The following is a 102,500-nucleotide window of genomic DNA, read 5'->3' on the forward strand; positions in this document are numbered from 1 at the left end:
ATGATGGATGATGACAAGTGGACTTCTTTCCTGGGGGAGATCGAGCGGCGCATCAACCACGAAAGTTTCAGCACGTGGTTCAAGCCGGTGACATTGCAGGCCTGCCAGGGTGACACCATCTACCTCCGGGTTCCCAACCGAAGCTATGAGGACTGGATTACAGAGACTTACCACGAGTATGTCGAAGAAGCCCTGAAGGCGGTTGGATGCAGCGGGGCGCGCCTGGTGTTTGTTTACACAGAGTCGCCCGAACCCAAGTCTGCCAACAACGGGTTGCTTGACGATGATCATCCCAAGTCAGGCAAAGATGCCTTCTCCTTTGGTGTCTTCGACAGCGACCTCTCCGAGGGTTTGGCCGGCACCCGCATCGTTGACCTCGAACCGCTCGAACTCCCGCTCAACCCAAAATATACCTTTGAAACTTTCGTCGTCGGTTCGTGCAATCAGTTTGCACGGGCCGCTGCCATGGCGGTGGCTGACACGCCAACCCGTACCTACAATCCCCTGTTCATCTACGGGGGCGTCGGTCTTGGCAAGACCCATCTGATGCATGCCATTGGCCACGCCATCCGCAACCGGGACCGCCACATGCGGTTGGTGTACATCTCCTCGGAAAAGTTCATGAACGAACTCATCAACGCCATCCGGTACGACAAAGCCCAGGCATTCCGCGAGAAGTACCGGAGCATTGACGTGCTGTTGATTGACGACATTCAGTTCATTGCCGGCAAAGAACGCACCCAGGAAGAGTTCTTTCACACCTTCAACGCCCTCTACGACGCCCAGAAGCAGATTGTCATTTCCAGCGACTGCCCGCCACGTGAAATCCCTACGCTGGAAGAACGCCTCCACTCCCGTTTTGAGTGGGGACTCATTGCTGACCTTCAGCCACCTGACCTGGAGACCAAGGTCGCCATTCTGAAACGCAAGGCTGATCTGGAGAAAATTGACCTCAGCGACAATGTCGCGCTGTTCATCGCGGGAAAAATCAAGTCCAACATTCGTGAACTGGAAGGGTCACTCATCCGGCTGGTGGCTTACGCCTCGCTCAGGCACCGCCCGATTGATATCGAGCTGTGCAAAGAGGTTCTCAACATCGAGGAAGAAGAACGGCCCATCACCATCGAGATGATCCAGCGGGTGGTCAGCGACCACTACGGGCTACGGGTGGCTGACCTCAAATCCAAGAACAACTCACGCAATATCGCGGTGCCACGGCAAGTCGCCATGTACTTGTGCAAGCAGCTCACCAACCACAGCCTGCCTGAAATCGGACGCCACTTCGGCAACAAGCACCATACAACCGTGCTCCACAGTTGCGAGAAGATTTCCCGCCTCTACCAGACCCAAAACGATTTCCACAGGCTCATCAACAACCTAATTAGTTCATTGAAATAGACTTAGGGCAGTTTTCCACAGATCTGTGGAAAACTGCCTGTGGATGACCTGTGGAACCTGTGGAAAACTCTGCCCACCTCCCGAAGTTTTCCACAGGTTCCACAGGAAAGGGCTTTTTTTCCACAGCTTTTTCCACAGCCAAATTCAAGCCTAAGTGTTCTAAAATCAACATCTTGTAATTTTTTTCCACATTTCCACAGGCCCTACTAGGACTACTAGATCATGATCCATGTGGATATTTTATGAGTTGTAGTAAAAAGACGCCCGCCCGGAATCAGCGGTACGCAGCGGTTCGGGCAGCCCGCTCAAGGCAAATCTGGGCCTTCAAACCGGGAAAGACCGTTGCCCAAATCGGCAGCACCTGCTGGGCGCACCACACTTCCAGGCTGATGTCCGTGTTGTCCACGGGAATGGGCACAATCTGCAGGCTCTGGTCCTGCATCTCCACAATGACTTCCTTGACTTTGCCGCCGTGGCGACGGTCAAGGGCATCGGCGAGGCGCAGGATGGGAATCAGCCTGGTGACGGTTTCCTGATGGACCGGCAGAAGGCGGGTGAAGTCTTCGTGCTTGCGTTTTGGAAGTGAGCCACGGTGGTAGCGCGCCAGATTGGCAATGATGGCTATCTCGTGTGGATGGAAGCCGGGAAGCTCGGCGTGACGAATGAGGTACATCGCATGTTTGTGATGGCTTGTGTGTGCGATGTGGTAGCCAATATCGTGCAGCAGCGCCGCGTAGCGAAGCCATTCCCGTTCACGCATGCCCAATCCGTGGAGGGGCAGGGTCTGGTCGAAAATCTGCTCAGCAAGCCTGGCGGTGTGGTGGGCGTGGCCGGCTTCGTAGGCATACCGGCGGGCAACGGAGAGAATACTGCGCTCCCGGATGTCCCCGGCTGACAGGGGCGTATGGGAAAGCGACCAGCCCTGTTCACGCAGGTAGTTGATGACCACCCCTTCCCGCAGCGACCACTCACAGGTGGTCAGATGCTGAATACCCAGTTCCCGGAAGATGGTCTCCAGCAGGATGCCGCCGGCAACGATGATGTCAGCCCGGCGACTGTCCACACCGGGAAGTTTGCGTCGCGCTTTATGCGGCATCCGTTGCAGACGGCGGTTGAGGGCTTGCAGCTCCGCGTAGGTCAGTTCTGATGCAAAGGATGTAAATGCGACCTTCTTGGGCGCTGGGGCCTTTGTTTCCAGGGAGCGTGTATCGGGCTTGGCAGCGGCAAGGGCGAGGATGGTTCCAGAGGTTCCGACGACCCGCTGAAAACCTCCGGCCTCCTGGATTTCACGCACCGTCCGGGCAAGGCCGCTCTGAATGTAGGTGGTGAGGGCTTCAATTTCAGCGCGCGAAGGTGGGTCCTGCCGGCTCAGAAACTGCTCCTGAAGACGGACTGCGCCCAGCTTGACCGAGGCCAGATAGGCTGGCGTCTGGCCGTCCGTCAGAATGAACTCGGTGCTTCCGCCCCCGACATCAATGATGAGTCCGCGTTCACCCTGGAAATCGGTAACTTCAGCGACCGCCAAGGCAATGAGCCGGGCCTCTTCGACGCCGGGAAGAATCTCAACTTTCAGCCCGATTTCCTGTTCGACACGCTGGAGGAAAACCTCCCGGTTCCAGGCTTCCCGGATGGCGCTCGTCGCCACCACCAGCACGGCTGTCACGTCGTGCGCGTGCGCCAGGTCGGTGAAACGACGAAGGGTAGCGACGGCGGCTTTGATTTTTTCGTCCGTCAGGTGGTGGGTTTCGGTGAGACCAGCGGCCAGGCGTACGGTGTCTTTCTCCCGTTCAATGATACGCAGTCTTTCTCCCGGACGGGCTTCAGCAATGATGAGATGGATCGAGTTTGAGCCAACGTCTATCGCCGCAACGCGGTGAAGTGCTGAACCCGGCCTGGGTGAGATGCTTTGACGGGGAGCCGCAGGCAATGGTGAGTCCCGGGAACGTAGGGTGATTTCAGGCAGAGACCGGTAGGGAAGGGCCAACTACGACAACCAACACTGGCGAGGCTAGCAAAAAATTGACCGCACCTCAAGTAACTGACACGCCATGAAGACAGTGCGAAAGTGGGGGCAACGTCAATGAACTTCGGTTTGGCACTCCCGCTGCAGCCATCCTGCTGGGAAGGATGGCGGGGTGGGAGACGCCAGCCCACCACTTTCGCCTTACGGAGGATATTACCTGAATGTCGTCCCCAAGACACACCTTTGAGCGACGATTGGCTTGCTGTTGTTTTGCGCCTCTTATGGCGCTGGCCTTTGTTCATCCCACTGCCATTGCCCAGTCCAAGTCACCAGCAAAGCCGGCTGTCAGTCAGCCCGCTGTCACGCCAGAGGAAAAGACGCCCAAAAGCACACCGGCGCTGACAAATGAGCAACTTCAGGCCGACCCCGAAGCCGCCCTCAAGGTACTGCTCGAAGGCAATCGCCGCTTTGCCGCCGGCGAAACCATCCATCCCCGCCAGGACATTGCGCGGATTCGTGAAACGGCCAAAGGGCAAAAACCCTTTGCCATCATCATCGGCTGCTCTGATTCCCGGGTGCCCAACGAAATTGTCTTTGACCAGGGACTGGGCGACCTGTTCATCGTTCGGACCGCCGGCCAGGTTTCGACCTATTCTTCGTGGGGAAGTATCGAATTTGCCGAGGAAGTGCTTGGCGCAAAGCTCATCTTTGTGCTGGGACACACGAAATGCGGCGCGGTGCAGGCGGCGGTCCGGCTCCCGGAAGTACCAGGGCACATTGTGACCCTCATCAACGACATCAAGCCTGCTGCCCAGCGGGTCAAGGGCCAGCCCGGCGATGAAGTCGAAAACGCCGTCCGGGAAAACGTCCGCATGCAGGTCGAAAAGCTCAAAAATCTTGAGCCGGTTCTGGCCAAGCGGTTTCGTGAGGGCAAGCTCAAGATCGTCGGCGGCGTCTATGACATTGGCACCGGTCTCATCACGCTCGTCGAGTAGTGCATCCACCAGGCTGGCATAGCGCTGCTGTGCCAGCCGACCACCAGCCACACACCCACGCACGAGAGGAAAACCATGAACGCTACCCAAGCGATGTTCTTGAGCTTGTTGTCGCCAATGGTGCTCGCTTTCATCCTTGGCGTCATTGCCACCCGCGTCAAAAGCGACCTGAAATTTCCCGAAGACCTCTACACAGCGCTGACGATTTACCTTCTCGTCGCCATCGGTCTCAAGGGCGGCTACAAGCTTTCCATCAGTCACCTGAGCGACTTCTGGCGACCGGGCCTGGCAACGATTGCGCTGGGAGTCATTATTCCGATAGTGAGTTATTACATCCTGCGGCAGCTAGGAAAGTTCAACGTCTGGAACGCGGCGGCCATCGCAGCCCACTATGGCTCGGTGTCCGCTGTGACCTTTGGCGAGGCCATTGCCTTCCACGACACGCTCAAGGAAGAAGCCTTGCGGGCCGCCATCGAGGCCGGTGCTGTTGCTGCCGGGACAGCGGCCGATGCTCCGGCGGCCCTGGCGGTCTATCAGGCGCAGGGACTCAACTACGAAGGGTTCATGCCTTCGCTGTTAACCATCATGGAAGTTCCGGCCATTCTGGTGGCCATCATCATCGCCCGCCTGCAGAGTCGTGAGGATTCGCTGGACGCCGGGGAAGGCGGGACGATGGGCGAGGTTCTGCGGGAGTTGCTGGCCGGGAAAAGCACCCTGCTGCTCATCGGGTTTCTCATCGTTGGTTACGTTTCGGGGAAGCGTGGCTGGGACCAGGTGGCCCCGTGGTTTGACACGCCATTCCGGGGCGTCCTGACCTTGTTCCTGCTTGAAGCCGGTCTCGTGACCGGGCGGCGTCTGGAAGACCTGAAGAAAGTCGGTCCATTTCTCGTCGTCTTTGGCATTCTGATGCCCATTGTCAGTGCCGTGGCAGGCATCTTTGCCGGTCAGCTTGCCGGAATGACCATGGCGGGGGCGACCGTCCTGGGCGTTCTGGCGGCCAGCGCCTCATACATTGCCGCACCAGCGGCCTGCCGCGTCGCACTGCCGAAAGCCAGCCCGACCTACTACCTCACGGCCTCCCTGGCCATCACCTTTCCGTTCAACATTATTGTCGGGCTGCCGCTGTACCACTTCATTGCCACCAGGGTCTATGGGCTGTAGGTCTGAAAAGGAGGACACCGATGAAAACATCTGAGATGAAGCTTGTGGTGATTATCACCGAAGATGAGCTGGAGCCACGTCTGACGAAGGAAATCCTGGCATTGGGGGCGCGTGGCTATACGGCCAGCCGGGTGCGCGGCGAGGGCTGGCACGGCGCGCGGAAGAGCGAGTGGGAAGGGGAGAACGTCCGGATTGAGACCATCGTGCCGGAGCCCATTGCCAACAGCATTCTGGCGCACATCGCCGATCGCTACCTGCCACACTATGCCACCGTGGTTTACATGCAGACCGTAAGCATCCTGCGCGTTGAAAAGTTCACATAGCGTGACACTCTGGTCGTGACCCGCCAGCGTCTGGAGAGGTTGCCTTCACAGCCTGGTGCCAGGAATTTCTGTGCAGCTTTTGACTTGCTTTCCAACTGAAACTAGAATGTTGACAAGCCAAAAACGAGGCGGCTTTTCACATTCCTGACCGTTTATTCAGTTCACAGAAAGCAGTCGCATGGCATCCAATGATCTCCGGAGCAGTTCCTCCGGATCGCATCTCGCTCATGCTCCATCAAACCGTGGCCGGGTAGCGATCTTCATTGATGGCAATAACCTGTTTCACGCCGCGCGGTCGGCTGGCGTCGAAATAGACTACGCCAAGCTCCTGGCCTACCTCCGGGGGGAGGACCCGCTGCTGCGGGCCTTCTTTTATACCGGAGTGGACCAGCAGGCGGAGCGCCAGCAGGGGTTTCTGCTCTGGATGCGCCGCAACGGCTACCGTGTCGTACAGAAAGAACTCAAAACCTTCCCGGATGGCACCAAGAAAGCCAACCTCGATGTCGAAATTGCCGTGGACATGCTGTCACTGGCCGACAAGTACGACACGGCTATCCTCGTCAGCGGGGATGAAGACTTTACGTACGCCCTCAATGTCATTGCCTACAAAGGAGTACGGGTTGAGGTGGCTGGCTTCCGCGCCAACACCTCACCGCGCCTGATTGATGTTGCCGACCGCTTTCACGAACTGGACGGCATCGTGGCTGACATCAGCAAGTCTCCAAGCAAGCGGGACTCACAACAGACAGAAGCTCTGCGTCCAAGTGGAGAGTGGTCACTTTCGCCGGATCGCCCGGCTGAGAAACCCGAATTGAGTGAAGCCGCTGCCTCTCCGGCAGAAACCGGCAGCGTTGAAATGCTTGATGAACAACCCAGTCAGCCACCGGTTCCAAGGGGCACGGGCGAACTTGTCGGAAAACCCGCCCAGCCGACGGAAACGGCACCAGCGGGAACAGCACCCCCGGAAACAGTGCCGGCGGCTGTCGAACCACCGCCTGTCACCGTGGACAATATCGTTGTGGGGGCGCTCCAGTCCGGCGAGCATCCCGTTGTGATGGCTGACGAGGCATGGGCAGCATCGGAACTGCCAACCGAAATGATACCCAGTCCTGCCCTGGAACCGTCTGCCTTTACACCTTCAACGGAACTGCCTGAAGCCGATGCGTCGGAATCCGGCACTGAGGGCGATATGCCCGGCGGTGGCGTGCCAGGGACCGGGCAAAGCCCGGAGGTCGGGCACCACTGAACGGCGGCCGGCCTCGGGGTTATGACAGCCAAAGGCCCTACGGCAGGTTTCCCGTCAACACAAATGGCCCAAGGTGCGGCCCGGGCTGATTGAGACAGGTTTCAAGCGCCAGCCTGAGCAGCGGACGGAGGTCCTCCGGCGGCAGCACGGCATCGCAGAAACCGCGCGCTGCCGCAAACCGGGCATCGAGCTGCGCTTCGTAGGTGGCCCGAACCGCATCCATTTCCGCCTGCAAGTCCGCGTCCGGCGATTTTCCTTCCGCCTTGAGCCGTTCCAGTTGGGCTGAAAACAGCGCCATGACGGCCGATTCACCTTCCATGACGCCCATGCGTCCGGTGGGCAGCGAGAAGATGAAGTTCGGATCGAAACCCTGTCCGGCCATGGCGTAGTAACCGGCGCCCGACGCATGGTTGACCGTCAGCACCAGCTTGGGCACGGTGGCTGTCGCCATGGCTTCAACGAAGTGAGCGCCGGCGCGGATGATGCCGGACTGCTCGGCTTCGACGCCCACCATAAAGCCTGACACATCCTGCACGAAAAGCAGGGGCAGGCGGTGCCGGTTGCAGGTTTCGATGAAGTAGGCCACCTTCTCGGCACTCTCCCGATAGACAATGCCGCCAAAGCGCGGCGGCCGGTCGCCGGTGGACTTGATGAGGCCCCGCCGGTTGGCAATCAACCCAACCGGGATGCCTTCGACCCGCGCGTGGGCGCAAATCATTTCACGGGCGTAATCGGCCTGAAACTCGTCGAAGGAATCAGCATCCAGCAGGGTGTCGAGCAGGGCTTCAACATCGTAGGGAAGCCGGTGATCAGCCGGCAGGATGCGGTATGCCTCCCGTGGGTCACGCCGGGGAGGCCGCGCTGGTGTAACCGAAACGGCACGGGGCGGCGGTGGCGGCAGCTCCGCCACCAACCGCCGGAGCCGCGCCAGACAGGCCGCATCATCCGGCTCGCGGTAATGCGCCACGCCGGAAACTGTCGTGTGCATCCGCGCACCGCCTAACGCTTCCGGGTCCGAGGTCTGCCCCGTCGCTCCGCGCACGAGGTTGACCCCGCCAAGGCCCATGAAACTCGTGCCTTCAACCATGACGATGACATCCGACAGCGCCGGCAGATAGGCGCCGCCGGCAATGCACTGCCCCATCACGGCAGCCAGTTGTGGTATGCGCAGATGCCGGCGCATCAGCGAGTTGTAGTAAAACAGCCGGGCCGCGCCATACTGTCCGGGAAACACGCCTCCCTGATAGGGCAGGTTGACGCCGGCCGAATCCACCAGATAGACAATCGGCACGCGGCAGCGCATGGCCACTTCCTGGGCCCGCAGCATCTTCGTAATGGTTTCGGGAAACCAGGCGCCGGCCTTTACCGTGGGGTCATTCGCCACAACCACGATTTCGCGCCCGTGGCAGCGTCCGATGCCCGTCACCACACCGGCCGCCGGCGCCTGCCCGTCATACCGGTCATAGGCCACGAGCAGGCCAATTTCGAGGAAGGGGGAACCGGGATCGAGCAGCCCGGCAATGCGTTCGCGGGCCGTCAGCTTCCCCTGGGCATGGAGGCGCTCGATTTTGGCTTCACCGCCGCCCAGCCGGAGCCGGGCTTCGAGTTCCCGCAGTTCGGCCGTCAGGTGTTCCAGACTCTGCGGCATCGTGGTTTTCAGCGGCACTCGCCCGCAATTTCGTGGTAGCGGTCGTGGAGTTTGTTGAGCGCCTGTTTGATCTCCCCGTCGCCGGCCTGGCGGGCCACAAGCTGGGCCACTTCAGCGGCCTCCCGTTCGAGCTTCGTCAGCAGGGGACGGAGTGCTGCTGCATCGTAGCCTTTGGGCGGTCGGGAGCGCGCCCACAGCCGGGCCTTGCGGGCCATTTCGGCTGCCCGTTTGCGTACCGGGCCAAAGTCGCCATCTTCCATCGGGTGAAACGTTCCGGCCAGGACGGAGTGAAACTCCTCCTGGGCTTTCCACGGGGCTTTGGGCTTGGGAGCGACGCCGGTCGTGGGTTCCTGCACCACGGCAGGCCCGACCGCCGTATGCCCGGCGGACATCTGTCCACTGATACCGAACGCCAGAACCAGCGCGGTGAAACCGGTTGCAAAGGATTTGGTACGAATCATTCCTGGTGAGACTCCATGAGAAATCACCCGCCCGGGCTGGTTGCCTGGCGGGAAAGGTAGTTGAAAAACTGCTCGCGCCACGGGCTTTCCTGAAAGCATCCCCGCATGACGGTGCTTTCCACAAAGCCGTCAGCGCGAACGCCGCGCATTTCCATGCACATCTGACGTGCAACCAGGCAGACGGCAACCCCTTGGGGATGACAGACCCGCTCGATGGCGGTAGCGACATCCATGGCCAGACGTTCCTGAAGTTGCGGCCGGCGTGCCGCATGCTCAAGCAGTTTGGCTGGCGCGCCAATGCCCATCGCCAGCGCGGCGGGGACGTAAGCCACGTAAGCTGCGCCGAAAAACGGCGTCAGATGGTGGGCGCACATCGAATGGAACGACATCCTGCCAACGGCAATGAACTGACCGGACAGCTCGGCGGCCGGAAAGGTTGAAACCACCGGCGGTGGCTGGTCTGCAATGAAGGGTGCAAAAAACTCCGCCCAGAACTCCGCAACGTTTTCCGCCGTGCGCTCCAGATGGGTATCACGGTCTGCGGTCAGCCGCAGCGCCTCCAGCATGCGTTGCAGGGCGCGGGCTGCCGTCAGCAGTTCCATTCCATCGTTGCTCTCTGGCTTGGTTTGCTCGTCGTGCTTCGGCATGCTATTCCCACAATCGTGACAAGGCTCACGCTATCACAAGTTTGTCCCGTGATGCTCCCAACGATATTGAAACAACCATGACGAATCACGTGCGGATTGCTGATTTTGCCGCCAACCTTGGGCAGACCATCACCATCAGGGGTTGGCTTTATAACGCCCGTTCGAGCGGAAAACTGCTGTTTCTCGAAATCCGTGACGGTTCCGGCATCGTGCAGGGGATCGTGGCCAAAAATGCCGTTTCCGAAGAAGTCTGGAACCGGGCGGCGGCGTTGACCCAGGAATCCTCCATCATTGTCACCGGAACACCCCGTGAACACCCCAAGCGGCCCGGTGTGTACGAACTCGACGTACACGACCTCACCATCGTCCAACTGGCGCAGGATTATCCCATCACGCCCAAGGAACACGGCATCGAGTTTCTGATGGACCACCGCCACCTGTGGCTGCGCTCGAAACGGCAGCACGCCATCCTGCGCGTCCGGCACGAAGTTGTCCGCGCGGTCCGCGACTTTCTCGACAACGATGGCTTCATTCTGGCCGACACCCCCATCCTGACGCCGGCGGCCTGTGAAGGCACCACGACCCTGTTCGAGCTGGATTACTTTGACGACGGCAAAGCCTACCTTACGCAGTCAGGGCAGCTTTACAACGAGGCCACCGCCGCCGCCTTCGGCAAGGTCTATTGCTTCGGCCCGACGTTTCGCGCCGAAAAGTCCAAGACCCGCCGCCACCTGACGGAGTTCTGGATGGTTGAACCGGAAGTCGCCTACGCAACGCTGGAAGACATGATGGTGCTGGCCGAACGTTTCCTGAGCTTCATCGTGGCGCGTGTCCTGGAGCGCCGCCGGGAAGAACTCAAGCTGCTCGAACGCGATACAGGCAAGCTGGAAGCCGTCACCGCACCGTTTCCACGTCTGCCCTACGATGAAGCCGTGCGGATGCTTCACGAGGCGCATCTGGCCGGCAAGCTCGAACACGATTTTGTCTGGGGAGGCGATTTCGGCGCACCGGATGAGACCTATCTGGCGCAGCAGTTTGACCGCCCGGTGATCGTTCATCGCTATCCGGCGCAGGTCAAGGCGTTTTACATGGAGGAAGACCCGGAGCGCCCGGAACTGGCACTGTGCATGGACGTGCTCGCCCCGGAGGGCTACGGGGAAATCATCGGCGGCGGCCAACGCATGCAATCCTGCGACCGGCTTGCGCACCGTATCGCCGAGCACAACCTGCCCCGCGAGGCTTTTGAGTGGTATCTTGATCTGCGCCGGTACGGCACGGTGCCCCACGCCGGCTTTGGCATGGGCATCGAGCGGTGCGTCGCCTGGTTGTGCGGGCTGGAACACGTCCGCGAAACGATTCCTTTTCCACGCATGCTGTACCGGCTGCGACCCTGAAGCCCCGAAGAAACACAGAAAGGTGCGGCGAGACCCACGATGCGGCCGAGAATGACATCACTCTGGTTGGCGCTCTTTCTGGTGGGTTGGCTGCCGGGCGCCTTGGTTGCCCAGTCACCCACCAGTCCAACACCAACCAGCCCGACGCAGGCTTCTGCGCTGACGCCAACCGACACCGTCCAGACGTTTTACCGCCTGCTGCGGGAACAGCGGTTTACCGAGGCTTTCCAACTGCACGTCTGCGGCCCGGCCGTTGAAAAAATGACGCCCCAGCAGTTGGCCGAACTGGAGCCCGAATTTCTGAAGCTGATTGGGGGGATTCCCGAAAAGCTCACGACGAGCGGCGAAACCGTCACCGGGGACGACGCCACGGTGTTTGTCGTCGTGCCGGCCGACGCCACGCCGGGCAGCCAGCCGGCACGAACCACAACGGCCCCGGTGGGACTCATTCGCAGCAACGGCCGCTGGCTCATCGGCGACCGTGAGACCCAGGCGCTGGCCCTGGCCCACGGCGGAAACTTCTTCAAGCTGAGCGAGGAAGGCGTTTTCGTCAAAATGACCCAGAACGAAGACGCCATGGCGCGCCTGGTGACGCAGTTGGTGGAAATCGAGCAGGTATTTGCCCGCAACAACCGGGGGCAGTACGGCACGCTCCCGGAACTCGTCACGCGCCGGGACGAGTTCCGGGAAGACATCGCCCGCCTGCTGGCATCGCTCGAAAGCGGGGAAATCCTCGGACACACGATCACCATCGAGGTAACGCCCGACCGCCGGGACTTTGCCGTCTATGTCGTTCCCAAGCGGCACAACTACGACGGCCGCTACTCGTTTTATGCCGACCGCAGCGGCGTTCGTTACCGCAACTATGGCGGCGCACGCATCGAGAAGGACACGCCCGGCAACAAGACCCTCAACTAAGCGTTCACCGGCTGCCGAACCCAAAGCGATGACCAATCACGACTCCCGCCACATCGAAACTCTGGCTGTTCACGCCGGGCGGACGCCGGACCCGGCAACCGGGGCCGTCATGCCGCCGATTCATCTGGCCACCAACTACGAGCGCGATGCCACCGGAGCCTGCCCCCGTGGGTTTGAATACACCCGTGAAGGCAACCCCAACCGGCAGGCGCTGGAAACCAGTCTGGCGATGCTGGAGGGCGGCGCGGCTGCCGCCTGCTTTGCTTCGGGGAATGCGGCGGCGGCGGCCATCTTTCAGGCGCTGACGCCGGCGCAGCACGTCGTCATCGCGCAGGATACCTACTACGGCACGGCCGTGCTGCTCAAAGACATCTTTGCTGCCTGGGCGCTGGAAGCCACCTTCGTGGATGCAACCGACCCGGAAGCCATTGCGGCTGCCATGCGCCCGCAGACGGCGATGGTCTGGGTTGAAACGCCCTCCAATCCGCTGCTGTCCGTCGTGGACATTGCCCGCGCGGCCGCCATTGCCCATGCGCAGGGCGCGCGTCTGGTGGTGGAAAACACCCTGGGGACGCCCGTCCTTCAGCGGCCGTTCGAGTTTGGCGCGGATTTGGTCGTTCACTCGACGACGAAGTTCCTGGGTGGACACAGTGATGTGCTCGGCGGGGTGGTGGTGACGAACGTTGTGGACGAGTTCTTTCAGCGGCTCCGGCGCATCCAGGTCATTGGCGGCGCGGTGCCGTCACCCTTTGACTGTTGGCTGTTGCAGCGGAGTCTGAAAACCCTTCCCTGCCGGGTTCGGGCGCAGTCCGAAACGGCGCTCAAGGTGGCGCGCTTTCTGGCGACACACAAGCGCGTCGAACGGGTGCTGTATCCGGGACTGCCGGAGCATCCCGGCTACCTGACAGCCAAACAGCAGATGAGCGGTTTTGGGGGCGTGCTGTCGTTCACGCTCAAGGAAGGTGACGCTGCCGCCAGGGCGTTGCCGTCGCGTACGCGCATTTTCACCCACGCCACGAGCATCGGCGGGGTGGAGAGTCTCATTGAGCATCGCGCTTCGGCGGAAGGGCCCGACACCCGCGCGCCGCAAAATCTGGTTCGCCTGTCCATCGGGCTGGAGCATCCCGACGATCTCATTGCCGACCTGGCGCAGGCGTTGGGCGATGTGCCACAGCCGGAACCGAAGCCGGTCTTTCCGGGCGGGCGACTGCTCCGATCTCCCGGAAAGCCATAGGCGCAGTCTCCAGGGTACTGGCTTACCGGCTGGTGCCGGCCGTGCGCGCCGCCGCGCGCTCCATGACTTCGGCCTCTTCACAGAGTGAGGGGGACATCTCCGACCCCAGAGCCAGCGGCAGCGCGCCGCCGCTGTCGGCGGCTACCATCGAGATGATTTCTTCCTGAAGCGGCCGCAGGCTGTGCGGGGAGCCGCGCTCCAGAATGGCAAAGAACAGAAGCCCCCGCTTCTGGGTGTACAGAATGCCGGCCAGCGCGCTCGTGGAAGACAGCGTCCCGGTTTTGCCGATGACGGTGCCCATCAGGTCCGGGTTGGTGAAGCGGCGTTGCAGGGTGCCGTTGTCAATCCCGGCTATCGGCAGCAGTTCGCCCAGGGAGATGTTCCGCCTTTCGAGCCAGTTGACGGCATAGCGCATGAGCCTGACCGTCGCGCGGGGCGTGATGGCGTTTTGCCCAAGGCCGGAGGTCGTTTGCAGATAGACTTCCTGGGGCGGCAGCTTGACCTTTTCGATAAGGTACTGCCGCACGCCGGCTGCGCCGCCCACCCGCGCGCCGACGATGTGGGTCATTTCGTTGTGACTGTAGGCGTTGATGGATTTGAGAATCTTCAGAAGCGGTGACGAGCGGTACTCCAGCAAGGGGTAACGGGGCGTCGTGTGGTCATCGGCAATGGCCGTGCCGGGCGAGATTGTAATGCCGTGATAGACCGGCATCTGACCGAACGCCTTGACGCCACGCACCGCGTTCCAGACCGCTTCGGTTTTGGGCGTCCAGCGGCTCCGGTCAAGGGTGGTGAGAATTTCACTCCCAATAACCGCCGGCTGTGAGCGCAGATTGAGCAGCATGCCGGACCCAATCCGAAGGTTGCCCTGGATGTTGCGAATACCCATCTCGTAAAGCTTCTCGCCGATGAGAAACAGGCTTTCCGTCACGAAGGACGGGTCCTGTTCGCCGCTGAACACCAGGTCGCCCATGAGCGTCCCGGTGGACCAGTCTATCGCGCCGGTGTAGCTGATGCGGGTCGGATAGCGATAGTTGACTCCCAGGGACTCAAGCGCCGCCATCGAGGTCATGACCTTCGTGACCGACGCCGGGTTGTACATCAGCCCCTCGTTCAGGCTCAGAACCGGTGTGCCATCCAGCGCCTCGAAGTAGATGCCGTGCGGTTGTACCGAACGGGAATGGCTCAGCAGGCGGGCGGTGACGAGGTCAGGCAGCGTGAGGGGAACTGGCGGTGGCTGGACTTCCTCAAGGGGAGCGGCCGGCCCACTGGGGCTGCCGTGGACTTCACTGTGCGCCGCCCGCGCCGCCGGGGACCGGCGAAAGTCGTCGTTCGTGACGACGCGCAGACGCTGTTGCGCCATGAGGGGAAGAGTCAACAAACAGCAGGCGCTCCACAGAGCGAGCGACATCCGAACCAGGTGCTTCATGGTCGAAGGCTTCCTCTCGATGCGTTGGTTAGGTGGTGATGTCCTGGCTGACCCTGGCACAGAGGGAATGATACTACCGCTGTGTGCCGCCGACTGTCATCTCCGAAATTTTGATGGTCGGCAGGCCAACGCCGACCGGTACGCTCTGCCCGTCCTTGCCACAGGTGCCGACGCCGAGATCGAGTTCCATGTCACAGCCAACAGCCGTGACTTTCGTCAGGGCGTCGGGGCCGTGCCCGATGAGCGTGGCATCCTTGACCGGCGCTGTGATGCGGCCATCCTCGATGAGGTACGCTTCACTGGCCGAGAAAACGAACTTGCCGCTGGTGATGTCCACCTGGCCGCCGCCAAACTGTACGGCGTAGAGGCCGCGCCTGACGCTGCGGATGATGTCTTCGGGCGTTTCCGTTCCGGCCAGCATGTAGGTATTTGTCATCCGTGGCATGGGGATGTGCCGGTAGCTTTCCCGCCGCCCATTGCCGGTGCGCGGCACGCCGAGCAGCCGGGCGTTCAGATAGTCGTTGATGTAGCCGCGCAGGATGCCCTTTTCAATGAGCACGGTACAGGAAGTGGGGTGCCCTTCGTCATCCATATTGAGCGAGCCGCGCCGGCCGGGAAGCGTTCCGTCATCCACAATGGTACAGGCGTCACTGGCCACCCGCTGTCCGAGCAGGTCGGAAAAGGCGGAGGTTTTCTTGCGGTTGAAATCGGCTTCCAGCCCGTGCCCGATGGCTTCGTGGAGCAGGATGCCGGGCCAGCCATGCCCCAGGACGACTTCCATGGGGCCGGCGGGCGCTTCCACGGCGTCGAACTGCAACACGGCCAGCCGGACGGCCTCGCGCGCCAGCGCCTCCGGGGCCAGTTCCCCCCCGGTGAACATCCCGAAGCCGCGCCGTCCGCCGCCGCCGGCCCGTCCGGCCCGGAGTTCGCCATCCTGGTCGGCGATGCACACGACGCCAACCCGCGCCAATGGCTGGATGTCGCCGGCCAGAACGCCCTCGCTGGTGGCCACCATGACGACTTTCCACTCGTCGGCCAGACTGGCCTGCACCTTCTGAATACGCCGGTCGGCGGCGTAGCACCGTTCGTCTATGGCTTTGAGCAGCTCGATTTTGCGTTCTATCGGGAGATCGTCGCCGGCATCCGCCTGGGGATAGAGGTCATGGGCGTTGGTTTGCGGCGTTACGGCCACGGGGCCAACGGCCTGGGCCGCCTGGGCAATGCAGGCCGCCGTGCGCGCCGCCTGCCGGATGCTGGCTGGTGAAATGTCGTCGGTGTAGGCATAGCCGGTCTTTTCTCCGGCAATGACGCGCACGCCGACCCCCTGGGCCACCGACCGGTTGGCCGTCTTGATGAGGCGCTCTTCCAGGTTCAGGGCGTTGGTGCGGCAATACTCGAAATACAGGTCGGCGTAGTCCCCACCGGCGGCGAGAGCTTCGCCGAGCAGGGCATCGAGGTCGCCGGTGGTCAGCCCATAGCGATTAAGGAAGAAGGCAATGGCATCCGTGGTCATGCAGGACGGCTCCGGGTTACAGAAGTTGGGACCTCAGCCAAGGAAACGTTCAACGATGGCCGGCGTCGCCTGGAGGGCTTCAGGAAGCCTGGCGGCGTCTTTTCCGCCGGCTTCGGCGTAGTCGGCGCGACCGCCGCCGCCGCCGCCGACAATGGCCGCCAGTTCACGCACGATGTGACCGGCCTTGAGGCGGTTGGTGAGCGCATCAGCCACCCGTACGGCGAGCGAAACCTTTTCCCCACTGCGAATGCCAATGACGACCACGGCCGGCCCCAGCCGGCCCACGAGGTGTTCCGCCAACTGACGGACGCCGGATTTGTCCAGATCGGCGGCTTCAAGCGCCAGCACGCGCACATCGCCTATCGTCCGCGTCTCGTCCAGAGCGGCTTCGGCCCGCTGCCGGGCAAGCTTGAGCCGCAGGTCTTCGATTTCACGCTCGGCCTGGCGGAGGCTGGTCTGGAGTTTCTCGACTTGGGCCGGAATGTCGCCGGTGTCGCCGAGGCGGAACGTGGACGTGAGGCTGGAGAGAATGGCTTCATCGGCCTGAAAACGCTCAAAGGCCGCCTCGCCGGTCACGGCCACGATGCGCCGGACGCCGGCGGCAATCGAGCTTTCACTGATGATTTTGAAAAGCCCGATGTCGCCGGTGGCGGCAACGTGCGTGCCTCCGCACAGTTCCATGGAAAAGCCGGGCACTTCGACGACCCGCACGACATCGCCGTACTTTTCACCGAACAGGGCTACCGCGCCGGCGGCAACGGCGGTGTCGAGCGTCATTTCCCGCTTGGCAAGGGACGCATTGCGCCGAATCTGGGCATTGACGAGCCGTTCTATCTCGGCAATTTCGTCAGCCGACAGGGCCGCGTAGTGGGTAAAGTCAAAGCGCAGTTTGTCCGGCGCGACTTCACTTCCGGCCTGCTTGACGTGCGCGCCGAGCACTTCGCGCAGCGCCGCGTGCAGCAGGTGGGTGGCCGAGTGGTTGAGCATCGTGCGCCGGCGGCGGTCAGCATCCACGGTGGCCGTCACCTGGTCATTGGCGCGCACTTCACCGCGCAGGACCTCCACGCGATGCACGGTGAGACCTGTCACCGGCGCGACGGTATCCGTCACCCGCAGCGTGGCGGCTTCATTTTCGAGCAGTCCCGTGTCGCCGACCTGGCCGCCGGACTCGGCATAAAACGGCGTTTCATCGAGCACGACTTCGCCGGTTTCGCCAGCCCGGAGGACTTCGACCAGCTCGCCCTGCCGGATAACGGCCCGTACGCGCAGGTCAGGCAGGGAGAGATGGTCATACCCGCGAAAAACGGTTGGCCGGCCGTCGAGTGCGGCCTGGTAGGCCGGAGCCACGGCTTTGGCCGCACCGCCTTTCCAGCTTTCACGCGCCCGAATGCGCTCTTCCGCCAGTGCCGCTTCAAAGCCGGCTTCATCCACCCGCAGCCCGCGTTGCTCGGCAATGTAGGCAATCAGGTCAAGGGGCAGACCGTAGGTCTGATAGAGATCGAAGGCATCCGCGCCGGAGACCACGCCCTGTTCGGCGCGCCGGAACGCTTCATCGAGCCGCTTGCGGCCGGCGGCCAGCGTCGTCGAAAACAGCTTTTCTTCCGTGGTGACGACGCGGGCAATGACTTCGGCCTGGGTCTGGAGTTCGGGAAAGGCCGTGGCCATGTGCGCGACCACAAATGCCGTGATGTCGTGCAGGAACAGGTTGTCAATCCCCAGCCGCCGCCCGTGCCAGATGGCGCGGCGCATGATTTTGCGCAGCACGTAGTTGCGTCCCGTGTTGCCGGGATAAATGCCGTCGGCAATGGAGAACGCCGTGGCGCGGGCGTGGTCGGCGATGACCCGCATCGAAATGCCGTCCGGGCTGTCGTAGTGGTAGTCCCTGCCGGCGCGGGCGGCAATCTGTTCGATGATGGGCAGGATGAGGTCGGTGTCGTAGTTGGTCTTCTTGCCCTGCAGAACCGAGGCCAGGCGTTCCAGACCGGCGCCGGTGTCCACGGAGGGCTTGGGCAGCGGTTTCAGCGTGCCGTCGGCGAAACGCTCGAACTGCATGAAGACCAGATTCCAGATTTCGACGGTGGTATCGCCGGGGCCGTTGACGTACTCCGGCCGGTTGTCAGCCGGGTCATCGCCCAGAAAATAGTGGATTTCCGAGCAGGGCCCGCAGGGGCCGGTTTCGCCCATCTGCCAGAAGTTTTCCTTTTTGCCAAAGCGCAGGATGCGGTCGGCGGGCGCGCCGACCTTCTTCCACAGCGCAAAGGCTTCGTCATCGTCCTCGTAAACCGTGAACCAGAGCCGTTCCAGCGGCAGCTTAAACTCCCGCAGGAGCAGCTCCCAGGCGAAGGCAATGGCCTCTTCCTTGAAGTAGTCGCCAAAGGAAAAATTGCCCAGCATTTCAAAAAACGTGTGATGCCGGGCCGTTTTGCCGACTTCATCCAGGTCGTTGTGCTTGCCGCCGGCGCGGATGCACTTCTGGGATGAAGCTGCGCGGGTGTAGTCGCGGGTCTCCCGGCCCGTGAAGACATCCTTGAACTGGTTCATCCCGGCGTTGGTGAACAGCAGGGTGTCATCCGGCGGCAGCACGGGCGAACTTTTCACAATCCGGTGGCCGTGCCGGGCAAAGTAGTCGAGAAAGCGATGGCGGATGTCGTGTCCGGTCAGCATCGGGTCACTCCTGACGGGGCAGGCACAGACAGCTCTGAAATCCGTGTTTCACTTGGCAGAGGAAAACGCCGTCGGGTCGTTTTCGGCCGGGTGGGGCGCACCCTGAAAACGCCGACGGCTACGTGCAGTCAAGCCGGGCTGGTCGCCGGCTGCCAGCCTGCTCACAGGTGCTTTTCGAGCATGCGGGCGATGGTATCCTTCGGATGCGCACCGGTGAGCCGTTCCTGTTCCTGGCCGTTCTTGAACACGATCAGCGTCGGGATGCCGCGAATGCCGAAGCGCGACGAGGTCTGGTTGTTTTCATCCACGTTGAGTTTCCCAATCCGCACCCGTCCGGCGTAGTCGTTGGCGAGGGCTTCGACCGTTGGGGCCAGCATCCGGCAGGGCGCACACCAGGCTGCCCAAAAATCCACAAGCACCGGACGATCCGACTGCAACACTTCGCGCTCGAAGTTGCTGTCCGTGATTTCAATGACGTTACCGCCCATGATAGTTCCTCCAAAAGCTTGAGTTCACCGTTTCTTTGTATCGTCTGAAACACCGGGAACGAACTGACAGGTGATTACTAGCACACGCCTTTCGCCTTGCGCCAATAGCGAATGCTTCCGGCGGCGGGCGGCTTCCGGCGGAACCACCCGACTGAATACTGCCAAATCCGGCTGGAAAAACCTATGCGCCTGTGGGTTGCCAAACACAGCGAGGTGTCACCACGTGAACAGTTGGTGACGCAGTTCGTCTTTGCCATTGCCAGCCAGGAACTCAAACCCGGCGAAAAGCTTCCCAGCACCCGCGAGTTGGCGCGCCGCCTGGGACTGCATCCCAACACCATCAGCGCTGTCTTTCAGGAACTGGCGCGCCGTGGCTGGGTCGAACAGCGGCACGGGAGCGGCGTGTATGTCCGTTCGCTGGTGGGGAACCTGGCCGGCGGCGGCGCGTCCGGCCTTGACCAACTGTTTCTCGCCTTTCTCGATCAGGCGCGCCGGTCCGGCCATTCACTGGCGGCAATCCGGTCGCGCCTTGCCGCGTGGCTCGCCACCGCGCCGCCGGACCACATTCTCGTGCTCGAACCTGACCCGGAGCTGCGCCGGATTCTCATGCACGAGATTCAGCAGGTCGTGTCATGTCCGGTACGCGGCCGGGATTTCGAGAGTGGTCTGGTGCTGGAAGCCTGCCGGCAGGCCGTGCCGGTGGCGCTCTACACCTGGGCCGGCGAGTTGGCGAACCGACTCCCGCCCGGCGTCGCCTGTCTCTGGCTGCGCACCCGGGCCGTGTGGCGGGAAGTCCCGCTCGACATTCTCCGCCGGCCGGAAAATCTGGTGACGGTGGCTTCCGGCTGGCCCGATTTTCTGCGTCTGGCGCGGACCATGTGCGCGGCGGCCGGAGGTGATCTGCTGGCCTGCCACTTCCAGGATACCCGTGAGTCCGGCTGGGAGACGCGCCTGGCCGGAAGCGCCCTGGTCATTGCCGACACCCTGACCGCGCAGCGGATACCACCCGCGCCCAACCTCCGCACCTGGACGGTTCTGGCCGACGAAACCCTTGAGGAGCTGCGGGTTTACACGGAGTGCTTCCCGGCGGACGGCGCGGTTGCCCGTCCCCCTTCGCCCACGTCGCCTTCAAACCCCTGACGCTCACGGACGACATACAGCGGACGGCGCTTGACTTCCTCGTAGATTTTCCCGACGTACTCGCCGACGAGCCCCAGGCTGATCAACTGGACGCCGCCGATGAGCAGCACGGTGACGAGCGTCGAGGTCCAGCCGGGGACCGTCCAGCGCAGGACAAAGAACACATACAGGGCATAGACAATGTAGAGCGCCGCGAAGGCGGCCATGCCAAAGCCCAGCAGCGTCGCCATCCGCAGCGGCCAGACGGAAAAGGAAACCAGCCCGTGAACGGCAAAGCGCAGCATGCGGGTCAGGGAATACTTGCTTTCGCCGGCGAAACGGGCCGGTGCGTCAAACGGAACGGCTGCCGTGCGAAATCCCAACCAGCTTACGAGACCACGGTTGAAGCGGTGGGTTTCACGCATGGCGCAGAAGCTGTTCACGGCCAGGCGGCTCATCAGCCGGAAGTCGGCTGCACCGGGGATGATCGGCGTTCCCGATCCCCAGTTGAGCAGCCGGTAAAACAGCCGGCTCGTGAGCCGCTTGCCGAAGCTGGCGTCGGCGGTTTCGCGGCGGACGGTGTACACGATGTCAGCCCCCTGTTCCCACGCCCGGACGAGTTCCGGGATGAGTTCCGGCGGATGCTGCAGGTCGCTGTCGAGCGTGATGACGGCCGCCCCCCGGGCGGCATCCAGTCCGGCCAACAGGGCTGCCTGGTGCCCGAAGTTGCGGGAAAAGGTCAGCGTCCTGACCCGCGCATCACGGGCGCGCAGACGGGCCAGCACCTGTGGCGTGGCATCGGTTGAGCCATCGTCCACGTAGATGATTTCCACATCATAGGGAAGTGATGCCACAGCCGTTGTGAGTGCTGTGTGAAAGGCTTCCAGCCCCTCGGCTTCGTTGAAGCAGGGCGCGACGATGGAAAGCAGGCGGTCGGGCGTCTGGTAGTTCATGGGCAGTCCTGGGTGAGTTCGGCCTGCCGTTGGGCGATGTCCGCCCGGTCGGGAGCCCGTTGCCGGGCCGCGGCATAGGCGGCCGCCGCTTCCGGGCAAAGGCGCAGGGCGCGCCGCGCCTCCGCCAGAATGAACCAGAGTTGGGCGTCATCCGGCGCCAGCGTGGCCGCGCGCTCCAGATAGGGCCGCGCTTCACGCGGGCGGCCGGTCGCCAGCAGCGCGTAACCGTAGTCGTAACAGGCAAGGCTCTGGTCGAGGGTGGTTTCGTCGCCTTTCAGCCATGGTTCAAGCGTCGTGATGGCGCGTTCAAACTGTCCGGCCTGGCAGTAGGCATTGCCCAGGGCGCGCGCCAGCCGGCCTTCGTGCGGGGCCAGGGCGTAGGCGCGTTCCAGGCAGGCAATGCCGTCGTTCAGGCGTCCCCGGGCCCGCAGGGCATCCGACAGATTGCCCAGGGCAAAGACGTTATCCGGGTGAAAGTGAAGAATCCGGCGGTAGAGCACGAGGTCGTTCTGCCAATAGGGGACGTACTGCGCCGTCAGCCAACCGTACCCTATCAGCACACCGGACATGGGCAGGAGGCTTGCCAGGGCCCTGGCTTGCGGGCTGGTGAGGCGCTCCAGCCACACCATGAAGCACCAACCGAGCAGCAGGGCAAACCCCAGTGTCGGGAGAAAAAGATAGCGGTCGTGGAGAAATTCCTGGGGGCGAAAGTGGCGCAGGTTGAGCGTCGGCAACAGGGGCAGCCCAATCCAGACCAGCAGCGTCAGCGCCAGCGGAGAGCGGCGCAGCGCCCACGCCGCGCCGATGCCCACCCCCAGCAAACCCGCCAGCGGCAACCAGAACAGAGGGTCGGTCGGGCTGGTCACGTACGCGAGTTCGTACTCAAGCCGCAAGCCGACGGGCCACACGAGCAACTGCACGTACGTCCACAGCACGAGCGGAGCCGTCATGGCCACCGTCAGCCACGGGAGGTAGGGCGTCCCTTCAAACACCCCCGGCAGCGCCAGCCGGCGGGCCAGGAAGTATCCGGCAAGGGCGAAGGTCTGCGGCCAGAGGGCATGCAGCGCCGCACTGAAGCGCATCCGCCAGTTTCCGGTCCGCCGGGCCAGATGCAGCAGGAAGACCATCGGCCACCAGAACACGGCAAACTCTTTGGTGAGCAGGGCGGCGGCCAGCGCGCCGGCCGCCAGCCAGTTGCGCCCGCTGGTCAGTCCCCAAGGCCAGCCCCGGTGCCACGTGGCCGGAAGTGATGGGTCTTCGGCGCGGCCAAACCCATGGTGGGGATGCCAGCCCGCGGCCTGAAGGTGAAGGCCGAGTGCCAGCGTGAAAAACACCATCAGCATGGCGTCGGGAAAGGAAGCAATCCAGGCCACGGATTCGACGTGCGTCGGGTGCAGGGCAAAGATGGCGGTCGCCAGGACACGTCCGGGCCCGTTGCCCAGCAGGAATCCGGCGGCCCACCACACTCCGCCGATGGCGGCCAGATACAGCAGCAGGGAAGTCGTATGCCAGCCCCGTGGGTCCTCGCCGAAAAGCGCGTAGTTGGCCGTCATCCAGACCAGGTACAGCGGCCGGTACGAGTTCGTGAGCGCATAGCCGGGCTGCCCGCTCCAGACGTGGTCGGTGAAGGCGCGGCCAATGTAGGCCCACGAGCGGATGTGGAGGTTTTCCTCGATTTGCAGGTGGTCGTCAAAAACCCGTTCGTAGTTGACCGTCGGGGCATACAGCAGGGTGACGGACAGCAGTATCCCCAGCAGCCACCCGAGCTGATGGCTGGTCATGGATGCCGGAAGCCACGATTCGCGCCGCTGCATGGAGCTGTTCCCGGAGAGTGCGCCTGCCGGTTCGGCCGGGGTGGATTGCGTCGTGTGCGTTGGCGCGACTATACTACGCGCTTACCTACCCGTCGCCTGTGGCCAGAGACCTTACCGTAAACGTCACCGGCGCGGCACCTGCCTGCATCGTATCTGAGGACATCGCTTGAAATTCGAAGTCAATCACCTGTCATCGGTCAGAAAGGAACTCACCATCGAGCTTCCGGCCGAGCGTGTCACGCGCAGCTTTAATCGCTTCTCCAACGAGTTTGCCCGCCAGGCGCGCATTCCGGGTTTTCGTCCGGGCAAGGCCCCGGTGTCGCTGGTACGTCAGCGTTTTCAGGCCGACATCCACGAGCGCGTGCTGGCCCAGCTTGGCTCGGAGGCCATCCAGGAAGCCATCCGCGCCTCACAGTTGCAGGTGCTTGGCGAGCCGACCATCCAGGACATCCGCCTTACCGATCAGTTGCCCTTCGTGCTCAAGATTGCCGTGGACGTGTTCCCGGAGTTCACGGTTGGCCCGCTGGAGGGGCTGGAAGGCACGAAGCAGGTCGTCCCGGTGACGGAAGCCGATGTGGAGCGTGTGCTGGAGCAGCTTCGGGACTCCCTGGCGACGGTCACGCCGGTGGAGGATGGGCGTCCCTCCCAGCCGGGCGATCTGGTGACGGTGGCGCTCGCGGGGTACATCCTTGAAGACGGGGCTTCGTCTCCGCCGGAAGGCCGCGCGCCGGACATCACGCTGCGGCGCGAAACGCTGGAAGTCGGCGGCAAGACCACCCGGCGGGAGTTTGACGAGGCGCTGCGCGGAAAGACGGTTGGGGAACAGGTCGTCGTGGAGATTCAGTATCCGCCGGCCGCCCCGGGAAGTACGGCCGAAGCGGCTCCGGCGGCGGAGGGCGTTGGGGACCTCGCCGGCAGGCGCGTCCAGTTTCACCTCACGGTCGAAAGGCTGGTTCAGAAAACACGGCCTCCGCTGGACGATGCGCTGGCCCGGCAGGTCGCCGGGATGGACCTGGCCGCGCTGCGGACGCGGATTCAGTCCGATCTGGAAGCCGACGTGGAGCGACGCGCCCTGGATGCCCTGGACACCCAGTTGCTCGATCAGCTTGTGGCGCGGACGGGGGTGGAAGCCCCGGAATCCCTCGTGACACAGCAGGTCAACCGGCGGCTGGGCGAGTTCGTCGAACGCCTCCAGCAGCAGGGCATTGACCCCCGCAAGGTCAACTACGATTTCCAGAAAATGGGCGAAGCCCTGCGTCCCGGTGCGGAAACCGAGGTCAAACGGGCAATCGTTCTGGAGCAGGTGGCCCGCGAAGCCGACGTGCAGGTGACGGAAGCCGAGGTGGCTGAGTATCTGTCTGAGATGGCGGCGCAGATGGGCGTGGCGCCGGAAGCCCTGCGCGCCCGCTTGACAAGGGAAGACCAGCTCGATAATGTCCGGGCTACGCTGCGAAACCGAAAAGCTTTGGTCATCGTGCGCAGTGCTGCGCGGGTCGAGACGCAGACCGTTTTGCCAGCCGATGCCCCAGCGCCGGAAGAAACGGTTTCATTCCTGTCCGAAAACCAATAGAACCAAGACCAGGCATCTGCGCCCACGTGCAGGTAGCGCGTGGCGCACATCCCAACGGCCCTCAAGGCCAACAGCCCTCAAGGTACGGTTGCACTGCCATGATTCATCCGACAGCGGCCCTTGTTCCCATGGTCATCGAGCAGACCAGTCGCGGCGAACGCGCTTACGACATCTACTCGCGCCTGCTCAAAGACAACATCATTTTCATCGGCACGCCCATTGACGACACCATTGCCAGCCTCGTCGTGGCGCAGCTCCTGTTTCTGGAATCTGAAGACCCCGAACGGGACATCTCGATTTACATCAACAGCCCCGGTGGTTCCGTCACGGCCGGGATGGCCATCTACGATACGATGCAGTTCGTCAAGCCCGACATTGTGACCTTCTGCATCGGGCAGTGTGCCTCGATGGGGGCGCTGCTGCTGGCTGCCGGGACAAAGGGCAAACGGTACGCCCTTCCCCACTCGCGCATTCTGATTCACCAGCCCTCCGGCGGTGCCCAGGGGCAGGCGACAGACATCCTTATCCAGGCTGAAGAAATCAAACGTATCCGTGAGCTGACTTCCAACATCCTGGCCAAGCACACCGGCAAACCCTTTGAGGTCATCGAGGCCGATGTCGAACGCGACCGCATCATGTCGGCGACACAGGCTATGGAATACGGTATCGTGGATCAGGTACTGACATCTCGCACCTGAGTAGCCGGGTTTGCTGAAAACCGCTTGCTGACCGCAAGCCAACCCGCTACTGATGCGCCGTGGAGCCACCCGTGAGAGGACGAGACGACATGCTACGCTGCTCTTTCTGTGGGAAGAGCCAAAACGAGGTCAAAAAACTCATTGCCGGCCCGACCGTCTATATCTGCAATGAGTGTATTGACATCTGTAATGAAATCATCAACGACGATGCGCGCCAGGAAGCGGTTACGCAGCGTCCCTACCTGCCCCGCCCCATCGAGGTCAAGGCGTTCCTCGATGACTACGTGATCGGGCAGGATGAAACCAAGAAAAAGCTCGCCGTCGCCGTCTATCAGCACTACAAGCGGATCGACATGCTGCGCAACCGCACGGCCGGGGACGTGGAAATTTCCAAGAGCAACATCCTGCTCATCGGCCCGACGGGCACCGGCAAGACGCTTCTGGCGCAAACGCTGGCGCGCATCCTGAACGTTCCCTTTGCCATCGTGGATGCCACGACGCTGACCGAAGCCGGCTACGTCGGCGAGGACGTGGAAAACATCATCCTCAAGCTGCTCCAGGCGGCAAATGGTGACATTGAGCGGGCGCAGCAGGGCATCATCTACATTGACGAAATTGACAAGATATGCCGCAAGGACGACAACCCCTCGATTACCCGGGATGTCTCCGGCGAGGGGGTCCAGCAGGCGCTGCTCAAGATTCTGGAAGGAACGATTGCCAGCGTGCCGCCGCAGGGCGGACGCAAGCACCCGCACCAAGAATTCTACCCGGTGGACACCACCAACATGCTGTTCATCTGCGGTGGGGCCTTCTGCGGACTCGAACGCATCATCGAGCGGCGCGTCGGGAAGAAAGCCCTCGGTTTCAATGCCCAGATTGACCGGCGTCCGGCCTCGAAAACGGAAGGCACCTACAGTCAGGTACAGCCGGAAGACCTCATCAAGTATGGCCTCATCCCGGAGTTTGTCGGACGCCTGCCCGTCATCGGCACGCTCCACGAACTCGATGAAGAAGCCCTCATTGACATTCTGACCAAGCCCAAGAACGCCATCATCAAGCAGTACCAGCGGCAATTCGAGTGGGACAACGTCCGGTTGCGGTTTACGGATGAAGCCCTGCGCGCCATTGCCCGCATGGCACATCAGCGCAAGGTGGGCGCACGCGGGTTGCGGATGATTCTGGAAGAGTTGATGCTGGATGCGATGTACTTCCTGCCAAGCCAGAAGCGCATCCGTGAGTTTACCGTGACCCGTGAAATGGTCGAAGACCGGCGCGTTCACCTGCCGCTCCCGGAAAAGGCGGCGTGAGCGTTGGCAGACGGCTTGCCATTTCAGGGATCCCCCGCTGCCACAGCGGCTGGCCTGCCTCCTGTGTGAGTAACCTGTAGAGCTTTACATGGACGAGTTCCACGACAGTCTGCCCGACAATGTGGCGCGTTTTCCGACGGTGCCGGTTCGTGATGTAGTGGTCTTTCCCCACACGACCATCCGCTTCAAGATTGGGCGCAAGCCGTCGGTTCTGGCGCTGAATGCCGCCCTCCAGCGCGACCGCCTGATCTTTCTCGTCACGCAGCACGACCCGACGCTCGAAGAGCCCATGCCGGAGCAGGTGCACCGGGTTGGCACGGTGGCGCGCATCACGCACCACCTGCAACTGGCGGATGGCAACATCAAGGTCCAGTTTGAAGGTCTTGAGCGCGGGCAGGCGATTCGCTTTGGGGAAGTTCAGGGCTGCTGGATGTCCATGGTCAAACGCTTCCCGACCGACCGGGAACAGAGTCCCCGGATTGCCGCCCTGGTCGGCAAGCTCACGGGTCTCATTGACCAGTATGTGCGGCAAAGTCCGGACAACCCGGAAAACCTGCATGCCGACCTCCGCATCGAGGACCCGGCCCGGCTGGCCGACAGCGTGGCGAGCCACCTGAAAATTTCGGTCGAGGAAAAGCAGAAGCTGCTCGAAACCGTCTCCCTGTCCGACCGCCTGCTGCGCCTCGTGGATATTTTCGACATCGAGCTGGAAAAGCTTCAGATGGACCGCGTCATCCAGGGGCGCGTCAAAAAGCAGATGGAGCGGTCACACCGGGAGTTTTACCTCAGCGAAAAAATCAAGGCCATCCACAAGGAGCTGGGGCGCAAGGACGAACGTTCGGAGTTTGAAGAACTTAAGCGGCGCGTCGAAGCCGCCAACCTGCCGGCGGACGCCCATGAAAAAGCCATGAGCGAGTTGCGCCGCCTCGAACAGATGCCGCTGATGTCGGCCGAAGCTGCCGTGTCGCGCAACTATGTGGAATGGCTCATCAGCGTGCCCTGGCACGAGCGTTCCGAAGAAAACCGCGACTTGCAGGCGGCACAGCAGATTCTGGATGCTGACCACTACGGGCTGGAGAAAATCAAGGACCGCATCCTGGAGTTCCTTGCCGTGCGCCAGCTCGTCAATCGTCCTCCCGGTTCCATTCTCTGCTTCGTTGGCCCGCCGGGCGTCGGCAAGACGAGTCTGGGCAAATCCATTGCCCGGGCTACGGGACGCAAGTTCGTGCGGTTGAGTCTGGGCGGCGTGCGGGATGAGGCCGAGATTCGCGGCCACCGGCGCACCTACATCGGCTCGCTGCCCGGCCAGATCATCCAGATGATGAAAAAGGCCGGAACGGTCAACCCGCTGATGCTGCTTGACGAAGTGGACAAACTCACCGCCGACCACTACCGGGGCGACCCGGCAGCGGCATTGCTGGAAGTGCTCGACCCGGAGCAGAACGATACCTTCCGCGACCACTATCTGGACGTGGAGTACGACCTGTCGCAGGTGATGTTCATTGCCACGGCCAACGTCCTGCACACGATTCCACCGGCACTCCGCGACCGCCTGGAAATCATCCGTCTGTCGGGCTACACCGAGCGGGAAAAGCTCGAAATTGCGCGGCGGCACCTGATTCCAAAACAGCGCGAAAAGCACGGCCTGCAGGAAGCCCAGATTGATTTTGCCGAAGATGCGCTGGTGTCCATCATTCAGAACTACACGCGGGAAGCCGGCATGCGGAACATGGAGCGGGACGTGGCCGCCATCTGCCGTAAGGTGGCGCGGAAGCTTCTGCTGACCCCCGAAGGTGAGCGCGCGGACTACCGGGCCACCATCCGGGCGGCCGACCTGCCGGAGTACCTCGGCCCCATACGCTATCAGCCCGCCCGCCTGAAGGAGCGCAGCGAAGTCGGCATGGCCACGGGGCTGGCCTGGACGGAAGTCGGTGGCGAAGTGCTCTTCGTGGAAACCACCCTGCTGCCGGGGCGCGGCCAGATCATCCTCACCGGCAAGCTTGGGGATGTGATGCAGGAATCAGCGCGGGCGGCGATGACGTACGTGCGGGCGCGCGCGACGGAACTGGGCATTGCACCGGATTTTTACCGCCGGCAGGATATTCACATCCACGTACCGGAAGGCGCCATTCCCAAGGACGGTCCCTCGGCCGGCATCACCATGGCGACGGCGCTGGTGTCGGCGCTCACGGGGATTCCGGTCCGGCAGGACGTGGCCATGACTGGCGAGATCACCCTGCGGGGCAAGGTTCTGCCGATTGGCGGATTCAAGGAAAAGTTGCTGGCGGCACTGCGCCTTGGCGTCCGTACGGTGCTCGTGCCCAAGGACAACGAAAAAGACATGGCTGAAATCCCGGATGAAGTTCGGGAAGCCCTTGACATCCACTTCGTGGAACAGATGGAACAGGTGCTGCCGTTGGCGCTGGTCGAGTTGCCGGGCGCCCGTCTGGTGGATGACAAAAACCTGCCGGACAAGACCCTGGCGGATGAATTGCCACCCATCTGGAACACGGATGTCACGGACCACCTGTCATCGGTGCCTATCGAATGAAGGTCGTTGCGGCGACGTTTTTGAAAAGCGCGACGGCGGCCGCGGAGTATCCACCTCCGACCTTACCTGAAGTCGCTTTCCTGGGGCGGTCGAACGTTGGCAAGTCAAGCCTCATCAACTCGCTGCTGGGGGTGCCGGGGCTGGCCCGAACCAGCCAGACGCCCGGCCGGACACAACTCATCAACTTCTTTGAAATCAACCGCGAACTGCGCTTCGTGGATTTACCGGGGTATGGTTATGCGCGTGTGCCACAAGCCGTCCGTGAACGCTGGCGACCCATGATTGAGGGCTACCTGAACCACCGCTCCGCCTTGGCCTTGTGTGTGCTCATCGTGGATGCCCGCCTCGAACCCCAACCGCTGGACCTGACGATGTACGAGTGGCTGGTCGCGATGTCGCGTCGTTTCTGCGTCGTCGCCACCAAGGCCGACAAGCTTTCCCGATCCCAGTTGCTGTCCAGGTTATCGGCTTTGCGCACCGTTTATGGTCCGGGCGTTGTGCCCTACTCCGCGTTGACCCACGCCGGTGCGGAGCAGGTCTGGGAGGTCATCCACGCCGCCATCGCTGCGTGGCAGCCCCGCCGCAACTCCCTGAAGCCTGAAACTGAAAGCGGAAACTGAAAGCTGAACCCGTCTGAACGCAGCCAATCGCCGAAGCCCATATCCCAAAAACCGATACGGCCGCGTATCGGATGCCTTGAATCCATATTCACCGTCATGACATTTGCCATGGAAGAAACGCTGGAACCGGTCGAATCTGTCGCCGTCGGGAATGGGGACGCTCCCCCGTCCACGAACGGCTTTTACGATATTGCGACACTCCGGGACATGCCGCTGTCCGACCTGGTGCGGATTGCCCAGGAACTGGAAGTCCCCGGTGCGGGCAGCCTGCGCAAGCAGGAACTGGTGTTCAAAATCCTGCAGGCCCAGACCGAACGCTCAGGCCTTATTTTCTCGGAAGGCGTCCTGGAGTGCCTGCCCGACGGATTCGGCTTCCTGCGTGCCCCGGATTACAACTATCTGCCCGGCCCGGACGACATTTACGTGTCGCCGTCGCAGATTCGGAAGTTCGATCTGCGCACCGGAGACACCATTTCCGGGCAAATCCGGCCGCCCAAGGAAGGCGAGCGGTACTTTGCCCTCATCAAGGTCGAAGCCATCAACTTCGAGCCGCCCGACCTGCGCCGGGAGCGGGTCCAGTTTGACAACCTGACGCCGCTCTATCCCAACAAGCGCCTGCGGATGGAGAGCACGCCGGAAAATCTCTCCGGGCGCGTGCTCGACCTGGTGACGCCGATTGGCCGTGGGCAGCGCGGGTTGATCGTCGCGCCGCCCCGGACGGGCAAGACGATGCTGCTGCAATCCATTGCGAATTCCATCACGCGCAATCACCCGGAGGTCATGCTCATCGTGCTGCTCATTGACGAGCGGCCCGAAGAAGTGACCGACATGCAGCGCAGCGTCCAGGGCGAAGTGGTGAGTTCGACCTTTGATGAACCGCCGACGCGCCACGTCCAGGTGGCGGACATGGTGATTGAAAAGGCCAAGCGGCTCGTCGAGCACGGGCGGGATGTCGTCATTCTGCTGGACTCGATCACGCGCCTGGCCCGGGCGCACAATGCCACCGTGCCCCCTTCCGGCAAGATTCTCTCCGGCGGTGTGGATGCCAATGCCCTGCAAAAGCCAAAGCGGTTCTTCGGCGCAGCCCGCAATCTCGAAGAAGGCGGCAGCCTGACCATCATTGCGACGGCCCTCATTGACACCGGCTCCCGGATGGATGACGTGATCTTCGAGGAGTTCAAAGGCACGGGCAACATGGAAATTCACCTCGACCGGAAACTCATCGAGAAACGCATCTTCCCGGCCGTGGACATCAATAAGTCCGGCACCCGCAAGGAAGAACTGCTCATCCCGAAGGAAGACCTCAACCGGATTTTCGTACTGCGGCGTGTGTTGAGTCCGCTGTCGAGCGTCGAGTCCATGGAGCTGATGCTGAGCCATCTGGAACGAACGAAGACCAACGCCGAATTTCTGGCTTCGATGAATGCCTAGTCCCTGCAACCCATTCATCCATGGACATTGTCTTTGCTGTTTCTGAGCTTGCGCCGCACTCGAAAACCGGCGGCCTGGCCGATGTGGCCGCCGCCCTGCCCAAGGCCCTGGCCGCGACGGGGCTGACCGTGCGCGTGGTGACGCCACGCTATGGTTTCATCACGGCCGGTGAGTACGTCGGCGAGCTGGCGGTGCCCTTCGGCTTCGGGGTGCAAACCGCCTATGTGTTCCGGGAGCGCCGCCACGGAGTGGAGATATTCCTGATTGACGCTCCAGCGTATTTTCAGCGCGGACGCAAGTTGTACGGCGAGCCGGATGACCCCCGGCGCTTTGCCTTTTTCAGCCGGGCCGTCATCGAGTTGACGCGCTGGTTTGGCAAGCCGCCGGATGTCATCCACGGCAACGACTGGATGACGGGGCTGATTCCGGTCTATCTGCGTACGACCCTGCGTGGCGATCCGTTTTTTGCCCGGACGGCAACCATCACCAGCATCCACAACCTGGCGTTTCAGGGCTTTTTTGATTTGAACGACCTGGCCTACTTTGGCCTGCCCGGCGATTTGCGCCAGGGGCCCGACGGGCTGGAGTTCAGTGGCGCCGGAAGCATGCTCAAGGGCGCCATCCTGGCTTCGGACGCCCTGACGACCGTCAGCGAGCGGTATGCCCAGGAAATCCAGACACCAGAGTACGGCTTCCGCATGGACGGTCTGCTCCGGCTGCGGCGGCACGATCTGGTGGGCATCCTCAATGGCGTGGATTATGACGAATGGAATCCGGCTACTGACCCACACATCGCTGCCAACTACACACCAGAAGACCTTGGCGGAAAACGCCTGTGCAAAGCCGACCTGCTGGCGCGCTTCGGCATGCCGGTTGAGCTGGACCGTCCGGCCATTGTCATTGTCTCCCGGCTGAGCGACCAGAAAGGGATCGACCTGGTACGGGATGTCGCCTGGCGCATTCTGCACAGCGGGGCCTACTTCCTGCTGCTCGGTTCGGGCGATCCGCGCTATGAGGTCTTCTTTCAACACCTGCGTGACACGGCTCCCCGGCGCGTGGCCGTTTACTTTGGGCTGAATGAGCCGCTGGCGCACCAGATGGAAGCCGGGGGCGATATGTTTCTTATGCCCTCAGCCTATGAACCCTGCGGGCTGAATCAGATTTACAGCCTCAAGTATGGCACCGTGCCGATTGTACGGGCCACCGGCGGGCTGGATGACACCATTCAGGACTTCGACCGGGTGACTGGCACGGGCAACGGGCTGAAGTTTCGTGCCTACCATGCCAACCGCCTGATGGAAAAAATCTACGAAGGTCTGCTGCTGTATCGTCAGCCGCACGTGTGGCGCATGCTTCAGCAGAACGGCCTGCGGGCGGATTTTTCCTGGGCCCGGGCGGCGTGGAAGTACCGTGCCGTCTATGAGCACGTCTGCGCCCTGTGAGTGTGCCTGTGAGTGTGTAAGCCAGGGTGGTGCATGTGGCGTGTCGGCATCCCATTGTCATCATTGGCGGGTTTCTCGTGGACTGGACGGCCTACCAGCCGCTGGCCACGACATTGGAAACGACCTGCCGCGTCCCGGTCGCCATTGTGCCCCTGACCCAGGCCAGTTGGCTCTATGCCTCGGTAACGGGCAGTTACCGCTCCCTTCTGGAACTGACGCACACCACGGTTGAAAAAGCCTGCCGCGAACATGCGGCCGGGCGGCTCAACTTCGTCACCCACAGCGCCGGCGGCATCGTGGCGCGCCTGTATCTGGGCGATGAGAACTACGATGGCGTTGCCTACCGCGGCCACCGGCGGACGGCAACGCTCATCACCCTGGGCTGTCCGCACGCCAGCCTGCTTTCCTGGACGCGCCGCACCATGGATTTCGTCAACGGTTGCTATCCGGGTGCGTTTTACGGAACCGTGCAGTATGTGGCTGTCATCGGCCGCGCCATACGCGGAGCTTTTCCCGGTACGCTGGCCGAGATGGCAGCCTATCAGAGCTACCGGCTGGTGTGCGGCGATGGCACGGTGTGGGGTGATGGCGTCGTCCCGGTCGAAAGCGGACAGTTGGACGGGGCGACGAACTACATCTGCGAAGGCATCCAGCACGTGCCCAACCGGGCTGATGCGGACTGGTATGACGCCGTGCTCGCCCGGTGGGTCCGGCATCTGGAGTAAGTCCGGCATGCAAGGGAAATCATAGCTTATGAACAAGTGGCAGCTCTTCATTGCCGGGGAGTTTCGTCCGGGAGGCCGGCGGGAGTGCTTTCCTGATTACCATCCGGCAACCGGCGCGGTGACGGCAGAGGTGGCGCTGGCAACGCCGGACGATTGCGATGCCGCCGTTACGGCCGCCAGACAGGCCCTTCCCGCCTGGCGGCGTCTTCCGGTCGCCGAGCGGGCGCGGTTGCTGCGGCGCGTCGCCGATGGGATCGAAGCGCGCAGCGCGGAGTTTTTGCAGGCTGAGGTCGCCGATACCGGCAAGCCATGGGCACTGGCGCGTACTCTGGACATCCCGCGTGGAGCAGCAAACTTCCGCATCTTTGCCGATCTGGCCGCCGGGTTGGCCACGGAATGCTTTGAAACGGCGACCGACGATGGCACCGGGGCGCTCAACTACGGCCTGCGGCGGCCGTTGGGCGTGGTGGGCGTCATTTGTCCGTGGAATCTGCCCCTGCTGCTGCTGACGTGGAAAATCGCACCGGCCCTGGTGATGGGCAATACGGTGGTCGTCAAGCCGTCGGAGGAAACACCGGCGACGGCGACGCTGCTGGGCGAGGTCATGACGGCGGCCGGTGTGCCGCCGGGCGTCTATAACGTCGTCCACGGCTTTGGCCCGGGAAGCGTCGGGGAATGGCTGGTGGCGCACCCGGATGTCGCTGCCATTACCTTCACCGGTGAAACCCGTACCGGGCAGGCCATCATGCGGACGGCAGCCGCCCGGACGAAGCGCCTTTCGTTCGAGTTGGGCGGGAAAAATGCCGCCATCGTCTTTGCCGATGCCGACTTTGACCGCGCCGTGGCCGGCGTGGCGCGGTCGAGTTTTCTCAACGGCGGGCAGGTGTGTCTCTGCTCGGAGCGGGTGTACGTCGAGCGCCCGGTGTTTGAGCGTTTTGTTGAAGCCCTGGCGCTGGCCGCCCGACAGCTTCGGCCCGGGCCGCCTGAAGACGAGACCACGACGCTGGGCCCGTTGATTTCAGCGGCGCATCGGGAAAAGGTGCTTGGTTATTATGCGGCGGCGCGGGCAGCCGGGGCGGAAATCCACGCCGGGGGCGGCTGTCTGGCGCTCCCGCCGCCGTATGACCAGGGCTACTTCGTCGAACCAACGGTCTGGACGGGCCTGCCGGAAGACGCTCCCTGCATCGTCGAGGAAATTTTTGGCCCTGTCTGCCATGTCGCGCCTTTCGATACGGAGGAGGAAGCGGTGGCGCTGGCCAACGCCGGTGACTACGGCCTGTGCGCGGCACTCTGGACGCGCGACCTGGCGCGCGCCCACCGGGTGGCGCACGCGCTCGACGTGGGTGTGGTGTGGATCAATAGCTGGTTTTTGCGCGACCTGCGGACGCCTTTCGGGGGCATGAAACTAAGCGGTATCGGACGTGAGGGCGGGCGCCACTCACTCGAATTCTACTCGGAAATCAAAAATGTCTGCGTCAAGCTCTGAGTATCCGGCGTTGTGCGCCGCAAGCCCCAACAGGAGGTTGTGCCATTGTGAGTGAGCATCCACAGGTTGCGTCCTGTCCGGTGGAACCCAAAACCGATGTTCAGCGCGAAGCGTTCGACCGCGCCCATACGCGCCGCCGCAACGAGTGGAAGCGCTTTTGGAAGGCCGGGATAAAAGCCTTTGAGGCGGGCGATTATGAAAAAGCGCAGTTTCTTTTTTCTGACGCCGTACGCGAGGCGCGCCGCTTTGGTGAAACCGACCCGCGCTTTGCCACCTGTCTCAACAACCTGGCGATGACCTTCGATATGCTGGGGGAAACGGCGCAGGCCGAGGCCATCTATCGCCGGGCCATCGAAGCCGACGCCAAGGCGCTCGAAATTCAGCACGGCGGCTTTGTCACCAGCCTCACCAACCTGGCGCAGATGCTGGCCGACGAAGACCGCATTGCGGAAGCCGTCCAGCTCTATGACCGCGCCATTGCTTTCCTGGAGGCACTCCATGGCCACGACACGCTGCACATTGCGCCCCTGCTCAGCGAAATGGCGCGGATGTGCGACCAGGACGGCGACTACGCCCAAGCGGAAGCGGCCCTGCGGCGGGCGCTGGCCATTCGTGAGCACGCGCACGGGCCCGACGATCTCTCGGTGGCGGTCACACTCAACAACCTGGCTGTTTCATGTGATTTGCGTGGCAAGTACGACGAAGCCCAGGCACTGCTGGAACGGGCGCTGGACATCTTTGAGCGCCGTCTGGGGGAAAACCATCCGAAGGTGGCCGAAACGCTCAAGAATCTTGGTGTGCTCCACGACCGGCAGGGGCGCCGCCTGCAGGCCGAAGCCTGTTTTGCCCGGGCGCGTTCGATTCTCGACCCTGCTGGCCGCAGTTAGTTCGTCAGACCTGTGCCAGCCGCCGTTGGGCTGGGCGTCTGGTCGCGGTCGGGTGGCAACGCTTCCGGCGTTTCGTCCACGGCGCTGATGGGCAGGGACACGGTAAAACTCGTCCCGACACCGGGCTGGCTTTCCACCCGTACATCTCCGCCATGGGCGGCAACAATGCTCTTGACGATGGACAGTCCCAGCCCGACGCCCACCCCGGAGCGGTTGTTGCGCGACTGCCGATAGACATCGAACACGTAGGGCAGGTCTTCCGGGGGAATCCCGATACCGGTGTCCGTCACGCTGATCTCGATGAAATCGCGCCCGATGTTGACTCCCATGCCGTTGACCACGGCCGTGTTGAGCATGACCACCCCGCCTTTGGAGGTGAACTTGACGGCGTTGGTCAGCAGGTTGCTGATGACGCGCAGCAGCTTGCTGCGGTCGGCCAGCAGCGACGGGAGTTGACCTGCTTCTGGCAGTTCATACTTCAGGGTGATGTTTTTGCGGTCGGCTTCCGGGCGGATGCCATCCACAACTTCCCGGAGCAGGTCCGTGACATCGAATGGCGTACGGTTGAGCGTGATGCCGGTTTCCTCGCTGCGATAGACTTCCTGCACTTCGTTGAGCAGGTTGAGGGCCCGCTCCAGACTGTTGCGGGCGACACCGATCAGGTGCCGTGTGTCGTCATCGGTCTTTCCGATGGTCTCGAACAGTTCCAGTGCACTGTACACACAGCCCAGCGGGGAACGCAGATCGTGGACGAGCATGGCGGCAAAGCGCGCCTTGAGACGGTCCAGTTCGCGGAGTTTGGTGTTGGCTTCGGCAATCTCAGCGTAGAGTTTCTGGAGTTCGAGTTCGGCGGCTTTGCGGGCCTCGATGTCGCGCAGCCGGAACAGCAGTTCGGTGATGTTCTCGCCGCACCGGATGGGGGCCACGCGCCCGGCGCACCAGCGTTGATGTTCCGCGGTAAAGTGGAACTGCGCCTCAAACGAAGCCGCCTGCCCGGTGGTCATCACCTCGCGCATGGCCGCGCGGATGGCATTGGCATCGGTTGCATAGTCGAGCAGGTTCTGTCCCAGGAGGATACTTTCCTGACAGCCCAGATCGGCATGGTTGAGGTAGGTCACTTCGCCGTCGAGGGTGGTGCAGATGAGGATGTCCGGCGCGTTTTCCACCAGTGAGCGAAAGCGGGCTTCGCTTTCGGTAAGCTGGCGGCGCAGGTCGTTGAATTCCGTCAGGTCGGTGGCGACGGCCACCACGCACGGGCGTCCGCCAATCGTCACCAGGTTGGCGGCGACGGTGACATCACGCATCTGGCCGGTTCGCGTCTGAATGGTCGTATCGAAGGCCTGTGGCACCGCCTTCTGGCGGAGGGCATGGAGCACCAGGGCGGGCAGCGTCGGGTCGAGCCACAAATTCAGCTTGCCAAGTGACTGGCCGAGAACCTCGCGGCGGGCGTATCCCGTCAGCTCCTCAAAGGCCGTGTTGATTTCGACCACCTTGCCCGTCCGCGCGCTGAAGATGCAGCTTGGCGACGGGTTGAGGTCAAAGAACTTCCGAAACCGCTCTTCGCTTTCCCGGACGGCATCCCCAAGACGCTTATAGGCGGTGATGTCTTTGGCCAGTCCGACCAGACGGACCGGGCGGCCGGCCGCATCCCGGATCGGGAAGATGCTCTCCCGCAGCCAGCGCACCCGACCGTCCGGGCGACAGAGGCGGTATTCTGTATCCGAACCGTTTGGATTGGTGTGGGCCGCAATCCAGCCGGCGCGGTCGTCAGGATGGACTGCGGCAGTCAGGCGGTCCGGCTCGTGGGTGGCCACTTCGGGTGAAATGCCCCAGACCTTTTCAAACTCCTGATTGGCATACAACAGCCTTTTTTCCGGCCAGGTGGCCACCCAGAAGACATGTCCCAGATGGTCAAGGCTTTGCCGCAGCAGCGCCGCTTCATCGGCCGGCAGGGCCGCTCCCTGATGCGTCGTGGTCTGATGATCATCCGTGTCGTTTTTCTGGGAAACCGGCACACCCTGAAAGAGCAACATGACTTGGCACCTCATCTTTTGCGCGATGGGATAACTCGTAACCACCGGCGCGCCTGTTCTGCCTCGCCGTAGGCTCATTCCCCTGTCACCCTTAAGAGCGAAAAAAGCCGATCAAGTGTGCCAACGTCCCAGGTGTGTCTATGCCACACCGTTTTTTGGAGGGCAGCCGGTGGAGGATGGAAACAGGAAACAGGAAACAGGAAACAGGGGGCAGGCGGCGGGTACGAAGGCTGAAAAAGAAGGCTGGCTGTGGCCGGCGGGAAGCGTTTCCATGGTATCATCGCGCACGGCAAAACTTCTCCAGTTTTGCGCCAAAATACAGCTTGCGTCTTTTCCAGATAGTTTTCAGGCCGGGAAGCTTTCGTAAGAGCTTTGCATCAGCAGCTCCATGGATAACATCTTGTCCGGGCAGCAGTCCCAACCGATGACAGGCTGGTGGATGTCCATCCGCCGGGCCGTTGGTCCGGCCTGGGCAACGTGTCTGCTGGTGGTCCTCATGCTGGTTTCGTTGCCGGGGAGGATTTGCCTTGGTGACACCGGCCGCCAGCGCGAGGGGAGCCACACCCACCTGTGGCGCGCAGGCAACCGGCAGGAAACCGGCCGGCTGCCGTTTCCAGCGCCGACCCAGATGCCCGGCCAAACGTCTGAACCACCGTCGTCATCGGGGCAGGAAGTCACTGCCGAAACCCATGACCTGCCCGCTTGGGTGTTGGTTTATCCCTACGCCACCTTCGTGGCGCGCAGCAGCGGTGACGCCGCGACAGAAAGCGGATATTTCACGCTGGTGACAAACGACATCCTCCACACGGTCTTCGATTTCTACAAACAGACCTATGAGGAGAAGGTCAACGAAACCCAGTTTGCCCTCGACTTCATGGCACTGTCCCCACGCTATGGGGAACTGTGGCTGACCGGAACGGCCAATGAGACCGTTCGGGTGGCCATGGTCTCCGCTGCGGCTGCGTCACCGGTTGCCGCGTCACCGGCGGCGGGAAGAAAGACCTTCATCTATGTTTCGTACACCCGAAGCACCGATTTCGAGTCGGCCTATCGCCATCCGATGAGTGAGATTGGGGACCTGGCCGACCTCGACTTTCAGCCCACACGCTTCGAGTGTGAGCTGGACAGTGATGAGCGGTTTCTTTTCAGCCGGGAATACCTCAAGGCGATTCACTTTGTTCACCGCCAGCACCTGACCTCACGGGCCATCGAGTTCGGTCCGCTGGTCGAAGCTGGTTCGGTCAGCATGCCGGCTTCGGAGTCGGCACCCGGTCAACCGGACAAGCTGCCCCCGTGGGTGATCATCTATCCCGGAGCCAGGCTTTTGGCCAAAGCCGTTGATGCCCGGAAAACTTCCGGCACGCTCATTCTGGCCACTGACCAGGGACAGGAGCAGGTGTATGGGTTTTACAACCAGCGGCTCAAGGAACTGTACCGGAGCTTTGGTCTCGAACGGAGCAGTTGGTCGCAGGATGTGGAGTTTTCGACGGCCGACTGGACGAACGGCGCGGACAAGTTGCTCAGTGTCATCACCTTGCAGGACAAATCGCCCCAGACGGTGGTTCTGTTGCGGTACAAAGGGGAAGCCCCCAGAATCGTCAAGCCGCACCGCCGTCACCCGGCAGCGCGCCGCCCGTGAGCGGCCTCCGCATTGCCCTGAGCCGAAACGAACCGCTGCACCACCCCATCGTCTTCCGTCGGTTGGCGCATGTGGTGCAGGGGAAAACCGGTGGCGGAAAGCTCAGCCGCTTGAGCGAACCCGGACGCTTTTGGGGAGAAAGCAACTGTGCTCCAGCCAGCAAAAACTTCGCCCGGCAACCCTGCGGAGCCACTGATCCACATCGTGGATGATGACGACACGGTGCGGCGGTTGTTGACCATCCTGATGGAAAAAGAAGGTTTCCGGGTTGTGGCGCACCGCAACGGCCTCACGGCCCTGGAGCAGTCCCCGGCCCTTCAGCCGGAGTTGGTCATGCTCGATGTCGCCATGCCGGGGATGGATGGCATTACGCTCTGCCGTCATTTGCGCCAGCTTGATGCGTACCGGCAGGTGCCCATTTTGATGCTCACGGGACTGTCCGACGACGGCACCGTAGCGGCCGCTTACGCCGCCGGAGCCACGGACTACATTCCCAAACCCTTGCGGCCGGAGGTGCTCAGGCACAAGGTGAGCCACCTCCTGCACAGCCACCACATTGCGCGGCAACTTCGGGAAACTGAAAACAAACTGCGTTCGATCGTGCAGTATGCCAATGATGCCATTCTCGTGCTGGATGCGGCTTTGCACGTCCTTGAACTCAACCCGAAAGCCGAGCTGCTGCTGGGGGCAGGTGTGGTTGGGAACATGATCGGGGAGCTTCTCGATACCGAAGAGTCCCTGGATACCCTTCTGCCACACCTTACCCGGACCGGAAGGAGCATCGGGGCCGCCGTCAGAAACCGGGATGGCAGGACAGCCTCGGTTGAACTGACCAGCAGCGATTTTTACCTTGGCACGCATCGGCGCTACGTTCTCATTCTGCGCAACATTACCGGGCGCAAGCCTTCCGAAAAAACTCTGGAAGTGCCCAGCGACCTGCCGGACTCCCTGACGGCTGTGCCATCACAGGGCCGTGGCCCCTCTGAACCAGAGCCGGAGACATCCGACATTCTGGATGCTTTGCCCCTGGGACTCGCCCGGCTGAACCGCCGTGGACAGATCATCTTCATCAACCGGCGCCTGACGGATATGCTTGGTGAACGGCCGTCCCGCTGTCTGGGGGCTTCCGGGCGACGCTACGTGAGTCGCCTGGGTTGGAAGGAGTACAAGCCGGCCCTGCGCCGGTTTTTGTCCCACCGGCCGCTTTCCATTGCGGCCGGTGAGCCGGTTGTGCTCACGCGGAGCCTGGTCCTCAGAAAAACCGATGGGTGCTTCTTTCCGGTCATCCTTTCCCTGATGCCTGTCGCCGGCAAGGATGGATGGCTCGTCCTGGTCGAGGACCGCACACGTCACCAGACGCTTGAGGACAGGCTCCGGTGCCTCAATGAAGAATGGGTCGTGGCCGTGGATGCCCTTCCAGACATGATTCTGCTCGAAGACCGGATGGGGCGGATTCGGCGCTGTAACCGTGCGGTGGCGGAATTTCTCCAGCGTCCCTACTCGGCCATCATTGGCCAGACTTCGGCGGCGCTTTTCTGGGGGGCGAGGGAAGGTTCCCTGGCGCACTGCGTCCAACATCCGGCAGCGTTCCAGTTTCCCACCAGCGACCGCTGGTTTCGGATGAACAGCTACTGGATTGACCAGGAGCGCGGGATTGGAACCGGTTGGGTGCATATCATCACGGACATCACTTCCCAGCGGCGCAGCGAACTGGAACGGGGACGACTGATCCGGGTCATCGAGCAGGTTGGAGAAGCGGTTGTGACCTTCGACCGGCACGGCCGGGTTCAGTTCTGCAATCCGGCTTTCGAGCAACTGACCGGAATTCGGAGCTGGGAGGCAGTTGGCCATTCATTGCACCGGTTGGGCTTCGGGCCGGTTGACCGGGCCGTTCGCCGGGACATCCTGCGCCAGCTTGTCCGTGGAAAGGGCTGGTGCGGGCGCTACCTGGCACGCCGCCGCGACGGGAGTACCTATCCGCAGCAGGCGACCATTTCACCGGTGCGCGATGCCCAAGGGCAGTTGCAGAACGTGGTCGTGGTGTGCCGGGATGTGACCGAGCAGCTTCGCTACGAAGCCATCGCCGAAGCCGTGAACGTAACGGAAAACGCGAGCCATATTTTTTCTGCCATCCGCCACGAGATGGGCAATCCCATCAACTCCATCAAGACGGCGCTCACCGTTCTGCGGCAAACGAAGCCGCTGTCTTCGGAGGCGGTCACCACCTATGTCGAGCGATGCCTGTCAGAAATCGGGCGCGTGGAATATCTGCTGCGCGCCCTGCGCTCTTTCAGCCTGTACGAAACGCCCGAACTCAAGGCCCAGCCGCTGCTGCCCTTTCTGGAGCGTTTCTGCGCCCTGGTGAAGGAGGGCCTGTCCGCGCAGGGGGTGGATTTCCAACCCCGCCTCGCCTCTGACCTGGGATGGATCAATTTCGATGCGCGGGCGCTGCATCAGGCTTTGATGAATCTCATCTCGAACGCCGTGGATGCTCTGTCGCCAGTGCCGACGCCGCAGATTACCCTGATGGCCCGGCGCTACCGTCGGTTGATTGTCATCGAGGTGCACGACAACGGGCCGGGCATCGAGCCAAAACACCGCGACCACATCTTCAAACCGTTTTACACGACCAAGCCCCAGGGAACGGGACTTGGGCTGGTGATTGCCCGGAAGCTGCTTTCCAGGATGCGGGGGACGGTCGAGCTTCAGTCGCCACCTGCGGGGGGCTGTGTGGCCATCGTCACCCTGGAAGCCCTGCCTGAAGACGATAGGTAAGATGGCACCAGCGGACGTTGCACCACTCTGAATGGCGGAGCGGACAGGTGGACAGCCTGTTTCCAGGGCGCGGCACATGGCAGATCAACTTTCGGTTTACAGGCGGATGTGGTTTGCTAAATCAAACATCCTGTGGACTTTGCCTGACAGAAAGCAGCTATGAGAAAGCTTTTCATTACCGGAGCAAGTGGTTTTGTCGGACAGGCGCTGTTGCCGGCGCTCAAGCTGGAAGGGTATGACGTTGTGGCGGTGTCGCGCAAAGTACGCGATACCGCCAGTGGTGTCCGGTGGGTACTCGGCGACCCGGTAACGGTGGATGACTGGCAAAAGGAAGTGGATGGCGCTTTTGGCCTCATCAATCTGGCCGGAGAACCCATCATCGGAAAACGGTGGACACCGGAGCAGAAAAAAGCCCTGCGCGACAGCCGCGTGGTGACGACCCAAAATCTGGTCACCGCCATTGCCCAGGCCAGGCAAAAGCCGTCGGTTCTGGTGTCGGCTTCGGCCATTGGGCTGTATCCCAAAAATGAGGAAACCGAACTCGATGAAGCCAGCCGCCCGGCCGACGACTTTCTGGGGAAGCTCTGCCAGGAGTGGGAAGATGCAGCCAAGGTCGCCGAGGTTCACGGTGTCCGTACAGTGCTGCTGCGGATTGGGGTCGTTCTGGGGCGCAATGGCGGCGCGCTGGAGCGGATGCTGCCCGTGTTCAGATGGGGATTGGGCGGGCCGTTGGGCAGCGGCAACCAGTGGTTTTCCTGGGTCCACCTTGCCGATGTGGTCGGCCTCATCCTGTGGGCGCTGGCGTCCGGGCAGGTGCAGGGACCGGTCAATGCCGTGGCGCCGAACCCGGTGCGGATGAAGGACTTTGCTTCAACGCTTGGAAAAGTTTTGAACCGTCCGGCCTTTCTGCCGGCGCCGTCCTTTGCCCTCAATCTCGTTCTCGGCGAATCGGCTCAGGTGGTACTCGATGGGCAGCGCGTTCTGCCCAAAGCCGCCCTGCAACAGGGCTACACCTTTCGTTTTCCAGAGCTGGAAGCTGCCCTGCGTGACCTGACGACCTGACTGGATTTGGCCGACTACTACCCGGTCAAGCGGGTTTTGGCTGTTTCTCGTGCTGTCCGTTGTGCGGCAGTCCGCTGGGTGGTCGCCGGCCGTGACTGCTGTGCGTGGGGATTGCCCCGACGGACGACGACCACTGTCATGTCGTCTGCCTGTTCGGCTTCGCCCATGTGCCGCCGGACATCCGAGATGATAGCTGTGCACAGGTCGTGGGCGCTCTGCTGGTCAGCCTTCTGCTCCATGAAGTCGTCAATCAAATCCCGCAGCGCCTCGTAGCCATAGGGAGACCCGTATTCGTTCAGGGCTTCGATGATCCCATCGCTGGCGAGCACAAGAAACTCCTGCCCTTCGATGTAGAGCTGCCCACCCTGGTATTCATCGTAGGTTGCCCGGCGCAGGCTCCCCAAGGGGAGTCCACGAACGTCAAGTAATTCGACGTAAGGACGCTCGCGGCTGGCATAGTGCCAGCGCCCCACTACGGGAAAGCCGGCGTTGGCGACCGTGAAGCTGCCGGTGGCCAGATCGAGCTGCGCATAAACTGCCGCTACAAACATGCGGACGCGCTTCATATCCGGGTAGAGCAGCTCGTTGAGCCGCGTGAGCATGGCGGCGCAGCCCAGCTCGTTTTCTTCCGCCTCGCTCCGAAAGGCGGTAAGCGCCACGGCGGTAAACACGGCACCGGAGACACTTTTGCCGGATACATCGCCGACAAAGATACCCAGCTTGCCGTCCGGCCCAAGGAAAAAGTCGTAGAAGTCGCCGCCAACTTCGCGCGCCGGTACGCTCATGGCGGCGATGTCCCAGTCTTTGAGCCGCGGGGGTTCGGGTGGAAGAAATGACATTTGAATCTGGGTCGCCAGGGCAAGCTGCCGCGCGTGCCGCTGCTCCTCAAGGAAGTGGTCAAGTGGGATGGGTTGTCGGTCGCGCTCACTTTCGGGTGGGCGCCAAGCGAGGGCGGTGGCCGCAAAGGGCAGTCCCACCAGCAGGGTGGGAACCCAGGGCGAGATTCCCAGCATCGGCAAAGTGGCCGCAACAATCGCCAGGCTTGTTGTCTGATACACCCACAAGGCGCAGAGTGTCCCCCACAGGCCAAACCGCTCGAACGTCGCAACCAGGATGAGCGCCAATACGGCCTGGTGCAGGAAAAGCCAGGGCTGCTCCAGCGCCGATGGCAGGACGGGGGTCAGCGAGTCGCGCCACCCCACGCTGCCCAGAAGGGCGATGATGGCCAGGGCCAGCCACTGTGGCCAGCGCAGCCAGTCCCTGACGGCGACCCAGGTAAAAGCCACCAGCACCAGCCCCAGATCGAAGGTATTGCCCACCAGCGTCCCTACCATCAGCAGGCCTGGTGACCAGGCATCAAGCAGCAGCCGAAGATTGTCGTTGATGTTTCCGGCAACCGGAAACAGGTCAGCCAGCAACCACTGCACGAGACCCGTCAGGCCCAGCAAAAACCAGCCTACCCCGCCGCCGATGAGTCCACGCTGGAGAATGGTCGTGTATGGCACACGGCGCAGGAGCAGGATGGCGCGGAAGATTTCCGTACGCGGGCGCTGGGTGTCGTACTCGATGTGCAGCAGGGCGGCGCAAACCACCCAGACCACAGCCATGCTCAACAGGATCGTCACCAGGCTGGAGATGATGTAGCCGGCCAGCCCCCCAAGTACAAACTGCGAACCTTGCGTCATGATGGCCAGCCGGGCCGGAGCGCTGCCGGCGACCGGGTTTTCAAACAGGGCCGTGCCGATGGAATAGGGCAGCGATGGAGCGAGAACAAAGAACCAGTCCACCCCCACCACGACGGCCGCCACCGTCGGAACACGCCAGAGGATGACGTGCCGGCGGGAGGCTTTCAGCAGATAGACGACGGCAGCGATGAGCAGGATCGTCTGAAGCGGCAGCCCAAGGAGGAGATAGATGATTTTTGAATCGAAGGGGCGGGCCCAGCCGCTCGTGGTGGGCTGAAGGCGGTGTTGAAAATACCACACGGTTTCACCGCGCAGCCGGACGAGCACCACGCGCGTCAGTTCGGGCAACTCCGGGAGCGGTTGCTGCCACCGCACTTCCGTCTCCGGTTGGCCGGGGACATGTTCGACCTGGGGTGGGCCCAGCCAGAACAGTCCGAGGCTGGTGCTGCTGTCGAGAAACGCCCGCGCCCGTGCGATGGCGACATCCGCTGCCGGCAGTTCGGCGGTGGAAACCGGCACATCGCCGTTGAGATAGCTGATGAGTTCCCCGCTGTTGGAAAGCCCCACCTGGGCTGCCAGGCTTCCATTAGGACGCAGCCACACCACATAGTCAATCACCACTGGAAGGTGGTACTGGGCGACCAGGCGTTGGAGATTGGCTTCCGGCCGGCGCTGGCGAAGGGTTGTGAGCGCGACCTGGTCAAGGTGGAGGACGCGAAGCGTCATGCTGCGCGGAGGAGTTTGTCCCGTCTGCCGGTTGAAGAGGTCGTAGGCCAGGCGGGCATTGGCCTCACGGTCCAGCCCGTTGAGCAGCACCGGTTCCGGGATGGCCTGGCTGGTCAGCAGGAGGCCCAGAAAAAGACCAATCAGCGCTGCTATGGCAAGCACCCCAATCGGTGGAAAAGGCAACTGGCTGGTCGAAGCAGGCATGTGGCAACGACTTTTCCAACGCACAACGCGACCCGGCGCTGACCACAACCGGGGAGACCCGTCTTTGCCGTTCCAGCCGGACGACCAGCCGCGCCGCTCAGAACGTTTTGATGTGGGGGGCCGAGGCTTTGTTCAGACGGATTTTTTCCGGCTGGCTTTGCTCCTGGCAGCAGCTTTGGGTTTTGGCACCGATGCGGCTGGGGGCAGGGCCGGAACGTCCGCTGGTACGGCAGTGTCGGTGGCCGCAAGCGCCACAGACGACTTGCGTTTCCGTTTGGATTGGCTGGGGGTAACTTCTCCGGCTGCCGGGCTTGTGTCCGTGGGAGACGCCGGTGCTCCAGAAGCGGCTGGCGCTGCTGTTTCTGTCGCCGCTTCTTTCGTCGCTGCGTCCGCCTTTTTGCGGCGGGCGCTGGGCTTTTTCGCCCCACTCCTGGGGGTATTCAACGACTCGGCCAGGGACGGCGGAAGCACGACGGCCGGCACCGCTTCTTCAGCCATCGCTCCTTCACTGATGGCCGCGTTCATTTTCTGGCGGCGCTTGATCTCTTCTTCAACCAGTTTGTCAAGGACTTCGTTTTCGGCGCGAAACCAGTCTTCAGCCATGTGCTGTGGCGTGCTGTAGCCCCGCTCGACAGAGAGCTGGTGCGCCCGCCGGCGAATGGCATCCATGACCGCCCGGTCCTTGAGCAACGACTGACGAACTTGCTTGGTATCCATCATTTCCAGGCTTGGTTCCTCCCTGAGCTTCCGGCCTGCACGCCGTGCTGTTGAACGATGATGTCGGGTCGGTAAACCGGCGCGCTTGACGAGGAGCGTAAAGTGCGAGTCGCCCTGTTTGCATAAGCACAAACCGGATTGTATATGCACAAACCGGAGATTTTCTTGGACGACTGTTGGCAAACACACTACCATGCGACACCTGCTTTGAAAACCCTGAAGGGAGTTCGCCAGTTTTGTCGGGCGGCCGTGAACCTCGCGGGCGCGTCCCAAGTAAGCGTGGATTCAGAAGCGTGGATTCAGAGGGTGTGTGATGTCGGAGTGTCATGCCTGATCGTGTGCCGTCAATTCTCATCGTGGATGATGAGTTGAGTATGCGTGAGCTGCTCGACCATGTGTTTCGGCGGGCTGGCTACCGCACCTTCGTTGCCGGAAACGGGGCGCAGGCCCTGGAGGCCCTGCGAGGGACCGTGTTTGACATCGTGCTGTCCGATGTCAGGATGCCGCGTCTTTCCGGCACTGAACTGCTGCACGAATGCCGCCAGATCTCACCCGATACGGTGGTCATTCTCATGACGGCCCATGGCACGGTCGAGCAGGCGCGCGAAGCCTTCAAACTCGGCGCGGACGACTTCATCCAGAAGCCGTTCGACATTGACGAACTCAAGCTCATCGTCAAGAACGCGCTGGAAAAAAGCCTGCTGCGCCGGGAAGTGGCCCTGCTCAAGCGCGAGTTGGGGGACCGCACGCGGCTGGAGAACATCATCGGGCGTAGCCGCCCCATGCAGGAAGTGTTGCGCCTCATCCAGACCATTGCCGGTACGAACAGCACGGTACTCATCACGGGTGAATCCGGCACCGGCAAGGAACTCGTCGCCCGTGGCATCCATGCCTGTAGCCCGCGCAGCGAACGCCCCTTTGTTTCCATCAACTGCGGCGCGTTCACGGAAACCCTCCTCGAATCGGAACTCTTTGGCTACATGAAGGGTGCCTTCACTGGTGCCACCACGAACAAAAAAGGACTGTTCGAGGCCGCTGACGGCGGCACGCTGTTTCTCGATGAAATCGGCGAAATGAGCCTGGGGATGCAGGTCAAGCTGTTGCGCGCCCTCCAGGAACGCTCGATACGGCGGGTGGGCGGTACGGAAGAAATCCCGGTGGATGTGCGGGTCGTTGCCGCCACCAACCGTGATCTTTCCCAGATGGTCGAAGCCGGAACTTTCCGCAAAGACCTGTACTTCCGGGTCAACGTCATTCCCATCAACGTTCCACCGCTGCGCGAACGGCGGGAGGACATCCGCGAGCTGGCGCTGCACTTCCTCAAAAAGTACGGACAAAACCGCACCCCGCCGGTGACAGCCATTGCCGAAACGACGCTCAAGTACCTTGAAAACTACTCGTTTCCGGGAAACGTCCGGGAATTGGAAAACATCATCGAGCGGGCCGTGGCCCTGGAGCCAACCCACGAAATCCAGCCGGAGCGCCTGCCGGAAACCGTGCTGCGCTACGACCCGGCGCGGACGGCTTCCGTCTTCGATCTGCCGGAGCAGGGCATTCATCTCGAAAACTTCCTGATGGAAATTGAAAAATCCTATATTTTGCAGGCCCTGCAGCGGACGCGGGGCAATCAGACCAAGGCGGCGGAGCTGCTTCGCATGTCGGTGCGCAGCCTGCGCCACCTGCTCGACAAGCACAAAATTCGCCACACGGCGAGTATGTTCCGTGAAAGTGGGGCCTTTCGTACAGGCGACGCCTCGGATGCCCCATAAGGTCACGCTTCGGCCCCCCGAAGGAAAAAGAAGCCCTCTGGCTCCCTCCTGCCGGTTCGCTTTTCCGCGCTGCTTGCGGACACCTCATTCCCCCCTGCTGAAGACATGAAAAAAATCGTCATTGCGGGCGGCGGTCTGGCCGGTCTCGCGGCCGCTTACGATATGGTTGAGGCCGGCTGCCAGGTCGAACTCTTCGAGTCGCGCCCGGTGCTGGGCGGCAAAGTGTCGTCCTGGAAAGATGCCGACGGTGACTGGATTGAGTCCGGGTTGCACGTTTTTTTCGGCTGCTACGAAGAGTTGTTCAAGCTCATGCGCGCCGTCGGAGCCGATAGCTATCTCCGGTGGAAAGCACCGGTGTGCCATTTCACCCTGCCGGAAGGCGTCACTTACGACATCGTTTCCTGGCGTGGTTTGCCCTTTCCGCTCCACCTGCTGCCGAATCTCGTCACGGCCAGTCAGTTTTCGCTGGGCGAAAAACTCGCCTACGGACGCGCCCTGCTGCCGGTTCTGTTTGGGGACAGCCGCTATGCCGACGCCCAGGATGAACTCAGCTATGCCGACTGGCATCGGCAGCAAGGGGTGGGGAACAACCTGCTGGGTGGGATGCTTCTGCCGCAGACGCTGGCACTGAAGTTCCTGCCACCGGAAGAGCTTTCGGCACAGGTCGTCCTGAACGTGTTTCGGCTGTTTCTCCGCCGTGACGATGGCTTTCAGGTCGCCTTCCTCGAAGGTTCGCCGGAGGAGTGCCTTGTGCAGCCGCTGGTTCAGGCGATTACGCGTGCTGGCGGGCACGTTCACACCGGGCGCAAGGTCACGCGGATTGAGCTGGACGCCACCGGGCACGTCCGTGGTTTCGTGGTGGACGGGACGCTGCACACGGGCGATGCGTATCTGTGCGCCCTGCCGGTACATCAGATGAACCGGCTCATTCCGGCCGCCTGGCGGGCGCAGTATCCGTACTTCGATCACCTGCGGCATTTCGTCGGCGTGCCGGTGATGAATGTCCAGCTTTGGCTCGACGGACGCCTGACCGAACGGGACAACCTGCTCTTTGGCGGCGCGGGACTGACGCCGGTCTATGCCGACATGCGCCTGACGACGCCGCGCTATGCCCCGGCCAGCGGCAACACCCTGCTTGAAGCCGTGGTGGCGCCGGCGCGCGAACTGATGGCCTTGAGCGATGCCGAAGTCGTGGCGGCCGTGTGGGAGCGGATGAAATCGTACTACCCGACAGTCGCGCCGCGCCTCAACATCGTGAAGTCCTCCGTGGTGCGGATTCCCCAGTCGGTCTATCACCCCAAGCCGGGGCTGGAGCGATACCGTCCCACGCAGGCTTCGCCGGTGCCCAACTTCTTTCTGGCGGGCGGCTTTACCCGTGGACACCGCTTCTTTGACAGCATGGAAGGTGCCGTGGCCAGCGGCCGGCTGGCGGCCAAGGCCATGCTGGCCTATGTGCAGACTGGTCGGGCAGCCGCAGCGTGAAGGTTACTCGGAAGCCCCCTTGGCTTTGGCCGTGGCTTCCGGCGCGGTTGCCGCAACGCGGTTGGGCATGAGAATGGCGCGCAGTTCCCGTTCAAGCTGCTCGCGCAACGCCGGATTGGCGGCCAGCGCCTGCTTGGCATTTTCGCGCCCCTGTCCTAGGCGTTCGCCGCCTTTGATGGAAAACCAGGCGCCGCTTTTCTCGACGAGCTTGTGCTCCACGCCGAGATCGAGCAGGTCGCCTTCACGGGAAATGCCCTTGCCGTAGATGATGTCGAATTCGACTTCCTTGAACGGCGGGGCCAGTTTGTTTTTGGCAATTTTGGCTTTGGTGCGGCTGCCGATGACTTCCTCGCCGTCCTTGATCGAGGCCGTGCGGCGGATGTCAATCCGTACCGAGGCGTAGAACTTGAGCGCCCGGCCGCCGGTCGTCGTTTCCGGCGAGCCCCACATCACGCCGATTTTTTCCCGAATCTGGTTGATGAAAATCAGGCAGGTGTTCGTGCGGTTGGCGACGGCGGTCAGCTTGCGCAGGGCCTGGGACATCAGCCGCGCCTGGAGGCCCGGCAGGGAGTCGCCCATGTCGCCATCGAGTTCGGCTTTGGGAACGAGTGCCGCCACGGAGTCCACGACCACGAGATCGAACGCTGCCGAGCGGACGAGGGCTTCCGCAATTTCCAGCGCCTGCTCGCCACTATCCGGCTGCGAGACAAAGAGGTTTTCAATATCCACGCCGAGTTTGGCGGCATAGCCCGGATCGAGCGCGTGTTCGGCATCAATGAAGGCCACCTGTCCGCCGGTGCGCTGGGCTTCGGCGGCGACGTGCAGGGCCAGCGTCGTTTTGCCACCGGATTCCGGCCCGTAGATTTCGACGATCCGCCCCCGGGGCACACCGCCAATGCCGATGGCCGCATCGAGGCTCAGGCAGGTCGTGGAAATGGCCGGCACCTCGATGGCCTGCCGCTCGCCCAGGCGCATCACGACACCCTTGCCAAACTGCTTTTCAAGGCTGGCGATGGCGGCATCAATGGCTTTGTTGCGTTCCTGTCGTGTGTCCGTCATGGGTGGCTCTCGCTTTGCAAAGGAAAGTTGGAAAGGAAGACCGGAAATGGACTTTGAACCTTACCTGCCCGGCACTAGATTGAAAAGAGCAGGCCGTAAGGATGTCCTTCGCCCGGTGGCGCACGCAGGGGTTTGGTGCTTCCGGTCCGGCGGTTGGCGGGCCTGGGTTCAGGTTTTTGGGTTTTTCAGATGTTGGGGTTGGTGATCGCAGGTTTCAGGAGGTCTCCCGATGGCGGCTCCCGGTAATCCCTTTGTGTCCATGGCGGCGCGTCCCAGTGAGCAGACCCGTGGGTTGTGCCCGGCGCTGGCAATGTACTTGTCCTGTGTCAACTGTCCGTTTGTGGCGGCCTGTCCCTACAAAACCCGGCTGGGCGATTTTGGGGCGGAGGCAGCCGCTCAGGAAAATGAGGCCCGTGACCGGGCACAACGGCTCATGACGGTGCTGTGTAACGAAGGTGCGCCGGATGCCCAGCGGCAGCAGGCGGCCGATGAAGCGGCGGCCTGGCTGGAGGCGGACACCGGGCTGTTGCCCCACGTCCGGGGGGCGCTGGCCATTGCCCTGGGGGACTACGGCGACGTACGCGCCTTCGAGCCGCTGGTGGCCACGCTGGGCGATCTGCGGCTGGGTGAGCAGCAGTCTTTCCTGCGCGAAGATGCGGCTTTGACGCTGGGCGATATGAATGACGCGCGGGCCTGCGAACCTTTGACCCACTGCCTGACGGACTGGCGGCCGGGGGTGCGTTTTGCCTGCGCTGTTGCGCTGGGGCGGCTCGGTCTGCCGGAGGCGGTTCCGGCTTTGAAGTCCCTGCGGGATATTCGCATCGGTGATGATTTTGGGCAGCTCAACGAGCAGGTGCATGAAATGTGCCTGCACGCGCTGGCACTGCTGGGTGAAGCCGATGTACGCGAGCCGTTGGAGCAGCTTCTGACGGCGGAACGGCGGGTGGCGCTGTCACGCGCTGAAATCGTCTTTGCTCTGGGCGAGTTGGGTGACGCGGCGAGTGTGCCGGCGCTCGAAGCCCTTTATGCGGGTGAGATTGGCGAGGGATTGCGCCACTACACGGCGATTGCCCTGGGCCGGCTTGGCCGGGACATGCGCGAGGTGGTGCATCCCCTGCTGGCGGCGGAGGATGAGGACCTGGCGTTTCATGCGGCGCGGGCCTTGGCCGTGCTGGGGGATGAACGGGCTGTCGAGCCGCTGGTACTGCGCGGGTTGACCTGCCGCCGTGGGTACATCCGCCGGTTGTCAGTTCAGGCGCTTCGTCCATTTCTGGGGCAACCGGCAGTGCAGGCGGCGCTGGAAGCCTACGCCGAGCAGGAGCCGGTACCGAGCCTGCGCCAACGGCTGGCACTGGGCGCATAGACGGGCTGCTTACGTGCGTCGGGGTACCACAGGTTTCAGGCTGAAATACGGAAACTGTCTCGTCAGGCTCTTTGCTCACGCTGAATATACAAGCTGCCGCCTGGGTTCTTGGTACACAAAGGCATTTTCTCCCTAATCAGGTCGCCGAACCTAAAGTAAACATAGGTAGTGAAAAAATGGATACTCCACTCTGAGTTGTATGACAGGAATGCTCGCAGGAAGTAATTTTCATTCCAGTATCGGCCTTCAAGCAGCCATTCAGAAGGGTATTCAAACGGATAGGCAATATCGTGGAAGTGAACAAAAACTCCAGGTTTAAGATACGGCAAAACTTCAAAAATGAGAAACTGCAAATCACTTCCGCACTTTACAACATGGCTCGAGTCAATGAACAAGAGGTCGCCTGACTCAAGTGCTCTGAAAACATCAGGCTGAACTGACTGAACCTTTTTTTCAATTAACCTGAATCGTTCTATATCACCTTCTCTGAGTAAGCTTAAGAGTCTATCAGGGTACGGCTCAATGAAAGTAACTTCGGGCTTGTAGAAAGAGAATTTTTCAATTGTGTCCAGTATCAAGGCGGATGAAAATCCGCAACCGACCTCGATGATTCTCTTTGGTGTGTATCTTCTTAGAAAGCAGTGGAGAAAAATAGCATCAGAGTAACTGAACCATTGATTGTTGTAATAGTATCTGTGAGTTGACTTTTGCTCTTCCGGGAAGGATATGTCTGGATAAAAACTTATGTATTCTTTGAGCAACTCAAGCTGCTCATCCTCATTGAGATTAATACCGGGCAGTTCATTCTTTGGTGTACCTCTTGTCTGTACATAGTGAAGAACCTCCTCTTTTGAAGGAATGGGAGAATAGTAGTGTCCCGCCGGAAAGGCCCCCTGGTTTTTCACCTGTTGAATGAGGTCTCTGATGAATGGGAGCCTCTTGATGAAAGCCTTGATTGCTTGCTTCATGACCTTTGCTTTCAGGGACGAGCGTTAGGCTGCGTGGACTGGACCGGCCAAAATTCCTGTTCCGCCGCTGTCCAGGCGCGTACCCCCAGGTGTGTACCCCCAGGTATGTATCCGTGGAATACACGGCTACCAAGGCTAGCCCCGAACCGGTGGGTGGTCCCAGTTGGCCAGAACGCCATTCCACGGTGGAATGACAATCGAAGCCTTGCCTTCACAGACCGTCTTGCACGCCAGGCGGATGACCGGGTGCGCTGTCCCATCGTACGGATAGCCGATTTTTTTCAGGCGCGTGACTTCAAAGGGCGTAATCGCACTGAGGTTTTCAGCGCCGCTCAGTACACCAATCCAGCACGTGCCACAGGCCCCGGTCTGGCATTCCGTAGGAATCGGTCCCGCGACACAGCGTGGGTCCTTTTCCTTGTACGACGCCGCATTGGGCATCTGTCCGGCGGCCATGGTCAGCGGCTGGCCGGAGATGGCCTGAAACTTCGCTGCCGGGTTCTGTTCATCAAAGCGAATCGTGTAGGTCTGGTTGATTTCACTGCGCAGGAGCATGTCCCACAGGGTACGTGGCTCCGGCCGCCGACGCTCGGCAACAATCAACTCCGGCTCCAGCGGCGGCACATCCATTGGCGGCGGGGGCGTCGAGAAGGCTTCCTCGCCGACCTGTTGCAGGGTGGCGTAAGCCACCGCCGTAATGCCCAGTGCCAGTCCCGGATCGAGTCCGGTGCGCCGCGCCGCCTGGCGAATGTAGTTTTCCAGCGTTGTCCGGGGCGGGGTGCGGAGGTCGGTCAACATGGCTTTCTGGACTTTCGGCCAGAAACGGTGCCCATAGAAAAACCAGTGCGAGGTGTGGATATGGTCGGCGAGGCGGTAGCGTCCGTTGAGCAGGCAGTCCTGCCGGGCGCGCGCTTCATCTTCGGTCAGCATGCGAAACAGCTTGACCGGGTAAAAAGCAAACCACACCCGGAGCGCGTTCTGGTCAACGGGATGCACATCGGGCAGAAGGCTGGCAACAATCGCCGCCCAGGCTTCGTCGTCGTGGCGGCGCAGAAACTCAATAAACTGACTGGCAGTATCTGGCATGGTGAATACCTGCACGTCTGAGGTTGTCCCTTATGCGCGCATGGCGCGAAATCGGGCATCATAGTCGGGCGTTCATCAGACTGTCCACTGTGCGAGGTGTGGCCGGTGAAGGCGCTGCGTTTGGTCAACGGACAATTACAGCTTGCCGAAATCCCCCGGCCGGACATGCCCGAAGAAGCGGTCATCCGGGTGACTTATGCCGGTATCTGTGCGACGGATGCCGCCATCGTACGGGGCTACACCGGCTTTTCCGGCACACTTGGACACGAATTTGTCGGCGTCGTGGCTGCGGCCCCCGATGCTGCCTGGATCGGGCGGCGGGTCGTCGGAGACATCAACGTGGCCTGCGGCACGTGTGAAGCCTGTCAAGCCGGCGACAGACACCACTGCGCGCAACGCACCGTCATCGGCATCCGCCAGCGCGACGGCGCTTTTGCCGAATACCTGGCGCTGCCACTGCGCAACCTCTACGCCGTGCCCGATACCGTCAGTGATCTGGACGCCGTCTTTGCCGAGCCGTTGGCCGCCGCCTGCCGCATCCTGGAGCAGGTTTCCTGCCGGCCAGGGCAGTCAGTGGCCGTTTTGGGTGACGGCAAGCTTGGACAGCTCATTGCCCAGGTGCTGCATGCGCATGGGATTGCCGTGACACTCATCGGCCGTCACGCACGCAAGCTGGCGGTTGCGGCCGGGGCCGGCATCGCAACCCGCCACGCGGATGAACTTCGGTCGGCAAACCGCCGGTTCGAGGTCGTTGTGGAAACCTCCGGGCGCGCCACCGGTTTGGCCGAGGCCCTGCGACTGGTACGCCCCCGTGGAACGGTCGTGCTCAAGTCCACATCCGCGACACCCTGGATGCTCCCCCCGGCGGCGGTTGTCGTCCCGGAAGTGACGCTGGTCGGGTCGCGCTGTGGCGATATGCCAACCGCGCTGGCACTGCTCGCCGCACGCAAGGTCAGCCCACAGGCGCTCGTCGAGGCGGTCTATGACCTGGACGACGGGCTGCGCGCTTTCGAGCACGCGACCACGCCGGGCGTGCTCAAGGTGTTGCTCCGGTGCTATCTGCCAGAAGGCACACCACGGTAACGGTTTCCGGCCGACGTCAAGCTCTGTCTGCGCAATATGCCTGCCAGAGGTTCACTCCTTATGGTTTCTGTTGAAGTGTTGCTGGCTGGCAGAGTAAAACAGAGAAAGTACAACCACTTGCAAAACACTCTGGGACGCCGTAGCTGCCAGGCACGCTTGCCGTGCCAAGGCCCTTGGGAAGGGCTTGATACGGACCCCGCTTGGCTATGGCCGGACTGCGGGAGGTAACACCCTTGGCTGCCAACTGGGAAAAGATTCTGCTTACCTACCTGCACGACCCGCCTGACAAGGCACTCGCCATTCGCGGACACGTTGACCGCGCCCGCCGGTATGCCGCCATTGTGGTCGGCGAAGAGGAAAGCCGCCGCCTCGAAGAAGCTGCTACAACGGCCGATCCGCTGGCTTCAGCGGTTGAACGCCTTCCCATGCCAACAGCCGGAAGAGAGGGCGAGCGGGCCGTTGCGCCGAAAAACAGCCAACTGCGTATCTTCCATCCGCTGTCGGCCGCCTCAAAACACCTCGATGTGCCGCCGCTGGATGACGCCTTGACGCAGGCTGAGCAACAGCAGCTTCAGGCTATCGTCGGCGGTTTGCCTGCGAACGAATACCGCATACGCCTGCTGGCCATCTGGCGGTGTTGGCCGGAGGCACTGGCGACGAACGTTCACCCGTGCTTCGCCTTGCTTCCGGCGGACACGCGGACGCCAGACCATACCATCTGGCATCACGCCGACACGGCCGCCGCTTTTCGGGCAGCCCTTGACGCTGGCGGCGGAGAAGCCCTGCTGGCCTTTGCGCTGGGGCCTGTCCAGCGGTTTATCGAGGCGGCGCGAACCGTACGCGATCTGTGGTCAGGCAGCATGATCCTGTCGTGGCTGGCGTTTCAGGCGATGAAGCCCATTCTTGAAGACCTCGGCCCGACAGCGCTCATCTACCCTTCCCTGCGCGGTATTCCGCTGGTGGATTTGTGGCTGCACAACACACAAGGACTGCACGGGCAAGTGTCCCTGCCGCCAACCGAACTGCGGATGACGCCCTCGCTGCCACACCGGTTTCCGGCCCTTGTGCCGTGGGGCAAAGACGGTACGGCTGCCCAAAAGTTAGCCAAACGCTGCCGCCAGGCTGCCGACGATGCCATCAAGAAACTGGCGGATGCCGTCCGCGCCGTTCTCCAGCAACCTTTGGGCAACGCCTGCCAAGGGTGGGACAAGCGCTGGGACGCACAAATCAACAACTACTTCAACGTGGCGACGGCTGTGCTGCCGCTGGGCGGCTCTGCCCAAGACATTGACCAAACCCTTGCCCGCCTGCTTGCCGGCACGGCTTCCTTCGAGGAAGCCTTTCCCAACGCGGCGGCCGTCCGTCAGCTTGCCCGTGCCATTCCCAAGAGTGAACAACCGGGCTACAACCAGGAACACGCCGGGCGCTGGCAGCATCAGGTCGAGCTGGCGCAGCGGTCGCTGGCCGCTCACCGCACTGTTCGCCATGTCCCGCCCAATCCACCGGTTCAGAATGGTGAGCGCTTCCCGCAGAAGTGTACGTTGCTGGGAACGTTCGAGCAGATGGGGCCGGACGAACTCGGCGCGTCAAGGCAGTTCTGGAATGCGCTTTCGGCGTCAGAGCCTGGCCTGAGTATCGAGGGCGTTCGTCTGCGGCCGGGCGAAGGCTTGTGCGCCATCGGGCTGGTCAAGCGATTTGCCGCGCCGGCCTTTCTGAAAGAGGAACTGAAGCTTTCAACCGACGATCTGCGTTTCCCGGATACCTGGACTGTCGCGGCTGCTGACTGGTTGCGGCAGGCCGGAATTGACTGGCGGCGGGACTGGAGAAAGCCCTGGAACGGCAACTGGCTGTACTGGTCCCGACCGGACGAGAATCCCGAAGACGCCGATTCCTGCCCGGCGGAACTTTGGAAAATCATCGCATCGGCCAAAAAAGAACACGGCCAGCCGCCGGTGTACTACGCCATTCTCAAGCTTGACGGCGATGAGCTTGGCGGCTGGCTGCGGGGTGAAAAGTCGCCGCCGGTGCGGGAGGTGATGCACCCTGAACTTGTCACCTACTACGAAAATCTGCACCAGCGAGCCGGGCTGGAAGCCAAACGCCCGGTCGGCCCGGCGCTGCATGCCGCCATCAGCACGGCGCTGGCCAACTTTGCCCTGCACGTCGTCCCACAGGTCGTTGCCAAGCATTGCGGAACGGTCATTTATTCCGGCGGCGATGACACCCTGGCGCTGCTGCCGCTCAGCACCGCCCTGGACTGCGCCCATGAACTGCAAGCCGCCTACACAGCCAACTGGTATGGAGAAGACAGCTACCTGCTGATGGGTTCGCGGGCCACGCTGTCGGGCGGGCTGGTGCTTGTTCACGCCAAGGACGATCTCCGGCTGGCATTGCAGGATGCACGCCGCGCCGAAGAGCAGGCCAAGGATGCCGGCCGCGATGCCCTGGCCATAACCGTCCGCCGCCGGTCGGGCGAGCACACAACAGCCATCTGTCCGTGGGGCTTTGTCCCGGTGGTGACGAAGTGGAAACAGGCGTTTCTTGCCGGGGCTTCGGATCGGTGGGCCTATCACCTGTACGCCGGGCGGCATACCCTGGCCGCCCTTCCCAGGGAAGCCATCCAGGCCGAGATACGGCGGCAGTTGGGGCGGGCGGAAAAGCCAATTCTCCCGCCTGATGCGCTCGTTGCGGATTTTGAGGCCTTCACGAATGCAAAGGTCGCTTCAGGGAGCCGCCCGCGTTTTGCTTCGGTCGGAGAGGCGCTCAGGCATTTTCTCACGCTCTGCCATACGGCGTCGTTTATGGCGCGGGGAGGAAAGGAGTGAAGGGAGCGATGAAGACCGTCGGCTTGTGCCTGGAAGCACTTGATGTGCTTTTTTTCCGCGACGGGCGGCCCTTCATGGACGGCACCGAGCAGATGCTCAGCGGTTTGCCGCTCCCGCAAACCCTGGCCGGAGCCATCTGCACGGCGCTCATGCAGGCTGCCGGCTGCGACTTCGGCCGGTTACGGCACGCGCTGGAAGAAGGAAAGCCGTTTGCCGAAGCCGTACGCGAAGCTTGCAGCGCGGAGGCGCACTGGATCGGTGCGTTGGCCGTACGTGGCCCCTGGCTGGCCCGGTGGGACAAAAACCCCGCTACGCCATGCGAAGTGCTCGTGCCGGCGCCGGCGACGCTGCACCGGGCCAAAGGGAAAACCGGCGGCCAACAGCTTTTTGCCCTGGCCCCCCTGCAGGAAGAACTCCCCGGCTGGCACCCTGTGCCGGAAGAGCAACGGCGTCCGCTGTGGCTCAAAGAAGCGGTCGTCACCGAGCCGGTCGAAGGCTATCTGACGCCCGCCGGGCTGTTCCACTTTCTCGAAGGCAAACCGGTTTCTGCTACGGAAGTTGTCCCGGCAGGCGATTTGTTCGGACTGGATTACCGCATCGGCATCGGCATTTCGCCCGAACGCCTGGTCAGTGAGGAGTCACAGATTTACGGACGTGGTTTTCTGGCGCTGAAGCAGGGCGTGTTTCTCTATGCCGAAGTGTGCCTGCCGGACGACGCGCCAGCGGGCGCGCTGGACAAGTTGACAACCCTGGCTTTTGGCGGTGAAAGCCGCCACGTGCTGTGCCACCGGCTGAAAGAACCCTTTGCCTGGCCGCGTGAAGTCCCTTCCACAGAAGGGCAGAAGCCGCTGGTACTGCTGACAACCCCGTGTGTTTTGCAAAACGCTTGCGCGAAAAGTTAGGCCTGGCAGCCAGACTTAACCTGGATGCCATTGAACTGGCGCAAAAGCTGGGCCCGGTTGAAGTTGATTTTTCCTGGCCGGATGTCTGGAGCGTACTCGACCAGGTGGGGTTTGCCTATCAGGCGTTTGCCAAAAAGTACAAGCATAAGCTGGAGAAGAAAGCCCTGGGGTTGCCCCGCCGGATTGGCCCACCCGTGCAGGGGAGCTTCACCCCCCGCCCGCCCGTCAAAGATCGGCATGCTTCGCCGGTGCACATTCACCTTGCCCCCCGTAAAGATGGCAAGCAGGGCTGGACGGTGCGCATCGTGGCTTTTCCATCGGCATACCTCCCAAACCTTGAGACCAGCCGGGAATTCCTGACAGAGTTTCTCAAAGATGTTGAAAGTGACCTGAGACGGCGTGCCGGCTTGTCACCACCAAGGGTACAGAGGCCAGCATCTTCCAGTCCGGCAGCGGGGAGCACATCTGCGTCAACCGCCTCATTGCTTTCCCCTGGAAACACAGTCAAAGCCATGCTTCTGGAAGAGAAGACCAAAAAAGGCGGCTGGAAGGCGCGCCACCTAGACAGCCGCCGAGAAGGCCCGATTGTGAATACTAAAGAAGTGCCAGGCGACAAGCAGCCCGGTGAAGAGGTGGAACTCATCGTCGCCAGCGCTGGCGACTCACTGAGTTTTCGTTGGCCGACTGAGGAAGAAAAACAACGCGCCCAGAAAGCCCAGGACAAGACGAAAAAGGGCCCTGGCCATCAACTCAAAGGAGGTCGTCGGTGAACAAGCCATGCATTCTGATCTGTACCGTTGGCACGAGTCTGTTTCAGCCCAACCTGGAAGCCCTGAAGAAAGACCTGGCCGACAGCCGTATCAAGCCGGAATACCGGCCGCTGGCCGAGGCCTGCCAGCGCGGCGACTGGCCGGGGGTTGCCCAAGCCCTGCACGCTTTGCCAGCAGATGACCGGGTGTGCGGCGCCGAGATCAACTCCATTGCCAGTCTGGTTGAAAAAGAATACATCCCGGCAGACTGTGGGCTGTTTTTTCTTCACTCCAGCACGGACAAGGGACGCGACATCGCGGCCATTCTCAAGGATTACTACCTGAACAAGGGTCACGCTCTGGTGGAGACCGTCGAAGTGGAAGACTTGCAGGACGGGGACCCCAAGCGGTTCCGTACCAAAGGGCTGCGCAACCTGGCGCGGAATGTCTGCCGCATCGTCCGGGAACGTTCAGCCGCAGCCTGCGCCATCAATGCCACCGGCGGCTACAAGGCGCAGATAGCCGTTGCCGTACTGCTCGGCCAGGCTCTGGGCATTCCGGTGTTTTACAAGCACGAACTCTTCAGCGAAATCATCGCCTTTCCGCCCCTGCCCGTGGCCTTTGACTTCGAGGTGTGGATGCGTGCCAGCGGCATGCTGTACGACCTGGAACGGACATCCGATCCCGTTCCGGCATCCACCTATGCCGAGGAATGGCAGGAAACATACGAGAGCCTGGTTGAACGGGTCCCGATTGACGGGCAGGACTACTTGGAGCTGTCGCCGGTCGGGCAGATTTTTCACGAGACCTTTCGCGAACGCTTCCGTACCGACCGCAGCCAAGTGCTGCCCCCCAAGGCGTTGCAAAAGCATCCGCCCCGGCTGGAAAAAGATGCCGGCTGGCCCGGGGAGCACCCGGAAGTGGAAGTCTTCATGAAGAAGGTGACGGATGAAGTTGAGCAGGTCGTACAGTGTGCAACCTTCTACTTCAACCCCGACCTGCCCCAGCGCACGCGCTTTCGCTGCGGCGCGAAGGGCATCGAAGGGATATATTCCGACGGACGGTTTACGGTCAAATTCCGCGTCGAGAGCACGGCCAAAACCCCCGGCGAGCAGGCGGCGGTTGTCGCCAGCCTCAACGAATGGCTGAGTCGTCAGCAGACTTGACGCGCTGGTGGTTCGTGGTTGGCTGTGATGCCCAGTCACGAGGGGACTGGCACGATGGGACTGGACGGCGGAACGAAACAGCAAGGTTGTAACGGGTTCATGCGCCGCGATTACCAGCAGCCGGCATAGGCCGTGGAGACCAATATCCAGGTCAACCCGCCATCATACGAAGCATAAAAAGCCCAGTAATACTCGGTGCAGCCGCCGCCGTCGCCGCCATTGGTGCGGAACACATAGGCATTGCCGGGCTGCGCATTGCACGGTGTTGTGTACGTAAGTTCTTGGGTGGCATCACCACCTCGCTTTCCGTCGCCACCGCCCACCCCATCTGTGCCATCCTGGCCTTTTGCCCCGTTTACTCCTGGCTTCCCGTTCGGACCATTTGTACAGTTACCAGCGTCTCCATCTGCCCCGGCCTGGCCATTATCGCCTGTTTTCCCTGGCTTGCTGGCCGGTTCAGAATCTCCCGGCCTACCACTTCGGTCATCACCCTGTTGTTCCCGTCGAACGCTGTCCCGCCCCTGCTGCGCTTGCTCGGCGGGCCTGTCTTGGTACCCCTGTCCGCTGGTGTCAAACACGACGCGCCCGACGGACGCCTCGGTAAAGCAAATCGGTGTTGCATGGAAAAGGAAGACAGGGTGGTTCATCCGAATGACGAGTGTTTTTCCTTCCACAACAACAGACCGTGCGATGATGACGGTCTCTTCGTCAACTTCCACCCGCTCTGGCGCCACCACGGTATCAGCGACATACACCCCTCCAATCCGATTACCCAGCCGCACCGTTGCCCGAAAGTGGGACGTTCTCATCAACTCCTGGTGCAGAGCCGGATACCAGAGATTCTGCTGAAGCAGCAAAAAAGGCCGAGATGTCACCCCCTCTCGCTGAAGGCGAGCCGCGACCCTTTGAAAGATGACGGCCTGATGGGCTTTGACCGCCTGATAACTCATTCTCCCGCTGGTTTTCCAGAACTCCGCAACTTCAGTTGGCGTTGGTGGTAGCCCCTGTTCTGCCTGACGGCGCAGGACGGCCATGTGCTTGACCGGCGGAGATGATTCCGGCGACGCCTGAGACGGCCGCACGCTGTCGGGCGCTTGCCCGGAAGCAAAGTTGAAAGCCGTACCGAAAAGCACCAGGGCCATCCACGCCCAACGGTGACGCAGGCAAAAGCCGGCAGACCACATGGCAAAACCTCCTTGAATAAAATGTGGCGGCGGTGTAGCACAGCTTTGCGAAAAAGGCAAAATGCTTTTACCACAAGACCTGTGGTGTTTGTTGAACGTCAGTTTGTCGCTGCCGGTGAGGCCAGGATTCCGTGTGGAGCGCGCCGCGCCGTCCCCGGCCGGGCGGCAGCGGTCGTGGCGACGCTCAATGAGTGGCTGCATCGAGTCCGCAGTTGACGCCCGGCCGTCATTTCTGCTAACTCGTAGCGTACATTACAAACTAATGTGCTTGTTCCAGGTCGAGTCCATCGGTTCACCGTCCCGCTATCTTTCAACCATTGGTGAGCCGAAATTTCACAGAAGGTGCTGACATGTCACTTACCTCCCTTCGCCTGGCATCGGTCCGCTCCCTGACCGGTCTTGCCCTTACTGCTGTCGTGGCCGTCAGCGGCCTCGCCCGTGCGCAGAATCCAGCCGAAGCCACGGTGCCGCGCTCGGTGATGTCCGAAGCCATGCGCGTGTGCGCTGGTTACATCGGGGAAGCTGCGCCGGAAGACCTGCAAATCGTCGGAAGTGAAAAGGAAGCCTATGTCCGCCAATTTTCGCAGGGCGATCTGGTGTATATCAACCGGGGACGCGATGCGAACCTGCAAACCGGTGCCGAGTACCAGATTGTGCGCAACATCGGCCCGGTTTATGACCTCGCCGACCGCCGGCGTAAGTTGGGGACACTCGTGCAGGAACTGGGTGTCCTCCGCATCACTGAAGTGCGCGATACCTCGGCGACTGGCGAAATCACGCTGATTTGCACCGGCACGGTCAACCTGGGGGATGCCCTCATCCCCTACGAGCGGCGGCCGATTCCAACCGTGCGTCCATACCGTCCGCTCTCGGTCGTCGGCGCTCCGACCGGGCGGGCAACGGGGCAGATTCTGGCCGGGCAGCTTTCCCGTGAACAGCTCGTGCGTAACGATGTGGTGTACATCAACCTTGGAGCCGACAACGGCCTCAAGGTTGGTGACTACCTGACGGTCTATCGCCCGCTGGCCAGTGACACCGTTTCCCGTTTCCGGGATGACAAGATTGGACAGTCTCGCAGTAATGGTTTTTCGAGCGATCGTTTCCGTACCCGTGACAACTCGTCGCTGGCTTCTTCACAGAAGGGCTACCCGCAGGTAGCAGAACGGACGCCCCGCAATGAACTGCCACGGACACTCGTGGGTGAGATTGTGATTGTCCGTACGGAGGCCAATACTGCAGTCGGGGTGCTGACCCGTACGACCCGTGAAGCTGTTGTCGGAGACCGTGTCGAGCTGCAATGAAGGGGAGCTGGGTATCACGGATGCCTCGTCTCCCCACCTTTCAGCCTGGGCTGAAATAGACCTCGCGCGGCTTCTACAAAACTACCGGTGGCTCAGGCGGCGCGCTGGCGTGCCAGTTATGGCCATGGTCAAAGCCAATGCCTACGGCCATGGCCTGCTGCCGGTGGCAACCTTTCTTCAGGACGTTGTCCGGGCTGACTGGTTCGGCGTGGCCACAACGGAAGAGGGCGTGGCTCTGCGCCGGGCTGGGATTACCCGCCCCATTCTCGTTCTGGGCGGCTTCTGGTTTGGGCAGGAAGCCGCCATTGTTCACTATGATCTGGCCACAACGCTGCCTGACCCGGACTACCTGCCGGTTCTGGAACAGGCCGCTTCCCAAGCCGGGCGGACGGTGGCCGTCCATCTCGAAATAGACACCGGAATTGGTCGTCTGGGGCTGTCGCCTGACCAGTTCGCCGCCGTCCTGGAGCGCCTCAAAGCCTGCCCGCACCTCCGCCTGGATGGCCTGATGACGCACTTTGCTTCGGCTGACCTGCCGGAGCATGCCGATTTCACACGCGACCAGATACGACGCCACACGCGGGCGGTGCACCAGGCGCGGGCGGCCGGATGGACGCCGCGCTACATCCATCTGGCCAACAGCGCCGGTTTGCACGCTTTCCTGCCGGAGGCGGCGGGCAACCTGGTTCGCCTGGGCGGGTTGCTGTACGGCATTGCTGGAGATGCCCTGTCTCCGGCGTTTCCGCCGCCGCCAACCCAGCCGGTACTGTCGCTCCATGCGCGCATTCTGGGGCTGAAGACCGTTCCGCCCGGCACACCGCTTGGTTACGGCTGCACCTTTGTCACGCGCCGTCCCACGCGGGTGGCCACCGTCCCGCTGGGTTACGGCGACGGACTGCACCGCATCCAGTCCAACCGCGGTCAGGCCCTGGTGTGTGGCCGGAAAGTGCCCATCATCGGGCGGGTCAGCATGGATGTGACCATGCTCGATGTCACCGACGTGCCGGATGTGGCCTTAGGCAACGTGGCGACATTCATTGGCAGCCAAGGGGAGACAACCATCACGGCGGAGGAATACGCAGCCGTGATGGGCAGTATTGCCCTTGAAGCCACAACGGCGCTGACGGCGCGCGTGCCCCGCTGCTATCGTGCGGCAGCCATGTCTTCCGCGCCGGGCGGGCGTGAAGATGCACCGGCATCGGCCCGTGAGTAGCGCGCACGGAAACCATGACCCATAATCGCACCCCGATGTTGGCGTGGGAACGAAAAACAGAAGCCGGTTCGCGCCTGACCGGGACAGGGCCGGCCGGGATGAGACACCAGCCAAACCCAACCGCACTGGAAATGTGGCTACGGCGGTGGCTGGTTGTGGGCGTGTGGTTGGCGCTCGCTGGTTTGTCAGTTGGCGCGCAGAACGTACTGCCCGCAGTACAGAGTTCGGGCGCCCTTGCTCCCCCGCGTCCCCCGGTCGGGCGCCTGGATGGACGTACCATCACCCGTCTCACCATCGAGGTTGAAGAAGGGTTTACCCCGGAGCCGTCCCTGGTGGAAATCGTCGGTTTGCAGGTCGGTGAACCCTTGACCGCCGCCCGCCTGCGGGCCGCGCTCGTGCGGTTACACCGTTCGGGGCGGGTCGCCAACGCCGAGGTGTTCACGACACCCGAAGGTGATGATGGGGTGTGGGTTCGGTTTGTCCTCACCCGCCAGCTCCGGGTTGCCGAAGTCGTCTTCGAGGGCGACACCATCTTTCCTGTGGAAGAACTCCTGCCACGGCTGCCGGCCTTGGAACGGGGGAGCAAAATCACCGCGCGCGTCCTCAGCGAGAGTGAAGAAACCCTGCGTCTGCTGTACCGCGAGCGCGGCTATTTCCAGGCTTCCATCCGGGCGCGGGTCGCACCGCCAAATGATGCCGCCCGGGCGCGGGTCACCTTTGTCGTCACGCCGGGGCCGCGGGCCCTCATCGGCGCCTGGCAGATTGACGGGGACCTGAAAATTCCACCCGGTGACTTCGACGCCAAAATCATCCAGCACCCGGTGGGAACACCCTACGCCATAGACTTTGTCCAGTCTGACCTCCAGCGCATCCGCGCTTTGCACGTGGCGCGGGGCTACCTTGATCCGCGCATCAGTGAGCCGCGCATCACCTATGATCCGGCCACCAACCGGGTGGCGGTGGCGGTGACGGTCACCTCGGGTCCGGCCGTTACGGTCAATGTCACTGGTTTTGAGCTGCGCCGCGAAGAACAGCGCCGCATCCTGCCAGTGCTCCGCGATGGCGGTCTCGATGACTTCACGTTGGAGGACGGGGCCCGCCAGTTGCTCCTCACCCTGCAAAAGCGGGGCTATTTTTTTGCCGAAGTCGAGTGGTCGCGGCAGCGCCGGGTGGATGAAGACCGGGTTATCGTGACCTATACCATTGAGCCGAATCGCCGCTACCGGGTGCAGGAAGTACGTATTGTGGGGACGGAAGTCCTGGCGTACCGCGATGTTGCCGGCGACTTCCAGACCCGCCCGGCATCGCTCATTCCACCTTCGCGCGGCCTGGTCACCGAAGACACCCTGGCGCGGGATGCCGAGGTGATTCTGCGCGATCTGCGCAACGCCGGGTATTTGCAGGCCCAGGTGGTGGAACGGCGGATTGGCACCGGGCTGAGCGATGAAGCCCTCACGGTGTTGTTCCAGGTGGAGCCCGGGCCGCAGGCGCAGGTGGCTGACATCCGCCTAGAGGGCAATCAGCTTCTCGAAGCGGAACGGCTCAAACAGGTCTTGAAACTGGAAGCTGGCGAGGTGGTCACGCAGGCGCGGGTACGCGCCGACCTGGAGCGCCTCACGGCGCTTTACCTCAGCGAAGGGTTTGCCGAAGTGCGGATTCGGCAGGAACTCGAAGAAACCAATGGCGATCCGGCACAGGTAAGCCTCGTGTATGAAATCGAGGAAGGGCGGCGCTTTACGGTCAACCGGGTCATCATCGGCACGCGCGGACGAACCTCGGAGCAAACCCTGCGCCGCTTCCTTGCCATCCGGCCGGGAGAACGCCTGCGGCGCGACAAGCTGAATCAGGCCGAACAGGCGCTCTATGCGACGGGGGCGTTTCGGCAGGTATTGCTTCAGACGCCTTATGTCCGAGCGACGGGGCCCGCCGATGCGTTGGCGGATGTGACCTTGGATGTCATTGAGGCAAAGCCGTACACCTTGGCCTACGGGTTTGGCTACCAGACCAACGACGGCCCGCGCGGCTCCTTTGAGCTGTCGAATGCCAATATGTTCGGTCGGCTGGAAGTCGGCAGCTTCATTGTCCGCCTCAGCCGGCGGGAGCAGTTGGCGCAGGTTTCCTATCAGTTTCCGCGCTTCAACCTGCCACGGGTCACCACCCTGACGGATGGCGTCACCGCGCCAATTCTCATATCGGGACTGTTTCAACGGCAGGCGCGGGTCAGCTTTACGGCCCAGCGCCTGGTGGCGCTCATTCAGTCGGAAGTCCGTTTTGATGCGCAAAGCGCCCTGATTTTCCGCTACCGGTTACAGAATGTGCGGGTACTCGATCTGCGCGTGACGAACCCTCCGCTCCAGCGCGCGGATCAGCCCCTCAATCTGGGGACGTTTTCCGCCACGTATGTCCGTGACACGCGGGATGTGCCCCTCGATGCCACCCGTGGCTCCTTTGTCTCCGCCGACTTGACCGTGGCCACTCCGCGCATCGGCGGTTCCGAGCGGTTTCTGCGGTTTCTGGGGCAGGCCCAGGGCTACCGTCGTGTCACAGAGCGGTCGCCGGTCATCCTGGCCGGCAGGCTGCAGGTTGGCCTGGCGCAGCCTTATGGCGGCACCCAGACGCTCCCGATCAGTGAACGCTTTTTCTCCGGCGGACCCACAACCCTGCGCGGGCTGGGATTTGAGCAGGCCGGCCCGCGCGATCCTGTCACCGATGCGCCGGTCGGGGGCAATGCCCTGATAGCCGCCACCGGGGAAGTGCGCTTTCCCCTGCTGCAGAACCTGGAAGGGGCTGTCTTCTACGATGTCGGCAACGTCTTTGCACGTGTTTCAGACATTGGTGTGGGATCGCTGACCAACAGTTTGGGTGGGGGCTTTCGGATCAAAACGCCCCTGGGACCCCTGCGGGTGGATGCCGCCTACCTCATCGACCCGCCGTTTTTTGTCGCCACACCCAATCGGCGGCTGACCAACTTCCAGGTGCATGTCACCTTTGGTCAGGCGTTCTGAGCCGCCGCCGGTAGGCTGTGGTGGTTGGTAAGTTACTTGACAGAAGACAATCGCCTGAGTTACCATGCCCGGATAAAAAGTTACTCCTATCAAAGTGTTATCTTGACAATCTTTTCGGTCTGTGGGAGGTCTTGCGAATGGCGTTATCTGTTTCCGGCCCGAAGTCTTCACGCAAACTCGCAGCGGGTACGCCGCTCCCAGCCCCAGATACGCCGCCAGCTACGCCCTCCCGGACACGGGCGGCCCGTACCCGGTCAAGTCGTCGCGCCTCCGAACCAGCCCCTTCCACGCCTTCCACCGTTGAACCGTCCAATGCCGTGACCGGGGTCACGGCCACCCCGAAAACACGCCGGAAAACGTCGTCTGTGTCGTCTCCTCCGGCGGAATCGCCAGCCAGCCAGCCACCCGCGCAACCGGCGGCCGGCCCGGTTGCCTCCAAAGGTGCGGCCAAGGCGCGTGCCGCCAAGTCTGCTGCTAGGTCTGGTCCGGCTGAAACGGCCACTCCGGAGTCGGGGTCCGCAGAAGCCAGCACCAGTCAGGCGGTGGAAGCCGTGGTCAAGGCCGTCCGGGAAGTGACCTCGAAAGCGTCGGCGCGCAGCCAGTCGGCAGCCCCGGCGCGCAAGACGGTCCATCGCACGGCAGAATCCAAAGCTTCCAAGGCGTCTGCTTCCGCAGAGGCGGCTGCTGTGAAAGCCGACGTGAAAGCCAAGACGGTGGAAGCCGTCAAAACCACCCCGGCAACTGCGCCAAAGACGGCGGAGAAGCCCTCTCCGGCCGCCGCTTCGGCCGATAGCAAAGCCAGGAAAGTCAAAAAGACTCCGCCCCCACCAGCGCCGGTTAGTTCCACTCCGGCGACAGCCAGTTCCGTGCGACGGAACCGTGAACGTGAGGCCCTGAACCTCTACACCACGGCCATGGAGTCGTTCAAACAAACCGATTACGACCGGGCGCGGGATGTCCTTCAGCTTCTGTTGAGCGACTTCGTGCTGGAGAGCGAAATTGCCGACCGGGCGCGGGTCTTCCTGAAGATTTGCGAGCAAAAACTGCAACCAAATTGTGCTATGAACCGGTAACAGAACTCCGCCTCCCCCTGGCCGGCGGAAGGCCCTCGGTCAAGGGAAGGTGGCTGTCTTTTCTGTTGCCAGATGGATTGGTTCGCTGCACGTATGGCTGCTGCTACAACGTCTTCTTCTGCTTCCCGACAATTTCAATCACCTGTCAAGTGCGTTGCCATTGGGGGTGGGACGGGTTTGGCCACCCTGCTGCGGGGGCTGAAACGCCACGTCATTGATGATGGCATCCGCCTGCCCGGCCAGTGTATTGAAAGTCTGACGGCCGTGGTCACCGTGACCGACGACGGGGGCAGTTCCGGACGTCTCCGGGAGGAGTTCCAGATGTTGCCGCCGGGCGACATCCGCAACTGCCTGGTGGCGCTTTCGGAAGATGAGCGGCTTTTTGCACGGCTGTTTCAGTACCGCTTCCCCGGCCAGGGCAGCGTGCGGGGACACAGTTTCGGGAATCTGTTTCTGGCGGCGCTGACGGGGATCACGGGCGATTTCGTCGAAGCCATCCGGCTGTGCAGCGAGGTGCTGGCCATCAAGGGCAGGATTGTGCCGTCCACCACGGCTGACGTCACCCTGGTGGCCGAACTCGACGATGGCTTCATCGTACGCGGGGAATCAAAAATCAGCGCCGCCGGTGGGCGCATTCAGAGCGTTGCTCTTGATCCGCCCGACTGCAACCCGCTGCCCGAAACGCTGGCTTCCATTGCGGAAGCTGACCTCATCACGCTCGGGCCGGGCTCGCTGTTTACCAGTGTCATCCCCAACCTGCTGGTGACGGGCATGACCGAGGCCATTGCCGCGTCCAACGCGCTGAAGGTCTATATCTGCAATCTCATGACCCAGCCCGGCGAGACAACCGATTTCTCCATTGCCGACCACGTCGCCACCCTGCTGGAGGCCCTGGCCCCGGCGACGCTGGATGCCGTCATTGTCAATCACGGCCGGATTTCGGCGGCGGCCCGGGCCCGTTACCGCCTCGAAGGTTCCCGGCCGCTCACCGGACGGTCAGCCATCCGGCGGCTGAATGGGCCGCCGCCAACGGCGCGGGTGGCCGCCGACAAGTTCCTTGTGTTTGACCGCCATCGGATTCCGGTCGTGACGGCCAATCTCGTCGAAGAAACGGAAGTCGTCCGCCACGCGCCAGACAAGCTGGCACGGGTTGTTCTGGAGGTCTATGCCCGCCGTTTGCCCTCCAGCCAACGCAAGCCCAACCTGCGACTCGTGGCCCGCTGACCGCACGGCTGCCCTGAACAAAGCAGTGCCAACTTCAGCCATAACCAAACCACCGGACGTTCGCCCTGCCCGCCGGCGCACCTGGAGAAGGCGTCTGGCTGTGATTGGTGGGGGACTGCTGCTGCTCGTGGGCGCCGCCCTGATCTGGTTGCCGGAAATCGCGGAGCGCCAGATGAACGGCATCGCCGCGACGACCCGGAAAGCTCCTTCCCCACGCGCGCAGGCGCTGCATGCCCGGCTGTTCGTTGCCGATCTGCACGCCGACACGCTGTTGTGGAACCGTGACCTGCTACAGCGTGGGACGCGCGGCCACGTGGACCTGCCCCGTCTGCAGGAAGGCAATGTGGCGCTCCAGGCGTTTACCATCGTCACCAAGGCACCGCGTGGGATGAACAATGAGCGGACGGATGGCAACCGCTTCAACCTTGTTGCCGCCCTGAGCGTCGTGCAGCTCTGGCCGCCCAAAACCTGGACCAGCCTGACCGAGCGGACGCTGTATCAGTGCCGCCGGCTGGAGGCCGCTGCCGCCCGCTCCGACGGCCAGTTAATCATCGTTCGCAGCCGGGATGAGCTGCGTGATTTCCTGGCCCGCCGCGCATCGAATCCGAAACTGGTCGGGGCTTTTCTGGGGGTTGAAGGGGCCCATGCCCTGGATGGCGATCTGTCCAATCTGGACCGCCTCTATGCCGCCGGCGTACGCATGATGGCCCCGACACACTTTTTCGACAACGAAATCGGCGGCTCCGCCCACGGACTCGTCAAAGGCGGCCTGACGGAGATGGGACGGGAGCTGATTCGGCGCATGGAGCAAACGGGCATGATTGTGGACCTGGCCCATGCGTCGCCAGCCGTGATGGATGAAGTGCTGGCGATGGCGACACGCCCGGTGGTCATTTCCCATACCGGCGTCCGTGGGACGTGCGGCGGCTTGCGCAACATCACGGACGACCAACTGCGGGCGGTGGCGCGCACGGGCGGCGTTGTCGGGATTGGATACTTCTTTGCTGCTGTCTGCGGCCAGGATGCCCGCTCCATTGCCCGTGCCATGCGCTATGCTGCCGATGTGGCCGGCGTCGAGCACGTCGCCCTTGGGTCGGATTACGATGGGGCCGTCAGCGTACCCTTCGACACGGCACACCTGGCGGAAATCACCGATGCTTTGCTGGAAGAAGGATTTTCAGAAGCCGAGATTGCCCTCATGATGGGTGGAAACGTCCAGCGGGTGTTGCTGGCGGCACTTCCCTGACCGTGACCGGGAAAAGCCGGTCGAAAGAAGTTGGAGACTATGACCGAACGACGCCTTCGTATTCTGATTGCCAAGCCCGGACTCGACGGCCACGACCGTGGGGCCAAGGTCATTGCGCGCGCCTTGCGCGACGCCGGAATGGAGGTCATCTACACGGGACTGCGTCAAACCCCGGAGCAAATCGTGGCCGCCGCCGTTCAGGAAGATGTGGATGCCATCGGTGTTTCCATTCTCTCCGGCGCGCACATGACGCTGTTCCCGCGCATTCTGGAGCTGATGCGCGAGCAGGGGATTGCGGATATTCCCCTCTTTGGCGGCGGTATCATCCCCGACGAAGACATCCCCAAGCTCAAAGCCGCCGGTGTGGATGAAATCTTCACACCGGGCGCGACAATGGACGCCATCATTGCCTACATCCAGAAACGTGTGGGCAACAGGTCGGAAGTAGCGGCTTCCTGACCGGGCTTTCCGCACCCTTCCGGTTTTCAGCTTTCAGCGCCGCCTTCAGCCTCCGGCAGCAGTCTGTCTCCCGGCTGACGCCGTGAGAATCTGGCGAGTGTATCCGCCAGCGCCGCCGGGAGCACGTCTTCCACCGAACCACGGTATTCCTCGGCAGAGCCGATGCGGGACGGCAGGATGAAACGAAGCTGTCCCTCGGAAACTTTTTTGTCGTGCCGGAGAGCTTCCAGCAGGTCCGCAACGGTGAGGCCGTCCGTGCCCGGCATCCGCCCGACCCGCCGCACGAGCTGTTCCAGCCGCTGCGCCTCATCCGGGGCGAGCTTTCCCAGGCGGACGGCAATCTGACTGGCGGCCACCATGCCAATCCCGACGGCCTCTCCGTGACGAAACCGCCGGTAGCACGTCACGGCCTCCAGGGCGTGCCCGACGGTGTGACCAAAGTTGAGTACCTTGCGCTCGCCGGTCTCCCGTTCGTCCCGCGCGACAATCGCCGCCTTGATCCGGCAGCAGTCGGCAACCACTGCCGCCAGCCAGTCCCACGGCAGCGGCTGGTTCAGGGCAAGTGGCAACCGGGCTTCGAGCCGGGCAAAAAGGTCAGCGTCCCGGATGACCCCGTACTTGATGGCTTCGTGCCAACCGGCATTCCATTCGCGGCGCGGAAGTGTGGTCAGGGTTTCCAGGTCGGCAACAACCAGGGCCGGTTGGTGAAAGGCGCCGATGAGGTTCTTCCCGGCCCGGTGGTTGATGCCGGTTTTGCCGCCCACGGCGCTGTCAATCATTGCCAGCAGGGTTGTGGGGAGCTGAACGAACGCCAGTCCGCGCAGGTACGTCGCTGCGGCAAAGCCGGTGATGTCGCCCACGACACCGCCCCCCAGCGCCACGAGCAGGTCCCGGCGCTCTATCCGCCGGGCAACGCAAAAATCCCAAATCCGCGCCACCGTGCGCAGCGTCTTGTACCGCTCGCCATCGGGAATCAGGCACAGGTGGGGATGGAAGCCTGCCGCTGCAACACGCTCCACAACGGCCGAAGCGTAGTGCCGGGCTACCCTGGGATTGGAGACAATGACGACCGCGCGGGGGCGGCTGCCAAAGGTCTGGTGAAGGGTCTCTCCCAGGGAGCGATACCTTCCGGTTTCAATCCGAATGGCATACTGCCCGCCCGTATGCGTCACCGGTACGGTGACGGCGGTGGGAACGGGGGGATGCCTGTCTGTCGCCTCTGCCATCACGCTGCGCCGCCGGGTTTTTTCTTCATCTGCTGGAGGACCAGATTGCGTACCTGGACGGGAACGGTCGGGTCGTTGCTGAGTTCCTTGAGCTGACCCGGTGTGAGTGTGCCCACGAGCGTCACGGCGCGTCCCAGCGGCAGCATCCGGTTGCGCAGCAGCGCCATTTTGACGTAGTTGCGATTGGCCCACCGGGCGGTATCGGCAATCAGGATGACAACGTGCTGATGGGAGGCTTTCCACACAGCCGTGGACACCGTGCTCTCCGTCAGAAAAGGATTGTTGAGCACGGCCCGGACGACATCCGCACTGGCATCGTTGAGCATCTGTGGCAGGAGGCGTCCGCCATTGCCGCGTCGGGCCAGGGTGATTTTCTGTCCCAGGGGAAGGCTTTGGTACTGTTGCAGGATGGCGTTTTCCGCCGCCGTTTTGATCTCCAGCGGCAGCGCCGGCGTGATGAGCACCGTGACCAGATCGAAAAGAAAAAGATTCGGAATGAGGCGTAGTCCGGCGGAAGCCGGCAGTTTGGGATTGAGCACGAGCAGCCGCCGCAGGCGGTGACTTTCCTGTACGCGCCGGTCGCCGGCCATCCGGCGGAGGACTTCGTGCGAGACATCGCGCCGGCGGGCAATGATGGTCAGTTCTTCCTCGCCCGTGGCTTCATTGTCGAGCAGGGCATTGAGAACGTCATCCGTCGCATCGAAGGCCAGTTCAAGGCGTTCTTCGGGCGTCCCGCTGCGCGCCCGCTGGACGCGCCGCAGCAGGTCCAGTTGCGCCAGCCGGGCCTGCCGGGCCGCCATTTCCTCCGCACTGATTTCAGGCAGTGTATCTCCTGCGCCTGCACGCTCGTCTGGGCGCTCGTCCTCACGTTCATCCGCCATGGCGCCTCCTTAACCTACTGGACGGTTTCAGGTTTGAGGTAGGTAGCGAACCACTCGTGAACCGTTTTGTACCAGAGTTCGCTATTTTGTGGCTTCAGAATCCAGTGCCCCTCGTCCGGGAAGTAGAGCAGTCGGGAGGGGACGCCGCGCCGTTGCAGGGCCGTAAAAAGCTGCAAGCCTTCACCAATGGGCACGCGGTAATCCAGCTCGCCGTGGATGACCAGCGTCGGGGTGGCAAAGTTTTTGGCCAACCGGTGTGGCGACCATTTTTCGTAGAGTTCGGGATTGTCCCACGGATTGCCTTTGAACTCCCATTCGGTAAACCACAGTTCTTCCGTTGCGCCGTACATGCTGGTGAGGTTGTACACCCCGGCGTGCGAGACAAAGGCCTTGAACCGCTTGTCCGTGTTGTGTCCGAGCATCCAGTTGACCATGTAACCGCCATAGCTTCCGCCGGCGGCCCCGATGCGGTCGGCGTCCACGTAGCCCAGACCGATGACGTGTTCAACGCCCTTCAGCAAATCCACATAGACCTTGCCGCCCCAGTCGCCGCTGATTTCATCGGTAAAGCGTTGGCCGTAGCCGGTCGAACCGCGCGGATTGACCATGACGACAACGTAGCCCGGCGCAGCAAAAAGCTGTGCATTCCAGCGGAAACTCCAGCCGTTTGACCATGCACCCTGCGGGCCGCCGTGGATGAGCAGAATCATCGGGTATTTTTTGCCCTCGGTAAATTGGGGCGGCTTGACGATGAAGGCGTGGATGCGCGTTTCGTCCGCGCCGGTAAACCAGGTTTCTTCCACTTTACCAAAGGCAATTTCCTGCAAAAAAGCTTCATTGACTTGGGTGAGCTGTTTGGGGGCGCCGCCCGTGGTGGCAACGGAAAAGATGTCGTTCGGGCGCGTCAGCGTGGATTGGGTGAAATAGAGCGTCTTGCCATCAGGCGCCACCGAGAGGTTGCCGTTTTGGCCCTGTTCCACAAGCGTCCGTACGTCATTGCCGGCCAGCGTCAGGGTGAAGATGGGAACCTGCCCGCGCTGGTCGCCGGTCAGAAACAGGGTTTGGCTGTCGGGCGACCACGCCAGCTCATCGAAGGAAATGTCCACCTTGTCGCTCAGGCGGCGCAGCCTGCCGGTGGCGCGCTCGTACAGGATGACCTGCTTTTTGTCCGACTCAAACATGGCCCGTTCCTGCGAAAGCCAGACCAGGTATTTCCCGTCGGGTGAGTAGCGGGGGTGGGTGTCTGAACCGGGGCTGGTGGAAATGCGCTTCGGCTCACCGCCGCCAAGCGGGACGATGAAGATGTCGTTGTTGGTGCTGATGGCTTCGTCGCGGTCGGTGTTGCGCGCAAAGGCCAGTTCCCTGCCATCCGGTGAAACATCGTAATCCCGTCCGCCAAGGCTGAACGGAGGGGCGTCATAGTCGCCCGGCGTCAGGTCCTTGGCCGCGCCACCTTCCGCCGGCACGACGAAAATATGGGTTCGCCGCCCTTCCTTGAAGCTGTCCCAGTGGCGGTACAGCAGCCGGTCAGCCATCTGGGCTTTGACCTTGCTGGCTTCGGCGGCCGCATACCTGCGGCGGTTGCAGTCTTCATCCGGGCATTCAGGATAGACTTCGGCGACAAAGATGAGATGGCGTCCGTCGGCCGTCCAGAGAACGCCGGAAACGTTGGTGAAGAAATCGGTGACTTTGCGGGGTTCGCCGCCGTCGCGGCGGACCGTCCAGATTTGGGCCTTGCCGTCACGGTTCGAGACGAAGGCAATCGTCTGGCTGTCGGGCGACCAGCAGGGATCGGCGGCCGAACGGGGGCCGGAGGTGAGCTGGCGGGCCGCGCCACCGCCAGCCGGCATGACCCAGAGATCGTACTGGACACGGTTGGCGGCTTTGTCCGTGACGCCCTGCGTGTAAGCCAGATACTGTCCGTCGGGCGAGACCACGACGGTGGACAGGCGTCGAAACTTCATCTGGTCGTCAAAGGTCATCGGACGGGGCGCGGCCAGCGCCACACCGAGCGTTACACTCCAGGCAACGAGCGCCCGGACCAGTCCAGACGGAACATAGCGTCGCATGTCGGAAATCAGGCTCCCAAAGATCAGGATGGAACGAGCAGATGGAGATACAGTCTAGTCCGCTGGCATCGCGGCTGTCACGGAGGACAGCATTCCCGGCAAGTCGCCGCTGGATGGCAGCGGCCTTCTGCCGGAAACACCTGCCACCAGACGCAAACGGTTGCCGCCCTGCTGTCCAACGGATGGCCCGCCATGGGGCAAAGGCGTGGAAAAAGGATTGTGAACGTTGCGTGGCCACTCGTTCTTCCGGCGCGTGGGGAAGGCTGCGTGGCACGGTGCCAGGCCGGAAGTGCAGGCCGGGGTGCCGATTTCGGCCTGAAAGCCGCCGGGACGAACCTTGCGCTTTCCGGTGCAGGGGGAAAGCGTCCGGTTCGTCCCCCGGTGAAGGTCGGATGGCTAAGGTCGGACTGGCTGGGATTAGCAGCCCTCGGTGTGGGCTTCCAGAACGCGCAACAGGCGTTGCCGGTGATGAATGACCGCCTGCCGCGCCCGCCGGAAGTCTTCCAGGGCCTGTTCGTCGGAGGATTTGGCGCGCAGTCGCCGGAGGGCATCGCTGGCGGCGGTGCGGGCGCGGACGACTTCCCGCATGAGTCGGTCGAGCATCTGCGCGGTGGTGCCGCCGAGCTGTTCTTCGAGCGCCTTGATACGCGGGTTCTTCTTGGACATAGCTTTACCCATGACATCACCTCACTGGCCGGTTTTAAGCTTCGTTTGATTGGACTCTCACGCCGAAGGTTGGAAAAAGTGCCCGAAAATTTCCGGTTTTCGCCCCTGCTCGTGGTGGCGGCCGTCGCCCTTGAAATCCAGGATGCCCTGACCGACTGGCCACACCTGCCCCGAACGTCTTTCCCGGTTGGAGAAATGATCACGGTCAGCCCGTGCATCCAGGTGCTTGTGACTGGCGTCGGGGCCGTACGCGCTGCTGCCGCAACCGCACTGGCGCTCCAGAACTGGCCCTGCGCGGCGCTGCTCCACGTTGGGGTTGGGGGCGCTTATCCGGCGTCCGGTCTTCCGGTGGGCGCGCTGGTGACGGCTGCCAGTGAATGTGACCCCCAGGCTGGCATCCTGACTCCCGATGGCTACCGGGATTTGGGTGGTCTGGGATTTCCGCTCACCACGGCGTTTCCCAACCGCATCGTGTTCGACAGCCCCTGGGCAGACTGGGTGGCGCAGCAGGTGGCGCCGGCTCCACGGCTGCCCTTTGCGACGGTGCAGTGTTGCTCTGGAACGAACGCGGCTGCGGAGCTGATGGCGTTCCGCGCGGAGGCGGCGGTTGAAAACATGGAAGGACTGGCCGTGGCCTGGACGGCCGGCCGGTTCGGCGTACCCTATGCCGCCCTGCGCACCATCAGCAACCTGACCGGGGACCGTGACCGCCAGCAGTGGAACCTGCCGGCGGCCCAGGCGGTTCTGGCGCAGGCGGTCGGCGCTATTCTGGCTGCGGTGCGCGTGGAAAGCGGTCGGGATTGTTCGTAAACACGGCGTCCACGTCCCGTTCGTAGAGAAAGTGCCGCATTTCGGCTTCCACGTCGGGAAACGCGCCGGTGGCGTTGGACTTGAACGTGTACAGCGTCACGGACAGGCCGGCGCCCCGCGCCCAGCGCACCACCTCCGGCGTCTGGAGAACAATCTTTTTGGAAGGGCTGACGCCCTCGGCAAAGCGTCGAATCCGGCGCATCCCGGCTGGTGAAATCCAGTCGCCGGGCGCTTCGTCATCAATCAGGAAGACCAGCGGCAACCGGCAGCCCAGCCGGCGCAGGCGACGCAGGCTTTCGGCTTCAAACGACTGGACGATGACTGGGGTACGTGGGTCAGCGCCGGGGCGGTCAAGCTGGTTTTTTCTGAGAACATCAAGCAGGGCCCGGGGCATGTCGAAGCCCAGGGCGGCGTACTTCGCCGGGCTTTTGATTTCCGGGTACAGCCCGGCCCGTCCCCGGACGGTATCAATCATTTCCTGGAACGTCGGAATCTGCTCGCCGGCGAACTGTGGGCCAAACCAGCTTCCGGCATCGAGCCGTTTGAGTTCCTCCAGGGTGAAATCCGCCACGGGCCAGACCCGCCGCGTTTGTCCGTCAACCGTTTCCAGCCGCGCCCGGTCGGGATACACCGTTCGGACGTTGGTGGTTCGCTCCAGAGTGACATCGTGCAGACACACCAGCACACCGTCTTTGGTCAATTGCAAGTCCGGCTCAACGTAATCAGCTCCCTGATCGATTGCCAAGCGATAGGCGGCCAGGGTGTGCTCCGGGGCGTACGCCGAAGCCCCCCGGTGGGCAATGTTGATTTTGCGCCCCCGTGGATACTGTCCGTGACCGGCTTGCGAAAAACCGGGCAGGATGACGCCGGCGAGTATCCACGGCAGAAGCATCCAGGCGACAGGTGTCCGGGCAAAGGGTGTCCGAAAAAATGAAGGCGGCATCGGTTTTTCTCCAAAAATGCGAATTTCGGGGCAGGCATGGCCGCGGCAATCCATGGTGACGAAAAGTGTCTTCGTCCGAATTTACGGCTGTGTTACATTGGCGTAATGGGCGCTTTTTAGGCTGACCGGTGAGCGAAGTTCTGAAAAAACAAGCTTTTGGTTGGCACACATGGCGATACGGCGTCCCCGTGAGGATGGATATGAGTCCCGTGCGGGGAAAAGATGGAGCGTCCAGAGGAGGTACGAAAAAATGGATACCTTTGCCTTGGACGCCCGGGTGCAGGGGTTGCGCGACAAGGTGCTGCTGTTGGGTGGGCAGGCGGAAGACTCGCTTTCGCGGGCACTCGGCGCCCTCATCCGGCGCAACTCCGCTCTGGCCGAGCAGGTGATCCGGGATGATGATGCCATTGACTCGGTGGAGTCCGAGATTGACGAAATGTGCGCTGACCTGCTCATCAAGGCGGCCCAACTCAGTCCGGCCGATTTGCGGTTTGTGATCGGCGTCCTCCGCACGACGCCCATGATTGAGCGCATTGCCGATCATGCCGTCAATATCGCGCGCCACGCGCTTCGCCTCAACGACGAGCCGGAGTTGAAACCTTATGTGGCGCTGCCCCAGATGGCGACGCTCGTGCAGAAGATGCTGGCCGATGCCCTTGATGCCCTGACACAGAGCAATGCGACCAAGGCGCGCCAGACCATCCGGTTTGACGACAGAGTGGACGTCCTCTACCGCCGTTTCTTCAATGAACTGACAGCCTGCATGGTCAAGGACTCCAGCACCGTTGTGCGGGCGGCCGAGCTGCTGTTTGTCATCAAGCACCTGGAACGCATTGCCGACTACGCCACCAACATCTGTGAGCAGGTGGTTTATCTGGCTGAGGGCCGCGCCATCAAGCATACCGCGGATGCCTGGCAGTCGGACGATGCCAGCCACGCCGCCGGCGGAGAGCACATCGCCGGGGAAACTGCATAAAAGGAGACACATGATTGATAAAACGCAGCATTGTCATCATTGAGGATGATGCCGACATCGCCCAGTCCATTCGCTACAACCTGGAGCAGGAAGGGTCCTTTCACGTCACCATCACGACCACCGGGGAGGCCGGTCTCCGCACGGTTCTGGAGCATCCGCCAAACCTCATTCTGCTGGACCTCAACCTGCCCCTGATGAATGGGTTTGAAATCTGCCGGCGTCTTCGCCGCGAAGAAGCCACGGCCCAGGTGCCGATCATCATGCTGACGGCGCGGACGGACGAAACCGACAAAATTCACGGGCTGGGACTGGGGGCGGATGATTACGTAACCAAGCCGTTCAGCGTGCGTGAGCTGATGGCGCGCATCAACGCCGTCCTGCGCCGAACGGAAGGCAATCCCTCTTCCGTCTATGACGACGGGACGCTGTTCATTGACTACAACCATTTCATCGTCCGCTGTCAGGGGCAGGAAATCAGCATGACCCGCAAGGAGTTTGCGCTGCTCAAGCTTCTGGCCCAGAGCAAGGGCCGGGTGCTCACGCGGGAATACCTGTTAGACCGGGTGTGGGGCATTGACTACGATGGAGAGACACGCACCCTCGATGTCCACATCCGGCGCGTACGTCAGAAGCTCGGCATTGATGGTTACATCGAAACGGCCGTCGGGATCGGCTACCGCTTCGTGGAAGCCGGCAAGCAGGCGGCCAAGCCACTGAAACCTTCTGAGAAACCGTGAGGCGTCCGCCGCCCCCGGTCATCCAGGGTGACGGTCCGCCACTTTGCTCCACGCCGTGACATCCCATGAGTTTTCGTCTCGATCAGTATTCACAGCCATTGCTCGAAGCCGTGCTCGGTTCACTGCGGGAAGGCATCCTCGTCATTGACCGGCAGACGGAGGTGGTGCTCTACAACCAGGCCGCCATTGACATTTTCAACCTCTCGCCGGTGATGACCGGGCCGCTCCGCCTGATTGACATCACCCGAAACAAAGCCATTCACGACGGCTTTCACCAGGTGTTGGAAGAAGGCCGCCCCTTTGACGCCAATCTGGAGATTTTCGGCGTTCAGGAACGCACCTTCAGTTTTCGGGCCACGCCGCTCATCATGCCTTCGGCGCACGAGGTGGTCGGGGCAATTGGGGTCTTTTTCGATGTCACGCAACTGGTGCGTCTCGAACGGGTGCGCCGGGAGTTTTTTGCCAATCTGTCTCACGAACTGCGTACGCCGCTGACTTCGATTCTGGCCTACGTCGAAACCCTGCTCAACGGGGCGCTCTACGACAACGAAAACAATCTCCAGTTTTTGCGCATCATCAACAAGCACGCCACCCGCATGCAGAATCTGGTGCGCGACATCGCCGATCTGTCAGCCATCGAAGCCGGGGAATTCAAGCTCGAACCGGTGACGATTGACCTCAAGACATTTGTGGACAATCTCTCGGTCCTGGTGCTGCCGGAAGCCACCGCCCGCCAGGTGACGTTTCGGAACGACGTGCCGCCCGGGATTCAGGTCCAGGCTGACCCGCAGGCCCTGGAGCAGATTCTGATGAACCTCATCATCAATGCCGTCAAATTCAACCGGCCGGGCGGGGAAGTGGTCGTGACGGCCAGCTTTGAGAGCGATGTACGTACACTCATTGCCGTCCGGGACACCGGAATCGGCATCGAGGCCAAGCACCTCGGCCGCATCTTTGAACGCCTCTACCGGGTGGACAAATCCCGCTCACAGGAAGTCGGCGGTACGGGGTTGGGATTGGCCATCGTCAAGCATCTGGTCTTGAACCATGGCGGCGATGTTTCGGTGGACAGCACGCCGGGCGTTGGGTCGGAATTCCGCGTCCGACTGCCGCGCCCGATGATGCCAACCTCGGCCGTGTTTCCGGCGGCCACCGGCTGACCTTGCCTTGGGGAGTGTCCCGCTGGGGGCTTTCCGAAGCCTTGGCCAAGGTCACTTCAGAGGGGGGCTTCAGAACCGGCTGATGGGTGGCGTGGTCGGCGGATTTGGCGACAGGCTGAGATCGCCGGCGCGCGTCGTAATGCGCTTTTCCATCTCCTCACGGGCCTGGTCGCTCGTGGTCTGGATGCCTTTCGTCCGCAGCACGAACTCATCGCGGTTGCTGGCGCCAGCCAGCGCCTGCTCGTAGGAAATCAAGCCCCGGTTGAGCAGGTCGTGGAGGGACTGATCAAAGGTCTGCATGCCGTACTGCGATGTGCCCTGGGCAATCGCATCGCGGATATGGGGGGTTTTTTCCTGATTGATGATGCAGTCGCGGATGTAAGCCGTCGAAATCAGCACCTCGACGGCCGGCACTCGTCCTGTCCCTTCCTTGTTGCGGACGAGGCGTTGGGAAATCACTGCTTTGAGCACCGAAGCGAGCTGGAGCCGAATCGCCTGCTGTTGATGCGGCGGGAAGATGGACACGATGCGCGTGATGGTTTCCGTGGCGTCCAGGGTGTGGAGGGTGGACAGGACCAGGTGTCCGGTTTCGGCCGCCGTCAGCGCCGTCTCGATGGTTTCCTGGTCGCGCATTTCGCCCACGAGAATGACATCCGGGTCCTGGCGCAGGGCCCCGCGCAGGGCCTCGTGAAAGTTGCGGGTGTCCACGTCCACTTCGCGCTGATTGACGAAGGAGCGGCGGTCGCGGTGGAGAAACTCGATGGGGTCTTCAATCGTGATGATGTGTTCGGTGCGATTGCGGTTGATGCAGTCAATGATGGCCGCCAGCGTCGTGGACTTGCCGGAGCCGGTCGTTCCCGTCACCAGCACGAGACCACGCCGTTCATCCGCAATTTTTTCGATGACCGCCGGAAGTTGCAGGTCCGAGACGGTACGCACGGTCATCGGGATGACACGAAACACCATGCCAACCGCACCGCGCTGCTGAAAGACGTTACACCGGAACCGCCCCAGACCGGAAACACCATAGGCAATGTCCACCTCGCAGGCGTCCTTGAAACGCTGCTTCTGGCGGTTGTTCATGATGCTGAAGGCCATGGCGAGGGTGTCTTCGGGTGACAGCCGTGGCACATCCACCAGCGGCATCAGTTCTCCGTTGACCCGGATAAAGGGGTGACTGCCCGCCTTGATGTGGAGGTCCGACGCGCCCTTGGAACAAGCCAGCGCCAGAAGGGTGTCAATGGTCAGTGGGGGTTGCATAGCGAAGCCTCCCGAATGCAGCTCGTCTTTCAGAAGCTGTGCTCGATGCCGTCAAAATACGTCATGGTTTTGAATTGCCGATAGCGTTCATTGATTTCTTCACGGGTCAGCGCCAGCAGCCGTTCCGTGCCGAAGGCTTCAATGGTGAACGACGCCATGACGGAACCGTAAATCATGGCCTTGCGGAGCGAGTCCTCATCCAGGCGGCTGCCCGTCGCCGCCAGATAGCCCATCACGCCCCCGGCGAACGTATCGCCGGCGCCCGTCGGGTCCACGACGTTTTCCTGGGGAAAACCGGGAATGGCAAAGAAGGAATCTTCTCCGAAGAGGGTTGCGCCGTACTCGCCGCGCTTGACGATGAGCCGCTGTGGGCCCAGCGCCATGATGGCTTTGGCGGCGCGAATGACGTTGGGATCGCGGGCCAGTTGGCGCGCTTCCTCGTCGTTGATGATGAGCAGGTCAACACACTGGAGCGTTTCACGCAGTTCGTTCGGCGTGCCCTGTATCCAGAAGTCCATGGTGTCCATTGCCGTCAGCCGGGCGCGGCTCTGCTGCCGGACATCCCGTTGCAACGATGGGTGCGCATTGCCAAGAAACAGGTAGGGAATTTCCTGCTGGGCTGGCGAAATCCTGGGCTGGAAGTCCGCAAACACATTGAGTTGGGTGTCCAGCGTCGTGCGCGTGTTGAAGTCGTAGCCATATTCGCCCGTCCAGCGAAAACTTTTGCCGTCCTTGCGCCGCTCAAGCCCGGACAGGTCAATGCCCCGCGCATCGAAGATGCGTTCGTGTTCGGCCGTGAAGTCGTTGCCGACAATCCCGACGATGCTGACCTGGGTGAAAAATGAGGCGGCGATGGCAAAGTATGTTGCCGCGCCAGCCAGGACGTTTGCCCGTTCATCAAAGGGGGTCTTGACGTGGTCGAAGGCAACGGTGCCCACAACGAGAATGCTCATGATGGCTGGTTCGTTCCTGAAACCTGGGTTGGGAAAATCTTCACGTCTGAGAATGAAGAAAAATCCATCTGAAAAGCAAGCCTGAAAATGTGTTGCCCACAGGCTTGACCCCGGCCGGACAAGCCTGCGGCTGCCAGCGCCAATCCGTTCGCCGCCGTCTGTTGCAGCGGGCTGTTATCGGCTCAGCAGCCACTCCAGCAGCGCCATGCGCACGGCGACGCCGTGCGTGACCTGCGTCTGGATGACGGACTGCACACCGTCGGCCACATCGGAAGCAATTTCGACTTCCCGGTTGATGGGTCCCGGATGGAGCACGATGGCCTCGGGTTTGGCCCAGGCCAGTCGCTCACGGGTGAGTCCGAAGTGGGTGAAGTATTCGCCCAAGGAAGGGAAAAAAGCGCCGTCGAGGCGTTCCTGCTGAATGCGCAGCACCATAACGGCATCGGCATCGGCAATGGCGACGCGCAGGGTATCGGCAACGCACACCGTGCCGGGCCAGCCGGCGGCAAACTGCTCAATGCCCGGTGCCCGCAGCGTACGCGGCCCGCCCAGCCGCACGTGCGCGCCCATCATGGCAAGGAGCCGGACGTTCGAGCGCGCGACGCGGCTGTGCCGGATGTCGCCCAGAATGGCAATCTGAAGGCCGGCGAGGCGGCCGAAGTGGCGGCGCAGCGTAAAGGCATCCAGCAGGGCCTGGGTCGGATGTTCATGCTCTCCGTCCCCGGCATTGATGACGTGCGCCCGTGAGAAGCGGGCCATGAAGTGCGGGACGCCGGCCACGGCATGCCGGACCACAACCACATCCGGCTGCATTGCGTCGAGGGTCAGAATGGTGTCGCGCAGGGTTTCGCCCTTGGCCAGACTCGACATGCCGACGACGATATTGACGACTTTCAAGCCAAGCCGTTTGGCGGCCAGCTCGAAGGACGTCCGGGTGCGGGTCGAAGCTTCCGAAAACAGCGTCACCAGGTGCTTGCCCTGCCACTGGGTGCGGATTGCTTCCGGGACGGTCGTCAGAGGCAAAAACCGTTCGGCGCTGTCGAGCAGTTCCGTCACCAGGTTTGGTGACAGGTCGGCCGTATCGAGAAAGTCTTTCACGGGCGTTTTTCAGACAGCCGGCTCACTGCCGGAAGTGGGTGCCGGCTCGACAATGAGCACCTGTTCCGCGCCGTCAATGTCGGAGACCATGACCTTGACGATTTCCGTGGCTTTGGTCGGGATGCGTTCGCCAACGAAGTCGGCATGGATGGGGACTTCGCGGTGTCCGCGGTCAATGAGCACAGCCAACTGCACGCGCCGCGGCCGGCCCAGGTCAAACAGGGCATCGAGCGCCGCGCGGATGGTGCGTCCCGTGTAGAGCACATCATCCACGATGACCACCGTCATGGAGGCGAGATCATCCGGCATCGCCGTGGCGTTGATGACCGGCTTTGGCGCAACCAGCGACAGGTCATCCCGGTAGAGGGTGATGTCAAGTACGCCGAGCTGCGGGCGCGCGCCCTCCAGCTTCTCGATGGCGTCGGCAATCCGTTCGGCCAGCGGAACGCCGCGCCGACGAATGCCGGCAATCACGAGGTTGTTCACGCCGCGATTGCGTTCGACAATTTCCGAAGCCATCCGCGCCAGGGCGCGCTGCATGGCGGCCGCATCCATCAGGCGGACTTTTTCGATGAACTCCATGGCTCACCATCCGGTCACAAAAGAGTTTGGGCAGGGAACAAAGCCGGGCGCGCGTTCCGCGCCGGACGCCGGTGCGGCCCCTGCTTGTAACATGACGCCGACCGGGGACGAAAGCGCCGGACGGTTTTCATCCGCTACCGGCTGGTTTAGATTCGAGCCATGATACGCACTGCCTCTTATACCCGCGATTTGCTCCCGGCAGCTTTGTCCAACGACCGGGATGCGTCGGCGTTCATCCATCGGTTTCAGTTCGTCGAAGACCTCGCCCGTGAGTGGTTCCGCCGCTACGGCTTCCAGGAAATTCGGACGCCCATCTTTGAGCGAACGGAACTGTTCACCCGTGGCGTCGGGTCGGAGACCGACATCGTGACGAAGGAAATGTACACCTGGCGCGACCGCGCCGGAGAGGATGGCGAGGGGGAAAGCCTGACCCTGCGCCCGGAAAGCACCGCGCCGGTGGCGCGGGCCTACATCCAGCACCAGATGTGGCAGCGGGCGGAGACAGTGCGCCTGTACTACATCGGGCCGCAGTTCCGCCGGGAACGGGGGCAGCGCGGCCGTTTCCGGCAGTTTTTCCAGATTGGGGCGGAAGTGCTGGGCGCAAGTGACCATCCGGCGCTCGATGCCGAGGGGATCGAGCTGGTGATGGGCCTGCTGACGGAAGCCGGCATTCCCGACCTTGAACTGCGCCTCAATACGGTGGGCAACGCGGCCGGTCGGGCGCGGTTCGTTGCGGCCATCCGTGAAGCCCTCGCACCCCGCGCGCACGAACTGTCGGAAGATTCCCGGCGGCGACTTGAAACCAATCCCTTGCGAATCCTGGACTCCAAAGCCGAGCAGGATCAGCCGTTGATTGCCACTCTGCCGCCTATCTATGACGTGCTTGACGAAGCCTGCCGCGCACACTTTGATGCGGTTCGGCGCTACCTGGATAGGGCTGGCATCCCGTATGTTGTGGATGCCCGACTGGTACGCGGACTAGACTACTACACGCAAACCGTTTTCGAGGTTGTCTCTCAAGCCCCTGCCATTGGAGCCCAAAACGCACTGGCCGGCGGCGGTCGCTATGACGGGCTGGTCGAAACCCTAGGTGGACCGCCAACGAAGGGATTTGGTTTTGCCCTAGGGCTCGACCGGGTTGTCTTGGCTATGCCGGAAGAGCAGGCACCAGAGCCACGACCGGAGCTATTTGTGATTTATCTTGGTGAGTCGGCACTAGAGCCGGCTCTCGAGGCTGTACGGCAGGCACGGCGCGCTGGCGTGGCCACCTTGTTTGACCCGTCCCCGCGCAGTCTCAAAAGTGCCCTGCGGCTGGCAAACAAGTGTGGCGCGCGTTTTGCCCTGCTGCTGGGAGAGGCGGAACTGGCCAGCGGGCAGTGGGTGCTACGCGATCTGGCGCGCGCCGAACAGACCGCTGTTCCGGCCGAAACGTGGCTGCAACATCTTCTCGCCAGGCGCGGATAACGCCTGGGTTGACGACCTATGCACATCGAGATTCCTGTGCTGCGGGATATTGTCCTGCTGCTGCTGGCTTCACTGCCCATTGTTTTCGTCTGTGGACGGCTGCGGCTGCCGACCATCATCGGCTACATGCTGACCGGGGTGGTCATTGGCCCGTCCGGGTTGGGCGTCATTGGTGATGTGCATGCCGTCGAGACGCTGGCCGAAATCGGCGTCGTGTTGTTGCTGTTCACGATTGGGCTGGAATTCTCGCTTGAAAAGCTGCTGGCCATGCAGCGGGTCGTGTTTCTGGGTGGCGGGATGCAGGTTGGCGTGACGATTGTCGCCGCCATGCTGCTGGCCCACTGGGGCGTTGGTTTGGCGTGGCCATCGGCCATTTTCGTTGGCTTTCTCGTGGCGCTTTCCAGCACGGCGATTGTTCTCAAGACCTACGTGGACCGGGCTGAGTCCGACACGCCGCACGGGCGGATGGCGATTGGCATTTTGCTGTTTCAGGACCTGTGCATCGTCCCGATGATGTTGTTTCTGCCGCTGCTGTCGGGGCAGCGGACGGCCAACCTCTGGTACATCCTGAAAACCCTGGGGCTGGCTGCTGGGTCTGTGTTGCTCATCATGCTGCTGGCGCGGCGTGTCTTTCCCTTTCTGCTGCAGTGGCTGGTGACGCTGCGCAGCCGGGAGGTGTTTGTGAGTTTTGCCGTGCTCGCCTGTCTGGGAACCGCCTGGCTTACGTCCCAGGCCGGATTGTCGCTGGCACTCGGCGCGTTCATTGCCGGGGTGGTGCTGTCGGAGTCGGAATACAGCCACCAGATCGTGGCAGACATCCTTCCGTTTCGGGACATTTTCAACGGCATCTTTTTTGTGTCCATCGGGATGCTGCTGTCGCTGGAGGTTCTGACGACGACCTGGCCGGTGGTGCTCGGGTTGGTGGCGCTCATTGTGGTGGGCAAAACGCTGCTGGCATTTGCGGCCGTCAAGGCGTTGGGTCGCACGCCGCGCGTGGCTTTGATGGCGGCTCTGGGCATCGCCCAGATTGGGGAGTTTTCGTTCGTCCTGCTCAAGGTGGGAGCTGAGGCCGGTCTGCTGGAAGGTGCGGCTTACCAAACCTTCCTGGCGGCTTCGATTCTGACGATGCTAGCCACGCCGTTTCTCATTGGTCTGGCTCCGGCGCTTGGCTACCAGGCTGGCCGGTGGACCGGCATTGCTGACACCCCGGACGCGGGAGCGGCGGAACTGCCTCCGGTGAGCGGACACGTCATCATCGCCGGGTATGGTCTCAACGGGCGCAATCTGGCGCGGGTTCTCCGGGCGGCAGGCATTCCCTACCGCATCATTGAACTCAACATCGAATCCATCCGGGCTGGTAGAAAGCAGGGCGAACCCATTCTTTATGGCGACGGAACCCGCCGTGAGGTGCTGCATGCGGCCCGGATCGAGGCGGCCCGCGTGCTGGTCGTCGCCATTTCGGATGCCACGGCCACCCGGCGCATTGCGGCGCTGGCGCGTGAGATGAACCCCAATCTGCACATCATCGTGCGGACGCGCTTCGTCTCGGAGATGAACGGCCTCTATGCCTTGGGTGTCCAGCAGGTCATTCCTGAAGAGTTCGAGACGAGTCTGGAGATTTTTGCCCGTGTGTTGCGCGAGTATGGGCTGTCGCGGCAGTACATTCAGCAGCAGGTGGAGATGATTCGCCGCGAGGGCTACCGCCTGCTCGACGCCGACTGCCCGGAGCGGACGACGTTGATTACCGAGCTGGCGACAGTTATCGAGAACGCGACGACGCTTGCCCTGCGCCTGCCCTCCGAAGGGCTGGCGATTGGCCAATCCCTGCGCAAGCTGGCCTTGCGTCCAACCTTTGGGGTGACGGTGGTGGCCGTGCAGCGGGGCGCAGAAACGACGGTCAATCCCGATGCCGATTTCGTACTCGAAGCCGGGGATGTCCTGGTGTTGCTGGGGCGTCCCGAAAAGCTGGAAAGCGCCACAGCGTATCTGACCGGCCAGGCGTCCCTGGTCGAGGGAGAGCGAGTGCCTTGAGGTCGCGCGCGCCGTCCGATGATCACTACCGTGACATTCTGACCATTCCCAATCTCATCACCCTGTTCCGCATTCTGCTGGTGCCAGTGTTTGTGGTGTGTTTTCTGCGGGGCTGGTTCTGGTGGGCGACGGCGGCGTTTGCGCTGGCCGGGCTGTCGGATGCGGTGGATGGCTGGTTGGCGCGTCGTCTTCAGGCGCAGAGTCAGCTTGGACAGGCGCTCGATCCCATTGCCGACAAGCTGCTGATGCTGTCGAGCTATATCGTGATGGCCATTCCTTCCGAAACCAACCGGCCGATTCCCTGGTGGCTTTCCGGGGTGGTCATCGGGCGTGATGTCGGGATTGTGCTGACGGCGGCCATCATTGCGCAGGTCACGGGCTTTCGGGACTTCAAGCCATCGCTGCCGGGCAAGGTGAGTACGTTTTGTCAGGTGGCGCTTATCGTCATGTATCTCGTCGCACAGGTGTGGGCGGCCGTGCACCCGCTGCTGCCGGGGTGTGTGGCCGTTGTTTTTGGGATGACGGTGTATTCCGGGTTGCACTACATTTGGTTCGTCACACGTGAAGTCCGGGAATTTCGCCGTCGCACGGGGGACTCCCTGCCATGACCGAGTTGCCATCAGTTGCCAGACCAGACGAAGCTTCCGGGCGCGCACCGGTGCCGCCAGCGGTAGGTTGGCGGCAGTTGCGCTGGGCGCGTTGGTTTCCGTCGTTGGCGGCGCTGTTGGTTGTGCTGGCATCCTGGGGGCTGCTTTCCGGGCTGCTGGCACATTTGTCGTACATTTTCCAGCCGGTTTTCGTGCCGCTGCTCATTTCCGGCGCGCTGGCTTACCTCATCAAGCCGCTGGCGGACTGGCTCGACCACGTCGGGAAGCGGTGGGTGCGCTCTGCCGGTGTTCGGCACACGCTGGCGGTTTTGACGGCCATGCTGGTGGCTGTCATGGGGCTGGTACTGGCGCTGTTTGTTGTCATTCCGAGCCTGGCCGCGCAACTGACCCAAGCGGCCAAAAAGCTCCCGGCCGGTTACCAGCGATTTATGGCGATGGCGCAGCCTGTTCTGGAAGGTCTCCAGCAACGTTACCCCAGGCAGTATGAGCAGGTTGTCGGGGGCCTTCGGGAGCGCATTGCCGATCCGGCGTCCCTGGTGGAGCCGGTGCTGGTGGGGTTGAGCACGACGTTTTCCAATGTCATCGGCGTGGTGACAAGTCTTGTCAACCTGCTGCTCATTCCTTTTTTTGTGTACTACATCCTGAAGGATGCCGGTCATCTGGAGCGCCGCCTGCTGACTCTGGTGCCAGCGCGCCACCGGGCAACGGCCAACGATGTATTGACCAAGGTTGATCTGGCGCTGGGCAATTTCGTGCGTGGGCAGCTTATCGTGTGTTTTTCGATGAGTGTGTTGTACGTGGTGGGTTTCAGCCTGCTCGGTGTTCCGTCAGCTTTGTCGCTGGGCTTCCTGTCCGGGTTTGGGCATCTCATTCCCTACATTGGAACGTTTCTGGCTGGCGTGCTGACCTGTACGCTGGCTCTGTCGGATGCGCCATCCCTCCTGCAGCTTGGACTGGTGATAGGTGTTTACGTCATCGTGCAGAGCACTGAGAGCTTTTACCTGACGCCGTTTGTGCTGGGGGAGCGGTTGGATTTGCATCCTTTTCTGGTCATTGTGGGGCTGCTGGTGGGGCATCATCTGTTCGGCATTCTGGGGGTGATTCTGACGGTGCCGTTCCTGGCGGTTGGGAAAGTGCTGGTTGGGGTGACGGTGGAGTATTACGAGCGTTCGGATTTCTACCGCTACGGTGCATCGCCGCCGCCTTCTTTTCCGGCGGCGTCTGACGGGGCAGCCGCCGGGGCGTCAACCGAGGTGTCGTCCGTGGCAGCCACGACTTCTGTTTCCTGACCAAAACAGGCCCTGTTCTGACTTTGGGTGGCGGGGGGCTCTGCACCGGGTCAGACGGCTCCTTGCGTGCTTTCTGTTATGCTCTGCATTCCTGTTATCGATCTGTTTGCCGGACCCGGTGGGCTGAGTGAAGGCTTCACCGCATGCTACGCGGGGAAACGTTTCCACATAGTGCTCTCGGTCGAGAAGGATTTTGCCGCGCACAAAACGCTTGAGCTGCGCAGCTTCTTCAGGCAGTTCCCACGGGGGGAGGCCCCTGACCTCTACTACCGGTATTTGCGCGGTGAACTTGCTGAACGGAGCGAATTGTTTGATGCGTTTCCTGACCAGGCCGCGCAGGCCCATTCATCTGCCTGGCATGCCACTCTCGGACAGGTCCCGCTGAAGGAAGTCGTCAGGCGTGTTGAAACGGCCTTGGCCAATGCCCGCCACTGGGTGTTGCTTGGGGGCCCACCCTGTCAGGCCTATTCTGTTGCCGGCCGGGCCAGGATGAAGGATATGGCCAGCTACCGATTGGATGACCGGCATGTGCTTTACCGTGAATATCTCAAAATCGTGGCCACATTCCAGCCAACGGTGTTTGTGATGGAGAATGTAAAGGGCATCCTCAGCTCGCGTTACCAGGATGAGAGGATATTCAGCCGTATCCTGGAAGACCTTGGAGCGCCTTGGGATTCCCTCTCGCCCTCCGATGCTGCCAGTCTCCCGCGTCCACGTGTCCTGCACGGGTACCGGATATTCTCCTTCAGCACGCCGGCAACCTGGGAATGTCAGCTCAGGCCCGATGACTTCATTATCAAATCTGAGCGTTACGGGCTTCCCCAGAAACGCCACCGGGTCATCCTTCTTGGCATCCGGGATGACTACAACGTCATATCTCCTGTGCTCGAAGAATCCTGGGGAAAGCCACTCTCTGTCAGAGCCATGCTTGACGGTCTGCCCAGGCTGCGCAGCCGCCTGTCCCATGGGGACACGGATGGTGTGGGCTGGGCGGACACCATAAGGGAGGAGGTTCACAGCAAGCTTGGCGAATATACGGATGCATGTCTGGCATCGGATGTCATCGCCGTACTTGACACGCTGCCGGTCACACTGGGAGGAGGAGGCCGGGTTGTGCCGGGCGGCACTCCACCGCAGGCGCTTACCTCGTGGTTGTGGGACGATCGCATTGGCGGAGCTGTGCAGCATGAGTCCAGAGCGCACATGCCTTCCGATCTGCACAGGTATCTGTACGCATCATGTTTTGCTGCCAGGTACGGGCGTTCACCGAAGGTGCATGAGTTCCCGAAACCGCTGTGGCCAAACCACAGGAACGCTGTGGCAAATGAGCGAGGATATGTGAGTAATTTTGCCGACAGGTTCAGGGTACAGGTGTGGGATGAGGCTTCCACGACAATCACGGCACACCTGGCCAAGGACGGACATTATTTCATACACCCGGACCCTGGGCAGTGCCGCAGTCTGACTGTCCGGGAGGCAGCCAGACTTCAGACATTCCCGGACAACTACTTCTTTGAAGGCAACAGAGGGGATCAGTACAAACAGGTTGGGAACGCAGTTCCACCATTTCTGGCTTATCAGCTTGCCGGTATTGTCTCTGAGGTGTTTGAGCAGTGTCTTGACCAGGAGGTGGAGCGGTCGCCCACTGCCAATATCGTTTATACATCTGCCTGACTCACATGGCTGACGTGCTGACGCCAAGGCAGCGCAGCCGCTGCATGGCCCGTATCCGTGGAAAGAATACCCGGCCGGAGATTGTGATCCGAAAAAAACTCTGGTCGCTCGGTCTCCGGTACCGGGTAAACTACAAGCTGCCGGGCAGGCCCGATGTCGTCTTTGTCAGCCGACGCCTGGCGATATTCATTGACGGCTGTTTCTGGCACCGCTGCCCGCTGCATTACCAGTCTCCAGCCACCAATCGTCTGTTCTGGGAAACCAAGATCAACAGCAATGTCCAGCGTGACGGCGATGTGGACGCGCAACTTGCCAGGGAGGGCTGGACTGTCCTGAGATTCTGGGAGCATGAGGTGAAGAACGACCCGGACAGGGTGATCCAGTCCATACTGACCCAAGTCAGGGGGCAGCAATGAACCTTGCGAATTCTTTTTGGGGGAGGACGGACAAAATGTCTTCTTTGCCCATTGAATAGAGATCGTAGGTCAACTCCAACTGCTTGAGGATCAAAGCAAAGCGCCTGACTGATCCTGAACCGTTGCCTGCGGCTCCTGCCTTCCAAGTCTCCTGATGAGGTTTCTTGTATAAAGACCAGGCAGCTTCCATGAGTCCCTTGCAGTTCAGAAAATATGGTCTTGCTGTCAGTTGTTCGGTCAATTCGCCACGCTGCGAAAGCGGGTTGCTGAATATGAACCCGACTTTGTCGCCATGCTCCTTCACGAACAGCCAGGTGGTGCGTATCGCGTGGCGGTGGTGATCCCTGTATCTGGTGCTGAGGATATAGTTGTCGTCCCTTTTGGGCTTCCTTGTCCCATTGGAGTCTGCCGGGCACAGCCGGTCAAACCAGAACAGTGCAAGCCACGTCCACAGCCCGGCGTCGTTCCGTATGGCCTTTTCATCGCAGACGGCAAGCTTGTTCACCAGGTATGTTCCAAGTTCATACCGGCTCTGGAAATCCCTGTTCTCCACATCCACATCCCATTCCAACTCCTCGCTGAAACCAGTGTTTTGAAGCAGGTTGGGCGTGTCGGCTTGCTGCCCTTCTCTTAGCCCGTTCAGCCAGTTTCTGAAATGTTCGATGCCTGTACTGTTGAGCCGCCTGAGTTTCATTCACATGTCCCTCCGATTTGCTCAATCAGTCTTGTACAGAGCCTATGTTTTTGGCTGAATTTGCTGACCACGTCTTCGATCCATGTCTCTACCTTGGATGCATCTTCCGGGCCAGGGGGCTCGTCACCAACAATGGACTCGGCAAAATCCAGCCACCGGGTCACCCAGTTCTCCCCATTCTCGCCATCCCCGTCGTTGTTTGGTTCCCTCCAGTATATCCATAAGAGAATAGACCTGACAGCAGCCGGAAGCACCAGTGCCTGGAAAAGGCGGTCTTGCCGAATGCGGTTGATACAGTCTGGTATGCGATTGTTGAGGGCAAGTTCGGGCATCGAGTCATAGGAAAAATTGACCTGCCAAGGGACTTCACCCAAGTCCCGGCTGACCACGGGAAGCAATCGTTCACGTCCCTCCCCATCCGGTTGTTCGTTGCTTGCGCGGATACCCCTGGCCGCAGCAATCAGACGCCCTTTGGAGCCCACTGTGTCAACGACCTTGACCCTGAACTGGATTGGCAGGTCGCTGTCAAGTTTGTCCAATGCGGTATTGCGGGGGAGGGCAAAGTTTCCCACCGTACCGCAGTCGAACCGCTGAAGGGCATAGCGCTGGTAGGCTTCGATGTACACTGGTGCACCCGGCGGCAGGTCAAGCCCATCGAAATTCACACTCGCTCTGAATCGCCGGTCGCCTGATTCCTCTTCGATAAAAATTTCGACTCGTGACTTGTCAATGCGCTTGCGGCCGGTATGGTTGATGCGACGCTGGATGTTCATTGTTCCTCTTCAACTTCAACTTCAACCTTGATGATCAGATCACGGTTGCTGTCCAATCCGGTGACCGAGATTTTGGATTCAGGCTTATTGAAAGTGCAATTGAGGGTGTTATTTGCACAGGTGACATCTACCTCATGAGTTTCAATACAGGCATCACCCTTCTTTTCAAAATTGAAGTCATACTCTGACCAGAGCCTGAAAGGATTGCCTTCTTCCACATCGTAGGCGACCTTGATGGAAGCCCTAAGTGGCAGCCTGTCGGCGGTCAGACCTTTCCTCGGGTGAACAGTGAACCCCCCATCAATGGGGCTTATCTGAAAAAGCTCCGGGCTGGTTGCCGGCGGCGTTGTCGGCAAAAGGGTTTTCTCCCCCTTCCCCTGGCGAGGTCTGGCTCCTGTTCCTGGTGTCCAGAAAAAGTACAGCAGGGCCTCTTCAGCCTTTTCCTCGACAGCCTGTGCCAACAGATCATGGAGGTTCACCAGGCATTTTTTTATGGCAGTTACCCTATCCTTGGCACCTTTGTAATTCCTCTGCACCTTCTCTGCATTGCCTATCCAGAGGGTGTGGGCAGGATTTTCTGCATCTCCAAGGAATGCCGAGATGGCAGGGGCATCCGCTATCAGAAGGCCAAGTGCGTTTCTGTGACCGAACTTGGATTCCTGCGGCACTGTGATCCCGCTTCGGACGTAGTAATCCTGCCCCCGGGAAAGTTGTGCCGGTTTCTTCAGGTAACCCCGGACCTCAGTTTTCTCAATCTTGCCGTCCTTGCGTACAATGTCGATCGGAAAGCGCACACCTACAAGCTCGCCGTTCGCAAAAGACCTCCGCAATTTCTCAAGTTCACCTGGCTGGAACGCCTTTTCGAGATCGTTCCTGTACCAGCGCTCGTCAATACTGATGAGCTGGGTTTTGGGGTTTTCAGCTTCAAGCACGAAGCTGAAGAGCGCTTCCATATCGCGGATAGAGCCAGGCTTCAGGTGTTGAGATGCACAGTCCTTCAGATTTGTCTTGTCCAGCACCAGATCGTCGAACTCAAGGACAAGCTGACCACGAAGGATGGGAATGAAATAATGCCGGATGGCGGCTTCGATTGTTTTTCCGCGTTCCAGGTCTGAATGTGGGAAGGGGATAACCAGGGACAGTCCGGGCCTCCCCCCCCGCTTGAGGCGGAAGACTTCGGAAAAGCGATTGACAAAGCTGGAATCAGTGATCGGAATCCTCAGCCCTTGGTTGGCAGCATTCTGACTGACTTTGGAAAAATGTGTATGGGCAGGATACTGCCTGTTCCCCAGCTTGTGCATGGACAGTACCGTCTGACCCATGAGAAAAGGGGTTTCGTCACCTGCCCGGATAGTCAGCCCGAAGAATGCCCGGAGAAGGGAAGAGGTTGAAAAAACCAGCTTCCCAAGCCCCCATCGGCCTCTGCGCTCGCCGGATTTGTGGGATATGCCATGACGGCGCCAGAAATCGCTGAAGTCGTCATCGCCTTTTTCCAAAGGATTGCCCAGCAGTCCGTTCGTGCCGAAGTCCTCAATCACGATTGCGCGTGGATGCCCAAAGTCAATACTGCCCAGCTCAATACCGGCTGCTTCCGCGTGATCACGGTATTCCTGATCAAACAGTTCCTCGATGTATTCCAGATCGGGCGCTCTGTCACCATCAAGAAACGCGAACCGCACTTTCACGGCTTCCTGCCCGGACTGTCCTTTCCCGGCACGGGCATCCAGTGAATTCTGTACAGTCTCACGAACCAGCGTGTCGGCGAGATCAACGTCATCATTACGGAACTGATCACGCTGTGTCACTTCCGTCTCGACCAGTGACTTGGGGAACTCCTCAAACTGCCATTTCATGTCACATCTCCTCTGTACCCTTACGGGTGTCACAGCTTGAAGACCGGTTTGGAGTCTGATCCCTTCGCTTCAAAGCGTGCCTTGAGGGCGTCAACCTCATCCTTGAGGGCTTTCACAATCTTGCGAACATCCTCCTGTGTGTATGAATAGTTGCTCCGGTTGGAAAGATTTCCAATCAGGCGGATGTCCTTGATGGCCTTGGATACACGTTTCTCCGCCAGCTCAACAAACTTGGTTCTGGACTTCGCAGGCTTTTCCTGTTCCATACATATCACCAACATTTGAAATCTGTAGCGTACAGGCACATTATATTGGGCTAAAGCTGTGGCATGTCAAGCCGAAAATATGCATCAGTAACTCTTGAAAAAACGTCCGTGTCCGGAACGGCTTGCCTGTGCGGGCAGGGGTGAGTAAGTTTGACGACAGGTTATACCTGAGCTGCCGCGATGAACCGGGTGCGCCGGCTGTCTGGTGACAGCGCAGCCGCAACCGACCTTCAGACCAAGAAGGTTTTCAACTGCACGGACACTCTTCATGACACCAACCCTGCCCGTTCTCGAATCCTCACCTAAGACTGTCCGGGAATCGGCTCACCCTGTGTCCAGCCGGTGGCAGACGTGGGTGGACAGTCTGTTGGGCATCAGTCAGTGGCTGGTCTTGGCATTGTGGCTGGGGGCCATGGTCTTTTTCAGTGCGGCAGTGGCGCCGAGCGCCTTTGGCGTGCTGCCCACACGCTACCTGGCCGGGACGTTGGTCAACAGCGTCCTGGGCAAGCTGGAGTGGTGGGGGCTGGTCTGCGGCGTGCTGCTCACTGGCATCCAGGCGGCTCAGGTCATCCGTGCCGGAAAACTCACAACCTGGGCCGGCCGCCTTGCCGTGGGGCTGCCCGTGCTGATGACAGTCGTCGTTGCCATCTCGAAATTCGTGGTTTCGGCCAGATTGGCGGCGATTCGCCGGGCGCTGGGGAGCGAGCTGGAACAACTGCCCCTCGATGATCCGACACGCCTGACCTTCGCTGCCTGGCATCAGTATTCGGTGTGGCTGATGGGTTTCAACATTCTGGCGGCCGTCGCGCTGGTTGTTGTGTACCACCTGTGGCTGGCACCTACGGCCTCCACGGTTGCACGCGACGCCTGACACGCCACTTGCCCTATCTACAGACCGGGCTGGGAGACCATGAACCTGGTGTTGACATATCTCACCGGTCGCCGTGCTGGTGAGCAGGTTGTTGTGGCAGACGCCGATTTTTTCATCGGGCGCGATCCGGCGGAATGCCGCTTGTGTTTTGACGACCAGGAACAAGGCGTTTCCCGGCGGCACGCCAAGGTCACCTGGCAGCATGGCGTGTTGACCATTGCCGATGCCGGAAGCACCTACGGCACATTTGTCAACGGCCAGCAGATTCAGGGGCCAATGCCGCTGGGTGTCGGAGCCATCATCCAGTTGGGGAAAGGCGGCCCCTGTCTGCGCGTCGAACGCTTCGACGCCGCACCGGAAGCTGCACCCATGCCGCCGGTGCAGGCTGCGCCGGCACGCCTAGCCCCGTCAGTGACCGGCTCCAACCTTGGTGCTGATTTCGGGAAAGCCGATCCTGAGAAAACCAATGGTGGGTGGTCCTGGCCCCAGCGGCCCGATGCCGGACCGGTCACGACCAAGCCCTGCCTTGAGTTGCTCAACGCCGGGGTGCCACGCCGGATTGTGTTGACAGAACCGGTGGTCACGATTGGGCGCGATCAGGGGAATACCATTGCGCTTGACCAACGACAGTTTCCAACCGTTTCGCGGCAGCATGCCGTCATTGAGCGCCAAGGCGATACCTACGTCATCCGCGACATGGGATCGTTCAACGGAACGCTCGTCAATGGCTACCGGATTGCCGCCCCGGCTCCGCTTCAGCCGGGCGCACTCATCGAGATTGGCGTTGGTGGGGCGAAGTTTCGCTTTGTTGCGCCGGAAACGACTCCGGCGGGGTCGTCCACCGGCGAGCACACGGTGTCCCTGGCTTCATCGCGCGGAGTGCGTCTGGCCACGCCGCAAAAGGCGACGGAAGCCAGGAACTTCGTGACGCGCAAACACTTTGCGCAGGGCAAGACACCTGGACGCCTGACGGTGGGGCGGGCGCCGGAAAACGACATCCAGCTTGATCTGCTCCAGGTTTCCAAACAGCACGCCGTCTTTGGGCGGGATGCCCAAGGCTGGACGCTCGAAGACCTCAAGAGCACCAATGGCGTCTATGTCAACGGGCGCCGGATTACCCGGTGCCGGCTGCGCGCAACGGATGTCGTCCAGATGGGCCCGTTTCTCTTTCGGCTCGAACCCGAAGGCGTTGCGGTTTTTGATACACGCAGCCGCGCCCGGATTGACGTATTTGACCTGACCAGGGAAGTGCCCAACCGCCACGGGACAGGCACGGTGCGGTTGCTCGACCGGGTCCGGCTGGCCATTCCGGCCAATGAGTTCGTGGGTTTGCTGGGTCCCTCGGGAGCCGGCAAGTCCACGCTCATGGATGCGCTCAACGGCATGCGTCCGGCCGAGCAGGGCGTTGTGCTGGTCAACGGGCTGAACCTGTACGAAAACATCGACTGCTTCAAGCAATCCATCGGGTACGTCCCACAGGATGACATCATTCACCGCGAGCTGACCGTCGAGCGGACGCTGTACTACGTCGCCCGGATGCGCCTTTCGTCCGATACGAGTGATGAGGAAATCGAGCGCATCCTGACTGAGGTGCTCGATGTGACGGGGCTAACCACGCGCCGCAAGGTTCCGGTGGGGCAACTCTCCGGCGGCCAGCGCAAGCGCGTCTCCATTGCCGTTGAACTCGTGACGCAGCCCGGCATCATCTTTCTCGATGAGCCGACTTCGGGACTCGACCCGGCCACGGAAGAAAAAATCATGCATCTGTTCCGGCAGATTGCTTCGGGCGGGCACTCCGTCATCCTGACGACGCACGCGATGGAGAACGTCCGGCTGTTTGACAAGATCGTGGTTCTCATGCGTGGGCGGCTGGTGTGGTTTGGCCCGCCGTCCGAAGCTCTGGCCTACTTTGGCATTACTAGCATCAAGGAACTCTTTGACACGCTGGGCGATCCGAACAGCGACGAAGTCGCCATCGGTTGGCAGCGGAAATATGAACAGTCCGATGCCTATCGGAAGTACGTCCATGAGCCGCTGGCGGAACTTGCCCGAACGCCGCCGGCGACCGGCCGCCCGGCACCAAGCCATCTCACGCTCTGGCGCAGTCTGGGGCAGATGCTTGTGCTTTCGGCGCGTTATGCGCGCGTCATGCTGGCCGACCGGCTCAACCTGGCGATTCTGTTTGGACAGGCGCCCATCATTGCTTTGCTGACCGGACTGGCGGTTGGTCACGACTGGGCGCGGGATTTTCCGTATTTCGTGCTGGCACTGTCGGCCATCTGGTTTGGATGCTCGAACGCCGCGCGGGAAATCGTCAAGGAAATGAGCATTTACCGGCGGGAACGGATGGTCAACCTGGGCATCGTTCCCTATGTTGGCTCCAAGCTGGTGGTGCTGACCCTGATTGGCCTGGTGCAGATCGCCCTGCTCTATGGGGTGATGGCGGCTGTGGAGTCGGTGCCCGGATCGCCGTTGCTTGTCCTGCCATACCTGATGCTCTCGCATCTGGTGGGCATTGCCATGGGACTGTTGATCTCAGCTCTGGTACAGACCTCGGAGATGGCGACGAGCCTTGTGCCCCTGGTGCTCATTCCACAGATTTTGTTTGGCGGTTTGCTGCTCCCCAACGAGGGACTGGCCAAGGGCATGAGTCTGGCGATGCCGGCAATGTGGTCCTATGACGCGCTCAAGCGGATTGGCGTCAGGCAGGCCGGACTGGGCGTGCTCCGTGGGGTGGACGGGGAAGATGACCCCACCAGTGAAATCGGGCGTATCAAGCAGAAGAACCAGCAGGCCGTTGACGATTTCAAGGAGCAGCTCGAAGCCTACCGGAAACGGCAGCAGCAGCGACTGGATGAATACAAAAACGATCTGGAGGGCTTCCTGCGGACAGGTGGTGTGCGGCCGGACATGCCCAAGCTGGAAAAGGCGCCTGAAGCGCCGCGCATTGAATATCCACCTGAAGACAAGTCGCGTTTCGTCGGCTTTCTCAATGACTTTGGCAGCCTGCTGCTCGATGTCGGGATGCTGATGGGGATGTTCCTGACACTGCTCTTTCTGACAATGCTGGTGCTTCGCAGCAAGGACATTCTCGGATGAATGGCAGGGAGCGCGTCACGGGTGAGATACCGGAGCTGTCCGGGCAGGCGAGTCTGGTACGTCATCCGCTGACCTGGATTCTGCTGGTTTACACGGCACTGGGGCTGGGTTTCCTTGCGGTGTATCAGTTTCAAATCAACCCGGACGGCATTTCCTACCTGGACATTGCGGAAAAGTACGCGCGCGGTGACATCTGGGGCGCCATCAATGCGTACTGGAGTCCGCTCATCTCGTGGCTGACGGCGGTGTTACGTCTCTTGGGACTGCCGCCGCAGGTGGCCATCAAGCTGGTGTTGCTGACGGGTGGCGGCGTGGCGCTGGGAGGTGTGTGGCGGCTTCTGGGGGACTGTCCCGTGTGGATGCGGGCGGTGGCAACCGGCGGGGCTGTTCCGCTCACGGTGTACTACGCTCTGCACGTGATTACGCCGGACCTACTCGTGGCGGCGGTGCTGGTGTGGTACGCGGCGTGGTTGGTGGAGGGGAGGCTGGATGTCCGGGCGTCGGTGTGGGGTGGGTTTTTGGTGGTACTTGGGTATTTTGCGAAGGCGTTTGCGCTGCCGTTTTGCTTGGTTCATCTGTGTGGGTGGCGGTTGTTGGAGGAGCGGCAGGTGGGGTGGCGTCAGCGGCTGTGGTCATTGGTGGTGAGTCTTGGGGTGGCAGGTGGTGTGAGTGGCATCTGGATGGTTGCCCTCCAGGCAAAGTACGGCGTATGGATGTTCAGTTCGGTGGGGCGTTACAACTACGCCCTGGCTGGGCCGCGGATGGGGTTCATGCCTCCGGCAGAAACGACGTTCTTTGCTCCGGCCGAGGCCGGGGATACAAGCGCCTGGACGGACCCCACGCGCTTCCCTATCCAGCCGTGGAGTCCGTTTGAGTCCGTTGAATACGCCCAGTATCAGGTTTTCATGACGCTCGACCGCCTGCGCGTCATTGCCTTGGGGTACAGTTTTGCGTATTCCGTGCTGGCCCTGCCCATTGTGTTGGGTCTGGTGGGTGGCGTGTGGACTGCTTCTCCCCTGCGGCGGCGTTTTGGCGTCCTGCTGTCGGGCATCCTCATCTATGTCGTCGGCTACGCACTGGTCTATGTCGAGGCACGGCATCTGCTGCCGCTGGCCTACTGGGTGCTCGTGGCGGGGGTGTGGCTGGGGTGGTTGATTGCATTGCGGCTGGACCTTTCCAGACGGCTCCGGGCGGCCCTGCTGTTGTTTGTGGTGGGGACGGTGGCCTGGTCTCCGGCGTATGCTTTGGCACAGGGGGCGCTGGGGAACGATGCCGGGCTTGAGGTCTGTCGGGGGCTATACCGGGCAGCCCAGGCGATGCGCGTTCAGCTTGGCGTTCAGGGGCGGATTGCGTCCAACCGGGAGTGGCATCAGTCTTTATACCTGACCTGGTTTCTGGGTGGGCAATACTACGGTGTCGCCCCGGCGCACGCCAATCCAGAAGAAATTGCCCGAATGCTGACCGACTACGGTGTGAACTACTACTTCGCGTGGTCGGACGAGACCGGGGCGTTTCCAGAGGTGTGCTGGGGAGAGGAAATCACCGGGGGGCAGGACCCGCTGCTTCGGATTTATCGCGCCCGGCCGGAACCGGTGAAAGCCACTGGTGGTCAGACGTACTGAAATCAAGCTGGTGGTAGCTGTGCGTCACAAGCTGCGGCCCGTATTTGACGAGAAAACTCAGAATGTTGAGGACTCGTTCCTGGGGTTTGCCAAAGGGGGCAAGGGCAGCCGTGGCCCGCTCGATCTGGCGTAGCAGCGTGGCGTGGCGCTGGGCCTGGTTGGTCAGAAAGCGTTGTTCGAGGCCGTTGAGCTGGTAAAAGATTTTTTCCCGCCCGCGTTCAAGTGCTTCGGCCAGGGACGGGTCACTTTCGTGCAGGGACTGTTTGAGGCGGTCGAGTTCTGCCTCAAACGTCGCTTTCACTTCCCGGAAGCAGTCAAGTGTTTTGGTATCAGCAAGTTTTGTCATCGCCTGGCGGGCGAGTTCCTGTGTCCCAAGCAAAACGGATGCTGGCGTGA

The 102,500-nt window shown here is 61.7% G+C and carries 81 protein-coding genes (1 of these 81 running past the window's edge); 50 read left to right on the forward strand and 31 right to left on the reverse strand.

Going from position 1 to position 102,500, the window contains the following annotated elements; all coding sequences use genetic code 11:
• Positions 1-1,398, forward strand: coding sequence for a chromosomal replication initiator protein DnaA (gene dnaA, locus J8C05_RS00005; RefSeq protein WP_082671188.1), 1,398 nt, complete (start codon positions 1-3; stop codon positions 1,396-1,398).
• Between the two features lie 274 nt (positions 1,399-1,672).
• On the opposite strand, the gene J8C05_RS00010 is transcribed toward dnaA, so the two are convergent.
• Entirely contained in the window at positions 1,673-3,325 is a 1,653-nt protein-coding gene (locus J8C05_RS00010) for a Ppx/GppA phosphatase family protein (RefSeq protein ID WP_211422225.1), read from the reverse strand.
• A 257-nt stretch (positions 3,326-3,582) separates the two neighbouring features.
• Between J8C05_RS00010 and J8C05_RS00015 the strand changes: the two genes are divergently transcribed.
• From J8C05_RS00015 to J8C05_RS15755, 4 genes are all read left to right on the forward strand, one after another.
• The gene (locus tag J8C05_RS00015) at positions 3,583-4,356 is read left to right on the forward strand and encodes a carbonic anhydrase (RefSeq protein WP_246840702.1); all 774 of its coding nucleotides are present in this window, start codon (positions 3,583-3,585) and stop codon (positions 4,354-4,356) included.
• A 75-nt stretch (positions 4,357-4,431) separates the two neighbouring features.
• Complete coding sequence (locus J8C05_RS00020) at positions 4,432-5,517, forward strand: sodium-dependent bicarbonate transport family permease (RefSeq protein WP_211422226.1); 1,086 nt, start codon at positions 4,432-4,434, stop codon at positions 5,515-5,517.
• 20 nt (positions 5,518-5,537) lie between these two features.
• Positions 5,538-5,840: a P-II family nitrogen regulator gene (locus J8C05_RS00025; RefSeq protein WP_211422227.1), complete on the forward strand. Its 303-nt coding sequence runs from the start codon at positions 5,538-5,540 to the stop codon at positions 5,838-5,840.
• Positions 5,841-6,018: 178 nt separating this feature from the next.
• Positions 6,019-7,086, forward strand: coding sequence for an NYN domain-containing protein (locus tag J8C05_RS15755; RefSeq protein WP_211422228.1), 1,068 nt, complete (start codon positions 6,019-6,021; stop codon positions 7,084-7,086).
• Positions 7,087-7,123: 37 nt separating this feature from the next.
• Here J8C05_RS15755 and J8C05_RS00035 read toward each other — a convergent pair whose 3' ends face one another.
• The 3 genes from J8C05_RS00035 to folE are packed head-to-tail and all read right to left on the reverse strand — an operon-like array spanning position 7,124 to position 9,842.
• Positions 7,124-8,734, reverse strand: a complete 1,611-nt coding sequence (locus tag J8C05_RS00035; RefSeq protein WP_246840703.1) for an acyl-CoA carboxylase subunit beta — start codon at positions 8,732-8,734, stop codon at positions 7,124-7,126.
• Between the two features lie 8 nt (positions 8,735-8,742).
• The gene (locus J8C05_RS00040; protein WP_211422230.1) at positions 8,743-9,195 is read right to left on the reverse strand and encodes a hypothetical protein; all 453 of its coding nucleotides are present in this window, start codon (positions 9,193-9,195) and stop codon (positions 8,743-8,745) included.
• A 23-nt stretch (positions 9,196-9,218) separates the two neighbouring features.
• The gene (gene folE, locus J8C05_RS00045; RefSeq protein WP_211422231.1) at positions 9,219-9,842 is read right to left on the reverse strand and encodes a GTP cyclohydrolase I; all 624 of its coding nucleotides are present in this window, start codon (positions 9,840-9,842) and stop codon (positions 9,219-9,221) included.
• 77 nt (positions 9,843-9,919) lie between these two features.
• Between folE and asnS the strand changes: the two genes are divergently transcribed.
• Genes asnS through J8C05_RS00060 form a run of 3 tightly spaced genes read left to right on the forward strand, consistent with a single transcriptional unit; the run spans position 9,920 to position 13,388 of the window.
• Positions 9,920-11,236 (forward strand): asparagine--tRNA ligase, encoded by a 1,317-nt coding sequence (asnS, locus tag J8C05_RS00050; protein ID WP_211422232.1) that lies wholly within the window; start codon positions 9,920-9,922, stop codon positions 11,234-11,236.
• Positions 11,237-11,287: 51 nt separating this feature from the next.
• Positions 11,288-12,154: a hypothetical protein gene (locus J8C05_RS00055; RefSeq protein ID WP_211422233.1), complete on the forward strand. Its 867-nt coding sequence runs from the start codon at positions 11,288-11,290 to the stop codon at positions 12,152-12,154.
• Positions 12,155-12,182: 28 nt separating this feature from the next.
• Positions 12,183-13,388 (forward strand): trans-sulfuration enzyme family protein, encoded by a 1,206-nt coding sequence (locus J8C05_RS00060; protein WP_211422234.1) that lies wholly within the window; start codon positions 12,183-12,185, stop codon positions 13,386-13,388.
• A gap of 22 nt (positions 13,389-13,410) precedes the next feature.
• On the opposite strand, the gene J8C05_RS00065 is transcribed toward J8C05_RS00060, so the two are convergent.
• The 4 genes from J8C05_RS00065 to trxA form a co-directional block, all read right to left on the reverse strand.
• Entirely contained in the window at positions 13,411-14,817 is a 1,407-nt protein-coding gene (locus J8C05_RS00065; protein WP_211422235.1) for a D-alanyl-D-alanine carboxypeptidase, read from the reverse strand.
• A gap of 73 nt (positions 14,818-14,890) precedes the next feature.
• On the reverse strand, positions 14,891-16,330 hold the full coding sequence (tldD, locus tag J8C05_RS00070) for a metalloprotease TldD (protein ID WP_211422236.1): 1,440 nt from the start codon (positions 16,328-16,330) through the stop codon (positions 14,891-14,893).
• Positions 16,331-16,363: 33 nt separating this feature from the next.
• Positions 16,364-18,994, reverse strand: a complete 2,631-nt coding sequence (alaS, locus tag J8C05_RS00075; RefSeq protein ID WP_211422237.1) for an alanine--tRNA ligase — start codon at positions 18,992-18,994, stop codon at positions 16,364-16,366.
• A gap of 161 nt (positions 18,995-19,155) precedes the next feature.
• Positions 19,156-19,482, reverse strand: a complete 327-nt coding sequence (trxA, locus tag J8C05_RS00080) for a thioredoxin (RefSeq protein ID WP_058867849.1) — start codon at positions 19,480-19,482, stop codon at positions 19,156-19,158.
• Between the two features lie 183 nt (positions 19,483-19,665).
• Here trxA and J8C05_RS00085 point away from each other — a divergent pair, with 183 nt between their 5' ends.
• Positions 19,666-20,622, forward strand: coding sequence for a GntR family transcriptional regulator (locus tag J8C05_RS00085; RefSeq protein ID WP_211422238.1), 957 nt, complete (start codon positions 19,666-19,668; stop codon positions 20,620-20,622).
• On the opposite strand, the gene J8C05_RS00090 is transcribed toward J8C05_RS00085, so the two are convergent.
• Complete coding sequence (locus tag J8C05_RS00090; protein WP_211422239.1) at positions 20,550-21,554, reverse strand: glycosyltransferase family 2 protein; 1,005 nt, start codon at positions 21,552-21,554, stop codon at positions 20,550-20,552. The genes J8C05_RS00085 and J8C05_RS00090 overlap by 73 nt on opposite strands.
• Entirely contained in the window at positions 21,551-23,368 is a 1,818-nt protein-coding gene (locus J8C05_RS00095; RefSeq protein ID WP_211422240.1) for a tetratricopeptide repeat protein, read from the reverse strand. Before J8C05_RS00095 ends, J8C05_RS00090 begins: the two co-directional genes overlap by 4 nt.
• Before the next feature lie 166 nt (positions 23,369-23,534).
• Between J8C05_RS00095 and tig the strand changes: the two genes are divergently transcribed.
• From tig to J8C05_RS00145, 10 genes are all read left to right on the forward strand, one after another.
• Entirely contained in the window at positions 23,535-24,938 is a 1,404-nt protein-coding gene (gene tig, locus J8C05_RS00100) for a trigger factor (protein ID WP_211422241.1), read from the forward strand.
• A gap of 98 nt (positions 24,939-25,036) precedes the next feature.
• Complete coding sequence (gene clpP, locus J8C05_RS00105; RefSeq protein WP_058867844.1) at positions 25,037-25,636, forward strand: ATP-dependent Clp endopeptidase proteolytic subunit ClpP; 600 nt, start codon at positions 25,037-25,039, stop codon at positions 25,634-25,636.
• 89 nt (positions 25,637-25,725) lie between these two features.
• Positions 25,726-26,943 carry an ATP-dependent Clp protease ATP-binding subunit ClpX gene (clpX, locus tag J8C05_RS00110; protein ID WP_058867843.1) on the forward strand — a complete coding sequence of 406 codons (1,218 nt, stop codon included), beginning with the start codon at positions 25,726-25,728 and terminating at the stop codon, positions 26,941-26,943.
• A gap of 88 nt (positions 26,944-27,031) precedes the next feature.
• Positions 27,032-29,494, forward strand: coding sequence for an endopeptidase La (lon, locus tag J8C05_RS00115; protein ID WP_211422242.1), 2,463 nt, complete (start codon positions 27,032-27,034; stop codon positions 29,492-29,494).
• Positions 29,491-30,114: a ribosome biogenesis GTP-binding protein YihA/YsxC gene (yihA, locus tag J8C05_RS00120; protein ID WP_211422243.1), complete on the forward strand. Its 624-nt coding sequence runs from the start codon at positions 29,491-29,493 to the stop codon at positions 30,112-30,114. Before lon ends, yihA begins: the two co-directional genes overlap by 4 nt.
• Before the next feature lie 96 nt (positions 30,115-30,210).
• Entirely contained in the window at positions 30,211-31,545 is a 1,335-nt protein-coding gene (rho, locus tag J8C05_RS00125) for a transcription termination factor Rho (protein ID WP_281503754.1), read from the forward strand.
• Positions 31,546-31,565: 20 nt separating this feature from the next.
• Positions 31,566-32,987 carry a glycogen synthase gene (locus J8C05_RS00130; RefSeq protein WP_211422244.1) on the forward strand — a complete coding sequence of 474 codons (1,422 nt, stop codon included), beginning with the start codon at positions 31,566-31,568 and terminating at the stop codon, positions 32,985-32,987.
• 26 nt (positions 32,988-33,013) lie between these two features.
• Positions 33,014-33,712 (forward strand): esterase/lipase family protein, encoded by a 699-nt coding sequence (locus tag J8C05_RS00135; RefSeq protein ID WP_211422245.1) that lies wholly within the window; start codon positions 33,014-33,016, stop codon positions 33,710-33,712.
• A gap of 28 nt (positions 33,713-33,740) precedes the next feature.
• Positions 33,741-35,198, forward strand: coding sequence for a 2-hydroxymuconic semialdehyde dehydrogenase (locus J8C05_RS00140; RefSeq protein ID WP_211422246.1), 1,458 nt, complete (start codon positions 33,741-33,743; stop codon positions 35,196-35,198).
• Between the two features lie 47 nt (positions 35,199-35,245).
• Entirely contained in the window at positions 35,246-36,085 is an 840-nt protein-coding gene (locus J8C05_RS00145; RefSeq protein WP_211422247.1) for a tetratricopeptide repeat protein, read from the forward strand.
• Here J8C05_RS00145 and J8C05_RS00150 read toward each other — a convergent pair.
• Positions 36,082-38,118 (reverse strand): sensor histidine kinase, encoded by a 2,037-nt coding sequence (locus tag J8C05_RS00150; protein ID WP_211422248.1) that lies wholly within the window; start codon positions 38,116-38,118, stop codon positions 36,082-36,084. The two genes, J8C05_RS00145 and J8C05_RS00150, sit on opposite strands and share 4 nt — an antisense overlap.
• 388 nt (positions 38,119-38,506) lie before the next feature.
• On the opposite strand from J8C05_RS00150, the gene J8C05_RS00155 reads away from it, so the two are divergent.
• From J8C05_RS00155 to J8C05_RS00165, 3 genes are all read left to right on the forward strand, one after another.
• Positions 38,507-39,757 (forward strand): hypothetical protein, encoded by a 1,251-nt coding sequence (locus J8C05_RS00155; RefSeq protein ID WP_211422249.1) that lies wholly within the window; start codon positions 38,507-38,509, stop codon positions 39,755-39,757.
• A gap of 147 nt (positions 39,758-39,904) precedes the next feature.
• A complete protein-coding gene (locus J8C05_RS00160; RefSeq protein ID WP_211422250.1) occupies positions 39,905-42,532 on the forward strand; it encodes a PAS domain S-box protein in 2,628 nt (875 codons plus the stop codon).
• Positions 42,533-42,691: 159 nt separating this feature from the next.
• Positions 42,692-43,594 carry a TIGR01777 family oxidoreductase gene (locus J8C05_RS00165; protein ID WP_211422251.1) on the forward strand — a complete coding sequence of 301 codons (903 nt, stop codon included), beginning with the start codon at positions 42,692-42,694 and terminating at the stop codon, positions 43,592-43,594.
• Positions 43,595-43,611: 17 nt separating this feature from the next.
• Here the strand turns inward: J8C05_RS00165 and J8C05_RS00170 are convergent, their stop codons facing one another.
• The gene (locus tag J8C05_RS00170; protein ID WP_211422252.1) at positions 43,612-46,209 is read right to left on the reverse strand and encodes a PP2C family protein-serine/threonine phosphatase; all 2,598 of its coding nucleotides are present in this window, start codon (positions 46,207-46,209) and stop codon (positions 43,612-43,614) included.
• Between the two features lie 132 nt (positions 46,210-46,341).
• The gene (locus J8C05_RS00175; protein ID WP_211422253.1) at positions 46,342-46,929 is read right to left on the reverse strand and encodes a DUF2934 domain-containing protein; all 588 of its coding nucleotides are present in this window, start codon (positions 46,927-46,929) and stop codon (positions 46,342-46,344) included.
• Positions 46,930-47,252: 323 nt separating this feature from the next.
• Between J8C05_RS00175 and J8C05_RS00180 the strand changes: the two genes are divergently transcribed.
• Together J8C05_RS00180 and J8C05_RS00185 are read left to right on the forward strand one after the other, a co-directional pair.
• Positions 47,253-48,695 (forward strand): sigma-54-dependent transcriptional regulator, encoded by a 1,443-nt coding sequence (locus J8C05_RS00180; protein ID WP_211422254.1) that lies wholly within the window; start codon positions 47,253-47,255, stop codon positions 48,693-48,695.
• Positions 48,696-48,800: 105 nt separating this feature from the next.
• Positions 48,801-50,177, forward strand: a complete 1,377-nt coding sequence (locus J8C05_RS00185) for an FAD-dependent oxidoreductase (RefSeq protein ID WP_211422255.1) — start codon at positions 48,801-48,803, stop codon at positions 50,175-50,177.
• Positions 50,178-50,180: 3 nt separating this feature from the next.
• Here J8C05_RS00185 and recA read toward each other — a convergent pair whose 3' ends face one another.
• Positions 50,181-51,236: a recombinase RecA gene (gene recA, locus J8C05_RS00190; protein ID WP_058867829.1), complete on the reverse strand. Its 1,056-nt coding sequence runs from the start codon at positions 51,234-51,236 to the stop codon at positions 50,181-50,183.
• A 229-nt stretch (positions 51,237-51,465) separates the two neighbouring features.
• On the opposite strand from recA, the gene J8C05_RS00195 reads away from it, so the two are divergent.
• Positions 51,466-52,599, forward strand: a complete 1,134-nt coding sequence (locus J8C05_RS00195) for a HEAT repeat domain-containing protein (RefSeq protein WP_211422256.1) — start codon at positions 51,466-51,468, stop codon at positions 52,597-52,599.
• A 62-nt stretch (positions 52,600-52,661) separates the two neighbouring features.
• Here the strand turns inward: J8C05_RS00195 and J8C05_RS00200 are convergent, their stop codons facing one another.
• Both J8C05_RS00200 and J8C05_RS00205 read right to left on the reverse strand, forming a co-directional pair.
• Positions 52,662-53,567, reverse strand: a complete 906-nt coding sequence (locus J8C05_RS00200) for a class I SAM-dependent methyltransferase (protein WP_211422257.1) — start codon at positions 53,565-53,567, stop codon at positions 52,662-52,664.
• A gap of 135 nt (positions 53,568-53,702) precedes the next feature.
• Positions 53,703-54,653 carry a 2Fe-2S iron-sulfur cluster-binding protein gene (locus J8C05_RS00205; protein ID WP_211422258.1) on the reverse strand — a complete coding sequence of 317 codons (951 nt, stop codon included), beginning with the start codon at positions 54,651-54,653 and terminating at the stop codon, positions 53,703-53,705.
• 105 nt (positions 54,654-54,758) lie between these two features.
• On the opposite strand from J8C05_RS00205, the gene J8C05_RS00210 reads away from it, so the two are divergent.
• The 5 genes from J8C05_RS00210 (at position 54,759) to J8C05_RS00230 (ending at position 61,378) form a co-directional block, all read left to right on the forward strand.
• Entirely contained in the window at positions 54,759-55,736 is a 978-nt protein-coding gene (locus tag J8C05_RS00210; protein ID WP_211422259.1) for an MDR/zinc-dependent alcohol dehydrogenase-like family protein, read from the forward strand.
• A gap of 233 nt (positions 55,737-55,969) precedes the next feature.
• Positions 55,970-58,561, forward strand: coding sequence for a type III-B CRISPR-associated protein Cas10/Cmr2 (gene cas10 / locus J8C05_RS00215; protein WP_211422260.1), 2,592 nt, complete (start codon positions 55,970-55,972; stop codon positions 58,559-58,561).
• An 8-nt stretch (positions 58,562-58,569) separates the two neighbouring features.
• Positions 58,570-59,463, forward strand: coding sequence for a type III-B CRISPR module-associated Cmr3 family protein (locus J8C05_RS00220; protein ID WP_211422261.1), 894 nt, complete (start codon positions 58,570-58,572; stop codon positions 59,461-59,463).
• A complete protein-coding gene (locus tag J8C05_RS00225) occupies positions 59,430-60,233 on the forward strand; it encodes a hypothetical protein (RefSeq protein WP_211422262.1) in 804 nt (267 codons plus the stop codon). Before J8C05_RS00220 ends, J8C05_RS00225 begins: the two co-directional genes overlap by 34 nt.
• The gene (locus J8C05_RS00230) at positions 60,230-61,378 is read left to right on the forward strand and encodes a putative CRISPR-associated protein (RefSeq protein ID WP_211422263.1); all 1,149 of its coding nucleotides are present in this window, start codon (positions 60,230-60,232) and stop codon (positions 61,376-61,378) included. Before J8C05_RS00225 ends, J8C05_RS00230 begins: the two co-directional genes overlap by 4 nt.
• Before the next feature lie 110 nt (positions 61,379-61,488).
• On the opposite strand, the gene J8C05_RS00235 is transcribed toward J8C05_RS00230, so the two are convergent.
• Entirely contained in the window at positions 61,489-62,763 is a 1,275-nt protein-coding gene (locus J8C05_RS00235; protein WP_211422264.1) for a collagen-like protein, read from the reverse strand.
• Between the two features lie 149 nt (positions 62,764-62,912).
• On the opposite strand from J8C05_RS00235, the gene J8C05_RS00240 reads away from it, so the two are divergent.
• From J8C05_RS00240 to J8C05_RS00270, 7 genes are all read left to right on the forward strand, one after another.
• A complete protein-coding gene (locus J8C05_RS00240) occupies positions 62,913-63,863 on the forward strand; it encodes a hypothetical protein (protein WP_211422265.1) in 951 nt (316 codons plus the stop codon).
• Positions 63,847-65,076 carry an alanine racemase gene (gene alr / locus J8C05_RS00245; RefSeq protein WP_211422266.1) on the forward strand — a complete coding sequence of 410 codons (1,230 nt, stop codon included), beginning with the start codon at positions 63,847-63,849 and terminating at the stop codon, positions 65,074-65,076. The genes J8C05_RS00240 and alr overlap by 17 nt, the downstream gene beginning before the upstream one ends.
• Before the next feature lie 98 nt (positions 65,077-65,174).
• Positions 65,175-68,081 (forward strand): POTRA domain-containing protein, encoded by a 2,907-nt coding sequence (locus tag J8C05_RS00250; RefSeq protein ID WP_211422267.1) that lies wholly within the window; start codon positions 65,175-65,177, stop codon positions 68,079-68,081.
• Between the two features lie 551 nt (positions 68,082-68,632).
• Complete coding sequence (locus tag J8C05_RS00255; protein ID WP_211422268.1) at positions 68,633-69,154, forward strand: hypothetical protein; 522 nt, start codon at positions 68,633-68,635, stop codon at positions 69,152-69,154.
• A 93-nt stretch (positions 69,155-69,247) separates the two neighbouring features.
• Positions 69,248-70,378, forward strand: coding sequence for a gluconeogenesis factor YvcK family protein (locus tag J8C05_RS00260; protein WP_211422269.1), 1,131 nt, complete (start codon positions 69,248-69,250; stop codon positions 70,376-70,378).
• A 100-nt stretch (positions 70,379-70,478) separates the two neighbouring features.
• Positions 70,479-71,624 (forward strand): dipeptidase, encoded by a 1,146-nt coding sequence (locus J8C05_RS00265; protein ID WP_459543826.1) that lies wholly within the window; start codon positions 70,479-70,481, stop codon positions 71,622-71,624.
• Positions 71,625-71,663: 39 nt separating this feature from the next.
• Entirely contained in the window at positions 71,664-72,083 is a 420-nt protein-coding gene (locus J8C05_RS00270; protein ID WP_211422270.1) for a cobalamin B12-binding domain-containing protein, read from the forward strand.
• Between the two features lie 26 nt (positions 72,084-72,109).
• Here J8C05_RS00270 and aroB read toward each other — a convergent pair whose 3' ends face one another.
• The 4 genes from aroB to J8C05_RS00290 all read right to left on the reverse strand — a co-directional run bounded on the left by aroB (position 72,110) and on the right by J8C05_RS00290 (position 76,937).
• Positions 72,110-73,309, reverse strand: a complete 1,200-nt coding sequence (gene aroB, locus J8C05_RS00275; RefSeq protein ID WP_211422271.1) for a 3-dehydroquinate synthase — start codon at positions 73,307-73,309, stop codon at positions 72,110-72,112.
• Positions 73,309-74,190, reverse strand: a complete 882-nt coding sequence (locus tag J8C05_RS00280) for a hypothetical protein (protein ID WP_211422272.1) — start codon at positions 74,188-74,190, stop codon at positions 73,309-73,311. Before J8C05_RS00280 ends, aroB begins: the two co-directional genes overlap by 1 nt.
• A 14-nt stretch (positions 74,191-74,204) precedes the next feature.
• Positions 74,205-76,259 carry an alpha/beta hydrolase family protein gene (locus J8C05_RS00285; RefSeq protein ID WP_211422273.1) on the reverse strand — a complete coding sequence of 685 codons (2,055 nt, stop codon included), beginning with the start codon at positions 76,257-76,259 and terminating at the stop codon, positions 74,205-74,207.
• Positions 76,260-76,676: 417 nt separating this feature from the next.
• The gene (locus tag J8C05_RS00290; RefSeq protein WP_198539649.1) at positions 76,677-76,937 is read right to left on the reverse strand and encodes a hypothetical protein; all 261 of its coding nucleotides are present in this window, start codon (positions 76,935-76,937) and stop codon (positions 76,677-76,679) included.
• A gap of 66 nt (positions 76,938-77,003) precedes the next feature.
• On the opposite strand from J8C05_RS00290, the gene mqnB reads away from it, so the two are divergent.
• Positions 77,004-77,735: a futalosine hydrolase gene (mqnB, locus tag J8C05_RS00295; protein ID WP_211422274.1), complete on the forward strand. Its 732-nt coding sequence runs from the start codon at positions 77,004-77,006 to the stop codon at positions 77,733-77,735.
• Here mqnB and J8C05_RS00300 read toward each other — a convergent pair.
• Positions 77,689-78,678 (reverse strand): glycerophosphodiester phosphodiesterase family protein, encoded by a 990-nt coding sequence (locus J8C05_RS00300; RefSeq protein ID WP_211422275.1) that lies wholly within the window; start codon positions 78,676-78,678, stop codon positions 77,689-77,691. The genes mqnB and J8C05_RS00300 overlap by 47 nt on opposite strands.
• Positions 78,679-78,928: 250 nt before the next feature.
• On the opposite strand from J8C05_RS00300, the gene phoU reads away from it, so the two are divergent.
• From phoU to J8C05_RS00315, 3 genes are all read left to right on the forward strand, one after another.
• A complete protein-coding gene (phoU, locus tag J8C05_RS00305) occupies positions 78,929-79,654 on the forward strand; it encodes a phosphate signaling complex protein PhoU (protein WP_211422276.1) in 726 nt (241 codons plus the stop codon).
• A gap of 14 nt (positions 79,655-79,668) precedes the next feature.
• Positions 79,669-80,391 (forward strand): response regulator transcription factor, encoded by a 723-nt coding sequence (locus J8C05_RS00310; RefSeq protein ID WP_459543827.1) that lies wholly within the window; start codon positions 79,669-79,671, stop codon positions 80,389-80,391.
• 65 nt (positions 80,392-80,456) lie between these two features.
• Complete coding sequence (locus J8C05_RS00315; RefSeq protein WP_058867799.1) at positions 80,457-81,551, forward strand: sensor histidine kinase; 1,095 nt, start codon at positions 80,457-80,459, stop codon at positions 81,549-81,551.
• Between the two features lie 69 nt (positions 81,552-81,620).
• Here J8C05_RS00315 and J8C05_RS00320 read toward each other — a convergent pair whose 3' ends face one another.
• The 4 genes from J8C05_RS00320 to pyrR all read right to left on the reverse strand — a co-directional run bounded on the left by J8C05_RS00320 (position 81,621) and on the right by pyrR (position 85,444).
• The gene (locus J8C05_RS00320; protein ID WP_211422277.1) at positions 81,621-82,811 is read right to left on the reverse strand and encodes a type IV pilus twitching motility protein PilT; all 1,191 of its coding nucleotides are present in this window, start codon (positions 82,809-82,811) and stop codon (positions 81,621-81,623) included.
• Positions 82,812-82,840: 29 nt separating this feature from the next.
• On the reverse strand, positions 82,841-83,764 hold the full coding sequence (locus J8C05_RS00325; RefSeq protein ID WP_211422278.1) for a PfkB family carbohydrate kinase: 924 nt from the start codon (positions 83,762-83,764) through the stop codon (positions 82,841-82,843).
• A 174-nt stretch (positions 83,765-83,938) separates the two neighbouring features.
• Positions 83,939-84,862, reverse strand: a complete 924-nt coding sequence (locus tag J8C05_RS00330; protein WP_211422279.1) for an aspartate carbamoyltransferase catalytic subunit — start codon at positions 84,860-84,862, stop codon at positions 83,939-83,941.
• Between the two features lie 9 nt (positions 84,863-84,871).
• Positions 84,872-85,444, reverse strand: coding sequence for a bifunctional pyr operon transcriptional regulator/uracil phosphoribosyltransferase PyrR (gene pyrR, locus J8C05_RS00335; protein ID WP_211422280.1), 573 nt, complete (start codon positions 85,442-85,444; stop codon positions 84,872-84,874).
• 159 nt (positions 85,445-85,603) lie between these two features.
• Here pyrR and hisS point away from each other — a divergent pair, with 159 nt between their 5' ends.
• From hisS to J8C05_RS00365, 6 genes are all read left to right on the forward strand, one after another.
• The gene (gene hisS / locus J8C05_RS00340) at positions 85,604-86,908 is read left to right on the forward strand and encodes a histidine--tRNA ligase (protein WP_211422281.1); all 1,305 of its coding nucleotides are present in this window, start codon (positions 85,604-85,606) and stop codon (positions 86,906-86,908) included.
• A gap of 18 nt (positions 86,909-86,926) precedes the next feature.
• Positions 86,927-88,939, forward strand: a complete 2,013-nt coding sequence (locus J8C05_RS00345; RefSeq protein WP_211422282.1) for a monovalent cation:proton antiporter family protein — start codon at positions 86,927-86,929, stop codon at positions 88,937-88,939.
• The gene (locus tag J8C05_RS00350; RefSeq protein WP_211422283.1) at positions 88,936-89,547 is read left to right on the forward strand and encodes a CDP-alcohol phosphatidyltransferase family protein; all 612 of its coding nucleotides are present in this window, start codon (positions 88,936-88,938) and stop codon (positions 89,545-89,547) included. The genes J8C05_RS00345 and J8C05_RS00350 overlap by 4 nt, the downstream gene beginning before the upstream one ends.
• Positions 89,544-90,836: an AI-2E family transporter gene (locus J8C05_RS00355; RefSeq protein WP_211422284.1), complete on the forward strand. Its 1,293-nt coding sequence runs from the start codon at positions 89,544-89,546 to the stop codon at positions 90,834-90,836. The genes J8C05_RS00350 and J8C05_RS00355 overlap by 4 nt, the downstream gene beginning before the upstream one ends.
• 78 nt (positions 90,837-90,914) lie before the next feature.
• On the forward strand, positions 90,915-92,510 hold the full coding sequence (locus J8C05_RS00360) for a DNA cytosine methyltransferase (RefSeq protein WP_211422285.1): 1,596 nt from the start codon (positions 90,915-90,917) through the stop codon (positions 92,508-92,510).
• 5 nt (positions 92,511-92,515) lie between these two features.
• Positions 92,516-92,926, forward strand: coding sequence for a very short patch repair endonuclease (locus J8C05_RS00365; protein WP_211422286.1), 411 nt, complete (start codon positions 92,516-92,518; stop codon positions 92,924-92,926).
• Here J8C05_RS00365 and J8C05_RS00370 read toward each other — a convergent pair.
• The 4 genes from J8C05_RS00370 to J8C05_RS00385 are packed head-to-tail and all read right to left on the reverse strand — an operon-like array spanning position 92,910 to position 96,512.
• Positions 92,910-93,620 carry a hypothetical protein gene (locus tag J8C05_RS00370; RefSeq protein ID WP_211422287.1) on the reverse strand — a complete coding sequence of 237 codons (711 nt, stop codon included), beginning with the start codon at positions 93,618-93,620 and terminating at the stop codon, positions 92,910-92,912. The genes J8C05_RS00365 and J8C05_RS00370 overlap by 17 nt on opposite strands.
• A complete protein-coding gene (locus J8C05_RS00375; RefSeq protein ID WP_211422288.1) occupies positions 93,617-94,393 on the reverse strand; it encodes a hypothetical protein in 777 nt (258 codons plus the stop codon). Before J8C05_RS00375 ends, J8C05_RS00370 begins: the two co-directional genes overlap by 4 nt.
• Positions 94,390-96,246, reverse strand: a complete 1,857-nt coding sequence (locus tag J8C05_RS00380) for a hypothetical protein (RefSeq protein ID WP_211422289.1) — start codon at positions 96,244-96,246, stop codon at positions 94,390-94,392. Before J8C05_RS00380 ends, J8C05_RS00375 begins: the two co-directional genes overlap by 4 nt.
• Positions 96,247-96,275: 29 nt before the next feature.
• A complete protein-coding gene (locus J8C05_RS00385) occupies positions 96,276-96,512 on the reverse strand; it encodes a hypothetical protein (RefSeq protein ID WP_211422290.1) in 237 nt (78 codons plus the stop codon).
• 268 nt (positions 96,513-96,780) lie between these two features.
• On the opposite strand from J8C05_RS00385, the gene J8C05_RS00390 reads away from it, so the two are divergent.
• From J8C05_RS00390 to J8C05_RS00400, 3 genes are read left to right on the forward strand one after another with little or no spacing between them, the layout of a single operon-like run.
• Complete coding sequence (locus tag J8C05_RS00390; protein ID WP_211422291.1) at positions 96,781-97,383, forward strand: DUF4149 domain-containing protein; 603 nt, start codon at positions 96,781-96,783, stop codon at positions 97,381-97,383.
• A 48-nt stretch (positions 97,384-97,431) separates the two neighbouring features.
• Positions 97,432-100,482, forward strand: coding sequence for an FHA domain-containing protein (locus tag J8C05_RS00395; RefSeq protein ID WP_211422292.1), 3,051 nt, complete (start codon positions 97,432-97,434; stop codon positions 100,480-100,482).
• The gene (locus J8C05_RS00400) at positions 100,479-102,104 is read left to right on the forward strand and encodes a hypothetical protein (protein ID WP_211422293.1); all 1,626 of its coding nucleotides are present in this window, start codon (positions 100,479-100,481) and stop codon (positions 102,102-102,104) included. The genes J8C05_RS00395 and J8C05_RS00400 overlap by 4 nt, the downstream gene beginning before the upstream one ends.
• Here J8C05_RS00400 and bshC read toward each other — a convergent pair.
• On the reverse strand, positions 102,022-102,500 hold the 3' end of the coding sequence (gene bshC / locus J8C05_RS00405; RefSeq protein WP_211422294.1) for a bacillithiol biosynthesis cysteine-adding enzyme BshC. The gene runs 1,108 nt beyond the window's last position; the window shows 479 of its 1,587 coding nt (coding positions 1,109-1,587); the start codon falls outside the window, past its right edge; the stop codon is at positions 102,022-102,024. The two genes, J8C05_RS00400 and bshC, sit on opposite strands and share 83 nt — an antisense overlap.

The organism is Chloracidobacterium sp. N (genome assembly GCF_018304765.1).
GTDB classification, from domain to species: Bacteria; Acidobacteriota; Blastocatellia; order Chloracidobacteriales; family Chloracidobacteriaceae; genus Chloracidobacterium; species Chloracidobacterium aggregatum.

Excerpts from the sequence above, each read along its gene's own strand:
- dnaA (WP_082671188.1), top strand. The coding sequence starts at position 1 with ATGATGGATGATGACAAGTGGACTTCTTTCCTGGGGGAGATCGAGCGG.
- J8C05_RS00015 (WP_246840702.1), top strand. The coding sequence starts at position 3,583 with ATGTCGTCCCCAAGACACACCTTTGAGCGACGATTGGCTTGCTGTTGT.
- J8C05_RS00020 (WP_211422226.1), top strand. The coding sequence starts at position 4,432 with ATGAACGCTACCCAAGCGATGTTCTTGAGCTTGTTGTCGCCAATGGTG.
- J8C05_RS00025 (WP_211422227.1), top strand. The coding sequence starts at position 5,538 with ATGAAAACATCTGAGATGAAGCTTGTGGTGATTATCACCGAAGATGAG.
- J8C05_RS15755 (WP_211422228.1), top strand. The coding sequence starts at position 6,019 with ATGGCATCCAATGATCTCCGGAGCAGTTCCTCCGGATCGCATCTCGCT.
- J8C05_RS00035 (WP_246840703.1), bottom strand. The coding sequence starts at position 8,734 with ATGCCGCAGAGTCTGGAACACCTGACGGCCGAACTGCGGGAACTCGAA.
- J8C05_RS00040 (WP_211422230.1), bottom strand. The coding sequence starts at position 9,195 with ATGATTCGTACCAAATCCTTTGCAACCGGTTTCACCGCGCTGGTTCTG.
- folE (WP_211422231.1), bottom strand. The coding sequence starts at position 9,842 with ATGCCGAAGCACGACGAGCAAACCAAGCCAGAGAGCAACGATGGAATG.
- asnS (WP_211422232.1), top strand. The coding sequence starts at position 9,920 with ATGACGAATCACGTGCGGATTGCTGATTTTGCCGCCAACCTTGGGCAG.
- J8C05_RS00055 (WP_211422233.1), top strand. The coding sequence starts at position 11,288 with ATGACATCACTCTGGTTGGCGCTCTTTCTGGTGGGTTGGCTGCCGGGC.
- J8C05_RS00060 (WP_211422234.1), top strand. The coding sequence starts at position 12,183 with ATGACCAATCACGACTCCCGCCACATCGAAACTCTGGCTGTTCACGCC.
- J8C05_RS00065 (WP_211422235.1), bottom strand. The coding sequence starts at position 14,817 with ATGAAGCACCTGGTTCGGATGTCGCTCGCTCTGTGGAGCGCCTGCTGT.
- tldD (WP_211422236.1), bottom strand. The coding sequence starts at position 16,330 with ATGACCACGGATGCCATTGCCTTCTTCCTTAATCGCTATGGGCTGACC.
- alaS (WP_211422237.1), bottom strand. The coding sequence starts at position 18,994 with ATGCTGACCGGACACGACATCCGCCATCGCTTTCTCGACTACTTTGCC.
- trxA (WP_058867849.1), bottom strand. The coding sequence starts at position 19,482 with ATGGGCGGTAACGTCATTGAAATCACGGACAGCAACTTCGAGCGCGAA.
- J8C05_RS00085 (WP_211422238.1), top strand. The coding sequence starts at position 19,666 with ATGCGCCTGTGGGTTGCCAAACACAGCGAGGTGTCACCACGTGAACAG.
- J8C05_RS00090 (WP_211422239.1), bottom strand. The coding sequence starts at position 21,554 with ATGAACTACCAGACGCCCGACCGCCTGCTTTCCATCGTCGCGCCCTGC.
- J8C05_RS00095 (WP_211422240.1), bottom strand. The coding sequence starts at position 23,368 with ATGCAGCGGCGCGAATCGTGGCTTCCGGCATCCATGACCAGCCATCAG.
- clpP (WP_058867844.1), top strand. The coding sequence starts at position 25,037 with ATGATTCATCCGACAGCGGCCCTTGTTCCCATGGTCATCGAGCAGACC.
- clpX (WP_058867843.1), top strand. The coding sequence starts at position 25,726 with ATGCTACGCTGCTCTTTCTGTGGGAAGAGCCAAAACGAGGTCAAAAAA.
- lon (WP_211422242.1), top strand. The coding sequence starts at position 27,032 with ATGGACGAGTTCCACGACAGTCTGCCCGACAATGTGGCGCGTTTTCCG.
- yihA (WP_211422243.1), top strand. The coding sequence starts at position 29,491 with ATGAAGGTCGTTGCGGCGACGTTTTTGAAAAGCGCGACGGCGGCCGCG.
- rho (WP_281503754.1), top strand. The coding sequence starts at position 30,211 with ATGACATTTGCCATGGAAGAAACGCTGGAACCGGTCGAATCTGTCGCC.
- J8C05_RS00130 (WP_211422244.1), top strand. The coding sequence starts at position 31,566 with ATGGACATTGTCTTTGCTGTTTCTGAGCTTGCGCCGCACTCGAAAACC.
- J8C05_RS00140 (WP_211422246.1), top strand. The coding sequence starts at position 33,741 with ATGAACAAGTGGCAGCTCTTCATTGCCGGGGAGTTTCGTCCGGGAGGC.
- J8C05_RS00150 (WP_211422248.1), bottom strand. The coding sequence starts at position 38,118 with ATGTTGCTCTTTCAGGGTGTGCCGGTTTCCCAGAAAAACGACACGGAT.
- J8C05_RS00155 (WP_211422249.1), top strand. The coding sequence starts at position 38,507 with ATGGATAACATCTTGTCCGGGCAGCAGTCCCAACCGATGACAGGCTGG.
- J8C05_RS00165 (WP_211422251.1), top strand. The coding sequence starts at position 42,692 with ATGAGAAAGCTTTTCATTACCGGAGCAAGTGGTTTTGTCGGACAGGCG.
- J8C05_RS00170 (WP_211422252.1), bottom strand. The coding sequence starts at position 46,209 with ATGCCTGCTTCGACCAGCCAGTTGCCTTTTCCACCGATTGGGGTGCTT.
- J8C05_RS00175 (WP_211422253.1), bottom strand. The coding sequence starts at position 46,929 with ATGATGGATACCAAGCAAGTTCGTCAGTCGTTGCTCAAGGACCGGGCG.
- J8C05_RS00180 (WP_211422254.1), top strand. The coding sequence starts at position 47,253 with ATGCCTGATCGTGTGCCGTCAATTCTCATCGTGGATGATGAGTTGAGT.
- J8C05_RS00185 (WP_211422255.1), top strand. The coding sequence starts at position 48,801 with ATGAAAAAAATCGTCATTGCGGGCGGCGGTCTGGCCGGTCTCGCGGCC.
- recA (WP_058867829.1), bottom strand. The coding sequence starts at position 51,236 with ATGACGGACACACGACAGGAACGCAACAAAGCCATTGATGCCGCCATC.
- J8C05_RS00195 (WP_211422256.1), top strand. The coding sequence starts at position 51,466 with ATGGCGGCTCCCGGTAATCCCTTTGTGTCCATGGCGGCGCGTCCCAGT.
- J8C05_RS00200 (WP_211422257.1), bottom strand. The coding sequence starts at position 53,567 with ATGAAGCAAGCAATCAAGGCTTTCATCAAGAGGCTCCCATTCATCAGA.
- J8C05_RS00205 (WP_211422258.1), bottom strand. The coding sequence starts at position 54,653 with ATGCCAGATACTGCCAGTCAGTTTATTGAGTTTCTGCGCCGCCACGAC.
- J8C05_RS00220 (WP_211422261.1), top strand. The coding sequence starts at position 58,570 with ATGAAGACCGTCGGCTTGTGCCTGGAAGCACTTGATGTGCTTTTTTTC.
- J8C05_RS00235 (WP_211422264.1), bottom strand. The coding sequence starts at position 62,763 with ATGCAGCCACTCATTGAGCGTCGCCACGACCGCTGCCGCCCGGCCGGG.
- J8C05_RS00240 (WP_211422265.1), top strand. The coding sequence starts at position 62,913 with ATGTCACTTACCTCCCTTCGCCTGGCATCGGTCCGCTCCCTGACCGGT.
- J8C05_RS00250 (WP_211422267.1), top strand. The coding sequence starts at position 65,175 with ATGAGACACCAGCCAAACCCAACCGCACTGGAAATGTGGCTACGGCGG.
- J8C05_RS00260 (WP_211422269.1), top strand. The coding sequence starts at position 69,248 with ATGGCTGCTGCTACAACGTCTTCTTCTGCTTCCCGACAATTTCAATCA.
- J8C05_RS00270 (WP_211422270.1), top strand. The coding sequence starts at position 71,664 with ATGACCGAACGACGCCTTCGTATTCTGATTGCCAAGCCCGGACTCGAC.
- aroB (WP_211422271.1), bottom strand. The coding sequence starts at position 73,309 with ATGGCAGAGGCGACAGACAGGCATCCCCCCGTTCCCACCGCCGTCACC.
- J8C05_RS00280 (WP_211422272.1), bottom strand. The coding sequence starts at position 74,190 with ATGGCGGATGAACGTGAGGACGAGCGCCCAGACGAGCGTGCAGGCGCA.
- J8C05_RS00285 (WP_211422273.1), bottom strand. The coding sequence starts at position 76,259 with ATGCGACGCTATGTTCCGTCTGGACTGGTCCGGGCGCTCGTTGCCTGG.
- J8C05_RS00290 (WP_198539649.1), bottom strand. The coding sequence starts at position 76,937 with ATGGGTAAAGCTATGTCCAAGAAGAACCCGCGTATCAAGGCGCTCGAA.
- J8C05_RS00300 (WP_211422275.1), bottom strand. The coding sequence starts at position 78,678 with ATGCCGCCTTCATTTTTTCGGACACCCTTTGCCCGGACACCTGTCGCC.
- phoU (WP_211422276.1), top strand. The coding sequence starts at position 78,929 with ATGGATACCTTTGCCTTGGACGCCCGGGTGCAGGGGTTGCGCGACAAG.
- J8C05_RS00315 (WP_058867799.1), top strand. The coding sequence starts at position 80,457 with ATGAGTTTTCGTCTCGATCAGTATTCACAGCCATTGCTCGAAGCCGTG.
- J8C05_RS00320 (WP_211422277.1), bottom strand. The coding sequence starts at position 82,811 with ATGCAACCCCCACTGACCATTGACACCCTTCTGGCGCTGGCTTGTTCC.
- J8C05_RS00325 (WP_211422278.1), bottom strand. The coding sequence starts at position 83,764 with ATGAGCATTCTCGTTGTGGGCACCGTTGCCTTCGACCACGTCAAGACC.
- pyrR (WP_211422280.1), bottom strand. The coding sequence starts at position 85,444 with ATGGAGTTCATCGAAAAAGTCCGCCTGATGGATGCGGCCGCCATGCAG.
- hisS (WP_211422281.1), top strand. The coding sequence starts at position 85,604 with ATGATACGCACTGCCTCTTATACCCGCGATTTGCTCCCGGCAGCTTTG.
- J8C05_RS00345 (WP_211422282.1), top strand. The coding sequence starts at position 86,927 with ATGCACATCGAGATTCCTGTGCTGCGGGATATTGTCCTGCTGCTGCTG.
- J8C05_RS00355 (WP_211422284.1), top strand. The coding sequence starts at position 89,544 with ATGACCGAGTTGCCATCAGTTGCCAGACCAGACGAAGCTTCCGGGCGC.
- J8C05_RS00360 (WP_211422285.1), top strand. The coding sequence starts at position 90,915 with ATGCTCTGCATTCCTGTTATCGATCTGTTTGCCGGACCCGGTGGGCTG.
- J8C05_RS00365 (WP_211422286.1), top strand. The coding sequence starts at position 92,516 with ATGGCTGACGTGCTGACGCCAAGGCAGCGCAGCCGCTGCATGGCCCGT.
- J8C05_RS00370 (WP_211422287.1), bottom strand. The coding sequence starts at position 93,620 with ATGAAACTCAGGCGGCTCAACAGTACAGGCATCGAACATTTCAGAAAC.
- J8C05_RS00375 (WP_211422288.1), bottom strand. The coding sequence starts at position 94,393 with ATGAACATCCAGCGTCGCATCAACCATACCGGCCGCAAGCGCATTGAC.
- J8C05_RS00380 (WP_211422289.1), bottom strand. The coding sequence starts at position 96,246 with ATGAAATGGCAGTTTGAGGAGTTCCCCAAGTCACTGGTCGAGACGGAA.
- J8C05_RS00385 (WP_211422290.1), bottom strand. The coding sequence starts at position 96,512 with ATGGAACAGGAAAAGCCTGCGAAGTCCAGAACCAAGTTTGTTGAGCTG.
- J8C05_RS00390 (WP_211422291.1), top strand. The coding sequence starts at position 96,781 with ATGACACCAACCCTGCCCGTTCTCGAATCCTCACCTAAGACTGTCCGG.
- J8C05_RS00400 (WP_211422293.1), top strand. The coding sequence starts at position 100,479 with ATGAATGGCAGGGAGCGCGTCACGGGTGAGATACCGGAGCTGTCCGGG.